This window comes from Bacillus sp. jun7 (assembly GCF_051034795.1).
Classification (GTDB): Bacteria; Bacillota; Bacilli; order Bacillales; family Bacillaceae; genus Bacillus; species Bacillus velezensis.
The window spans coordinates 855,681-971,023 of sequence record NZ_CP093219.1 but is presented as its reverse complement, the minus strand read 5'-3'; the positions used below and the strand labels follow the sequence as shown (position 1 = coordinate 971,023).

The window sequence follows — 115,343 nt, the reverse complement described above, 5'->3', positions numbered from 1 at the left end:
CTTCCGCAAGCGGAGCTTTATTAAATCATGCAAAGGAACGTGCTTGTTCGTTTGGTTGTAGACTCTGGAAAGAGGAGTGTCCGTACATGGCTGATTCTTTTCTGTTTTATAATCTTTCTGAGGCACAGATGACCTTTCAAGACGTGACGGAGCGGCTGAAACGCTTTGTCAATAAAGACCCCCGTTCAGCATACGTGCTGTCTGTAGGGACGGATTCACAAGTTTACCGCGACTTCACAAAGTTTATTACGGCTATACACTTGCACCGTACAGGCAAGGGAGCTTGGGGCTGTTTGAAAAATCACGATCTTGCAAGACCGATACATAGCCTTCGCGAAAAAATTTCGCTGGAAACCGCGTTCAGCCAGGAGATGGCTGCACATATCCTCGACGGCCGTCTTATGGAACTGACAGATTTGCTCTTGCCTTTTGCGGATGAAGGGGCGGATCTTTCATTTGAAGTGCATCTGGATATCGGTCAAAAAGGGCTGACAAAAGAATTGATACAAGAAATGACCGGCCGCATTACCTCGATGGGCATTGAAGCGAAAATCAAGCCCGATTCCTGCACAGCATTCAGTTATGCCAATCGTTACACAAAATAATATTTCATACAGAATCCGCAAAATGTCGAATTATGCGGTTGACGATTTTTTTCTGTTTACTTATTCTAGCGGTAGAGCTGAAAGCAAATTTCACCTTGCTTTCGGAGGTATTCAGTTAAAAATAGGGGGCCTGATTACGTATGAGTCTTATCGGTGAACGATTTACGGAAGAAGAACAGAAACTTCTGCTGAATATCCTGATCAATCAAGAATATGCCATTGAGCTTTTGACCAGCGAAATCAACGATATAGAAGCAGGGTCAAAAAGCGTTGATGGAACCACTTATAAAAAACTCGTAACGCTCTATGACCGTTTTCGGAACGAAAATTAATCAGCGGCCTATAAATTGATACTCGATTGCAAAGAGTATCTTTTTTATTGACGGAAACTTTTCGACAAAAAATGATAATGTTTATATTATTGCAATATAGGGAATACATGCTTTGATGAAAAATGTAAAGGGGTCGAAGTGACATGATTAGCTTACAATCAGATCAGCTTCTTGATGCAACAGTCGGACAATTTATGATCGAGGCGGATAAAGTGGCGCACGTTCAAGTCGGAAACAACCTTGAGCATGCTCTATTAGTGCTGACGAAAACCGGCTATACCGCCATTCCCGTCCTTGACGCTTCGTACCGTCTGCACGGTTTGATCGGGACAAATATGATTATGAACAGCATTTTCGGACTTGAACGGATCGAGTTTGAGAAGCTGGATCAAATTACGGTTGAGGAAGTCATGCTGAAAGACATTCCCCGTCTCCACATCAATGATCCGATTATCAAAGGGTTCAGCATGGTCATTAACAACGGCTTTGTCTGCGTTGAAAATGATGAAGGCGTCTTTGAAGGCATTTTCACGAGAAGAGTCGTATTAAAGCAGTTGAGCAGTCATATCAGATCATTGAATAAGTAGGCTCGCACGATCAGCCTATTTGTTCTTTCGCATGCCAGAAAAAGAAAACGCATACATATGAGTGGCGCTTGCCTCGGCAGCCTTTATTTGATTAGAATGGTAGATAAGAAATATGAAAAGGCATTGAAAAGGAGGACGACATGCAGCTTCAAGAGCTTCATATGCTCGTAGTTTTAGCTGAGGAATTAAACATGAGGAAGGCTGCCGAACGGTTATTCGTGTCACAGCCGGCTCTGTCCCAGCGATTGCAGACCATTGAAAAAGCCTGGGGAACAAAGATCTTTCTTAGGTCTCAAAAAGGACTTACGGTAACGCCGGCAGGAGAAAAAATCATACAATTTGCAAATGACGTCACGGATCGGCAAGAAAGAATCAGAGAAAACATTGATGAACTTGAGGGTGAGATTCACGGCACATTAAAGCTTGCCGTCGCCTCGATTATCGGGCAGCACTGGCTTCCGAAAGTGTTAAAAACATATGTGGAACGATATCCGAATGCAAAGGTCTCTCTCATTACAGGGTGGAGCAGCGAAATGCTGAAAAGTCTGTATGAAGATCAGGTACATATCGGCATTATCCGGGGAAATCCGGAATGGAAAGGCCGGAAAGATTATTTAATGACCGATCATTTATATTTGGTCGATACGGAAATTTCCTGTATTGATGATATTGCCCATACCGATCGGCCGTTTATTCAATTCAAAAGTGACAGTACATATTTTCAGGAAATTCAGCATTGGTGGCATCAAAAATTCAAAACTTCGCCGAAACAGACCATCCTTGTCGATCAGATTGAAACGTGCAAGCAGATGGCGCTGCACGGGATCGGTTATGCCATTCTGCCGTCAGTCACCTTAGAAGAGGAAGACAAAGTAAATAAAATGCCCCTGCTTGATACAAAGGATCATCCCATCGGCCGTGACACATGGCTGCTCGGTTATGAGCCGGCATTTGAATTAAAACAGGTGCAGGCTTTTGTTTCTGTCATTAAAGATATGCTGAAACAGGAACGCCCATTTTAGAAAGACAGCAATCATGCTGTCTTTTTTTTATTTTTTATTGACAATGAAAATCATTATCATTTAAAGTGTTATATATGTTAATGAAAATCATTATCAATTACGAGGTGATCATATGCAGAAAGCATTAATGATATACGCAAGCATGTCGGGGAATACAGAGGATATTGCCGGCATTATAAAAGAAACACTGAGCGGGCATCAGATAGCGGTTGACTGTCTTGATATGGACGAAGCAGATGCGGATTCTCTCAAAGCATATGATTATGTTTTTGTCGGCACATACACATGGGGGGATGGTGATCTTCCTTACGAAGGGGAAGATTTTTACGAAGATATTCTGCACAGCCAGCTCAACGGACTGAAAACGGCCTGTTTCGGTTCAGGCGATCACGCCTACCCGAAGTTTTGTGAAGCGGTCACGCTGTTTTGCGATGCGTTTGAACAGGCCGGAGCCAATTTATACCCGGAAACGCTGAAAATTGAGCTGGCGCCCGAGACGGCTGAAGATCAAGAATGCTGCAAAGAATTTGTCCGCGGTTTTCTTGCATGGGCCGCTCACCACGGAGACCGGTGCCATGTTTCATAAAGGCGCGACGGCTGTCATGGCATCAGTATCTTCGGGATTTTTTGTCGCTGTGAAAGACGAAGGTATTTTTCATTTTTCGGCGGAAGAAGGCTGGAAAAGACTATTCCGAGTGAAAAGCAGGATTCATGTGCTGACTTATATAGGGCCCTACATATTCGCAGCTGGAGAAAAAGGCGCCGTCCTCAGATCGGCCGATCAAGGAAAGACTTGGACGGCCTCCCGATTTCCGACCGGCGCCTCCGTATGGGCCGTTGCCGGACGGAATGACGGATTTGTCTGTGCGCACGGCACATACTGCCTCTACTTATCTGATGATTTCGGCGTCACTTGGCATGTGGCTAAGCCCTTTTCACAATTAAAGGAGCCGCCTGTCATCCGTTCGCTTTGTTTACACGGTCAGACGATTTATATCGGCACCCGGATTCATATGAATCATGGCGGCATTTGGGCGTATGATCTGACGGAAGGCCGCGTCCGGCGTATAAGCCGCGAAAGGCAGCGCATGACGGCTTCAATGATGATGTATCAGAATGACTGGCTCATTGCAGCAAAGGGCGCGGCAAAGGGAGAACGGGGGGAGCTTGCCGTCCGAAACGTGCGGACGCAAGAGGAGTTTCCCCTTACAGCCGGGGACGCTGTAAGGGAAAAGTCATTTCTCGACGTTTCTGAGGATAACGGGACTATTTATGTCACATCGTCACAGGGCGAAAGCGGATTTTCGCGTATTTATCAAGCTGATCTTGCTGCCGGTGAATTAAAGTGGTTTGATACGATCCGCGGTCACGGATGGCGGGTGGCCAACCGGGAAGAAAACTTTTTTTGCGCGGGCCTTTACGAAAGTAAGTTTGTCAGACCGTATGAGGCGGTTCGGCTCGCACATTAGTTTTTATGCATAAAGGAGAGACGAAGATGGGGAATGTATTGCTTGTTTACGCTACAATGTCAGGAAACACCGAGGCGATGGCGGATTTAATTGAAAAAGGGCTGATCGAAGCACAAGCATCCGTAGACAGATATGAAGCGATGGATATTCATGCCGAACTTTTTAATGATTACGAGTATATTTTATTAGGCACATATACGTGGGGAGACGGGGATCTTCCTGATGAAATGCTCGATATTGCTGAAGATATGGAAAACCTGGAGCTTACGGGAAAAACATTTGCTTTGTTCGGTTCCGGAGATACGTCCTATGAGTTTTTTTGCGGAGCGGTTGACGAATTGGAAAAAGTAATCACGGCCCGCGGCGGGCGGGTGGTGCTGCCGTCGGTCAAAATTGAAAACAATCCTGAGGGCAGTGAGGAAGAAGAGCTCCGGGAATTCGGAAGACAGTTTGCTGCGCTGTGCAGCCAGCCGGCAGAATAAAGGCTTGTTCCTTTTTTTCTTGTCTTTGTATCCTTCCTTTGTTACAGTAATGAGGTAGAAAATCAGAGGAGGACAATACATATGAAAATGATGGATGCAAATGAAATTATTTCATTTATTCAAAATAGTACAAAATCAACGCCTGTAAAAGTGTATGTAAAAGGCGATCTCGAAGGAATCAGCTTTGGCGATTCCGCTAAAACATTCCTGAACGGCCAATCCGGCGTCGTTTTTGGCGAGTGGGCTGAAATTAAAAGTGCAATCGAAGAAAACAAAGACAAAATTGAGGATTACGTCATTGAGAATGACCGCCGCAACTCTGCGATCCCGATGCTTGATTTAAAAGATGTTAAAGCGAGAATCGAGCCCGGCGCTATTATCCGCGACCAAGTCGAAATCGGCGACAATGCCGTTATCATGATGGGTGCATCTATTAATATCGGTTCAGTCATCGGCGAAGGTACGATGATTGATATGAACGTTGTTCTCGGAGGACGCGCGACTGTCGGAAAAAACTGCCACATCGGAGCGGGTTCTGTATTAGCGGGCGTTATTGAGCCGCCTAGCGCTAAGCCTGTTGTCGTAGAAGACGACGTTGTGATCGGCGCAAATGCGGTTGTGCTTGAAGGCGTAACAATCGGTAAAGGCGCGGTTGTCGCCGCCGGAGCCATCGTTGTAAATGACGTCGAGCCGTATACCGTTGTAGCGGGAACACCAGCGAAAAAAATCAAAGATATCGATGAAAAAACAAAAGGAAAAACAGAAATCAAACAGGAATTACGCCAGCTGTAAGGAATGGTTTGATAGAATGGGCGTGGATGATAAAATCCACGCCTTATTCTTATCTCAAGGAGGAATACATATGGAAAAAGAGCGGCTCATTGCCATCCGAAGAGATCTGCACCGCATTCCGGAGATCGGCTTTCAGGAATATAAAACCCAGCAGTACCTGCTGAATCTATTAAACCAATATCCGGAAGAAAGAATTGAAATCGAAACTTGGAGAACCGGCATCTTTGTCAAAGTCAACGGCACGGCTCCGGAAAAAATGCTCGCCTACAGAGCGGATATAGACGCTCTGTCGATTGAAGAGCAGACGGGGCTTCCGTTTGCATCTGAGCACCCCGGTTTTATGCACGCATGCGGCCACGATATGCACATGACCATCGCGCTCGGCATTATTGATCATTTTGTTCATCATCCCGTCAAACAGGATCTGCTCTTTTTATTCCAGCCGGCTGAAGAAGGACCGGGCGGGGCGGCACCGATGCTTGAAAGCGATGTGCTGAAAAAATGGACGCCGGATTTGATCACCGCCCTACATATAGCACCAGAGCTGCCGGTCGGCACCATTTCCACCAAAAGCGGATTGCTGTTTGCCAATACGAGCGAGCTCGTCATCGATCTTGAGGGGAAAGGCGGACATGCGGCATATCCGCATACAGCAGATGACATGGTCGTTGCCGCGAGCACGCTTGTCACGCAGCTGCAAACCGTCATATCCAGAAATACGGATCCGCTTGACAGCGCTGTGATAACTGTCGGAACGATTACCGGGGGCACGGCGCAAAATATCATCGCAGAGCATGCTCATCTGGAGGGAACCATCCGGACGCTTTCCGAGGAATCAATGCGTATGGTGAAAAAGCGGATTGAAGAGCTTGTCAAAGGAATTGAAATCGGCTTCCGATGCAAAGGAAAAGTCACGTATCCGTCCGTTTATCATCAAGTTTATAATACAAGCGGCCTGACCGAAGAATTTATGCAATTTGTCAGCGATCATCAGCTTGCTGACGTGAAAACGGCGAAAGAAGCGATGACCGGAGAAGATTTCGGATATATGCTGAAAAAATATCCCGGCTTTATGTTCTGGCTGGGGGCCGATTCATCCCACGGGCTTCATCACGCAAAGCTGAACCCGGATGAAGATGCGATGGAAACCGCGGTAAATGTCATGGTCGGATATTTTTCGAAGTATGCCAATTAAATCCGAAAAGAAGAATAATCTAACAAAAATTGAGCATTCTACATAACGGAGGTGTTCAATATGACGAAAAAAATTGGAATTGAACAATCTTTATCGGATGTAGAACAGGCGTTAAAACAAAAAGGATATGACGTAGTGATGATGAAGACTCCTGAGGATGCGAAGAATTGTGACTGCTGTGTCGTAACCGGACTTGACAGCAATGTTCAAGGAATTGCTGATACGTCAACTCAGGCTCCCGTCATTACGGCTTCCGGAATGACCGCCGACGAAATCTGCAGCGAAGTGGAAAAAAAATTTCATTAAAAAGAAAAAACCGAAGCTTACGCTTCGGTTTTTCTATTCGGCGGAAGCGGCGTTTTTAAAACGGTCGAGCGCGATTTTTATTTCTCTCCGCAGTACGCGTTCAACCCGCCATTGCTCCATATTTTCTGTTTTGGCAATGATTCTGATCACCATTTCTGACGTGCTTAAATCTTGAACTCCGATGACGTCCGGCCCTTCCTTAATCTGCGGGAGCTCAGCGGCTGCTTTGTCACACGCGGTTTGCAGGATTTGAATGGTTTCATCAAGATTTTTTTCAAGCGGCACTTTAATATCGACAAGCGCCTGCATCGTTCCGCGGGAATGGTTGCTCACATTCGTGATGCCCCGGTTGGGAAGATAGTGAAGCGTGCCGTCAAAGCTCCGGATTTGCGTCGTACGGAGACCGACCTGCTCGACAATGCCGCTGTAGCCGGCAACCGTAATATAATCACCGACGTCAATCTGTTTTTCCAAAAGGATAAAAAATCCGGTGACGATGTCACTGACAAGCCCCTGAGCCCCGAAGCCGACTGCGAGACCGACCACGCCGGCGCCGGCAATGAGAGCGCTCGGATTGTAGTGAAATAAATCCAAAATCATCACAATAAAAACGAATATCAGGATGTATCCATACACATTGAGCGCGAGGCTTCGCAAAGTATAAGCGCGGCCCGTGGAGAGGTTGTTTTGTTGCTCGAATTTCTGAAACAGATGCTTGATCAGCTTTTTTCCTGCCGTCCGGAAAATAAAGTACGCTAAAATAATGAGAGCCAGCTTTATGATGAAAATCCCGGCAGATGTGAGAAGCCCGGCCCAATCAAAGTGTTTTAAATCAATCATAGTGATGTCTTCCTTTCAAGTCTATTGCAGAAAAAGCTAAAAGTGATATACCCGTTTTTTAAATAAGATAAACCTTTTCATAGAAACCAGTTATTACATTTATGATTTGTTCATATTGCCCGGTTTCAATATCTTCATTTTTGTGAAGATATGTACTAAAGAATCTCCACACTCATTTTAACATGGTGATTCAGCCAAATCATATCCTTTGGAGAGAAAACAGGAGGACGTTGCCCGGCGGACTGAAAGCCCCGGCAAAAAACTTTTTCATAAGGAGGGAAATGAGATGAAATTACATCAGCAAATGCCTGAATTGCCCGGCGCTAAAGCATGGATTAACAGAGAAGTCACGAAGGAACAGCTGGTCGGCGGAAAGCCGGCACTGATTCACTTCTGGTCCGCCAGCTGCCGCATGTGTAAAGAAGCGATGCCTGAGGTGAACGGGTTTCGTGATAAATATAAAGATCAGCTGAATGTGGTGGCCGTTCACATGCCCCGTTCCGAAGACGATCTTGATCTTGAGAAAATCAAGAAAACAGCGGCTGAACACGATATCTCTCAGCCGATTTGCGTCGACAGCGATCATACGCTGACTGACGTATTTGAAAATGAATATGTGCCGGCTTATTACGTTTTTGATAAAAACGGACAGCTCCGCCATTTTCAAGCGGGAGAGAGCGGGATGAAAATGCTTGAAAAACGCATCAGCCGGGTACTTTCAGAAACGGAGCAGGCTTCTGAGTAATCGGGACAATCTCCGTCGGACTATTGTCTCGGTTCTGCAAACCCTTTGCCGTTAGGTAACAGGGTTTTTTTGTGTCTATTGGATAAAAAATTCCAATATGGCATGTTTGGCTTAAAAATAAGAGAAACAGCCGTAAACACGCTGTACCGCTTGTTTTATCCATATCATTATCTTTTACATATTATAGTCGAAAATTGTAGATATCACGCTAATTTTCATTAAACAAGTAATTTCAAGTTATATTTTGAAATGGTTGAATAAATTGGAACTTTGTCCAGAATCCCCTATATGATAAGGGATTTTTGTATATAAAGTACCATTTTCAGAAAATAAGCAATTTTTCATAGAGTAAATAAAATAGTAAAATGATAAAATAATAGTTGATAAAATTACTTTTGTAATCTAATATCTTAATAAAAGCGTTTAAATTTTTGACAGGGGGTTTTACACATGTTTAATGAAAGAGAAGCGCTGCGCTTACGTTTAGAACAATTGAACGAAGCAGAGGTAAAAGTCATTCGTGAATATCAAATAGAACGTGATAAAATATATGCAAAACTGAGAGAATTAGACAATACGGGCAGCCTGTCCGATACAAAAAAAGAGTTTCGTCCGGAGAAAAAAAGTGACTCTCTCCCGGTGCTTGCAGAGCTTGCAGCACAGGAAATGAGAAGCTATCAAAAGCCGCAGACACAGCCGCAATCCTCCCAGCCGCAGATGCAGTCTATTACGTCTCTTCCCGCCGGCATTCCAGACGGTTCTACAAGAAGAAGAAGAGGGACGGCGAGACCGGGATCAAAAGCGGCAAAACTGCGCGAAGCAGCGATTAAAACATTGAAACGCCACAATGCAGCGATCAAAAGTTCCGAACTGCAAAAGGAAATTGAAAAGGAAAGCGGCCTTGAAATTCCTAATATGACAACATTTATGCAAAGCTTAATTAAAATGTATCCGGAAGTGAAAAAACCATACCGCGGCCAATATATTCTTGAGGGAGAAATTTCTCAGGAAACAGCAGAAACGGCAAATGATACGGCTGCTGAATAAAACAGTAAAAACTGCTTGCGTTACTCAAGCAGTTTTTTTGCGTTTTCCCGTTTATTCTGCGGAAGTGACGCATCTTTTCCAGGCTTTTTTTCAAGCTTGACAACATATTTTTGGAAAGGCTTTTCGCCGTCAGCTCGTTCTTTCAACGCATCCAGTTTTTCATCAAACGACTGATCGCGGGACTCTGATTCTACAAATTGTTTTTGAAGGGAGATGACTTGTTCGGTAACGGCTGTAAGCAAGTCTTCTGCCTGAACAGTCTCTTTGGAAACGGAAGGGATTTCCAGAGTTTGTTCCGCCGGTTCCGCCGTGCGGCTGTCAATATCAGCAAAATGGCCGGCAATCCAAGCATCACTTTCGTCAAGCTGCCGTTTATATGAAAGAATGGTTTCTTGAAATAACTTTTCTTTCGTTTTTTCTATTTCTACAAGCCGTTCTTTTGTTTCTAGTATTCGATCTCTCATATGATTAATTTCTATTTTAATATGTTTGAGCTGGTATTCTTTTTCTATCATTTGTGTTTGGAGCCGGGTATTTTCGTCTGCAGCGGCATGATAACGCTGTTTCATATCTTCGTGAGAAGTCCGTTCGGTTTGAATGGCGGTCTCAAGTGAGCGGATGCGGGTATGTAAGTTTTTATTTTCTTCTTCAAATTTTACATTTGTAAGATGCAGACGATGTTTTTCTTCCATCTCATTTTTCCGCCGAAACGTTTCCTGCTGAAGCAGTTCTTGCAGAATGACGATTTTATCGAGCAGCCCGGCCCTGATTTCATGCAAAGAACGTTCCGTGTCACTTGTCTGTTTGTGTTTTTGAGCCATGGCTTCCAATTCGTCAGAAAGCTTGTGAAGCCGCTCTTTAATATTGGCGTTTTCCTCCTGAAGCTTATTGTTTTTTTGATGGAAGTAGCTTGCTTCAAATTCCGAAATTATTTTTCTGCATCTGGAAAGTTCGGATTTCAAGTAAAGGTTCTCTTGAGAAGTGTCGTGGAAAAACGGACCTGATATTTTCATAAGAACCATCTCCCTCTTGATGTTAACACTACAATATGGGAAAGGAACAACGGCTATTCCTCTTAATTAAACAGACAAGCACCGTAATATTGTATTTCGGCTGAGGCGTTTGCTATGCTTTTATATAGAATGGGAGAGCGATGACATGAAACGGGTGAATGTAATATTAGCGGGGGGAGCTTCCCGAAGATTCGGAGAACCGAAAGCTTTTGCAAAGTGGAAGGGCGGCATGTTTTATGAACAGGCGAAAAAAGCCTTCGGCGGCGGAGAAACGGTAATTATCAGCCGCCCTGAGCATATAAAAAAGTTCTTATCAAACAGGGAGCGGCATGTTTTTGCCGATGAGCCGCGGTTTCGGGGAATGGGCCCGCTTGCCGGCATATATACGGCAATGAAACAAACGGAAGGCGAAACATATACGGTCATATCCTGTGACACGCCGCTCGTGACAAGAAAAACGATGGCTGCGCTTGAAATGAAGCTGACGGGAAATCTGGACGCTGTCATACCGGTTTGTGAAAACAGAGAGCAGCCCCTCTTGGCGGTTTACCATAAACGGGTGCAGGATGTGCTTTTTGATCAGCTGACACAAAACAAACTGAAAATGACAGACACGCTGAAACGGCTGTCTGTCTGTTATGTGCAGGCTGAAGACATCGGCGCCGGGCCGGAGGAGTTCGCTAATATCAACACACGGGACGATTACACCAGACTTTTGGCGCATGTCGAGTCTTCAAATCAGGACTGATCGGTAAGAAACATGGTATGATGGAAATAAAAATGCAAGGGGACAACACAGATGGAAGAGCGCTATTCACGGCAGACAAGATTTAAGCCGATAGGGGAAAAAGGGCAGCAGGCGCTGGCTGACAGCAGTGTCCTGATTGTCGGAGCCGGAGCCCTCGGAACAGCCGCGGCAGAGGGCCTTGCAAGAGCCGGAGCGGGCCGTATGGCGATTATTGACCGGGATTATGTGGAATGGAGCAATTTACAAAGACAGCAGCTGTATACAGAAGAAGACGCGAGACAGCGCCTGCCGAAAGCAATGGCGGCCAAGGCGCGTCTTTTAGCGGTAAACAGTAATATACATATCGATGCTTACGCGGCGGAAGGTACGGCGGAAACGCTCGAACCGCTGATCGAACAAGCGGATTGCATTGTGGATGCGACAGATAATTTTGAAACGAGAATGGTCATCAATGATCTGGCGCTGAAAACGAAAACACCTTGGATTTACGGTGCCTGTGTCAGCAGTCAGGGAATGTGCATGACGATTATTCCGGGGGTTACGCCGTGTTTATCCTGCCTGTTTGAGCAAATGCCCGTGGGCGGAGCGACATGTGATACAGCAGGCATCATACCTCCGGCGGTTCATATCGTCTCCGCCTATCAGCAGGCTGAGGCGCTGAAATTGCTGACAGGAAATCATGCGGCGGTAAATCGGCGCTTTTTCACGTTTGACGTGTGGAATAACACCAATATGAGCATAAATGTGGATCAGATCAAACGGGATCATTGCCCTTCCTGCGGCGCGGAGCCCGTATATCCGTATCTGCAGCCTGAAAACAGGCCGAAAGCAAGCGTGCTGTGCGGAAGAGACACCGTTCAAATCAGATCGGAAGCCTTAAAGAGGCTGGATAAAGAAGAGCTTGTCAAACGTCTGAAGCAGATCGGTAAAGTGGAAGCAAATGAATTTTTGCTGCACATGGCGTACGAGCGCTTCAGAATCGTTATTTTTCAGGACGGACGGGCTCTGATTCACGGTACAAACGATATAAAAGAAGCGAATTCAGTTCTGGCCAGAGTGATCGGACTGTAGGAAGGGGATGTATTGCTATGCTTGAAAAAAGAACGCCGATTCAGGTGGACGAAGCAGTCCGCCGGGTGAACCGGTATAAAAAAAAGGGGGATACCGAATGGGTGGCGCTTGAGGACAGTCTCCACCGCTATTTGGCGGAGGATGTTAAGGCGGATCATGATGTGCCGGCTTTTAACCGTTCTCCGTATGACGGGTTTGCCATCAGGGCGAGCGATTCAAAAACGGCTTCCCGTGACAATGCCGTCACCTTTGAAGTCATTGACCATATCGGAGCCGGCGCCGTGTCAGAAAAAGAACTCGGGCCTTATGAAGCGGTCCGCATTATGACGGGGGCGCAGATTCCCAAAGGCGCGGATGCTGTAGTGATGCTTGAGCTGACAAAAACGTTTTCTGAAAACGGCACGGATTACATGTCAGTGAAACGCCCTTTTCATGCGGGGGATAATATTTCATATCAAGGAGAAGATGCGAAAAAAGGCAGCTCGCTATTAAAAAAAGGGACGAAAATCACGCCGGGCGTAACCGCTCTTTTAGCAACCTTCGGCTATGCTTCCGTTCCCGTGGTCAGAAAGCCGGTTGTCGGCATTATCGCAACGGGAACCGAGCTTCTTCATGTCAGCGATCCGCTTGAGCCGGGGAAAATCCGCAACAGCAACGCTGCCATGGTGTATGCCCAGGTCATTGAAGCGGGTGCGGTACCGCTGAACTTAGGGAAAATTTCCGATGATTTTGATGACAGCTATGCTGCGGTGAAGGAAGCTATGAAAAAAGTTGATTTTCTGATCACGACCGGCGGCGTGTCAGTCGGCGATTTTGATTTTCTTCCGGACATTTATAATAAGCTCGGAGCGGAAGTTCTTTTTAACAAAGTGGCAATGCGCCCGGGGAGCGTGACAACTGTCGCCCGGGCCGATGACATGCTGCTGTTCGGCCTTTCAGGCAATCCGTCCGCATGTTATGTCGGATTCACCCTGTTTGTCAAACCGATGATTCAGACGTGGCTTCTGAATGAAAAACCTCATTCAGGATGGGCGGAAGCCGTGTTAACAAACGACTTTCCGAAGCCGAATCCATTTACGAGATTTGTGAGGGCGTTTGTTTATCATAAGGACGGAAAAATGATGGCGTCACCGGTCGGTCTCGACAAATCAAGCTCAGTCACATCTCTTGCCGAAGCAAACGCGTTTATCCTTCTGCCGGGAGGAACGAGGGGATATGAAGCGGGCCGGACGGTTCACGCGCTCCTCATCCGTGATGAGAATGGAAGTGAATGGCCGTGGTCAATTCTTTCCCGATCGTCCAGATCGTAGGTTTTCAAAACAGCGGTAAAACAACGTTTATTGAACGTGTGCTGAAAGCTGCGCCGAAAGAGTGCGATATTGGATGTTTAAAACATCACGGACATGGCGGAGAACCGGAACCTTTTTCTGACGGAAAAGACTCGGAGCGTTTTTCAAAAGCCGGAGCGGCGGTTACGGCAGTAGAAGGGGACGGCGTCCTGCAGCTTACGGCGCGAAAAAAATGGGATCTGGCGGGTTTGATCAGTCTGTATGAATGTCTGGGAATTGACGGTCTTCTCATAGAGGGATTTAAACATGCGCCGCATCCGAAAATCATTATGATCAAAAACAGCGAAGATTGGCAAAAGCTGAAGCATTTGGAGCGCGTGATCGCGGTTGTCAGCAGAAATACGGAGCATATGCCGGCAGATGCGGGCAAGCCCGTATTCCATGCGGACGATCCGGCTGCCATTATGTTTGTGCTTTCGCAGCTGAAAGGGGAAACTGCTTAAATGGAACGTTTTCAAATTACAAGGGAACCTATCATTGCGGAAAATATCGTAAAAAAAGTTGAAAAGCGTGAAGCCGGCGCCATCACAACGTTTATCGGCACGGTCAGAGAGTGGACTGCAGGACGGCGGACGGTGCGTCTCGAATATGAAGCGTATGAACCGATGGCTGTTCAAATGCTTTCTCAAATCGGCAGTGAAATCAGCGCGAAATGGGAAGGAGCCGAAGCTGCAATCACTCACCGTGTCGGCGTCCTTGATATCGGTGAAGCAGCGGTCGTAATCGCCGTGTCTTCTCCGCACAGAAAGGCGGCATATGAGGCGAATGAATATGCAATTGAACGGATAAAACAGATTGTGCCGATATGGAAAAAAGAAATCTGGGAAGACGGGGAAGAATGGATAGGCGATCAGCTGGAAACGACGCCCTATCCGAACGGAAAACCGGATTTGGATAAAGGGGAATCGCGATGATTAAAGTATTATTATTTGCCGGGCTTGCGGAGCAGGCGGGAACACCGGTCATTGAACTTGACGAAAAAGAGACGGCGGCGTCTGCTGTAAAAACGCTGTTAAAGGAACGGTACGGCCTTCAGACGATTGACAATGCCATGATCGCAATCAATGAAACATATGTAAAAGACAACAGCACCGTAACAGAAGGTGATACCATTGCCTTTATCCCTCCTGTAAGCGGAGGGTGAAAAAAGAGCCGGGTGTGCATCATTGCCATCCGGCTCTTTTTGTATATAGGCGCTGAATTTCAGAGAATATTTAAATGGGATTTAAAGGGTTTTGCAATTGAGGCGGTTTTCACTGCATGAATAGGCTGATAACAGTGCCTTTACGAGGTTTTGAGCCACCCGTCATACCGATCTGACGATGCTTTTTTTTACATAATTATGGAACGTAAAGCTGAGAATTTGTGTTACAATTTAGCATAAATACGCAAACGGCAAAAAAATTGAAACTTCTCTCAGCCTAAAGCGTACGTATAAACAGAATAATACATAGGAGGCATCAGCAATATGGAACCAAACCTGGAAAAAAGCAATGCGGCAGTAACGGAAAAGCCGTCAATTTTCGGCGTCATTACAAGTCCTGTTGTGCAGTTTAAAAGATTAAAAGAAAAGCCGGTCATCGGCATTCCTCTCCTGATTGTCATCATTCTCATCGCGGCCGGCAGTATTTTGCGCGGACTGGGGATGAATTATGAAGAAGTGCTGAACAGCTCATCTCTTGACGGTTTGACGGATGATCAGATTGAAATGACCAAAACCTTCGCTAAATTCGGTACGATGTTCGGAGGAATCTTCGGGGGCATTATCGCTCTGTTTATCGTTCCGCTCATTTACTGGCTGTGCGTCAAAATTTCAGGCGGCGTGACAACTTACAAAAAAATGCTCTCACTCAGCCTGTTTACGGCATTCATTACCAATATCGGCTTAGTTATTAACGGTCTTGTCACTTATTTTACCGGTGCGGGCTCATTGTACGCCGTTACATCTTTGGCGAGTGTCATACCGGCCGGAGACGGCGTCGCGGTCTTTTTAAGCGCGTTCGACATTTTCAGCATCTGGAGCTATATTCTGCTCGCTTTGGGACTTCGCTATACAGGCGGTATTTCGAAGAAAGCGGCCTGGACTTCCGCGATTGTCCTGTTTGTTATTATGCTTTTGGTTTCGGCAGTCGGAGGACTGTTAAGTTCAGTGACAGCAGGTGTATAACATGAAAAAAATTTGGATCGGAATCGGCATCGCCGTAATTGTTGCAGTATTCATCGGTATCAATATTTATAAGTCTGCCGCTCCCGCGGGCGGCAGCGCCGGAAAAAAAATCGAAACCGGAACCATGGAAAACAGAGAAATCTCATCTACGGTTATGGTTCCGGGAACACTTAAATTCTCTAAAGAACAGTATGTTTTTTATGAAGCAGATAAAGGAACTCTTGATAAAGTGAAAGTAAAAGAAGGCGACAAAGTAAAAAAAGGGTCGTCGTTAGTCACTTATACAAATGAGCAGCTCAACCTTGATAAAGAACAAAATGAGTTGACAGAACAATCAAAACGGATGCAAATCGAACAAGTTGAAAAAAAACTCAGAGCATTAAACAGCAAGGAACAAGATCTGGCAAAACAAGTGGGAGAAGCGGAAGCCAAAAAACAAATTGAATCCGAACGGACTGATCTGCAGCTTCAGCAAAAAACGGCGGAAATCGAATTAAAGCAATCTGATTTGCAAAAGCAGTCTCTTGAAAATCAAGTGTCGAATCTCAATGTTAAGAGTGAGATGGACGGGACGGTTATCTCGGTAAATCAAGAAGCGGCTTCTAAAAAATCGGATATTCAAGAACCGGTTATACATATAGGAGACCCGGAACACCTGGTCGTTGCCGGCAATTTGTCCGAATACGACACGCTGAAAGTGAAAAAGGGCCAAAGCGTTACAATCACCTCAGACGCCATCCCCGGCAAAACGTGGAAAGGGAGAGTGGCGGCTGTCGGCCTCGTTCCGGATCAAAAGTCAAGCGCTGCTTCGGGGGAAAGCACGGAACAAGCCGTCCAGTATCCGTTTCAGGTTAAGCTGATCGGAAACCTTCCGGAAGGCAAGCCGGGATTTAAATTAATTATGAACATTGAAACCGACAAACGGAAAGCCGATACGCTGCCGTCCTCCGCAGTCAAAAAAGACGGAGATGAGCACTGGGTCTTTACGGTAAAAGACGGGAAGGCCAAACGCGTGAAAGTTAAAGTCGGCGATACCGCAAATCAGCTTACGGAGATAAAAGAGGGGCTTTCAAAGGATGATAAAGTCATTCTGAATCCGGCTGACGGTTTGACTGACGGAACGGATGTGAAAGCATAGATGATTCAGCTTTCAAAGGTGAAAAAAAGCTATCAGATCGGCAAGGAGACGTTTGATGTTCTCCGTTCAATCGACCTGACGATTGAAGAAGGAGAATATGTGTCAATTATGGGACCGTCGGGATCGGGAAAATCTACGATTATGAATATCATCGGCTGTCTGGACAGACCGACGTCCGGCAGTTACAGGCTTGCGGGCGAAGATGTTTCTTCATGCACCGAAAAAGAGCTTGCGGCGGTCCGGAACAAATCAATCGGATTTGTCTTTCAGCAGTTTCAGCTGCTGCCGCGATTGAATGCAAGAAAAAATGTCGAACTCCCCATGATCTATGCCGGTATCGGCAAAAAAGAGCGTGAGGAACGGGCTGAGCACGCGCTGGAAAAAGTCGGTTTGGCGGATCGGATGCGTCACATGCCGAATGAGCTGTCCGGCGGCCAGAAGCAGCGTGTCGCGATTGCAAGAGCCATCGTGAACGAACCGAAGCTCATTTTAGCTGATGAACCGACCGGCGCGCTGGATACGAAAACAAGCATTTCCATTATGGAGCAGTTCACAGAGCTTAATGCAGAGGGCGTGACCGTAGTGCTTGTCACTCATGAGCCTGAAGTGGCGGACTGTACAAACAGAGTGATTTTCGTCCGTGACGGCATGATCGTTTCCCGCGATTCTGAGCAGAGGAGAGTGGGGGAATGAGCCTGTCAGAAAATCTCCGGATGGCCCTCAGTTCCGTAAGAGCTCACAAGCTGAGATCGATTCTGACAATGCTCGGAATCATTATCGGCGTCGGTTCAGTAATCGTTGTTGTGGCTGTCGGCCAGGGCGGAGAGCAAATGCTGAAGCAATCCATCAGCGGGCCGGGCAATACGATTGAATTGTTTTACCTGCCGAGTGATGAAGAATTAACAGCCAATCCGAACGCCTTACAGCAAGCGAGTTTTACAGAAGAAGATATTAATGGATTAAAAGGAGTGGACGGCGTAAAGCAGGTTGTCGCTTCCGCGGTAAAATCCATGACGGCCCGTTACCATGAAGAAGACACGGATATTACGCTGAACGGCATTAACAGCGGCTACTTGGACGTAAAAAAGCTGGACGTTCAAGATGGACGGACATTTACGGACAATGATTTTCTTTCCGGGAAAAGAGCGGGAATCATCTCGAAAAAAATGGCTGAAAAGCTGTTCGGGAAAACGTCTCCGCTCGGAAAAATCGTCTGGGCCGGCGGACAGCCCGTAGAAGTAATCGGCGTACTGAAAGAAGAGAGCGGCTTTTTATCGTTAGGACTCAGTGAAATGTATGTGCCGTTCAACATGCTGAAAACGTCTTTCGGTACTAACGACTACAGCAACGTTTCCGTTCAGACGGAGTCCGCTGATCAAATCAAAACAACAGGAAAAGAAGCGGCCCGTCTCTTAAATGACAATCACGGTACAAAAGAGGCCTATCAAGTCATGAATATGGAAGAAATCGCGGCGGGAATCGGTCAGGTCACGACCGTTATGACGACGATCATCGGTTCGATCGCCGGTATTTCTCTCGTTGTCGGCGGGATCGGGGTCATGAATATTATGCTCGTATCAGTGACGGAACGGACAAGAGAAATCGGCATCCGCAAATCGCTCGGTGCCACGAGAGGACAGATTCTGACACAATTCTTAATTGAATCTGTTGTGCTTACATTAATCGGCGGCTTAATCGGAATCGGTCTCGGCTACGGGGGAGCAACACTCGTTTCCCTTATCGCAGGCTGGCCGTCGCTCGTTTCCTGGCAGGTGGTTTGTATCGGCGTGCTGTTCAGTATGCTGATCGGTGTCATTTTCGGCATGCTGCCCGCCAACAAAGCATCACGCTTAGATCCGATTGAAGCGTTACGGTATGAATAACCGGCGCCCCATGCAGTCTGCATGGGGTTTTTTGTGTTTTAATGATTGAATGAATATAATAGACTTTTTTCATTTATGATAAAAAGAAAATGTCATACAATTGTCCCCCTTTTTGTCGAATTTACAGTTTACAAACCCTATGTACATACGTTAATATGAACAAATGTGAAAGATTTTGATAGTTATTGAATGAATTTGAGTGATTTTAGTTGCTTGAAGTAAAAAAAGCGTTTACAATTATCTTGCAGCCGAAATGAATACGTTTTCAAAGGAGGCGGAATATGCTCACTCCTGAAAGGTATCAGCTGATTATGGATCAGATTGAAAAGCGAGATGTGGTGAAGATTCAAGAGCTGATAAGCATGACAAACGCTTCTGAATCAACGATCAGAAGAGATTTATCAACACTTGAAGAGCGCGGGTTTTTAAAGCGCGTTCACGGCGGGGCGTCTAAACTTTCCAACAGCAGGCAAGAACCCGATATGCTTGAAAAATCCTCCAAAAACCTTCAGGATAAACTGAAGATCGCTGAAGAAGCGGCATCTTTATTAGAAGAAGGTGACTGTATTTACCTTGATGCGGGAACAACTACATTGCACATGATTGATTTTATAGATCATACAAAGGACATTGTGGTTGTCACAAACGGGGTTATGCATATCGACGCTTTAATAAGGAAGGGGATTCCTTTTTATCTTCTCGGAGGATATGTGAAGCATAGAACAGGTGCGATGATCGGCGGCGCCTCATTAACGGCGGTCAGCCAGTACCGTTTTGACAAAAGCTTTCTCGGGGTGAACGGCGTGCACATTGAAGCCGGCTTTACAACACCCGATCCGGATGAGGCTCTTCTGAAGACAAAGGCTGTGAGACAGGCGAAAAATGCGTATGTTTTAGCCGATCCTTCTAAATTCGGCGAGATTTCTTTCGCAGCGTTCGCCGCCTTGGGCGATGCAGCTATCATTACCACTGAAGCTGAAGAACTTGCATTCGATGATTACCAAGAAAAAACTGTCGTAAAGGTAGTGAAACCATGATTTACACTGTAACTCTCAATCCGTCTGTTGACTATATCGTTCACGTTGAAGATTTTGCCGTAGGCGGTTTAAACCGTTCCAGCTATGACACGAAGTATCCCGGCGGAAAAGGCATCAACGTTTCGAGATTACTGAAAAGACACCATGTGCCGTCAAAAGCATTGGGGTTTGTCGGCGGATTTACCGGAAATTATATCACGTCATTTTTGCAGCAGGAAGGTCTGGAAACGGCTTTTTCTGAGGTGGATGAAGACACGCGTATAAATGTAAAACTGAAAACGGGCGATGAAACGGAAATTAACGGACAGGGCCCGACGATTTCAGACGAAGTGTTCAATGCCTTTTTAGAACAGTTCTCCGCTCTGGAAGAGGGAGACATCGTCGTTTTAGCGGGAAGCATCCCTTCTTCCCTGCCGCATAACACGTATGAAAAAATTGCTGAGGCATGCAGAAAGCAGAATGCCCGGGTAGTGGTGGACATCTCCGGTGAAGCGCTGATGAAAGCGACAGAAATGAAACCGTTTTTGATGAAGCCGAATCATCATGAGCTTGGGGAAATGTTCAATACGGTCATTGATTCAGCCGAAGCTGCCGTTCCTTACGGTAAAAAATTAATTGAACAAGGCGCCGAACACGCGATTGTTTCGATGGCTGGCGACGGTGCGCTTTTATTTACGAAAGAGGCGGTTTTCCTCGCCAATGTTCCTAAAGGAAAGCTTGTCAATTCGGTAGGCGCGGGTGATTCCGTCGTCGCGGGATTCCTTGCGGGAATTTCAAAACAGCTGCCTTTGGAAGATGCGTTCCGTTTAGGAGTTGCTTCCGGAAGCGCGACGGCATTTTCTGAAGAACTCGGAACTGAAGAGTTTGTACAGCAGCTTCTTCCTGAAGTTAAAGTCACACGTCTATAGAGGAGGAAAGAAAAGTGAAGATAACTGAGCTGTTAACAAGAGATACAATTCATCTCAATATAGAAAGCAAAGAGAAAGAAAACGTTATCGATGAAATGGTGACAGTGCTTGACAAAGCCGGCAGATTAAATGACAGAGAGGCTTACAAAGCAGCCATTTTAAATCGTGAAAGCCAAAGCTCGACGGGAATCGGCGAAGGCATTGCCATTCCTCACGCGAAGACGGCGAGCGTCATTAACCCGGCCATCGCATTCGGCCGTTCAAAAGAAGGTGTGGATTATGAATCATTAGACGGTCAGCCGGCACACCTGGTCTTTATGATTGCGGCAACCGAAGGAGCAAATAATACGCATCTTGAAGCATTATCAAGACTTTCAACGCTTCTTATGCGTGAGGAAATCCGCAAACAGCTTCTTGAAGCTGAATCAGAAGATGCGATCATTGACATCATCAATCAGCATGACAAAGATGACGATGAGGAAGAAGAAGAGCAGGAAGAACAGGCAGTGCCGTCAGGAAAAGGGAAAATCCTTGCGGTTACGGCATGCCCGACAGGTATCGCTCATACGTTCATGGCAGCTGACGCACTGAAAGAAAAAGCGAAAGAGCTCGGCGTTGACATTAAAGTCGAGACAAACGGCTCAAGCGGTATTAAACATAAGCTGACGGCTCAAGAAATTGAAGACGCGCCTGCGATTATCGTGGCGGCTGATAAACAGGTTGAAATGGAGCGCTTTAAAGGCAAACATGTTCTTCAAGTGCCTGTGACGGCCGGTATCAGACGTCCACAGGAACTGATTGAAAAAGCCGTTAACCAAGATGCGCCGATTTACGAGGGCAGCGGCGGAGGATCTTCCGCTTCAAATGAAGACGGCCCGAAACAGAAATCAGGCACAAGCATCGGAAGTACTTTCTATAAACACTTAATGAGCGGTGTCAGCAACATGCTGCCATTTGTCGTCGGCGGCGGAATTCTCGTTGCGATTTCATTCTTCTGGGGAATTCATTCAGCTGATCCGAAAGACCCGACATACAACACGTTTGCTGCAGCGCTGAACTTTATCGGCGGCGATAATGCGTTAAAGCTGATTGTTGCAGTACTTGCCGGATTCATCGCAATGAGTATTGCGGACCGTCCGGGATTTGCGCCGGGTATGGTCGGCGGATTTATGGCTACGCAGGCGAATGCCGGATTCTTGGGCGGACTGATTGCCGGATTTTTAGCCGGTTATGTCGTAGTCCTTTTGAAAAAGCTGTTTGTCTTTATTCCTCAGACCCTTGACGGATTAAAACCTGTATTGATTTATCCGCTGCTCGGTATTTTTATCACCGGTGTCCTGATGCAGTTTGTCATTAATACACCTGTAGCAGCGTTTATGAATTTCTTAACAAATTGGCTTGAAAGCCTTGGAACTGGAAACCTTGTCTTAATGGGTATTATTTTAGGCGGTATGATGGCTATCGACATGGGCGGCCCGCTCAATAAAGCGGCGTTCACTTTCGGTATCGCGATGATCGATGCCGGAAACTATGCGCCGCATGCGGCCATCATGGCGGGCGGAATGGCTCCGCCGCTTGGAATCGCACTGGCGACAACATTCTTTAAACACAAATTCTCTAAACGTGACCGTGAAGCCGGTATTACGTGCTACTTCATGGGAGCAGCTTTCGTTACAGAAGGCGCCATCCCGTTTGCAGCGGCTGATCCGCTTCGCGTCATCCCTGCAGCCGTTGTCGGTTCTGCGGTAGCGGGCGGACTGACAGAGTTTTTCAGGGTAACGCTTCCTGCACCGCACGGAGGAATATTCGTTGCATTCATTACGAACCATCCGCTGCTTTACTTAATGAGCATCGTGATCGGAGCGATTGTAACGGCGGTTATCTTGGGAATCATCAAAAAACCGGTAGTAGAGAAATAAGCGAAAAGCGTCCTTTACGGGCGCTTTTTTCAATCATATGCGCATAGAAGCGTTATGTATTTTGTGATGAGTTGTGATAAAGTAAAGATGGTACATGAACCGAAACAGTGATCGTCTAGGAGGAACCACGTTGACTGAAGAACAAAAACCTACTTCTGAAAAATCGGTAAAAAGAAAATCCAACACGTATTGGGAATGGGGAAAGGCCATCATTATAGCGGTTGCACTTGCGCTGTTAATCCGCCATTTCCTGTTTGAACCGTACTTAGTGGAAGGATCATCAATGTACCCGACATTACATGACGGTGAAAGACTGTTTGTCAACAAAAGCGTCAATTATATCGGAGAAATCGAGCGGGGGGACATCGTCATTATTAACGGCGATACGTCGAAAGTCCATTATGTAAAGCGGCTCATCGGAAAACCTGGAGAAACGGTGGAAATGAAAAATGACACGCTTTATATAAACGGCAAAAAAATCGCAGAACCGTACCTCGCGAGCAATAAAAAAGAAGCGAAAAAACTGGGAGTCAACCTGACGGGAGATTTCGGCCCCGTAAAGGTTCCGAAAGGCAAATACTTCGTCATGGGCGACAATCGGCTGAATTCAATGGACAGCCGGAATGGCCTCGGCTTAATAGCCGAAAACCGGATCGTCGGCACCTCGAAGTTTGTGTTCTTCCCGTTTCATGATATGCGTCAGACAAAATAAAAACGCCGCGCTGCCCGATTCGGACAGCAGGCGTTTTTTATTTGGCAAACGAGGCCGCGACGGCGATGAACAATACCGTGGCCAGCACTGATCCGACAATGGCCAGAACGCTGAAAAAAAGATTCACCTGCTTCTTCTCTTTGCCGCGTTTTTCAAGCATCCGTTTTGAAAAGAGATGCGAAAACGTATAAATGAGGGCGATTCCGACGTACAAGCCGATGTCACGTGCCGTAAAGCCTGTGACGGCCAGAAAAACCCCGGTGAAGAAAATCATAAGACAGTATTCTGTGAGTGTTAAAAGCTTCAACTTGTTCCTCCGTGATGAATATGTATATATATCTATTGTATCACAGCGCTCCGGGTTTGACGCCTGCATCTTTTCAAACCCGTATATTCGCAGGGAAACATTTCTCTTCCCCTTTATTCATGGTATACTTTTAATGATGATAGACACGATGGAGGATTCTAAATGATTGCTGTAAATAATGTGAGCTTGCGTTTTGCGGATCGCAAGTTATTTGAAGATGTCAATATTAAATTTACGCCGGGCAACTGCTACGGATTAATAGGCGCAAACGGTGCCGGAAAATCAACATTTTTGAAAATTTTATCCGGTGAGCTGGAGCCGCAGACCGGCGATGTCCATATGAGCCCGGGCGAACGTCTTGCCATTCTGAAGCAGAACCACTTTGAATATGAAGACTGTGAAGTGCTGAAAGTCGTCATCATGGGGCATAAACGTTTATACGAAGTCATGCAGGAAAAAGACGCGATTTATATGAAGCCTGATTTTTCAGATGAAGACGGCATCCGCGCCGCTGAACTTGAAGGAGAGTTTGCGGAATTAAACGGATGGGAAGCTGAAAGTGAAGCCGCTATTTTGTTAAAGGGGCTGGGCATCTCTGAAGACCTGCATACGAAGAAAATGGCCGACTTAGGCGGTTCAGAAAAGGTGAAAGTGCTTTTGGCACAGGCGCTGTTCGGCAAGCCGGACGTTCTGCTGCTTGATGAACCGACCAACCACTTGGATCTGAAAGCGATTCAGTGGCTGGAAGAGTTTTTAATCAACTTTGAGAACACAGTCATCGTCGTATCCCATGACCGTCACTTTTTAAATAAAGTGTGCACGCACATCGCCGATCTTGATTTTAATAAAATTCAAGTGTACGTCGGCAACTATGATTTCTGGTATGAATCAAGCCAGCTTGCTTTAAAGCTTTCTCAGGAAGCCAACAAGAAAAAAGAAGAGCAGATTAAACAGCTTCAGGAGTTCGTGGCCAGATTCAGCGCCAACGCCTCTAAATCAAAGCAGGCGACATCAAGAAAGAAACTCCTTGATAAAATCACGCTTGATGATATTAAACCGTCATCACGCCGTTATCCTTATGTCAATTTCACGCCGGAACGCGAGATCGGAAATGACGTGCTGCGGGTTGAAGGCTTAACAAAAACGATTGACGGGGTTAAGGTGCTTGATAACGTCAGCTTTATTATGAATAGAGAAGACAAAATCGCATTTACGGGCCGCAACGAACTTGCCGTTACGACATTGTTTAAAATCATTTCCGGGGAAATGGAAGCAGACAGCGGCACATTTAAATGGGGCGTGACCACTTCTCAGGCGTACTTCCCTAAAGACAACAGCGAATATTTTGACGGCAGCGATGCGAACCTTGTCGACTGGCTCCGCCAATACTCGCCGCATGACCAAAGCGAAAGCTTTCTGCGCGGTTTCTTAGGACGCATGCTGTTCTCAGGAGAAGAAGTCAACAAAAAATCAAACGTCCTTTCCGGAGGAGAAAAAGTACGCTGCATGCTTTCAAAAGCGATGCTTTCCGGCGCGAATATCTTAATTCTGGATGAACCGACAAACCACTTAGATTTGGAATCCATTACGGCGCTTAACAACGGCTTAATCAGCTTTAAAGGCGCTATGCTGTTTTCATCTCATGACCATCAGTTTGTACAGACAATTGCCAACCGTATCATTGAATTAACGCCTAAAGGCATTGTTGACAAACAAATGTCTTATGACGAATTTCTTGAAAACGCGGATGTGCAGAAAAAGCTTGAAGAGCTATACGCGTAATAAAGAAGCAGGGGAGACTCTGCTTTTTTATTTATGAAAAAAGTTTTCAATCTTCTGACTTCCCGTTACAATAAAGGAATACATAAATTGAAAAGAGACGGAGGAATGCATCATGAAGTTTTTAGTTGTCGGAGCTGGGGGAGTGGGCGGATATATTGGCGCGCGTCTTGCAGAAAAGGGAAATGACGTTACGTTTCTCGTCCGTCAGAAGCGGGCGGAACAATTAAAAGAGATGGGATTGACCGTCAAAAGTGCAAATGGTGATGTTTCAATCAAGCCGAAATTAATGATGGCGGGCGAAGAAGGAGCATTTGACGCCGTTATCATCGCTTCAAAAGCGTATTCTTTGGAGGACGTCATTCGGGATGTCAAACCGTTTGTCAAACCTTCGTCGGTCATTCTTCCTTTTTTAAACGGATACAGGCACTATAACCAGCTGTTTGAAGCTTTTTCAAAACGGCAGGTGCTGGGCGGCCTCTGCTTTATTGAGAGCGCCCTTAACGACAAAGGGGAAATTCTTCATACGAGCGCTGCCCACCGCTTTGTTTTCGGTGAATGGAACGGGGAGCGCACAGAACGTATGAACGAGCTGGAAAACGCATTTGCAGGCGTGAAAGCGGATGTCATCATCAGCGGGGATATTGAAAAGGACATTTGGAAAAAATATATGTTTATTGCCGCGCAGGCGGGAGTGACCACTCTGTTTCAACAGCCGGTCGGACCGATTTTAGAAACAGAAGGCGGCCGCAGCACGGCAAAGCGCCTCTTTGCCGAAATCGGAGCCATTTTCAAGGCTGCCGGCATCCCGAAAGATCCTGGTCTGGAAGAAGAGAGTTATCGCACATTGACAAGCATGTCTTACCATATGAAATCGTCGATGCTGAGAGATATGGAAAAGGGCAGGGTGACGGAAGGTGATCATTTACACGGCTTTTTGCTTGAGAAAGCGAAAGGCTTGTCAATTGATACACCTGTTTTGGAAACCGTCTGCGCCAACTTGCAAATGTATGAAGCGAAATAAAAAAGGAGGCCTGATCGCCTCCTTTTTTTATTAAAATGCCCAGTTTCCGTTTCTGAAGATCGGTTCTCTTTTCCCGTCCGCGGTAATACCGTCGATATTCATGTCTTTGGAACCGACCATAAAATCTACGTGTGTAATGCTTTCATTTAAGCCCTCTTTAACAAGCTCTTCCCGTGTCATTTGTTTGCCGCCCTCAATATTAAAGGCATACGCACTGCCGATCGCCAAGTGGTTAGAGGCGTTTTCATCGTACAGTGTGTTGTAAAATAAAATATTTGATTGTGAAATCGGTGAATCGTACGGCACTAAGGCCACTTCACCGAGATAGTGTGAGCCTTCATCGGTTTCGACGATGCCTTTTAAAATCTCCTCGCCTTTTTCAGCTTTCACATCGACAATGCGGCCGTTTTCAAAGGTAAGAGTGAAGTTATCAATAATGTTGCCGCCGTAGCTCAGCGGTTTCGTGCTGGAAACCGTGCCGTTCACCCCGTCACGCTGCGGAAGGGTGAAAACCTCTTCTGTCGGCATGTTGGCCATGAATTCGTGACCGCTTTCATTCACGCTTCCCGCGCCTGCCCATACATGTTTTTTCGGCAGTTCAATGGTTAAGTCTGTTCCTTCAGCCTGATAATGCAGGGCGCTGTAATGTTTTTTGTTCAGGTGTTCCACTTTTTCATGAAGATTTTGATCATGTTTTTTCCATGCTTCCACAGGGTTTTCTTCATTTACGCGGGTCGTTTTGAAAATTTCTTCCCATAAAAGCTGAACGGCTGTTTCTTCCGGCTGATCCGGGAACACTTTTTTCGCCCAGCCTGTTGAAGCAGCTCCGATCACCGTCCAGCTGACCTTATCTGATTGAATATATTGTCTGTATGTATGCAATGCTTTTCCGGCGGCTTTTTGGAACGCTGCAATCCGTTTGCCGTCAGTGCCTTTTAACAGGTCGGGGTCGGATGAGACGACAGAAATAAACGCAGCCCCTTTTTTCGCGAGCTCTTCTTTTCCTTTTGCTTCCCATTCAGGATACTCTTCAAACGCTTCAAAAGGTGCCATCTCGTATTTTAATCTGGACAGTTCATCGTCCTGCCAATTTACGGTGACGTTTTTTGCGCCTTTTTCATAAGAATGTTTGGCAAGCAGTCTGACAAGTTCCCGGACATCAGTTGAGGCATTGATTACGACATGCTGTCCTCTTTGGACATTGACGCCGACTTCTACCGCCAGCTGAGCATATGTATTTAACTTTTCAGTAAACGAACTCATCGTTCATTCCTCCTCATCGGTTTTTCTCATCATATCAAATAACGCCTCATAAAGGAAAGAAAGGAGCACAAACGAAAAAGACACAGCTTTTGCTGCGTCTTTACGGGTGATTCAGTTTTACGGCGCCGCCGGCCGGAGAATGGGGCATATTGGCCAGTGAAATGCTCATACCCCCCAAAATAATTCCGCTTAAAATGACGGCTACTGCTACGCGTCTTCCCACATCTCTAAGCATATGCTTCCTCCTTAATGTTTCTCCAGTTCTCACAATATGAGCCGGCCGGAGAAAAAAGAAGCACAATCTTATTATTTAATCGCTTTTTGCAGCTTGTCGATGACGTCTAATGAACGCCCAGTGCCGATAGCCACTGATTCAAGCGGATTTGCCGCCAAATGAACGGGAACGACGATTTCATCTGTCAGCCATTCTTTCATCCCGTTTAAAAGGGAGCCTCCGCCGGTTAACACGACGCCGCGGTCAACGATATCACCGCTGAGCTCCGGCGGACAATCTTCAAGCGTCGCTCTGATCGCTTCAAGAATATGCAGGAGCGACTCACGCATCGCGTGCTGAATTTCATTAGACTGCAGTCTGATTGTCTTCGGCAGACCGGTTACAAGGTCACGCCCGCGGATTTCCATCGTTTCCGGCACATGTTCGATCAATGCAAATCCGATTTCCATTTTCACTTGTTCTGCCGTGCGTTCCCCGATCAGCAGGTTGTATTTTTTTCTGACGAACGAGGCGATATCTTCATCAAGCTGGTCGCCGCCGATTCTGATCGAATGGCAGGATACGACTCCACCGAATGAGATGATGGCGACTTCAGTCGTACCGCCGCCGATATCTACGACGACGTTTGCGACCGGCTCGTCAACAGGGAGGTCGGCCCCGATTGCAGCGGCTACAGGTTCTTCAATCAAGTGAACGTTTTTCGCTCCGCAGTTTTTGACAGCGTCACTGATGGCGCGGCGTTCAACGGCTGTTGAGCCTGAAGGCGTGCAGACGACGACATTCGGTTTGCGGAAGGTCATTCCGATTTTTTTTCCGGCTTTTTTCATAATGTGTTTTAATAAGTCAGTTGTCATATCATAATCAGCAATGACACCGTCTTTCATCGGCCGTACGGCGACGATTTTCCCCGGCGTCTTTCCGATCATGCTTTTGGCATCCGTTCCGATGGCAAGCACCGCTTTCGTTGTTGTATCTACAGCGACAACGGAAGGCTCGTTTAAAATAATACCTTTATTTTTACTGTAAACAAGTATATTAGCGGTTCCTAAGTCGATTCCGATCTCAGTTGATTGAAACATGTTTTCACCCAATCCCTATCCTGATTTAATTGATTCTACATTTAAAGTTTCTGAGAAAAACCACGATTTTTGGGGGTTTCCGCCGGGAATGAAATGTTTTTGTAAAAAAGGAGGGAAAGTCTGTATCCCGTATTTCAAAAGGCTTTTTTTCTGTAAAAAACATTCATTTCCGGATGCTGAGAAACTTTTGCTCCGTTCCTTTCGTCTACGTTTATGAAGGATTTTCCTTGGACATAAAGAAGAGACATTAAAGGAAGTAGGGGATTTCTATGAAATCAATTGGTGTAGTAAGAAAAGTAGACGAACTCGGGCGTATTGTCATGCCGATTGAATTGAGAAGAGCATTGGATATCGCTATTAAAGATAGTATTGAATTTTTCGTTGACGGAGACAAAATTGTCTTAAAAAAATACAAGCCGCACGGCATTTGCTTAATGACCGGGGAAATTACCTCCGAAAATCAGGAGTACGGCAACGGCAAAATTATTTTAAGTCCTGAAGGAGCGAAAATGCTGCTTGAGGAAATCGAGGAAGCGTTAAAAGATAGATCATAATCAGCAAAAAGGGCGGGGCATTATTCCGTCCTTTTATTATGAACTTGTGCAAAAACTCACGGGAAAAGTAAGCGAACCTGCTCAATTAATTGGGAATAGTTATCATTTTTTAGTCAATAATGCAGTCAACAATGTTACAATATATGTAGAAATGCTAGCGGCAGGTGGGACTATGGGAAAATATCAAGCGCGTATCATTTCCTTAATCTTGGCAATGATTTTTATTATGTTTTGGGATTATTTATTTTATATGATTGAACGGAATCCGATTAACTGGCCCGTTGACATCACCTTTACCGCCGTCACATTAATCAGCGTCTGGCTGCTGGCTTATTATGTGGACAATAAAAAGCAGCTGCTGGCGGAGCTGAAGGACAGCGAGCAGAAAGCAAAGGCGCTTTCAGATGAGAAAAACCGGATCATGGACAATTTGCAGGAAATCGTTTTTCAGACGGATTCACAAGGGAATATTACATATTTGAATCAGGCCTGGACGACGATTACGGGCCACTCCATCAGCGAATGTATGGGCACGATGTATAATGATTATTTTATAAAAGAAAAACATATCATTGATTATATTATCTCCCAAATCAAGCAGCAGTCCCCGTCAGGAATGTTTACGGCCAAATATATTAAAAGAGACGGCACGATTTTTTGGGGGGAAGTCCATTATAAGCTGTATTATGACCGCAGACAGAAATTTGTCGGGAGCCTGGGGACGATGTCTGATATCAGTGAACGGAAAAAAGCGGTCGACGAGCTTCTGGAAACGAACGAACGCCTTGCCATGCAATCTCAAAAGCTGGCCATTGCCGGAGAGCTTGCGGCAGGAATCGCCCATGAAGTAAGAAATCCTTTAACGTCAGTCAGCGGCTTTCTCCAGCTGATGAAAGCCCAGTATCCGGAAAGAACGGATTATTTCGATATTATTTTTTCGGAGATTAAAAGGATTGATCTCGTGCTGGGGGAGCTGCTTCTGCTCGCCAAGCCGCAGACCGTGACGTTTACCGCTCATCATCTCAACCATATTTTAAGGCAGGTGGCGACGCTTCTTGACACGAACGCGGTGCTGTCAAACACTGTGATTGAGAAGGATTTCAGGCAGACTGAGTCCTGTATGGTCAACGGTGACGAAAACCAGCTGAAACAGGTATTTATCAATATTATTAAAAATGCGATTGAAGCGATGCCTGACGGCGGGAATATTCATATTTATACAGAACGGGATGAAGAATACGCGGTGATCAGCATACAGGATGAAGGAAACGGCATGTCGAAAGAAAAGCTTGAAAACATCGGCAAACCGTTTTTCTCAACAAAAGATCAGGGAACGGGTCTCGGGCTTCCGATTTGTTTACGAATTCTGAAGGAGCATAATGGTAAACTTAACATTAAGAGCAAAAATGGAGAAGGCAGTACGTTTCAGGTGATTCTGCCGTTAGAAGCGGCTGCTGTCCAAAAGGAGGAAAAATAACTTGCTTCTTTTTGTATACGGTTTGTTACGGAAGCGTGAAGAAAACCATGAACTGCTGAAAGGCGCTCCGTGTGTGTGCGAGCAGGCCGCGATAAACGGTGTGCTGTACGAAACGGATAAAGGTCAGCCTGCGGCGTCTTTAGCAGAAACAGCTTTTGTGTACGGGGAATTGTATGAAACAGATCATCAGATGATCCGTAAGCTGGATATGTATTATGCTGATTTTGACCGGAAAGAGGTTGCCGTGACGACGGATGCCGGGAATAAAACCGCCTTCGCATATGTCGTAAAGCCCGACCAGTGTGCCTCATTCAGCCGTATCAAAAGCGGAGACTGGAAAGAATACCGTTTTATGAAACGGGAGGATGACAGTCCGGTTTATTATTTTGCTTACGGCTCCTGTATGGACAATGCCCGGTTTAAACAGGCGGGAGTCGACCACTTTTTTGCCGAGCCGGTCGGAGGGGCGGTTGTTGAAGGATATTCGACGAGATTCACGTTAAGGCGTCCTGACGGTTCCAGAGCCGATCTTGTTGAAGACGGGGGACGAACTGAAGGCGTGCTGTACAAGCTCCCGTTTGAAGCGGCAACCTATCTGTACAAAAGAGAAGGTGTTGATAACCACACATACCGTCCCGCGTTCATAGAAGTGTGTGCCGGCGGCCGTGTATACAGAGGCGTCCTGACGTTTCTGGTTCTTGATAAAGCTGAGGAAATTGCGCCTCCGGGTCACTATCAGGAAGAAATCGAACGCGGAGCGGACCTGTATTTATCACCCGCCTTTTCAGAAAAGCTTAAACGCTATATGAACTCATTGCCGAAAATGTGATACTATTCCTATTAGAGATATTGTTTAAAGGAGTACTGTTATGAGAAAAGAGTTTGCCGTTATCGGTCTCGGACGCTTCGGCGGAAGTATTTGCAAAGCATTAAGTGAAGAAGGCCTTGAGGTCATGGCGATGGATATTGATGAAGATAAAGTAAATGAATACGCCAAAATCGCATCACACGCGGTCATCGGCGATTCAACCGATGAATCGGTGCTGAAAAACTTAGGGCTGCGCAACTTTGATCACGTCATTGTGGCAATCGGCGAAAATATACAGGCGAGCATTTTAACGACGCTGATCTTAAAGGAACTCGGCGTGAACACGATCACGGTTAAAGCGCAGAACGATTATCATGAGAAAGTGCTTGCGAAAATCGGGGCCGATCACATCGTCCACCCTGAACGTGACATGGCAAAACGCATCGCCCACAACATCGTATCAAATAATGTGCTTGATTATTTGGAGCTGTCCGACGAACACAGCATTGTGGAGATCGTGGCCAACAGCAGGCTTGCGGGCAACACACTGCTTGATCTGGACATCCGGGCGAAGTACGGCATTAATATCGTGGCGATCAAGAGAGAAAAAGAAGTGATCGTATCTCCGCTGGCGACTGAAATGATTCAAAAAGAAGATATTCTCATCGTTATCGGCTCTCTTACGGACATTTCCCGATTTGAAAAAAGAGTGCTTCATACAAAGTGAAAAGCCGTCCGTAAAAGGACGGTCTTTTATTATGTCAGAATAGAAAGACATTTATCATGTAAGCGGTATATTCTGCAATTTTTATTGACTATGATCAGGCGATCCGATAGCATATTGTACCATATAAAGAAAAAGAGGAGGCCTCATTTTGAACAAAGAAACACTGGCTGAACGGCTGAATGCATCAGCCGGCAGACAAAAAGCCGATACCGTCATTAAAAACGGAAAAATCATGGATGTATTTAACCAGGAATGGATCTCTGCAGATATCGCCATTACGGACGGAGTGATCGTCGGGCTGGGCGAATATGAAGGGGAAGAAGTCATTGATGCAGAAGGCCAAATGATCGTTCCGGGCTTTATTGACGGACATGTTCATATCGAGTCCTCTATGGTTACTCCGATTGAATTTGCTAAAGCCGTCCTCCCTCACGGAGTGACTACTGTCATTACTGATCCTCACGAAATTGCGAATGTTTCCGGAGCAAAAGGCATTTCATTTATGATAGAGCAGGCGAAAAAGGCGCCGCTGAACATCCGTTTCATGCTTCCTTCCTGTGTTCCCGCCGCTAGCTTTGAACGCTCAGGAGCTGTATTAAAAGCCGAGGATTTAAAGCCTTTTTATCAGGAGAAAGAGGTGCTCGGGCTTGCGGAAGTAATGGATTATGTGTCTGTTGCGGAAGGTGAAGAGGATATGCTTCAGAAACTGCTTGATGCCAAGCGTCACGGAAAACGGATCGACGGGCATTTAGCCGGACTGTCTTCAGATATCATCAATATATACAGAACCGCAATGGTGTCAAATGATCATGAAGTGACGACAAAAGAAGAAGCGCTGGACAGAATCAGACGGGGAATGTACGTCATGCTGCGCGAAGGATCGGTGGCAAAAAATACGCTCAATGTGCTGCCGGCGGTGAATGAAAAAAACGCGCGCCGCTTTTTCTTTTGTACGGATGATAAGCATGTAGATGATCTGCTTTCAGAAGGAAGTGTGAACCACCAAGTCAAAATGGCGATAAAGGCCGGACTTGATCCATTCCTTGCGTATCAGCTCGCCAGCTTAAATGCGGCTGAGTGCTACGGCCTTGAAACAAAAGGGGCGGTAGCGCCGGGTTTTGACGCAGATCTGCTGTTTATTTCAGATGTACGGGAGGCTGCCGTCACGAAAACCATGGTCGCCGGCCGGACCGTTGCCGAGAACGGGCGCACGGTTTATGAACAGTCTGCCGGTTCCTATTCGCCGGACCAGGCACTGTTGGATACAGTGCGGCTGAAAGCGCCGCTGACTGAATCCGATTTTCATATACCGATTCAAGAGGGCAGGAAAATGAAAGTAATCGAAATGATACCGAATCATTTGGAGACGAGAAAGAAAGAAGTGCCTGCACCGTCTGCTGACGCGTTTCGTTCTGATACAGATAATGATTTATTAAAAATCGCCGTCGCAGAGCGGCACAGCGGCGAAAAAATGATAGGACTCGGGATTGTACAAGGGTTCGGGTTAAAAGAAGGCGCCATCGCCACAACCATTTCTCACGATTCCCATAATATCATCGCCGTCGGTACAAACGATGCCGATTTGGCAAAAGCAATCAACAGGCTCCGTGACACCGGGGGCGGATTAACAGCCGTGAAAAACGGAGAATTGCTTCACTCCGTTCCGCTTCCGATCGCCGGGCTTTTGTCTGATAAGTCGGCGGAATGGGTTAATGACAGCTTGGGCGTGCTTCATGAAAAGCTTCCTTTGCTCGGATTCACCGGTGATTTCAATCCGTTTCTCACCTTATCGTTTTTAGCCCTTCCGGTGATTCCGGATATTAAAATGACGGCGGCCGGTCTGTTTGATGTCAAAGCCTTTCAGCATATTCCGCTGCAATAAAAAAACTGCACTCGTAATGAGTGCAGTTTTTTTAGACCTCCATAATGATCGGAAGGATCATCGGGCGGCGTTTTGTTTTTTCGTATAGGAACGGAGCAAGCGTATCGGTAATTTCGTTTTTAATTTCGGACCACTGCGTTGTTTTCCGATCCATTACTTTCTCCAGATGGTTCGAAATGAGCTGCTGCGCGTCATTGATCAAATCACCGGATTCTCTCATGTATACAAAACCTCTTGAGATTAAATCAGGTCCCGCCGAAACCTTAAAGTCGTCCATATTGATGCTGACAACAACGATAACAAGGCCTTCTTCTGAAAGAATGCGGCGGTCGCGGAGCACGATATTGCCGATATCACCGATTCCGCTTCCGTCAATGTAAACGGAGCCGGACGGAATTTTGCCTGCCACAGCGGCTTCTTCGCCTTTGAGGGCCAGCACTTCGCCATTATCCATGATAAAGCAGTTTTCTTCAGGTATGCCGCAATCAGTCGCGAGTTTGACGTGCATTTTCTGCATTCTGTACTCACCGTGAATCGGCATAAAGAACTTCGGTTTGATCAGGCGGAGCATTAATTTCTGCTCTTCCTGTCCGCCGTGTCCGGATGTATGAATGTCATTCAATGAACCGTGAATGACTTCTGCGCCCGCACGGTACAGCTGGTTGATGGTGCGGCTTACGCTGATTGTGTTTCCGGGTATCGGAGAGGAAGAAAAGACGACTGTATCTCCGGGATTAATGGAAATCTGCCGGTGCGTCCCGTTAGCGATGCGTGATAACGCCGCCATCGGTTCACCTTGGCTCCCCGTACATAAAATCGTTACCTTATTGGCAGGCAAACGATTGATTTCGTTATGCTCAATAAACGTATTTTTAGGACAGGTAATGTAACCGAGATTTTGTCCGATTTCAATAGCCGATTCCATACTGCGTCCGAATACGGCAACTTTTCTGCCGTTTAAAACGGCTGCTTCAATCACCTGCTGAAGACGGTGTATATTCGAAGCGAATGTCGCAAATATAATTCTGCCGTCCACTTTTCGGAAAATATCGTGAATGCTTTCGCCTACGCGGCGTTCTGACATGGTGAAATCAGGCACCTCACTGTTTGTACTGTCAGAAAGCAGGCACAAAACGCCTTCTTTCCCGATTTCAGCCATCTTTGTCAAGTTGGCCGGTTCGCCTACCGGTGTGAAATCGAACTTAAAGTCCCCGGTATGTACGATATTGCCCGGCGGTGTTTTGACGACGATTCCGTATGAATCCGGAATGCTGTGTGTCGTTCTGAAGAAGGATACAGACGTCTTGCGGAACTTCACGATGTCGTCTTCACCGATGATGTTTAATTTGGTCTGTCTTAACAGCCCGTGCTCTTCAAGTTTATTCCGAAGTAAGCCGATCGCGAGTTTACCGCCGTAAACGGGAATATTTACTTGTCTGAGCAGGTACGGAATACCGCCGATATGGTCTTCATGACCGTGGGTGATAAACAGACCTTTAATTTTATCTTCATTTTTTACTAAATACGTGTAATCGGGGATTACGTAATCAATGCCGAGAAGTTCATCCTCCGGGAACTTGATTCCCGCATCAATCAGTACAATTTCATCCTGAAACTGCACCCCGTACGTATTTTTCCCGATCTCGCCCAATCCGCCGAGGGCGAAAACGGCAGTCTGGTCATTTTTTACAAATTTCATTCCGCTCATAACTCCAATACTTTAAAATTTTCGCTCTGCTTCTCATATTCTAAAAAAGCACCGTCCACAGGCTGAACAAATTCAATGTTGTATTTCTGATCTTTCAGTTTCGTTCTGACGTCCCGTTCTGAAACGCCCTCAATGTAAAGTGAATCTGTTTTTTCCCGAACAGGTACTTCGTCAGCCTTCTCTTGATAAAATACCTTATAAATCATCCAAATCTCTCCTTAAATGCCGTATGTTAGACTCGCTTATTCTATTATATTCGAAAACGGATTATAAGGAAAGTCTCGAGCAAAAAAGGGACTTTCAAAAACCGAAAGATCCCTTCTACGCGATGACTTTTTTCCGGAGCATTCCGCCCCACTGTCTTCTGAGTTTCTTCCGTAATCGGCGCAGCATCGTATACCTCCTTTAAAGCCCTTTATAGCAGTAGTATGCGGAAAAAATGAATTTGTTTTCGTGGGTAAAACTGGAATTTGATCAAGGCGGTTTTCCGGAAGAAAAACTTTCTGTATGATGATATTGAAAAAGACACGACTGATAAACGGGAAAAAGGAGAAATTGACATGAAACCAAAACTGATCTTTTTTGATATTGACGGCACGATCTATGACCATGATAAACATATTCCCGATAGCGCAAGAAACGCCGTGACGGCGCTTAAAGAGGCTGGCCATCACGTTTTTATCGCCAGCGGAAGGTCCCCGTTTATGGTAAAACCGATTCTGGAAGAGCTTGAGATTGAATCATTTATTTCATACAACGGCCAGTATGTCGTATTTGAAGGTGAGGTCATTTATAAAAATCCTCTTCCTGAAGATGCGGTTGCGCGTTTATTAAAGCAGGCGGCAGAAGGGGAGCACCCCGTCGTATTTATGGCGGAAGACACGATGAAAACGACCGTCCCCGGACATCCGCACGTCTCGGAAGGAATCGGCAGTCTGAAAGCGCCTTATCCCGAAGTTGATGAAACATTTTATAAAGGAAAAGAAATTTATCAGCTGCTTTTATTCTGCCGCGGACATGAAGAAAAAGCATATGCCGCTTTTCCGGAGTTTGATTACGTCCGCTGGCATGAATTGTCCACGGATGTGCTTCCGAAAGGCGGTTCAAAAGCGGAAGGCATTAAAAGAGTGCTTGAGCGGCTTCCGTACGGCGTAAGTGACACTTATGCATTCGGCGACGGACTAAATGACCTTGAGATGATCCGTTTTGCCGGCACCGGGGTGGCGATGGGAAATGCGGTTCCGGAATTAAAAGCTGCCGCCGATTTCGTCACAAAGCCGGTGGATGAAGAGGGAATCAGCTGGGCCGTCAAAGAACTGGGCCTTTTGAAATAAAGAAAACCGGCACTTTGGGAAGTGCCGGTTTTTTTTAACGGTCAATGGCAATGGCGTTTTCAGGTTCTTTGAACGGATCTTCTTTATCGATATGGTCGTAAAACATCACGCCGTTCAGATGATCGATTTCGTGCTGAAACACGATGGCCGGAAAACCTTTGAGGCGGATGTCAATCTGTTCTCCTTCAAGCGTCACCGCCTTCACGCGGATGCGGGCGTAGCGCGGCACATAGCCGGGAATGGGTTCGTCTACCGACAGGCAGCCTTCTCCGCTCGTCAAGTAGCTTTTTTCCACTGAGTGGCTGACGATTTTAGGGTTAAAAAGAGCATAGCTGTATAAAGTGCCTTTCGCATCTTCTGCATGGACGGCGATCATCCGTTTTTTTACGTCTGTTTGCGGAGCGGCAAGACCGACGCCCGGACGAAGGTTGTATTTCTCGGCTAATTCAGGATTTTGGCTGTTTTTCACAAACTCAATCATATCAGCAAGATGCTGTTTTTCTTCGTCAGAAGCGGGAAGCTGAACCTCTTCAGCGATCTCTCTGAGCGCGGGATGTCCGTCGCGTACAATATTTTCCATAGTAATCAAGAAACTTCACTCCTAAAGCTTAATATGTAAATTATAGCGAATTTCTTTATCGCGGCGCAACGAAACAATTGGCCGGCCATAGCAGGCCGGCCGATTTTCATGGTGTATAAGGTCAGCAGCCGCAGCCTAAATAAGCGGCACCGACGATGATTAATAAGATAAACAATACGACGATTAATGCGAATGTGCGGCCATATCCGCCGCCGCAGCCATAACCGTAACCGCCATAACCGTATCCGCCGCCGCAGCAACCGCCGCCAAATCCGCCGCCAAATCCATATCCGTACATAAAAAAACCTCCTCTTTTAATTACGCTGACCCTTTGTCAGCAGGGCCGGCGTCTACTATAAACTATGTAAAAGCCAAAAAGATGTATGGTCATCCGCCCTGTTTTCTCAATTTTTTACGCCAGTATTCTTTGACAGCACCGTAAGCGTCTTTTTACCCGGTCATGCCAATTACAGCTCAGCTATTGTCAAAAAGCGTTCGGGCTTCTATAGTGGAAATTGTCAAGATTGGGGGATTTTAAGTGAATATGATTCAAAAAAAGGTATTAGCAGGAATCGGAGCGCTCGGCGCCGCAAGTATGCTGCTTGCGGGCTGCGGGGGAAAAGATCCGGTTGAATCGCTTCATGACTCGATGGAAAAAGCCGTTCAAGCGGAAAAACCGTTTCAAAAAGAGCAGAAAACATTGGAAAAATTGGAGAAAAAAGAGCACAAGCTTTACGACAGCGCGGTTAAACTGAATATGGATGATTATCAGAAAATCGTCACACTGTCTGATCAGGCTCTGAGCAATGCAAATCAGCGAAAAAAACATCTGAAAGCAGAAAAAGACAGTATTGATGATTCAAAAAAAGCATTTGAATCCGCAAAAAAAACTTCTCAAGAAATAAAAGATAAGAAAGTAAAAGAAAAAGCCGGGCATGCTGTCGCTTTAATGGAGAAAAGATATGCATCTTATGATCTTTTGTACAAAAAGTACGAAAAAGCCATTTCACTTGATAAGGACCTTTATAAACTGATTAAAGATAAAAAGCTCACATTAGCGCAGCTGGAAGAGCAGATCAGCAAAGTAAACTCAGTTTACGAAAAGGTGCATAAACAAGCAGATGAGTTCAATCAATTTACTAAAGACTACAACAAAGAGAAAGAACTATTATTCCGCGAATAGTATAGTGAAGGCATATCGGCATGGGCTGATGAACTGATAACAACCGAGTTCAGCCGCCTGTAAAATGGCGGCTGAAGAATTGGTATATACGTGTGTTTCCCATTGACAACATGTAAATCATGGTATAGTATTTATTTAGGGAAATATTCACATAAAACCAATCGTTGTTTCGGCACGTTGGAATGTTTTTATTATATTGATATATAAAAAACGGAATGAAAATGCGGTTTTAATTATCAGAAAATTCTTTCTATTTAGATTTGAGCAATATGATCTTTGCACATGCTTTTTGCTTTTAAACCTTTATCCGGCATAAAGGTTTTTTTAATTTGCTTCGTATTGCTTATTAAGTAAATGACAATTTTAAAATTGAAGTGAAAAATGTTAATCAAATAACAATCGGAACGAAAAGAAACGGCAGAAATACGGAACAAGGAGGAAAACAAATGCTTGCTTACGTCTTTCCCGGACAGGGAGCGCAGTTTAAAGGAATGGGCAGAGACTTATTCGATGAATTCAGTGAGCTCATTAAAAAGGCAGATCATATTTTAGGATACTCCATAAAGGATTTATGCCTTACAGATGAAAAAGAGAGGCTCACTGATACGAAGTATACACAACCTGCAATTTATACAGTGAGCGCACTGCAATATTTAAAGGGTTTAAAAGAAGGTCATACACGCCCTGATGCTGTTGCAGGACATAGTCTGGGTGAATATACTGCGCTTTTTGCGGCCGGCGTTTTTAATTTTGAAACAGGTCTCCGGCTGGTTGCTAAAAGAGGCGAGTTAATGAGTGAGGCTTCCGAGGGCGGAATGGCTGCCGTGATCGGACTGGATGAGCATCACATAAAAAAAATACTTCAAAAGTATGAATTCGGCCAAATAGATATCGCCAATTACAATACATCTTCACAAATTGTGATAGCAGGGGCTGCAGAAGAGATAAAGCGGGCAGCCTCTTTTTTTGAAAAAGAAGGGGCGAAAGCTTATATCGTATTGCAAGTCGGCGGAGCTTTTCATTCTCGTTTCATGGAAAGTGCACAGCGTGAATTTGCGGAATTTATCGAGGAGTTTCATTTTTCTGAATTTAATTTCCCGGTCATCTCTAACTATACGGCAAGACCTTATAAACAAGAAGATATCAAACGGAATTTAATTGAACAAATAACAAACTCGGTCAAATGGACTGAAAGCATCAGGTACTTAATGGGACAAGGCGTCACTGTGTTTGAAGAGATCGGTCCCGGAAACATTCTGACTAAATTAATTCAAACCATACAAAGAGATGAGGAACCGCTTAATATTAGTGCGCCGGAAGACAGTCTCTTGTTTTCTGAAGGGAACAAGGACAATTCGGAAAGCGGGAAAGAGAAGGGCCTCTTGGCCGAAAATATAGAAAGCAGTGCGGCTTCACCGGTGTCCCGATTGGGTGATCAATCTTTCAAAGAAGATTACGGTTTGACATACGCGTATTTGGCAGGTGCGATGCATAGAGGGATCTCTTCCGCTGAAATGCTGATCCGCCTCGGGAAGAAAGGAATGCTGGGGTTCTTTGGCACAGCGGGTTTAACTATAAGGGAAATTGAACAGGCTCTTATTACTATTAAGAAGACACTCAAAAGTGGCCAGCCCTACGGAATGAATCTGCGATTTGAGCCGGATCATCAAGATAGAGAAAAGGAATTGATAGATTTATATATCAAGCATGACGTACGGGTAATAGAAGCGTCTTCGTATCTTTCCGTCAGCGCGCCATTAATTTATTACAAAGCGCATCAGTTGAAGATGGACAAAAGCGGCAGGGTCATACCTCATAATCGGATCATTGCCAAAGTTTCACGGCCGGAAGTTGCGGCCGCATTTCTGAGTCCGCCTCCTCAAAGTATCGTAAAGAGAATGTGTCAGCAGGGTATGCTGACGGAAGAGCAGGCGGAGTGGCTCAGCCGTGTTCCGGCAGCAGACGATATCATTATTGAAGCAGATTGCGGCAGTAATACCGAACAGGGCTCATTGACGGCGATGCTGCCGTTTTTTGTTAACCTGCGGGATGAAATGATGGAAACACACAAATACGCAAGGAAGATCAGAGTCGGGGCCGCGGGAGGAATCGGGACTCCCGAGTCTGCGGCGTCTGCTTTTTTAATGGGCGCTGATTTTATTATGACGGGATCCATTAATCAATGTACAGTTGAAGCAGAAACAAGCGGTTTTGTTAAAGAAATGCTGAGTGAGACAGGAATATGCGATACTGCTTATGCGCCTTCGGAGACTCTGTTTGAGTTCGGAACAAAGGTGCAGGTGCTGAAAAAGGGCACGCTGTTTCCGGTCAGGGCAAATAAATTATTTCAAATCTACCAACAATATGAGTCTTTGAGTGAGATAGATGAAAAGACAAAGATTCAGCTCGAAAATGACTATTTTAACAAGACTTTTGATGAAATCTACGAAAGCATAATAGATAAACAGCCGAACCTGGCCCAAAAAGCTGAGCGCAATCAAAAATATAAGATGCTGTTACTATTTAAGTGGTATTTGCAGAGAGGATGTCTGCTTGCTTTGGAAGGGCAGGAAGAACAAAAGGTGAATTTCCAAGTTCATTGCGGCCCGTCTTTAGGCGCTTTTAATCATTGGGTAAAGGGCACGGATTTGGAATCATGGAGAAACAGACATGTTGATGACATTGGTGAAAAAATGATGAATGAGACCGAAAGTCTGCTAAGGCGCAGATTGGATACGTTATTTCTACACTAAAGAAGGGGCGGGTGGAGGCCAATGGTTCATTTGAATAAACAGAGTGCGGATATCGCGATAATCGGGGTTGCTTGCAGATTCCCCGATGCAGATCATTATCATGAATTCTGGGAAAACATAAATAGCGGCAAAGATTCCATCCGGGAAGTGCCGATTGAACGGTGGGATCCCGATCTTTATTATTCAGCTGATATCAGTATACCGAACAAAACAATCAGCAAGTGGGGAGGTTTTATTCATAAAGCTGACCATTTCGACCATAAGTTTTTTAATATCTCTCCCCGGGAAGCGAAAAACATGGATCCTGAGCAAAGAATCCTTTTAGAAGAAACTTGGCGGTGCATCGAAGATTCCGGGGTCTCTTTGCGGGATCTCCAGCGTAAAACCACTTCTGTTTTTGCGGGTATTATGAATTCTGACTACCGGCAGACAGGTCATGCTGAATCGGAAATCGACAGTTACGCCTGTTTAGGAAGTTTCGAAGCTATGATCTCCAACCGGCTTTCATACACATTCGGTTTGACCGGAAAAAGCATGTCTGTAAATGCCGCTTGTGCATCGTCGCTTGTTGCTTTACATGAAGCGGTTAAGTCATTGCGGACAAAAGAAAGCGATTATGCAATCGCATCGGGAGTAAACTTGAATTTCCAACCCGGAAAATATATTTCTTTTTCTAAAGCCAGAATGCTGAGTCCTGACGGCAAATGTAAAACCTTTGACGCAGCGGCGAACGGGTATGTTCCCGGAGAAGGGGCAGGCGTTGTATTGCTGCAGCGCCTTGGTGATGCAGTAAAAGCCGGTCACCATATATACGGGGTCATAAAAGGGACAGCTGTTAATCATGGCGGTAAATCCCGTTCCATAACCGCTCCCAGAGCAGAAGCGCAGTGCCGGGTCATCTCAGAAGCTTTACACAACGCTGCTGTTGATGCTGCGACGGTTTCTTATGTAGAAGCACATGGCACAGGTACATCTCTGGGCGATCCGATAGAAATAGAAGCATTGACAAAAGCGTATCGGCAATATACTGAGGATACTCAATATTGCAGGATCGGAAGTGTGAAAACAAATATCGGTCATACAGAAGCAGCGGCGGGAATGGCCGGATTGATAAAAGTTCTGATGATGATGAAACATCGGAGGGTGCCGAAAAGCCTGAATGTACATACGGTAAATCCAATTATACAGTTTGAAAAAACACCGTTTAGGCCGGCGCTTGATTCAAGTGATTGGAAGGCGGCAGACGGGGCTCCGCTCAGGGCGGGAATCAGCTCCTTCGGTTTTGGAGGTGTTAACTCTCACGTCATCATCGAAGAATTTATACATACAAAAGACGAATCTGACAGAAAGGGAAGGGTTCCCTTCCTTTTTTCCGCTAAAAGTGAAGAAAGCATGAAACAAATGATACATCATTGGAGAACCTTTTCTGACGATTCTGAGGAATTTTGCAAAATATCAAATGAAGTGATCAGCAGCACCCTTTTAACAAGGGCATCGTTTGATTACAGGGCTGGTTTATTGGCAGGCAGCAAGGAGGAATTTAAAAATCAGCTTAAAGAGGGATTAAGTTTTCGGAGGAAACAAGATTCTGAATGGGCGCTTGCCATCGGTGACTTCAAATGGGAAAGTTATAAACAATTTGCCGTTTTGAAACGCGTGTTCCCTGATTTAGAAAAGAACGTAAGGTCGGTGCTGAAGGGTATACCAACATTGCACAGTTCATTTAAAAGAAAATGGACGCCTGAGAAAATCCGCTTGTATTCTTTAGTTATCAATACGGAAATCATAAAAAGTATCCTGGCATCCGGTTTTAAGCCAAGCCTCATTACAGGCGCCGGAGACGGATATTACGTCGCTCTTGCAGCAGCGGATATCATCAAAATTGAAAAGGCCATTTCTGTCATCACAGGCGCTGAAAAACCTTCGCACTTATCCTGTGAGCCGCCGACCATTCCATTTGTCAATCCGTACACTGCAAAAACGTACCCGCCGGTTCGATTAAATGAAGAATATGTAAGGATGCTGCTGAACGGTCTGAGCTTCCCGGCTGATTTTACAGACCGCCTGTACGGGAAAACACGGCTGCTTCTTGAGCACCAATATACGTTTAAAGGGTTTTTAGAAGAGTGGGATAAAGCGGGAAAGACTCAGGAAATCGAGATTTTATCTTATATTGTGAATCGCACGGCGGATAAAAGAAACGCATTGCCGGCTGATGAGGAAGCGGCGATCATGGCTATCCTTGCCTCTATGAGAAGACTGTATAAGAGATGGGATTTAACAGATTATGATGGATTTTTTGATAATGATTATGTTCTGGAAATATTAAATTTACTGGATGAGGGAATCTTGTCTAAAGAACTTTTTCTGAGCATGTTATTGAAAAAGCAAGACGGAATTAAACAGGCTGTTGCTTGTATGAATGAGCAGCCGGCAGGTTTTTATGATAAGGCCCGTTTTCCGCTGATGACAGAATACAATCAAATGGATGCCGTGTCTCAGGAGATAGCTGACCATATGCCGCTTCGCACGGAAGAAAAGGGAACGGAGCCGGATGTGAATATCTCTGATTTTTCAGTTTTTCAATTCGGATCGCTCCCTCCATCAGCAAAACTAAACAAAGCGGCTGCTTTTGAAGCGGACAAACCAGCCGATGAGGCTCTTTATCATTCATTTATGCAAATGTGGCTTTCAGGAGAAGAGATTGAATGGGCGAAACTAGGTGATTATCATAAAAGAAAAGCCCCGCTTCCGCCTTATCCGTTTGAGCGCTCTCAATTTTCTTTAAACCCTCAGCCGGTAAAATCAGACGCGGCTTTTTCAGAAAAGAAGAATCAGGCACTTTATACGCCGGTATGGAAAGAAACCGCACTTGAGAATGAAGCGGGCAGCGGACAAGCCTGTACTATTTTGTTGTTCTCCGGGAATAAAGACTATTTTGAAGAGCTGAAAAAAAGAGAGAATACGTCCGCATATCTTATTATGCCCGGTGACCGTTTAGAGCAGATAAGCGACAGTGTTTTCACCATCAACAGGCAGTGTCCCGAAGATTATCAAGGTGTCATTCGTCTGTTAAAGGAAAAAGGCGCAGCGCCCGATGCAATTTTGCATACTTGGTCTGAAAAACAGCCTGAACTGGAAGAAACACTCGCATCAGGAATTTATTCTGTGTTTTATCTGACTAAGGCTTTAATCAGCGAGAACCTTATAAACAAAGTAACGTTCATTTATACATTCAGCGCAGATCAAAAAGAAAAATTGCCGTATTTTGAAGGTGTGAACGGTTTTTTAAAATCGGTAAAACAAGAGTACCCGCAGCTGCATTGTAAGACGGTTTGCTTTGAACATGATTCTGCATCCGTTTCATGTTCAGAGAAGGCTGACATTCTTTATAAAGAAATAAACACAGCGCCTGATCGGCATATTCATATCACTTACAGAGGCTGCGTAAGATATGCACGGATGTTAGAGAAGCAGAGAGAAACAAACAGAAAGACCATTCAATACCCTGAAAAAGATAAAGTATATTTAATTACAGGGGGATTCGGGGGGATTGGCAGTAAAATCGCTGAATATTGCGCGAAAACTGAAAGATCCACTATTATCCTATCGGGGCGATCTGTTTTAAACGGAGATAAGCAGAAACATTTAGAATACCTGAACAGCTTTAAAGCAAAGGTTTATTATATACAGGTGAATATATCCGATAAAGAAGCGGTAAAAAAAATGATTGACGATATTACCGATCAGCATGCAGGTCTTCATGGCGTCATTCATTGTGCAGGAGTTATCAGAGACTCGCTGCTTTTTCGAAAAACAAAGCAGGAACTTTCAGAGGTGATTGCTCCGAAAGTTCATGGCGCATTGAATCTTGATCATGCAACGAAGTCGCTCGAATTGGATTTTTTCGCCGTTTTTTCTTCAGTCGTCTCTATTGCAGGGAACGAAGGACAGTGTGATTATGCATATGCAAACGGCTTTTTAGATCATTTCGCCGAATATCGGGAACAGAAACGGCAAAAGTTTCTGCGCAGCGGCCGCACCCTGACAATCAATTGGCCTTTATGGCAAGACATCGGAATGGGGGCGAACCTGTCAGGTCAAGGGCGGACGTCTCTTTTTCATGGTTCCGGGCTCGAAGAACTTCCTGCTGAAGACGGAACGCAATGGTTTTCGCGGATTGTAACTTCGAGTCAGCTGCATAATATTGCAGTCTGCGGTGATCACGAACGCTTTGAACAATTTATGCAGCAGAGATTTTTGACGGACGAAACAGAGACAGGCAGTGCCGTTCCTTTGGCTCAAGGCGATATTTTGGATCAGACAGTTTTGTTTTTAACCAATATCATCTCCTCTGAGGTCGGTGCAGAACGGGAAGAGATCGATCAAGATGTGCATCTGGCTGAATATGGAATGGATTCGGTTATGATTCATCAATGCAACACAAAGCTGGAGCAGTCACTGGGAGCAATTTCGAAAACGCTTTTATTTGAATTTCATACAATCAGAGATTTAGCAGATCATCTTGTAAAGGAATACCCGGATCGGCTGGGACGTTTATTTTCACGGGAGGAAAAAGGAAAACAGATTCAGAGCATTACCCCCGCCAGGCCGGAACAAAACATCACTGCACCTGCGGCGGAGGAAAAAGAACATCTTGACGGGATAGCGGTAATCGGTATCAGCGGCCGTTATCCCGGGGCTGAAAATATCGAAGAATTGTGGGATCTTCTATCAAAAGAGAGAACCGCAATCACAGAAATTCCGAAAGAACGATGGAATTATGAGACCTACTATGATCCAGACCCCGCTAAAGCGCATGAGGGGAAAATTTATTGCAAATGGGGCGGATTTTTAAAGAATGCTGAATCATTTGATTCTTTGTTTTTCCAAATATCGCCGAGAGAAGCAGAAGCGATGGATCCTCAGGAACGAATATTTCTCGAAACCGTATGGAAAGCATTTGAAGATTCGGGATATACCATTGACGGGTTGAGAAAGCAGACCGAAAAACATGTCGGTGTATTTGCGGGAGTTACAACCAATTCTTACAAGCTGCTCGGCGAAAGAATACCGACGGACAAAAACGATGTACTTCCAAATTCGTTCCCATGGTCTCTCGCGAACAGAGTGTCTTACACATTTGATTTTACGGGTCCCAGTATCCCTGTAGATACGGCTTGCTCTTCATCCTTAACGGCAATTCACATGGCTTGCCAAAGTTTAAAAAAAGGTGAGTGCTCTGTTGCGGTTGCGGGAGGAGTAAATTTGTATCTTCATCCTTCTGACTATTTATACCGGTGTCAGATGGGAATGCTTTCAAAATCGGGAAAATGCAGAAGTTTTGGAGAAGGCGGCGACGGTTTCGTGCCCGGGGAAGGTGTCGGGGCCGTTATTCTTAAACCGCTTAAAGATGCCATACGTGATAATGATACTGTGTACGCCGTCATAAAAGGAACGGCAATTAATCATGGCGGAAAGACGAATGGCTATACGGTGCCTAATCCTGCCGCACAGGCGGATTTAATCCAAGGAGCTCTTAAAGCGGCCGGTTGGAGCGCCAGAAGTGTCAGCTTTATTGAAGCCCACGGCACGGGAACGCCGCTGGGTGACCCGATTGAAGTCCGAGGCCTGACCAAGGCGTTCAGAGCTTATACCGAAGATGTTTCATATTGCTCTCTCGGATCGATTAAATCTAACATCGGTCATCTCGAAGCGGCCGCGGGTATTGCCGGCCTGACAAAGATTATTTTACAAATGAAGTATAAAAAAATAGCCGCAACACTGCATGCTGAACGGGTGCATCCGGATCTTTATCTGGAAGAGACACCTTTTTGTCTCCAGCAGGAAACCGCCGACTGGATAAAACCCGTGAATGAAAAACATTCTGACAGCAAATATCCGCGGCGTGCGGGATTAAGTTCTTTCGGAGCGGGCGGGGCAAATGCACACATCCTTGTGGAAGAGTATGAGTCTGCTGCTGACTGTCAAACGGATTGTGAGGAAAGTGAGGAACTTATCGTACTCTCAGCCAAGCATTCACTGAGTTTACGGGAATCAGCAAAACAGCTGGAGGAATATCTGCAAAAGGCTCGTCATAAGCAGGGCGAGTGTTTACAGCCGGCGGGAACAAATAAGCCGCTTCACCTTTCTGATATTGCGTATACCCTTCTTGAAGGGCGTGAAGCCATGCCGGAAAGGCTTGCTGTCATTTCAAATAATATCGATGATCTGATGTTGAAATTAAATCACTTTTATAATGGAATTGACGATCACGAAATATTCAGAGGGAAAAAACCGAATCATAAACGCGGACAGCGGCAATCAGATCTTCCGCTCAAATCCGGCAGAACCACATTAGCCGAAATGGCTGAATTCTGGGTATCGGGAGGGAATTTAAGCTGGGAAGATTTCCGCACCGGCAGAAAACCGGCAAAAATTGCGTTGCCGACTTACCCTTTCTTAAAAAACAGACTGTGGGTGTCAAATAAGGCGCAAACAACATCAGCAGCCGGTACAGCTCCTTTATTTGATTTTTCTGCAGGTGAGTGCCGATTTTATAAAACGCTTTCAGATTCTGAATATTATTTAAAAGACCATGTTGTGCATGGGAAAACGGTTCTGCCCGGAGCGGCAATCATCGAAGCGGCCAGAGAAGCGGGAGAGAGGCTGTACGGAAAATCAGTCATAAAACTGAGTCAGGTTGTATGGGCGGTTCCGATAACCGTTGAAAAAGAAAAGACGATAATGATAGATCTGCTGCCGAATCAAAAAGACGGCAGATTTGTGGTGAAAACCGATATGCAGCCTGAAGCGGCAGTTCATTGCCAAGGAAACATTATCACATGCGGAGATAAAGACGCCTCTCATACAGAGCATTTTAAATTGGACAGCTGGTTAACCGGACAGAAAAGATTAATCAGCGGCGCTGAGTGTTATAGGAACTTCCGGCAGAGCGGTTTGGACTATGGAGCCGGCTTTCAGGTAATAAAACAGCTGTTTATCCATGAAAAAGCTGTTCTTGCACGAATATCACTTCCTGAGAGCATTCATAAAAAATCCGGCGCGCTGCTGGAACCGTGTTTATTGGATGGCATTTTTCAATCCACAATCGGGTTTACGTCCACTCAGGAAGACGATCACACCGCATATTTGCCTTTTGAATTAGGTGAGCTGGAAATTCTTCAACCACCTTCGGCAAGCGGCTATGCTTACATTACTGCTGCAGATGAAAGACAACATGATGATGTCAAAAGGTTCCATATACTATTTATGGATGAAAACGGATCTGTAAGTCTTAAAATAAAAAACTTAGCGTTGAAGGCATTAAGGGTTACACCGCAGACTCAAAATGAGCGGCATTCAGCTAAGTATTACACTGATATGTGGAAGCGGGCCCCTATGCTTCATCAGCCTGAAGCCAGCGGTTTAAACAGCTGCCTTGTGATTTCACTCCGTCGGGATGTATCAGAACCGCTGATCCGCAAGGCATATAAAGATATCGGCCTGAACATGATCTTTGTCCGCCATGGCGGCAGTTTTCAAGAAAAAGAAGCTGATTCCTTTGAATTGAACAGCGTCAAACTTGAAGGCTATAAGAAATTGCTGGCGATTCTTAAAGAAAGACAAGTGACAATTGACCGCGTCATTTTAATCGGGATGAGCCCTGAAACGGGAATTGAGCATAACATTCATGAAAAGCTGGAAAAGGCTGTTTTGCCGGTTTTCAATGTAACGAAAGCTCTGTTAGCAACAATCCCAAGACATAAAATCCTGATATCACATGTATTTTTCACAAGGAACAATCAAATCTTACCTTATCAAATGGCAATCAGCGGCTTTTTTAGGTCGCTTCATATAGAACATCCTATGTTGTCCGGTAAAAATATTGAAATACACAGCGACGATATTCAGTTACAGCTGAACACCGGTCTGCCTGAATTAAAAAAACTTGTGAAAGAAACAGTCATCAGCGATGATACTTCTTCAGAAATCAGATATAGAGATGGAATCAGGCAGGTGAAACACTCTGCAGAAATTGAAAGTGCAGAGCCCCTCAAAAAGATGGAAGTAAAAGAAGGGGGAGTTTACCTCATTACAGGAGGAACAGGCGGTCTGGGACTGATTTTCGCCAGACATCTTGTGCGAAAAGGGAGAATAAAACTTGTGCTTATCGGCAGGTCAGAGCTTTCTGAGGAAGCCGTAAGCAATGTAAAAGAGCTCGAAAAAAACGGATCAGAGGTTTTTTATGTAAGAACCGATATTTCTGATAAGGAAAATGTCAACAACCTGATAAAACTCGTCAAAAACAAATTAGGTCCTGTTAAAGGAATTATTCACAGCGCCGGTGTGATAAAAGATTCATTACTCATCAATAAGCGTGAAGAGGATCTCGATTCAGTCTTGGCCAGCAAGGTTTACGGAACGATATGGCTTGACCGGTATACAGACAGAGAACCTCTGGACTTTTTTGTTATGTTTTCATCTATCAGCGCAATAATCGGGAATGCCGGACAAACTGATTATGCTTATGCAAACCGGTTTATGGATTATTTTGCGGAAATGAGAGCGGCGGAAAATAAACCTGGAAAAACAGTCTCGATTAATTGGCCTTTATGGAAAGAAGGCGGTATGCAAATTGACATTCATTCAGAGAAGTTCCTTTATGACCGTTTCGGAATGCTGCCTCTGGAAAAACGGGAAGGCCTTGCAGCATTTGATCAAGCAATGACAGGGTGTGAACATCAAATAATGGTATTTAGCGGTAATGAATTAAAGCTGGAACGAATGATAACGATTGACAGCGGAAAAAGTGACCCGGCAATCGCCGACGAAAATCACGAACCGAAAGAGCTGTCAATAACTGAATCTTTAAAAAGCACTTTGACGCGCATCATCACCGGCGTATTAAAAATTGAAGAACGGGAATTTGATTTTGAACTGCCGATAAGTGAATACGGATTTGATTCAATTATGTTTACAATGCTGGGCAACGAATTAAACGAAACATTAGGAATGTCAATGATGCCGTCAGATTTTTTCGGTCTTACTGATTTTAATGAACTTCTTGAGTTTTTAAAGAGTGAGTATTCCGAAGAGCTTCATCTCTGCGGATCTTTTTCTTCAGATGAATCTGCGGCGAAAGACAGAAGAGAAAATCTGATTGAGGGCATCGCAAAGATGATGTCAAGTATTTTAAAGATTGACAGAAAGGAAATAGAAGAAGAGACTTCATTCGGCGAGTACGGATTTGATTCTATTACGTTTACCAGACTCGGAAATGAAATCAATCAACAATATGGTACGGAATTATTGCCGTCCATTTTCTTTGAATGTAATTCACTGGCTGAACTGACTGATTATGTAATCGAGCAATACGGAGAAATCCTTTTTGCTGAGACAGAACCTTTTTCTGCAGCAGACGAAAAAACATTGTACAGCACGCCTCCGCCCGAATCCTATGAACATTCCCCTGAGCCTGAAAACAAAACCAGGCAAGAGGAAAGACATATGAATGAGCCGGTTGCAATAGTGGGAATAAGCGGCCGTTTCCCCCAAACAGATACGCTGGAAGACTTTTGGGAAGGAATTGAAAAAGGGCGGGATATGATTACAGACATTCCTGAAGACCGTTGGGACTGGAAAGAGTTTGACGGCGATCCGATCAGGGACGTCAATAGAACAAAAATAAAAAAAGGCGGGTTTATCAAAGGCGCGGACAGTTTTGATCCGTTGTTTTTCGGGATTTCTCCCGCCGAAGCAGAATTAATGGATCCCCAGCAAAGAATTTTTATGGAGACTGTATGGAAAACAATAGAAGATGCGGGCTATAAGCCGTCTGATTTGGCAGGGACGAAAACCGCGGTGTTTGCAGGGGTCGCCACAACGGACTATGCGGAACGTCTCAATGAAAATGGCGTCTCTGTTCAGGCGCAGACCGCAACCGGTTTAAATCATTGTATATTGGCTAATCGTATTTCTTACCAGCTGAACCTGACGGGTCCGAGTGAACCGATTGATACTGCCTGTTCAAGTTCGTTAGTTGCACTCCATCGTGCGGCTGAGGGGATTCAAAGAGGCGATTTTGAAATGGCGATTGCAGGCGGAGTGCATATTATGACAAGCCCTACTCTGTTTATAGCTTTTGATAAAGCAGGTATGCTTTCCAAAGACGGAAAGTGCAAAACGTTTGATAAAAGCGCTGACGGCTATGTAAGGAGTGAAGGGGCTGCTGCAGTATTGCTTAAGCCGCTCAGCAAAGCACAGGCAGACGGTGATCATATTTATGGTTTGATTAAAGGGTCAGCTGTAAATCACGGCGGCCGCGCCAATTCTTTGACAGCTCCGAATCCGAACGCACAGGCGGACTTATTAACCGAAGCTTGGCGGAAGGCGGGGGTCAGTCCCGCCACTGCGGGATATATAGAAGCGCATGGCACAGGGACAAGTCTTGGCGATCCGATTGAAGTAAACAGCATCATAAAGGCATTTAAAACGTTATATCAAGAATGGGACATTCCTTTTGAGAAACAGAAAAGCTGCGGAATCGGGTCTGTGAAAACAAACATCGGCCATCTCGAAACCGCTGCCGGAATAGCCGGAGTGCTGAAAGTGTTACTGGCTTTTAAATATCGCAAACTTCCGGGACTCGCCCATTTTTCAGAACTCAATCCATACATTAAACTGGAAAATACGCCATTTTATATCACAGAAACCACTCAAAAGTGGAAACCGATAAAAGATGAAGAGAACAACGATCTGCCGAGGAGAGCAGGTGTCAGCTCATTCGGATTCGGCGGTGTGAACGCGCATATTGTTTTAGAGGAATATAGGAAACCTCACAAAGAAGTGCCGGAAAACAACGGTAAAACACACATTTTTGTTTTATCTGCGAAAACCAAAGATCAATTACTTGAGTATATCCGGCTTATGGTTCAGTACTTGGATCGCGTGATTGCCGGTGACATGACCGTTAATGCCAGTGACATGGAATTTACATTGCAAAACGGCCGGGAAGCAATGAACGAGAGAATTGCCGTATGTGCAGTGAGTCTGACTGAGCTGAGAGATAAATACGTCAGCTTTCTTGATAAAAGCAAGGTGCAAAATGGCGTATTTATAAGCGAAAACACTGTAGAGCGCGCAGCTGTCTCTGAATATATGATTCAGGAGGCTCTTCAAAGCGGAAAAGAGGAGCTTCTCGCGCAATGGTGGGCCAATGGAGCCGAGTTTGAATGGAAGACAATCGGCAATAAGAAATTGAATAGAGTGCCGCTGCCGTCTTATCCGTTTGCAAAAGAGAGTTATTGGTTTACTCCGAAAAAGAACAAAAGCGAGGTTAATAGCAAAAGTCTTCACCCATTAATCAGCGAGAATGTCTCAACATTAAAGAAACAAGCATTTAAAACTGTTATTTCCGGAACTGAATTTTTCGTCACTGATCACCTTGTTTCAGGAGACTGTGTGTTGCCGGGAGCCGCTTCGCTTGAAATGGCTCTTGTTTGTGCGGAAATAAGCGGAGAAAGTAAAGTATATAAAATAAAAGACGTGATGTGGAACAGACCTATATTATATAAAGGAAAAACGCTGCACATTTATACCGGCTTGGAAATGAAACAAGATAAGTTGAACGTAACGATATGTAAAGAGGGCCCGGATGGCGTGCAGCAAATCTGCACACAATGTGAAACAGTATTCGGAGACATAAACAGCAATCCTGAGTATGTCGATATTGATAAGTTCATACGCCGCAGTAAAACGGTCATAAGCCGGAAAGAGTGTTATCACCGCTTCAGTCGTATGGGCCTGACATATCAGAGCGGTTTTCAAACGTTGAAAGCCGTATATCGCGGTGATGTGGAGTTAATGGCAGAATTGGAGCTTCCGGATCATTTAGCGAACGGGTTTTCACATTTTACACTCCATCCTTCATTAATTGACGGCGGTTTTCAAGCGGCGGCATTTTTGTTAAGAGAAAATGAGAAAGACGGATTATTTGTTCCTTATTCACTTAGAGAGCTTCACATTAAGAGGGCGCTTACTGCCCGATGCCATGTTTCGGTGAGAGAAACCGGTTTTTATACGTATAACATTGATTTTATTAACGAGAGCGGCGAAATAGCCGTGAGCATGAAAGACTTCTCTGTCAGAAAAGTGACCGGGGGAGAATTAACCGCAGGTCATAAAAATGAAGATCAGGAAATTCTCTTCTTATTGGAACAATTGAAAAACGGTGAACTTTCTGCTGACCAAGTTTATCAGCTGCTGGAGGGAAAATAGTGCAGATCAAACAAATACTTTCCTTAATTGAAGAACAGCAAATGTCTCCTGATGCAGGACTGGAGCTAATTCGTACTTACAGAAAACAACAAATGAAAAAAAAGGCGGAGCCGGGATCACAAGCTCCGTCCCCAACCATTTTTTTTAAGACCGATTGGGTCAGGACAAATCACATTGATATGCCGAATCAGCAGGCACCGGGGAATATGCTGATTTTTGATCAGGATAACCGTCTCTTTCAGCATGCCGAGATGATGAATGGAGAACATAACCGTGTCATTCTCGTAACGCCCGATTCTGATTACAGAATTGAACGGAATAGATGCACAATCAATCCTTCTGATGAAAATCATGTCGAAATGCTGCTGTCTGATTTGGCTGAAAACGGATTTACACCTGATGTCGTGCTTTATTTATGGAACGGAGAAATCAGAGAAATCACTGAAGAATCCGTTAATGAAACTCTTCGCAGAGGGATAAACTCGCTCTTTTTATTATCAAAAGCTTTAATGCGAAGAAACGAACCTGTTACGTTATTGCATATTTATTGGACAAGGGGTCTGAATCAGCCGTTTCATGAAGCTGTCGGAGGTTTCATGAAAACGGTAAACATGGAAAGCTCCAAGCTTAAAGCGAAAACCATACAGATTCGCCATGAGCATTCTGACATAAATCCTCCGGTTTCCGAGATGTGGGATGCTGCAATCAGTGAAATGCAGCGCTTTCAAACGGATGAATGTGAGGTTTTAATAGACTCATATACCCGTTATGTGAAAGGGCTGCAGCCTATTGATATTCCGGAACACGATCACGGATCTGTAACGTATCAAAAAGGCGGCATATATATCATTACCGGAGGAGCCGGAAAACTCGGGCTGCTGTTTGCGGAACACATCGCTAATGAAAACCAAGCCGTGATTATACTTACAGGCCGTTCTTTTTTAACAGCTGATCAAAAAGAACGGATCAGTAAGCTTAATGAGAGCGGCTCTATTGTTGAATATCAGCGGACGGACATAACAGATCGAACAGAGGCAGAGCAATTCATTTTCGGCGTTAAACAGCGGTACGGCAGCATAAACGGGATCATCCATGCTGCCGGCATCCTTCGTGACTCATTTCTTGTAAATAAAAGTCTCAGTGATTTTACGGACGTACTGAAACCGAAAGTTTACGGGACAATCTGGCTGGATGAGCTGACAAAAGACGAAGATCTTGATTTTTTTGTTCTCTTTTCTTCTTTTGCCGCTTACGGAAATGCCGGCCAAAGTGACTATGCCTACGCAAATCATTTTATGGACAGTTTTGCAATGCTTCGATCCCAGCTCTCCCGAAACGGAAAAACACTATCAATCAATTGGCCGTTATTGAAAGATGGCGGAATGAGTCTCGACAGCAGTGGAATCGTTCAAATAAAAGAAAAATACGGGATGACTCCGATGCGCACTTCCTCTGTTCTGAAAGCGTTTCTGAAAATGCTGGGGTCTTCATTTACCAGCTTAATGCCTGCAGAAGGAGAGCGGGATAAAATGATAAAAGCGCTTTCGATTCAAAGAAATACAGTTGCAGCAGATCAAGATACACTCACGGCGGAATACGATGAAGAAGAGGAATATGCTGCGAAAGAAAAAGTCAATGACTATTTAATCAAGATCATCAGCGGTGTCTTGAAAATCCAAGCTCATAAAATAAATGCGAAAGACTCTTTTGAGAAGTTTGGAATCAACTCACTTATGATCATGTCACTTATTTCAAAGCTTGAAGATACTTTCGGGGATCTTCCAAAAACAATCTTTTTTGAATATCAGAACATTGAAGAGCTTTCAAACTTCTTCCTAACATCTTTTAAAGAAAAAGTGCTTAAGGCCGCGGGGGCAGCTCCGGTAACAAGAGTGCAAAAGAAAAGAGAAAATCCGAGTAAAAAACAGCACCGGCAGCAGAAGGATACACCTGCACCGAGCATGGTTCAGCCGGGTGAGGATATTGCCATTATCGGTGTGAGCGGAAGATATCCGAATTCCGATACTCTTGAGGAGTTCTGGGAAAACATTGCCGGAGGGAAAAACTGTATTATTGAAATCCCCGAGGAACGTTGGGATTTCAGATCGAATTACAGTCCCGACAGAATGGAGAAGGGGAAAATCAACAGTAAGTGGGGCGGTTTTATCAGCGGTATTGATCAATTCGATCCGCTGTTTTTCCATATTTCTCATAAAGAAGCTGAGCTGATGGACCCTCAGGAGCGAATTTTTCTCGAAACCTCCTGGCATACGTTTGAAGATTCAGGATATACAAAAGAGAAGCTTAACGGTATGAAAGCCGGTGTGTTTGTCGGAGCCATGTACGGACAATATCAATTATTCGGCGCAGAAGAAACTGCGCGGGGCAATCCGATTGCGCTCAGTTCCTTCTTTTCATCTATTGCGAACAGGGTTTCATACTTTTTTAATCTCTCCGGCCCGAGCATTGCACTGGATACGATGTGTTCATCATCGCTGACGGCCATTCACTTGGCATGTGAGAGCATTAAAAGAGGGGAAAGTGAAATTGCGCTTGCGGGCGGCGTTAATGTGTCCATACACCCCAGCAAATACCTTTGGCTGAGTCAAGGTAATTTTGTTTCCACCGAAGGATTGTGCAGAAGTTTCGGAGAGGGCGGAGACGGCTATGTCCCGGGAGAAGGTTCGGGAGCCGTCCTGCTGAAACCTCTGGAAAAAGCAATGGCTGATCAGGATCATATATACGGAGTGATTAAAGGAACATCTGTAAATCATGGCGGAAAAACCAATGGGTTTACGGTTCCGAATCCGAATGCACAAGCTGAGCTGATTGCTGAAAATTTCAAGAAATCGGGCATCAGTCCGCGATCCGTCAGCTACTTGGAAGCACACGGAACGGGTACCTCGCTCGGAGATCCGATTGAGATCGCAGGATTGACAAAAGCTTTTGAGAAATTTACGGATGATAAACAATTTTGTGCCATAGGTTCAGTGAAGTCTAATATCGGACATTTGGAGTCTGCCGCAGGTATAGCAGCCCTTACAAAAGTTCTTTTACAATTTAAGCATCAGAAATTGGCGCCATCCATTCACTCGGAACAGCTGAACCAAAATATCCGATTTGAAAAGACGCCTTTTTACGTTCAGCAGAAAGAAGAAGAGTGGCGGAAAGAATCAGGCGCCTCTAACAGGAGAGCAGCAATCAGTTCGTTCGGAGCGGGAGGAGCAAATGCCCATGTCATTGTGGAGGAATATCAAAACCATGCGGACACACAAACAATAAGCGGTCCGTTTGCCGCAGTTCTCTCTGCCAAAAATGAAGACAGACTGAAAGAATACGCCCGGCGCCTTCTGCAATTCACAGAGCGGGAGACAAAGGCCTCGGCAGCTGATATCGCTTTTACATTGCAGACATGCAGGGAGCCGATGGAAGACAGACTTGCTGTTGTAGCTTCCGATTTGCCGGAACTTAAGCAGAAGCTGAGAACTTTCTGTACTGAAGGAACAATTGGAGAGGGCGTATACAAAGGCAATGTTACGAAAGATTTTGATAAAGTCTTTATCTTTCATGATCAAAAGATGAAAGATAAATTCCTCGAGGTGATGATGGAGACAAAGGACTTGAATCTTCTAGCAAAATTATGGTCTTTCGGGGCTGATATTCAATGGAGAGAGTTATATGAAGAGTATACCCCGCAAAAGGTCAAGCTTCCTTTATATCCATTTGCTGAGGAGTCTTACTGGGTGCCTCGAAATCAAAGTGCAATATTTCCGGAAATATTGCCGCGGCAGTCTTCACTGCACCCGCTTCTGGATTCGAATGAATCTACTCTGGAACAGCAGTTTTTTAAAACGACATTAAGAGAAAAAGAGATTTGGTTAAAAGACCACATCGTAAAAAACAAGAGCATTCTCCCGGCCGCTGCTTTTCTTGAAATGGCATGCGCAGCGGGAACGCGGTCATATCGAAAGAAAGAGGTCACTCGTTTAAAAAACGTGATATTTGCAAGACCGGCCATGCTTTTGCAAGAGAGCCTGACCATTTACACTCACGTTTCCGTAAAAGACGGCAAAATATTATTTAATATGTCATCTGACGAGGATGCTGCTGTAAGGACTGGATTTGTGACGGGGGAATTAGATTTTGATCATCATTACGGTGATATAGAGAATATCGACAGACAAGAGATGATAAACAGAAGTGCTTTTGTCCGTGAACAAGATGAATGTTACAAGTATTTTCAGGAAAACGGGTTCCTGTATGGGCGCGCTTTTCAGCCGATTCAACGTTTATGGGGCGGAAAAACAGAAGCGGTTGCACACTTATTGCTGCCAAAAGAAGCCGCATATGCACTTGAAAATTATACAATGCATCCGTCTTTAATTGATGGGGCTCTGCAATCTTTGTTCGGGATTACGGACGGAAGAGAAGAGGCATCTGTTTATGTTCCTTTTTCAATAGGTGAGATTACGATTCGGAAAAAAGTTTCAGCAGAATGCTGGGCTTATGCGCGTAAAACAGGCCAAAAAGGTCAATCCGAGCTTATTTACGATATTCAGCTGCTTAATGAACAAGGAGAAAGACTTGCAGGTTTGAAGGATGTAACCATTCGTAAAAAAGAAACGTTTTCCGCGGAGGCACAGACTCGTGCAACAGCGGATTCCAATGGAAAGAACGAGAGAGTAAAAGAGCTCCTCAGACAATTAAAAGCGGGCGAACTGACTGCGGAGGAAGCTGATTATGTGCTGGAGCGCATGCAGGATTAGTTTATCATTTTGCGGAAGTGCCATTTGTAAAGGGGATGAAGATTTTTATGAAAGAAGCCCGTCATATTAGAAAAAAAGTACTTTCTGACATAGAAAGCGGCAACATTTCTTTGGAAGAAGGAGTAAAGCGGATACAGCAGCTTGGTTTTCATTCCGCAGGGGTTAACGGACAGGCGATATATTATCAGACGGTCTGGCAGCGGACAGATCTCAGCATTCATGTAAAAGGCGGCCGGCGTGAGGGCAGCCTTTTATTATTTGATAAAAATGAAGATGTGAGTAAAGAACTTGCTGCATTGCATGATACAAGGGTTATTTTGGTTAAGCCGGGGAAAGAGTTTCGAAAAACCGGGGACGGTGTATTTGAAATCGACCCCCGCTCTGAAAAAGATTACATAGACCTGTTAGGATGGCTTATAGAAGAAGAAAAGTCAGATATACGGGAAGCGGTGCATTTATGGTCAGACATGCCGTTTGAAAAAACAGAGAGAGCGATTCGTGAACAATGCGACAGCGGAGTCAATTCTTTGTTTTTATTACAACAGGCGCTCTTCAAAAATAACTGCCGCAAACCGATCAAGCTGTTATATGGATATTTTTCGCATCTTTCCGGAGAACAGCCTCTTTACGCGGCGGCAAGCGGATTTTTGCGGACATTGCAGCTGGAAAATCCGTTAATCTCAGCAAAAAGCATTGAAATGGAGCAGTCAATAGCAGCCGTTCACGCAGCTGATATCATACGCAATGAGCTGAGTGATTTCCAGCCTTCAGATGTAGAGATCCGTTATAAAGACATGCAGCGTTATGTCAAACAGCTCAAAACGTATGAACCCGAAAAAAATTCCGGAAGCGGAGATGTGCCGCTGAGAGAAAATGGAGTATATATTATCGCGGGCGGCGCGGGCGGATTAGGATTTACCTTTGCAGAATATTTGGCTTTTCAAACAAAATGCTGCCTTGTTTTAACAGGAAGATCTCCGCTTTCAGACCATATAAGAAAACAGCTGAGGCGATTGGAGGATGCCGGTTCTTCAGCTGTTTATGTTCAGGCTGATATTACCAATAAGGAAGAAGCCGAATATGTAGTCAAAAAAGCCAAAACTTCTTATGGAAAAGTAAACGGGGTCATTCAGGGCGCGGGAATCATCCGGGACTCTTTCCTTCTTAACAAGTCACGAGAGGAATTCGATCAGGTAATCAGACCGAAAGTATTGGGTACGATGTGGCTGAATGATGCTGTTGAGAAAGAAAATCCTGACTTTTTCATTTGCTTCTCCTCTACTTCCGCAGTGTTGGGAAATGTCGGGCAATCTGATTACGCGTTTGGAAACAGCTATATGGATCATTTCATGAATATGCGTTCTGCCCAGCATTCTGATACGATTTCTCTCTCTCTGAACTGGCCGCTGTGGAAAGAAGTCGGCATGCAAGTGGATGAGCGCACGGTAGAGACAATGAAAAAGGCGGGTTTTTATCCTTTAGAAAAAGAAGAAGGTAAAAAAGCGTTTGCAGTCGCAATGTCCTCCGGTTTTTCGCAATTTACTGTATTTTACGGAGATGAGCAAATTGACAACCATGTTACTCAATTATATGAACGAAAAGACAGCATTCAGGCAGATGAAGGAACAGGGAGAAATATCGAATCATTTGATTCAGAGAAACTGACAGCTGAAACATCTGATTTTATCATAAAAATAATTGCTGCAGAATTCAGGATGCCTGCGGACAAAATAGATGCAGAAGAGGCATTGGAAAAATACGGACTTGATTCCGTTATGATTATCAATATGACGAATGAGCTTGAAAAACATTTCGGCGCGCTCTCAAAAACGCTGTTATTCGAATATCAGACTGCAGCAGAATTGTCACAGTATTTCGTTGAGGAGCACAGGGATACTCTTCTTCATAAACTCCGGTTAGGAGAAAACGGGAGCGGCACCCCATCTCAGAAGAAAAAAGATAATAAACAGACAGCCGATGTTAACGGGAAACAGAAAATCCAGATGAAAAAACAGGTCCAGCAGGAGAAGTATCATGACAATGATATCGCTATTATCGGTATCAGCGGACGTTACCCGATGGCAAATGATCTTGATACTCTGTGGGAAAACTTATTGAACGGTAAAGACTGTATAACTGAGATACCTGAGGATCGGTGGGATTCGGGGCTGCACTATCAGCCTGCGGCGGGCGACGAAGTAAAAAACCAAAGCAAATGGGGGGGATTTATTGACGATGTGTATCATTTTGATCCGTTGTTCTTTAATATTTCTCCTGCCGAAGCTGAATTAATTGATCCGCAGGAGAGACTGTTTTTAGAGACGGTTTGGCACACCATAGAAGATGCCGGGTACGCAAAGAAAACGCTTGAAAGAAAAAACGTCGGTGTTTTTGCAGGGGTTATGTACGGCCAATATCAGCTGTACAGCGTTGGTCACGAAGCGGCCGTTTCTTCCTCATATGCATCAATCGCAAACCGGGTATCCTACTTCTTTAATTTCAGCGGGCCAAGTATTGCTTTGGACACGATGTGTTCCTCATCATTAACGGCTGTTCATTTTGCCTGTGAAAGTTTAATCAGGAATGAATGTGAATTTGCAATTGCAGGAGGCGTCAATTTATCCATTCATCCTCATAAATATGAACTCCTGACTCAAGGTGGATTTTTATCCAGTGATGGCCGGTGCAGAAGCTTCGGTTCAGGAGGAGACGGCTATGTGCCGGGAGAAGGGACAGGTGCCGTGCTGCTGAAACCTGTAAAAAAGGCTATTGCCGACGGTGATCAGATTTATTCAGTTATTAAGGCAACAGCGATCAACCACGGTGCTAAGACGAATGGATATACTGTGCCGAATCCAAAAGCTCAAAGTGAGGTCATTACGAGAGCCTTAAAAAAAGGATGTATTGATCCAAAAAGCATCAGCTATATAGAGGCTCACGGAACAGGCACCGCGTTAGGAGATCCGATTGAAATCACCGGTCTGACCAAAGCATTTTCAGGTGCCGAACGCGATAAGAAGACATGCGCGATCGGGTCGATTAAATCAAATATCGGACATCTTGAGGCTGCTGCAGGCATAGCGGGCATTACGAAAGTTATTCTTCAAATGAAGCATAAAACGATTGTTCCGTCACTGACTCATTCTGCTGAATTGAATGAGAATATACCGTTTCAAAAAACACCTTTTTATGTACCGGACAGTGCAGAAAAATGGGAGTCATCCGTTCCCAGGCGTGCCGGAATCAGTTCTTTCGGGGCAGGAGGAGCTAATGCCCATGTTATTTTAGAAGAATTTGCGGATGAAGCTACCTCTCCTCTCGCGGCTGAAGAACCTGAACAGCTTTTATTTGTTTTTTCTGCAAAAAATGCCGAAAGGCTGGCAGAATATGCAAAACGCGCAAAAAAACATATAGCAGCCAGAGATTATCCATTAGAAACACTTAGAAATACAGCATTTACTTTACAAACCGGGAGAGAAGAAATGCCGCACAGATTGGCTGTTATCGCCTCCACAAGAGATGAATTGCTTAAAGGGCTGACAGACTATACTCTCGGAAATGCGAGGGATCATATTTTTACAAGCGGCAAAGACACAACAGAAGCTCAAAGGATGAACAAAGCTGAAATTGAAGAAGCAGCCGCAAACAGGGATCTTGTGAAGATTGCTGAATACTGGGTTGGCGGTAACGGAGTAGATTGGCCGTCACTTTATAAAGATGTCACTTTGAGACGGGTATCAGCACCGGGATATCCATTTGCCAAAGAGCTATGCAGAATAGATGCGCAAAATACGGGAAGCCGCCGGATGAACGTAAATAACGATCTGCATCCTTACATTTCATGCAATATATCTGATTTTAAAGCCCAGAAGTTTCTTATCAATGTAAGCAATACCGATTTGTATATAAAAACAAAGTATCAAGACAAGGAAATGTTTCCGTTTCTCAGCCAGATTGAAATGGCGAGAGCTGCCGGAGCGATGGCTTCAGGGAATCCGATTATTAAATTAACTGAGCTCTCCTTTAGAGAACCGATGTTACAAAGCGGAAGCAATGAGCAGATCCGGATTGTATTAACCCCGGATAATCAGGGTGCATCGTATTCTATAGAAAAACAGAGCGACTTATCCATTTATTCCTCAGGGCGGCTCGAATTAGAAGGCGGGGCGTACGAGAACGGAAATATTCATCTTGAGCCGTTCCTGTCTCAGGGCGCAGACCGTATACCGTACGAAGCGTTTTATCAGCGGCTTGCCGAATTCGGATACAGCTGCAGTGACAGTCTGAAAGCCGCAGAGCACTGCGTCAGCAGGAACGGACAGGTGCTTTTAAAGATAAAAGCAAAGGCCGGGCCGAAAGGGTGCATAATCAAACCGGAAGTGATTGAGAGCGCATATCAAGCCGTCGTATACCTTGCGGGGGAAAATGCCGGAGAGACCCCGGAAAATATTAAAGAATGTACGATTTTTGATCATGAGACTGAACCCGTTTATGTATATGCAGAACAAACTGAAGAAAGCGATTCGGCTTATGATGTGTATGTATTAGACAATGCCGGCGGGATTTTGATGGAACTGAGCGGGCTGGTTTTTGGCGAAAAGCCTAATAAAAATGTACGTTTTTATGAGCATAAGTGGGATCAAAAAAACCCTCTGATTGAAATGAAAGATAGGGAGCCAAAAACAATTCTGGTTTTTGCAAAAGATGAAGCATTGGCTGGAGCTCTGAAAAATCAATCAGACAGCCGTGTCATTCTCGTCACGCCGGATCAGCGGCAGACCGATCAAAATCTGCTGACATTCTGTATAAACCCGGAAGTGACGTCAGATTATATTCGTTTATTCGAAGAATTGGAGAAAAAAGGGTTTTCTCCTGATGTCATCTTGCACACGGGAGAAACATTTTACGCGGGTGACCGCCTTCTCAGCGGCCTGGAATCAATTTTTTATTTATTAAAAGCCCTGAGCGCCCGCAGTGACGCCTCTCTTTATCTTCATTCTCTGCTTCTTGTTCACTCTTTTAAAAAAGGCGTGAATGATCCGTATACGGGCGCTCTTGCAGGCTGTTTAAAAACGGCAAATATGTTGGTGCCATCCGCAGAGAATGTGAAGTCAATCGGTTTTTCAGAACGTATATCAATTGAAAAAATGGCTGAATTTTGTCTTAACGAAATGGTTTCAGGCGTGGAACGGCAGGCGGAAGAAGTTAAATATATAAATGACAAGAGGTATGTTAAGACATTAAAGGAGTATGTATTCAATCATACAGAGCACTCTCATCAGCTGAAACAGAAAGGGATTTACCTCATAACGGGCGGTTTGGGCGGTCTGGGCCTGATTTTCGCAAAATATTTAGCCTCTCAGTATCAAGCAAAATTGGTATTGACGGGAAGGTCACCGTTAACAGCTGATAAACGCCATAACATTGACCGGCTGCAGGCGCTTGGAGGGGATGCGGTATATTATCAAGCTGATGCCGCAGATCAAAAGACGATGGGACGGGTCATAGAAGAAACGAAACGGACTTGGGGCTCCCTTCAAGGCGTTATTCATTCAGCTGGTCATGCCGATGATCGGTTATTTACAGAGATGAATCTGACTGATTTTACGGAAGGCATGACTGCTAAAATTGAAGGAACGGTATGCTTAGATGAATTAACGAAAGATGAGCCGCTTGATTTCTTTATCGTATTTTCTTCTATTTCTTCGGTCTTCGGAGATTTTGGACAGGTTAACTATGCGTTGGGCAATTATTTTCAAGATCAATATATAAATTGGAGATCCGAACAGAGCCGCCGGCAAGAGAGACAAGGCAAGAGCATTTCGATTAACTGGCCGTTGTGGCGTAAAGGCGGAATGCATTTAAACAAAGAAGCTGAAGACGCATATCTTTCCGCATCCGGGTTTGATTATTTGGAAACGGAAGAAGGGATAGCGGCTTTTGAGACAATTTTGGCAAGTGACTGTCCGCAAATTTCGGTTGTTACCGGGGATGCGGGAACTACACCAGCAAAAAAAGAGCTGCCGCATCAAAAAGTAAATACACTTCCGGTTCGTCAAGAGGAAAGTTCTTATCCAGCACCGGATTCTGCAGACAATGTCCTTGAAGAACTGAAGCAAATGGTGTCGGAATTATTGAAAATAAACATTGAACAGCTGGATACGGCAGAGAATTTCGGCAATCTCGGCTTTGATTCTATCAGTTTGAAAACATTAGCTGTCCGACTGAATAAAAAATACAAGCTTAAGCTGACACCTGCCGTTTTCTTTACTTACAGCCATATAAAGTCTCTTTCGGAATTTCTAAACAGTGAACTGCGTACTGTTGCAAAAGGGAATACAGATGCAGAAAAAACCATTTCTGAAAAAAGGAAAGTAGTGCACGCCGGGAAAACCACCGGGAAAACAGTGAAGCCGCCGCGAAGTTTTCCGTTTGAAAAAAAGACAGCAAGACAGGCTGACCATCATCCAGAGAAGCAGCCAGTTGCCATTATCGGGATGAGTTGTGTTTTTCCGGGAGCAAAAAATGCAGATGAGTTTTGGATCAATTTAATCAATGAAAAAGATTCAATTCAGGAAATTCCCCCGGATCGCTGGGATTGGAAAAAATACGCCGAAGGCAAAGGAAGCAGCGAAGTACATTCGAAATGGGGCGGCTTTATCACAGATGCTGATAAATTTGATGAGGCGTTTTTCAATATTAATCCGCGGGAAGCAGAACTCATGGATCCTCAGCACAGAATTTATTTGCAGGAAACCTGGAAAGCGATAGAAGATGCGGGTTACAAAGCTTCAAAGCTGTCAGGCAAACATATCGGGGTGTTTACGGGCATTCAATTTAATGATTACCGCCAGCTGCTGATGAGGCATTCGGACGGGGCGCATGCGTTTGCGGGAACCGGAAACAGCCAGGCGCTCATCAGCAATCGTGTATCCCACTATTTTAATTTCAGAGGTCCGAGTGAGTCCATTGATACAGCCTGCTCAAGCAGTCTTGTAGCAATCCACAGAGCTGTGCGCTCGATTCAAAATGGTGAAAGTGAGCTGGCGGTAGCAGGCGGGGTTTCGCTGCTCTTAGATCCAGTCACTCATATGTATACCGATAAACTCGGTATTTTGTCTAGGGACGGCCGATGTAAGACGTTTGATAAACTTGCCGACGGTTATGTCCGCGGTGAAGGTGCAGCTGTTCTGTTATTGAAACCATTGCAAGCGGCAATGAATGACAGAGACAATATTTACGGAGTCCTGAGAGGAACCGGAGAAAATCACGGAGGAAGATCTGCTTCATTGACCGCTCCGAACCCGGAAGCTCAGGCTGAACTAATAACGTCTGTTTACAAAAATGCCGATATTCCTGTTGATACGATATCTTATATTGAAGCACACGGAACCGGAACAGAACTGGGAGATCCGATTGAGATTGAAGGCTTGAAAAAAGCGTTTGGATCTTTTGAGCCGCATCCAGGAAAGAATCATGTCCAATATTGCGGCATCGGTTCAGTAAAAACGAATATCGGTCATTTAGAGCCCGCCTCTGGAATGCCGGGGCTGATTAAAGTATTACTATCCATGAAGTATAAAACATTGCCTGCCACACTTCATGTCAAGGAGCTGAACCCTTACATTCAATTAAGCGGAACACCGTTTCATATTGTCAATAAAACTATGAAGTGGGCCAGATTAAAAGATCGAAAAGGAAATGAAATTCCGCGCCGTGCCGGAGTCAGTTCCTTTGGATTCGGCGGGGCAAATGCTCATGTCATCGTGGAAGAATTTGAATACGGACAAGATAAAGCAGTAACTGCCGAGCGGGATCAAATCATTGTTCTATCGGCCAAAACAAAGGAAAGGCTGATGGTTAAAGCCAAAGAGTTAACAACGTTTTTACATGAAGAACTATCAGTTCAATTCAGTCAGCAAGAGGTGCAGGAACGTGATGTGCAAGAGGCGATTCGGGAAGCGGCAGCGGGTATCCTGCGTTTAGATACCGCAAATATAGATGCAAAGACACCTCTTTCGGAATTCGGATTTGATCCGTTGGCTTATTCCGAATTAATCTCTTATATAAACCAAATGTACGGCACAGAAATATCACTAGACATATTTCAGGAATTAATGACCCTGAGCGAGCTGTGCCGCTATATCAGCAGCGTCCGGAATCGATCAGCTGATAAACCGTATAATGGCAATTTTAGAGAAAAGTCCGGAATCGGTCTTGAAGAAATAGCATATACGCTGCAAACCGGAAGGGAACCATTTGAATGCCGCCTTGCGATCACTTGCTCGAATACCGGAGATCTTCTTGAAAAATTAAACGGTTACATTCAGGGGAGCAGGCTGCAAGGTGTTTATGAAGGAAATGTAACGGATTTTGATAGTCTGTACGCTCCTTTATTCGGCGGCCCCGAAGGTCATGCATATGTTCAATCACTGATTCAGCAAAACAAGCCGGCCAAACTGGCTCAGTTGTGGACGATCGGTTGTGAAATCAGCTGGGAAGACTTGTATGAGGAGGAACTCAAACCGGTTAAACTGTCTCTTCCTCTTTATCCTTTCAGCAAGAACAGACATTGGATTCATTTAAATAAAGATGAAGCGCAGAAGGCTGAGGCTTTCTCGAACACTGAGCTTCACAATTCAAATAAAGATACAGCAGATGGAGAAATCATGTCGCTTCTTGAAAAAGCACAAACAGGTGAGATGAATACGAAAGAGACGTCAGAGCTGATAGAGGAGTTGCTTTTCCATGAATGAAAAAACGATGCAAATTGAGCAAATCGTGAAAAAGGTGAAAGAAGGCAGCCTGACGCGTGAAGAAGGGCTGGAATTAATTAAGAGCTTGGGGAAAACCCATCTATATGAAATGGTATGGGATAGACATGAATTTAAAGGCAGTGAAAAATTCCCGAATACGAAAGAGCCAATTTTATTTCTTTGCAAAGACGACAGCATGTATACCGTAATGAAGAGACAGCTTGAAGGTTATGAGGCGCCTTTCATTTACGTGACTTCCGGCGAGCGTTTCGAAGATTGCCGGAACGGTCGTTTTAAAATGAACTTTGCAAAAGATGAGGATTATGATGCGCTATGCGGGGTTCTGCGTTCTCAAAATATAAGACCCCGCCATATTATTCATTTTTTAGCTGCCGGGCTCTTCAAAAATACAGAAGATGCAATGAGAAAGCAGCTCAATAAAAGTCTGTTTTCCTTGTTTCAAATGTTTCAGGCCTTCATGGCGAACAAACTTTGTCCGAAAGCAGAAATTTTGTATCTGTATGAAAATACCGAGGGCGAGGTTCAGCCCATTTATAACGCGGTTGAAAGTTTTCTTAAGACCGTACAGGCCGAAAACCCGAATTTCACATGTAAGGCTGCAGAGCTGAAATCAATGTTTGACGAGCCGTTTACAAAGCAGCATATTGCAGATGTCATCTCTTTTGAATGGAACAATCAATGCAAGACGGACCACTTTACCTGTTATGAGCCGAGGCATTATTATAAAAGGCAGCTTAAAAGAGTAAAAAAAGAAGATGGGGAGAAACATAGTTTCAGTGTAAAAAAGAACGGTGTGTATTTAATTACGGGAGGAGCCGGCGGTCTCGGGTATCTGTTTGCGGAATATATGGCGAAACAGGCAGAAGTCAAGCTGGTATTAACCGGGCGTTCCCCGGCATCCCGTGAAACGGCGCAAAAATTGAGCGCTCTTGAAAATCTCGGCGCTGAAGCCTTATATGTCCCGGCAGATATTTCAAAGGAAAAAGAGGCGGACGCGTTAATTAAGCACATTAAGCAGACATTCGGAGAATTAAACGGAATTTTGCACAGTGCCGGACTTGTTAAGGATGCATTTATCATAAAAAAAGCGAAAGAAAGCATAGAAGAAGTTATAGCGCCTAAAGTATTCGGAACCGTTTGGCTGGATAAAGCAGCTGAAGAAGAGCCTCTTGATTTCTTCGTTATGTTTTCATCCCTTTCGGCCGTTCTGCCTAATGCGGGTCAGAGCGACTACGCCTTCGCTAACGGATGTATGGACGGATTCACCCAGTATCGAAGCACGAAGGGACGTCCCGGGAAAACACTTTCTATTAATTGGCCTTTATGGGATGCGGGGAATATGACAGTTGGTCCGGCAGAGATGCAGGCTTTAAGACACACGGGGCTGGAACTTTTATCTGCCCAAGCAGGGCTTGCCGCTTTTCAGGACAGTATGAGCCGTTCTGCTTCTCAGCTGGCTGTTATCAGCGGAGACAAAGATAGAATAAGTGAATTACTCTCAACTGACCATAAAAAGATAGAGACTGTGCCTGAAAACAATAGTCTGCCGCAATTAAATGAAAAAGATCTGAAAAAGCAAACGATACGTCTATTGACAGAGATTGTCGGTGCGGAAACGGGAAGACCGGCGGACAGCATTTTACCCGAGGATACATTTGACCGTTACGGAATTGATTCTCTAACGATTTTAGGTCTTAACTCCCGTCTGGAAAAGTATTTTGGAAGAGTGTCTAAGACTCTTTTCTTTGAATACAGCAGTGTTGAAGAGCTGTCAGAGTATTTTCTTGAACACTATCAACATGAGTTGAAGAAGGCGTTTTTACCGGCAGCCGAACAGCGAATTGATCATTCGGCGCCGGCGAAACGGGAGAAGCTTTCCGTTTCCCGCATACCATCCGCACCTTCCGAGGAAGATATTGCAATTATCGGTATAGCCGGCCGCTACCCGATGGCGAAGGATGTGGAACAGTTTTGGGAAAATATTTCTTCCGGAAAAGATTGTATAACGGAAATACCGAAAGAGCGCTGGGATTTTCGGAAATATTATCACACAGGTGACAATGCCCGTCATGACAGCAAATGGGGAGGTTTTATAAAAGACGCTGATAAATTCGATCCGCTGTTCTTCTCAATTTCGCCTCGTGATGCCGAGTTAATTGATCCTCAGGAACGGTTATTTTTAGAGACAGCATGGCACACGTTTGAAGATGCGGGTTACACAAAGAAAAAGTTGAAACGGCATAAGACAGGTGTATTTGTCGGCGTCACCTACAGCCACTATCAGTTATTTGCAGCCGGTGCTTCAGATGATGAGGGACGTCAGGCGCTCTTATCTTCTTATTCGTCTATCGCAAACCGGGTGTCATATTTCTTTGACCTGCACGGACCCAGCCTTGCAATTGATACAATGTGTTCTTCTTCACTTTCTGCTGTTCATTTTGCATGTGAAAGTATAAAAAGGGGAGAATCCACCCTCGCCATAGCCGGAGGAGTGAATTTATCCTTACACCCGGATAAATATACTTTACTTTCTCAAAATCATTTTGTTTCAAGCGATGGGCGCTGCAGAAGCTTTGGAGCGGGAGGAGACGGATATGTGCCGGGAGAAGGAGTCGGGGCCGTTCTTTTGAAATCGCTTTCTGCCGCAAAGGCTGACGGGGACAGGATTTACGGTGTGATTAAGGGAACATCTGTAAATCACGGCGGAAAAACAAACGGATACACTGTGCCAAATCCGGGCGAGCAGGCAAACGTCATCAGTGAAACTCTTGATAAGGCGGGGATTGATGCAGACAGCATAAGTTATATTGAAGCGCATGGCACCGGGACATCTTTGGGAGACCCGATTGAAATTTCAGGTTTAACCAAAGCTTTGCACAGCTCGAAAAGCGATTATCGTTGTGCAATTGGTTCGGTTAAGTCAAATATCGGACACCTAGAGGCCGCGGCGGGAATTGCTTCTATCACAAAAGTGCTGATGCAAATGAAGTATAAACAACTTGCTCCTTCTCTTCATTCCGATAACTTAAATCCTAATATTGATTTTGAGGAAACACCGTTTTACGTGCAGTCTGAACTGACTGATTGGAAGACGCCGCAAAATCAAGCCAGAAGGTCGGGCATCAGTTCGTTCGGCGCTGGAGGATCTAATGCCCACATTATCATCGAAGAGTATAAGAATGAAGAAAAGATGGAAACGGTACAGAGCAACAAGACGCAAATTATTCTGCTTTCTGCCAAAAATGAAGAACGGCTCAGACTCTTGATTGATGCATATATAAAAGAACTGGAGCCAAAAACGTCACTAGCTGATGCCGCGTACACCTCGCAGACCGGGAGAAACGCTATGGAAGAGCGGCTCGCTGTTGAGGTTAGCAGCATTGACGATCTTCGCAATAAGCTGACGACGTATTTGCGGTCAGATCATAAGTTAAACGGTTTATATAGGGGAAAGGCCCGCCGAGGCTCTGGTCAAAAGGATGCCCTGTCAGCCGCTCACTTTGAAAATGCAAGAGAAATGGCCATTCACTGGGTGAACGGAGGAGACGTTGAATGGGAAGAGATGTACACTGCGGAATTACCGAAGCTTATCTCTCTTCCTGCATATCCTTTTGAACGGAACAGATATTGGGTGCCTGCCGCAAAAGCAGCAGAGAAACAGAAAAAAACAGGTGTACCGCAGAGTCTGCCCCATGCACCGACTGACTTATCATTTGATGTATTAAAAAAATCGTGGAAAAAACAAAAGGCTGCGCCTTCCGCTTTTACGAAAGGACAGGTGATGATCCTGGCTAATAGTGAAAGTGAGCGGCTTGCATTCGAATTGTTTGATTCAGATCCTCTGATTGAATCCGCTGTCATTTGCGCAGATAACTGGGATCATTCGGATGGAGAAACCAAAAAAACGGCTCTAGCAGTCATAGAAGAAAATCCGGAAATCATCGGCATGATTGACCTGTCAGATTTGCGGAGTAATCAAAACGGGGCACGCACCGGCACAATCGGGAAGCTGACACTGCTGCAGGAAATCATAAAGACACGTAAACAGCTTTTCGTTTTACATGTGACAAGAGGGCTGCAGACATTTCTGAATGACAAGCCGTCGTTAGCCGGAGCCGAAACAGCCGGACTATATAAAATGCTGAGCGCGGAGTATCAAAAGATAAAATCAAAAACAATAGATGTAGACGGGCATGTCGGGACTGCGGCGGAACTGAGACAGGTAATCACAGATGAAGCTTGCGCTGACGGGCTGTATAGTGAAATCTGCTACCGGAACGGTGAACGTTATATTCCATACGTCGAGAAATTACATGCGGCGGAAATAAACCGGAAACTATCCGGTCTGCCGGTATGCCGTACGGATCAAACCTTGGTTATTACAGGGGGAACAAGAGGGATCGGAGCAGAACTTGCCAGACATTATGCCGGCAAGGGAGTCAAAAAACTTGTGCTGATGGGAGTAACCGACCTTCCGGAATCTGATAAAATAGCCGACATGTTAGAAGACACCGATGAAAAGTCACCTCTTTATTCGAAATTACAACTGCTGCATGAGTTGGATCAAAAGGGAGTTCAGGTGGAAGTGTATGCTGGGCCGCTCACGGAAAAAGAAAAATTACATCGCTTCTTTTCAGAGGTGCGAATGAAGTTCGGCAAAATCGGCGGGGTGATTCATTGCGCTGGTGCAGCCAATCATTCGAATCCGGCTTTTATCCATAAATCTGATAAAGAAATAAGAGAAGTATTTGAGCCAAAGGTGCAGGGGATGCAGGTACTTCATGACATTTTTATTGATGACGAACTTGATTTCTTCATTTTGTTTTCATCTGTTGCGAGCGCTTTTCCTTTATTAGGCGCCGGAACAAGTGACTATGCCGCGGCGAACGCTTTTATGGATTACTTTGTGGCGTATCAGCATGCAGCCGGCAGAACATATTATCAATCAATTAACTGGCCGAGCTGGAAGGACATTGGAATGGGCGAGGTGACAAGTCCATCATATCAGGCACTCGGTTTACTTTCACACTCAACAGAAACAGGTATTTCTATGCTGGATGAAATCATGACGATAAACGGATATCCATGCCTTATACCGGCAAAGACACATCAGGAGAAATTCAAGCTGCAGCAGCTGCTTCAGACAAGAATTCAAGCTGCTAAAAATAACCCGGATGCTGAGGAAAAAGTGATCTCTGGTCATGGAGACAATGAAGCTATGATCAGGAAGTTAATGGAGATTTTTTCCGCAGAGCTGAAAATACCTTACGGGAAATTAGATCAGGATACGTCTTTTGCGGATTACGGAGTTGATTCAATCTTACTCGTTCAGCTTGTCAAAAAAGCGGAAGATGCATTTCAAATAAAAATTGAACCTTCGGCTTTTCTGGAGTATCCGAGTTTTTCACAACTGGGCGTCTATTTAAACGAATTATTTGCAAGTGAGGGGATCAGTCCTCAAATTGATTCAGAAAACATTGAGGGTCGGAAAAAAGAGCAACATATAAATCAAAATGCTCCCGAAGTACGGGACAGCGGATCTCAAATGCAACAAACCAGTCTGAACCAAATCGCTATTATCGGAATGGGCTGTGAGTTTCCGGATGCTCCGGACACAGAAACGTTCTGGAGAAATTTGAAGAAAGGACAAAATAGTGTCCGTGAAGTCCCGGCGTCGCGATGGGATATTTCTTCATACTACTCTGACACCTATGAGAAAGGAAAAAGTATCAGTAAGTGGGGCGGATTTCTTCAAGATATTGAGTCTTTCGATCCCGCGTTTTTTAATATGAACAAAAGTGAAGCATCAGAGCTTGATCCGTTAATCAAAAAATGCCTTGAGGTCAGCGTCCAGACATTGAGAGACGGCGGCTATACAAAAGAAGAAGTATCAAACAAAGAAGTCGGCGTCTTTATCGGTTCGCGGACCGGGACGTTTATGTCCAAAATAGGTTCACCTTCAAAAAATACGATCGTAGGTATAGGACAAAATTTCATAGGCGCGCATATCTCACATTTTTTTAATCTGAAAGGACCGAATCTGGTTGTAGACACGGCATGTTCTTCCTCATTGGTCAGCGTCCATCTCGCTTGTCAAAGCCTGATGTCAAAAGAGTCAGATATGGCGATTGCGGGCGGGGTTGACATTTTGCTGGATCAAAAGCCTTACGTCATGCTGAGTGAGGCTCGGGCGCTTTCACCCGAAGGAAAATGTCATACATTTGATGAAAAGGCAGATGGATTTGTACCGGGAGAAGGATGCGGCGCAGTCCTTTTGAAAAGACTTGATGACGCCCTTGCCGAAGGTGACAGAATTTACGCGGTAATTGACTCCTCCGCGGTTAATAATGACGGACAGACAATGGGGATGACAACACCTAATCCGAAAGCGCAAAGCGCAGTGATAAAAAAAGCCCTGAAAAAAGGCGGAATTGATGCAGATACTCTCAGTTATGTCGAAACGCATGGCACCGGTACGATGATAGGAGATCCGATTGAATTAAAAGCGCTGACTGAAGTGTTCCGGGAGGTTACGGAAGAAACGCAATTTTGCGGAGTAGGCAGCGTAAAAACGAATTTCGGACATTTAATGAGCGCAGCGGGGATAGCGAGTATTATAAAGGTTGCCTTATCCATAAAAAATCAGATGCTCCCGCCGACATTACATTGTAAAACGCCAAATCCGCGTTTTAAATTTGATCAGTCGCCATTCTTTCCGAACACGTCTTTAAAAGAATGGCGTCCCAGAAAAGGGGTTTTGAGAGCCGGAATCAGTTCTTTTGGATTCGGGGGCACGAACGCACATATGATATTGAGCGACAGCCATCTCACGTTAGGATATGGAGAGACAAAAAGACACCCGCTTTCTCCGGTTATATTCAATAAGGAACAATGCTGGATCGACAATGGAGAAACTCCAGAAAAGGAAGAGTCAGAATTGCTGATTCCTTTACTTGATTTCAAAGAATTATAAAGAAAAGAAAAGGAATGAGACAGGTGGCCAGTAATCAAAACTATCAGTTCACATTAACAATTAAACATACGGACTATATTGTCAGGGATCACCGGGTGCATGGCACCCGGATTATACCCGGTGTCACATTTTTAGATATGATATACCGTATGGCGCTGAGCAAAGGTTTGCCTATTGAAGAACTCGAGTGTCAGAATATTTTGTATTTGGAACCTGTAGCAACATCGGATACCTTTGACAGAGAAATCCGCATCCGTTTTCAGGGATTGGAACAGGGATGGGAAATTCAGGCGAAGAGCAGAAAGGTAAAAGATGACCGCATTCTGGATGAAAGCTGGGATGAGAATATGAACTGCAGGCTCATGCAGAAATTCCCGGAAAACATGAGTTCAATTCATATCGATGAAATCAAACATGCCTCCGTCCGTGAAGCCGATATGGAGATATGTTATGACTATTTAAAAAAGGTTGATATAGAGCATTTTGAATTTATGAAGAGTCTGGGGAAGGTTTATGCGTCTGATCATTCTGTACTTGCAGAGTTGTCGCTCAGCCAAATTGCCAAACAATATACCGGCTATTTTCAATTGCATCCCACTTTTCTTGATGCGTCTACCATCATATCGATCCTTTATCAGGCATGTCCCGAATATTTTACACAAGGATCTCCGGCAAGCCGGATGAAAACGTATATTCCCATTCATATTGAATCTTTCCGTATGACGAAGCGCCTGGAAGACAGGTGTTATGTGTACATAGAGAAGCAAGACCAACATCATGATTCAGGGGATGTCATCCAAGTAAGTTACGGTTTGTACGATGCACACGGGGAGATGATCGCTTATTTTACACGGCTGTCTGTGAAACATATTCGCTCAAAAGATTTAATTGAAAATCTGAAGCAGACTCGTTTAGAAACTGAAGCGGCTTCTCAGCCAAAAGACGGCCTGATCAGAAAAGATTCAATCATAGATCGAAGCGAAAGCATTGAGACACACCTTAAAGAATTAATATCCGGGGTTTCAAATATAGACCTGCGTGACATAAGGACAGACATTGGTTTTTATGAACAAGGCCTGGATTCCGCTTCTTTGCTTGCCATTGTCAAAGAACTTGAAAACAAAACAGGGGAACAGCTGTATCCTACACTCCTGTTTGAGCAGAAAACGATCCGGGAACTCGCCGCGTATATTAAAGAAAATCAAAAAATGTCCAGTTATTTCTTAACGCAAAATCAATCGGCTGAAAAGCCTGACATGAAAGAAAGTAAGAACGAAAATCTTTCCGCTCTTATAACAGAAGGAGACATTCAGCAGCTGATCGCAGATATCAAAGGGACTGCCCCTGAAACACTCTCTGTGGTAAAAGGTTTTTATGAACAAGGCCTGGATTCCGTCACACTAATGCAAGCCGTAAAAGCATTGGAGGAGAAAACAGGCAGGGAACTGTATCCTACTTTATTGTTTGAGTATCCGACGATTCAAAAACTTGCAAATTATTTTGCGGAGAGCGGCGAAAAGACTTCCGTTGAAAAAGACCTCCCTCTTCATCATGGAGAGAATCATACGGCTCTGACCTATTTAACGCCGTATTGGAGACAAAAGGCTGCCGCTTGGGACCCGCATTGCGGAAATAAAAAGAAAAGAACATGTCTGCTGTTTCAATATGACAGAGAGCTTTTTCACTTTATGCGGGAAAATGCTGAAAATGGATTCGAAAATACACAGATCATTCTCGTTTTATCAGGGAATCGTTTCTCCTATCATAGAGACGGTGTTTATGAGATAGACCACAGGGAGGAAGCTCACTTTGACAGGCTTGCAGCTGATCTGAAAAAAAGGGGGCAAATGCCCGACACCGTGGTTTACGGGTGGCCGGAAGGATCATTTGCCGGCCCGGAAAAAATAAGTGAACAGCTTTCTAAAGGGGCTTACCCGCTATTCTTTTTCAGCCGGGCATTGATGCGCAGCAAGGCGGAAAAAAAGGTTGTATCGCTTTTCCTTTATCCGGCGGATCATAAAAATGATCAGCCGCTTTACGCTTCAGTCCATGGCGCAGGGCAGTCTATTTTGCTTGAGAACCCGAAACTGGCCCTTAAGACAATCGGGATATCAGTTTCAGACATGTCATCGTTGCCGGCTCTTACAGCTGAAATCATCAGATGCGAATCAACTGAAGCGCATCCGGGAGAAACCGATCTTTATTATGAAGGAAATGTGCGCTGGGTCCGTGCCTTACGGGAAGCAGAACCGGCTCAAAACTCAAGTTTCTCCTTTAAAGAAAACGGAGTATACATGATTACAGGAGGGGCCGGCGGCTTAGGCCTTATATTTGCAGAACATATCGCAGCGCAAACGAAAGCCAATATTATTTTAGCGGGCCGTTCTGAACTGACGGAAGACAAAAAGAACAAAATCAGCCGAATGAAAGCAGGCGGTTCTTCGGTTCAATATATAAGAGGAGATTTTTCAGATAGCCGCGATGCAGAGCAAATCATAAAAGCCATTAAAAGGCAATTCGGAGAAATCAACGGTGTGATACACAGTGCCGGTGTGACGCACGACGCTTTATTGATTCAAAAATCAAAAGATGAAATTCAGGAAGTGATCGCTCCGAAAATAAATGGGACGGTCTTATTGGACAGCTTGCTGCAAACCGAACCTTTGGACTTCTTTGTGATGTTTTCATCAAGCAGCTCGATGTACGGGAATATCGGACAGACGGATTACGCATTGGCCAACCGGTTCATTGATCTTTTCGCTGAGTGGCGTGAAGGAATGAGGCGGAAAAAAGAACGCTCTGGCGTCTCAGTAGCCATCGGCTGGCCCCTATGGGAAGACGGCGGCATGAAAGTGGATAAACAAACTGAAAAATGGATGAAACAAAAAATCGGTATGGTTCCCCTTAGTAAAACCAATGGGATCAAAGCTTTTCAAGATTCACTCTCTCTGAACGCATCACAGCTGATCGTGTTTGAAGGTGACAAAGAAAAATTGGAATCTGCACTTCAAGATACCTTAATGGAGGATGAAAGCCGTGAGATCCAAATAAATGAAACGGCTGATATAAGGCATCAAGACATTGCCATTATCGGATTAAGCGGAAAGTATCCGATGGCTGAAGACTTACCTGAATTTTGGGATAATTTAAAGATCGGAAAAGATTGTATTACAGAAATCCCGCCTGACCGCTGGAATATGGTTGATTTCTTCAGCGAAGACAGAGATATGAAAGGGAAGTCTTACAGCAAGTGGGGAGGTTTTATCAGCGGTGCCGATCAATTTGATCCGCTTTTCTTTCATATTTCCCCACGGGAAGCAGAACTTATGGATCCCCAGGAAAGGCTCTTTTTAGAAACGGCCAAAAATTGTTTTGAAGACTCAGGGTACCCGAGAAACATGCTGGAAAAGATGAAAGTCGGTGTATTTGTCGGTGCCATGTGGGGCCAATATCAACTATTTGAAGGAGAAGAAAATGGAGTGGCTTTCTCGCCGGCTTCCGTCTATTCTTCAATTGCCAATCGGGTGTCTTATTACTTTCATTTAAAAGGTCCGAGTTTGGCTCTGGATACAATGTGCTCTTCATCACTGACCTCTATTCATTACGCATGCCAAAGCATACATTGCGGAGAGAGCGATATGGCATTAGCCGGCGGAGTGAATTTGTCAATACATCCGAATAAATATAAGTTCCTCAGCATGGGACAGTTTCTATCAAGTGACGGCAGATGCCGGAGTTTTGGAAAAGACGGAAGCGGTTATGTTCCCGGTGAGGGAGTCGGAGCTGTATTGTTAAAACCATTGAAAAACGCAATAGAAGATCAAGATCAAATATACGGTGTGATTAAGGGAAGCGCCGTTAACCACGGAGGAAAGACGAGCGGGTATTCCATACCGAATCCGGATGCACAGGCGGAGGTCATTTCAGAAGCGCTTCGTAAAGCTGACATTGATCCGAACACCGTCAATTATATTGAAGCGCATGGAACAGGGACGTCATTAGGCGATCCGATTGAAATTCAAGGACTGAAAGATTCCTATCAATTGAACCATCCTTGCGCCATCGGTTCGGTGAAATCAAATATCGGACATTTAGAATCTGCGGCAGGAATCGCTGCGGTAACGAAAGTGCTTCTCCAAATGAAGAATAAGCAGCTTGTTCCCTCTCTGCATTCCGATATTGTTAATCCGTTTATAGATTTTGATCAGGTTCCTTTTCAAGTGCAGCGGAAAGCGGCTGAATGGAATATTCCGCAAAACAGCCATGCTGTTCATCCTTTAAGAGCCGGGGTAAGCGCTTTTGGGGCAGGAGGGACAAACGCGCATCTTATATTGGAAGCGTATGAGCCGCCAAAAGCTTTTGATCATCAAAGCGGCCGAGTGATCTTTGTTTTATCGGCTCAAGACAAACAACGGCTGATAAAATATGCGAAGGTTATGGCTGATTTTCTATCAGAAAATGAATCGAAGGATAACAATCATAAACTGCGTCTTCAGGATATTGCTTATACACTTCAGACGGGGCGCGATCATATGGAAGAACGGCTGGCGATAGTGGCAGATTCCGGGCAGGTCATTGCTGAAGAGCTTTCAGCTTATACCAGGGGTGAAAAAAGCAGCTTAAGTTATACCGGTAATACATTCGAATCAGAAGTTCACAATGAAATGCCTCACGTTTGTTCAGATTACGCCGAAGCAGCATCCAAATGGGTAAACGGAAGAAAGATAGATTGGGAGACTTTTGAGGTGAATCGGAATGCCCGCAGGATTTCTATTCCGGGACAACCGCTGATCAAACAGCGGTATTGGATAGCGGAAAAAGGGGAAGCACTTGTTTCAGCGGATGTGAGTAAGACGGGTCACCCTTTCTTGGGGAGTAACACGTCCGATTTTAATCAGTTCAGTTTCACGAAAAAAAATCAGCCGTAATCATCCGTTCGCACTAAGTCTGTCTGAAGGAAACGTGTCCTTTTTCCCTTACGCATCCTTGGCTGAAATGGCTATCGTCAATGCAGCGGCGGCATTTGGACAACCAGTTCAAACATTGACCGATTTATTGTGGACCGAAAGCATGAACGGGATGACTGATATACGGGAACTGATGATTACGCTGACGCCTGAGCGTGACTTTGCGCGGTTTGACATATATGCAAACACAAAAAATGAGAATAAAGTACGTCTTGCCAGGGGAAATGCGCATATGGTTAAGCCTGAAAGCGGTATGCTTCCTGAAGCGCTAGATATTGCTGAAGTCAAATCAGAAATGACTGAACATCCGGCTGAAGCGCCTTTTGTCATAGAATCAGTGAAAAACAGTTACGGAATGCTGTCGCTTCATTCAATGCCGGATGAGCTTTATGCAAAAAGAGAAAATTTTACGATTTCACCTGAAGCGCTTGAGTCCGCGATTCAAGCCAGTGCGTTTTTTGTCAGCGGAGAAACCTTCCCGGAATTGATTGGAATGGGAGCGGCGGATGTCTATCAGCCTCTCGCTCAAAATTTTTACGTCTATACTCAAAAAGAGAACCGGCAGAACAGCCGTGATGTAACGTGTCATATGACATTTACAGATGGAAACGGAAGCATTCTGGCAGAGTGCAGAGATGTGAGATTCAGATATGGTCATGAAAAAGACACTGTTCAGACGGACGATGAACTCATTCGTCTCCTGCGTCAATTAGAAACCAATGATATTGATCAGAAGGCTGTATTGAAACAATTAATGGGGGAAGAATGATGAACGGAAAACGTGAACAAATCAGCGATATTCTTGATCTGATTCAAACAGGACAAATGTCGGCTGACGAAGGCTATGCCCGTGTGACATCCATTCAGAATCAAAAATCACGGGCATCGAACCATCCGCTTTTATATTACAAGCCGGAATGGACTGAATCGTTCATTCCGAGTAAGAAGAGCGTGTCCTTGACGGGATTGCTCCTGATTTTTGCAGAAAATGAACGGCAAATACAAGAATTGAGCGGTTTGTTTAAGGACTGCACTCTCTTGTTTGTCATCCGCGGAAAAGAATTTGCTGTTTTACATGATGATACGATTTGTATGAACCACGTGAAAAAAGACGATTATCTAAAGCTGTTCCGATACATTCATGATCATTATCAGCCGCCCGAAAAGATTCTTCACTTGTGGTCTGATTCTCAGGCTGACATGAGTAAGGGAGGTATACAGAAACAATTGGAAAACGGATTGTTTTCTCTTCTGTATATTACACAGGCGCTGATTGAACTAAAATGGAAAAAGATAATAAAACTGACGCATATTTTTCAAACAGAGAATAAAGAACAACTGCCGCTGCATTATGCTCTCGGCGGATTGGTGAAAACCGTTCACCAGGAACACCCCAATTTTCACTACCAGATTATCAATATCACTCAATCAGAGGGTACGGGAGCCGCTCTTCCAGCAATAGCTGATATATATCAGAGAGAGTGTGACGAAAAACGGGATATCCATTTTGAAGTGCGCTATGAAAACGGCAGACGTTTTACGAAAAACTATAATAAAGCCGGCTCATTCGATTTAACCCAGCCGCTGAAACATCATGGGAATTATCTGATTACAGGAGGCCTGGGCGGTCTCGGTTATATACTGGCAAAACATCTGTCGGAAAAATGGAAAGCGAATCTCATATTGACAGGGCGCTCTGGTTTAACTGAAGAGCAGAAAAAAAAGATCGAATATTTAAGAAGTTCAGGTTCAACAGTTGAATATATCCGATCTGATGTTTCAAAACAAAGTGATGCTGAACGGATGTTTGCTTTTGCAAAAGAGCAGTTCGGCATCTTACATGGAGTATTTCACAGTGCCGGCGTACTCCGTGACTCTTTTATCTTAAGAAAGACAAAAGAAGAAATGGACCAAGTCACAGGTTCGAAAGTTTATGGCACGCTCTGGCTGGCGGAAGAAATCAAAAAAATGAAAGTTGAATTACTTGTCTTGTTTTCATCCACATCGGCAGTCTTCGGCTCAGCCGGCCAATGTGACTATGCTTTCGCCAATGCCTTTTTGGATCAGTATGCAGCAGTTATGACCGCAAAAGAGTCTGCCGAAAGGGTGGTGTCAGTCAATTGGCCGCTATGGACTTCCGGCGGGATGAATATTGACGATGAAGGAATATCCTACATGAAACAGGAACTCGGCCTTGACCCGCTAGATGACGGTGACGGAATACAGGCTCTGGAGAACAGCTTGTGTCAATCATCTGAACAGCTGATTGCCCTGAAAGGCCGAAAAGAAAAGATTGAGGATGTGCTGAAGCGTGCCGGCACAATCAGCTTACATTCAGACCAGCAGGAAGATGCCGATTTGCAAAGCGATGAATTAAGACAAAATATCATCAGTTATCTAAAAAATATAATGTCAGAGGAATTGAAATTACCGGCCTCACTCATAGATGAAAAACAATACCTGGAGAAATACGGCATTGATTCAGTGATGATCATGCGTCTGACCAAAAAGCTGGAGCAAAGTATCGGCAGATTGTCGAAAACATTATTTTTTGAATATCATTCAATATCGCAGTTAGCCGAATATTTTCTGAGTCATCACAGCGAACGAATGATGAAACTGCTGAACCCGGCCGGCAGATCTGAACTTGTTTCATATCAAAAAAAGCAAAAAAGAAAACCAGTGGAAACAAAAGCGCCGGCACGCTCTGAAGGAGAAGATTCAAAAGAGCACATTGCGGCCGATCCCCTTTCTGCTGATATAGCCATTATCGGTGTCAGCGGCAGATACCCGGGTGCGGAAAACATCAGGGAGTTCCAGAATGTGCTGATGAATGGACGGGATTGCGTAAGCGAAATTCCTGATGACCGGAAGGAAATGCTCGAGGGAAGCTGCTATAAGTGGGGAGGTTTTCTGAAAAATCCAGACCGGTTTGATCCTTTATTTTTCCGGATATCACCGAAAGAAGCGGCTTTTCTTGATCCTCAGGAACGTCTCTTTTTAGAGACAGTGTACAATACCATAGAGGATGCGGGTTATAAACCTTCAGATCTGACCCGCAAAAAGGTCGGAGTATTTGCAGGCGTCACATATGGAAGCTATCAATTTTTCGGCGTTGAAGAATCACTTAAAGGAAATGAACTGGCCGTCGGGTCTCCATTTTCTGCAATAGCAAACAGAATATCGTATTTCTTTAATTTTAAGGGGCCGAGTATGGCGGTGGATACAATGTGTTCATCCTCTCTTAACGCCATTCACTTAGCCTGTGAAAGTATACGGAGAGGGGAAAGCACACTTGCTGTTGCGGGCGGGGTCAATCTTACACTTCATCCGAATAAATATACATTATTAAATCAAAGCCGCTTCTTTGCAAGTGATGGCCGATGCCGTACATTCGGCGAGGGCGGTGACGGTTATGTACCGGGAGAAGGAGTGGGCTCCGTACTTTTAAAGCCGGCGGCGGAAGCGGTAAGGGACGGAGATCATATTTATGCGCTGATTAAAGCGACAGCGGTCAATCACGGAGGGAGAACAAACGGTTTTACGGTTCCTAATCCAAATGGTCAGTCTGAACTGATACAGGACGCGCTTCAGAAAGCTTGTATTGACCCTCGTACAATTAGTTATATTGAAGCTCACGGAACGGGAACCGCACTGGGAGACCCGATTGAGATCACCGGATTAACAAAAGCGTTTCGGGAATTTACGGAGCACACTCAATATTGTTCAATCGGTTCTGTCAAATCAAATATCGGCCATCTTGAGGCCGCAGCGGGAATTGCCGGTTTGACAAAGGTTCTTTTGCAAATGAAATTGAAAAAACTGTTTCCTTCCATACATGCGGAGACGTTGAATCCAAATATTGATTTTAAAGCATCTCCCTTTTATGTACAGCGGTCATTGCAAGACTGGAAGAAACCGAAACTGCAGGAAAACGGAAAAACAGTAACTGTTCCGAGAAGAGCGGGAATCAGCTCATTCGGAGCAGGAGGAACGAATGTTCATATCATTATAGAAGAATATGAAGAAACAAACGTCTCAACAGAACATGTTGAGAACGAACCGCATATTGTCCTGTTATCTGCTAAAGACAATGAACGTCTTCTTGAGTATGCCGAAAACATGAAAGATTTTATTCAGCGTTCACTAAGTCCTGAAGTAAAGGATAAACAGACTGATATGAAAGAAAAGGTGAATGAAGTACTCAAACCGTTTGTTTCGGAATTGCTTCATATCCATCCGGAAGAAATTAATATTTCTGATCACCTGAGTGAATTTGGCGTAGGGCCTTTGGAATTAAGCCGGATGGCGGATTTTATTAACGAAATGTTTCATATTGAACTCACGATGTATGAATTAACGGATTGCCCCTCTATTCAAGCGGTTACTGAATACTTACTGAAGGAATATGCCGGAGCGATAAGAAACATGTTCCCGAATGAAGTGATGGAAGGCGGCCAATCGGAAAGCGTCGTTTTACGGGATCTGGCATACACTACACAATCGGGCAGAGAAGCGATGGAGGCCAGAGCGGCGATTACCGGTACCTCTCTTAAAGAAATGAAAGATAAATTATCTGAGTTTTGCCGCGGTGACAAGCAAGTTCCAGGCGTATATGTTAATCAGCAATCAGATGCATTTGCTGAAAAAATGAAGGCGTTAACGGAAGGCAGAGCAGGTGAATTGTTTGTAAAAACCATTATTGAGAACGGTGAAGCGGAAAAGCTGGCTCAATTATGGGTTTGGGGGGCGGATATCGACTGGAAATCCGTTCATCAACATTTACAGCAGCCGGGTAAACGGATCTCAATTCCGACTTATCCGTTTGCAAAAGAACGTTATTGGGTTCCGTTCAGGACTGAGAGGGCAGAGATCCCTCAGCATTCTTTTCAACATCACTTGCAAAAAAAATGGAGGGAGAATCCGTTTGTAAATCCTTCCGAAACAAAAGAGTACGGACTGACAGTTGTATTTGTGAATCAAGACACAGAATCAATTGCCCGCACCATTTGTTCGGATATAGATCAGGAGAATCTGATTGTCATAAAACATCACTCTTCATTTATAAAACACTCTGATCAAATGTTTGAGTGTTCTTTATTAGATGAAAACCACGCATACGACGTTATCCGTGAGATCTTCTCGGGCGGTGAGCGGCAGGTCGAAAATATATTTGATTTCTCAGATATCGGAAACCAGAGTGACAATCAGAACGGCATCCCATATGGTAAATTCTTATTTATACAAGAAATAATTAAGCGGAGTAAAAAGGAAACACCATTATCCATTTTACAAATCACCAATGGCTTGCAGGTATTTAAAGCGGAAAAACCAAAGCTGACGGGTGCAGAATCAGCGGCTTTTCTGAAAGCCCTTTCTGCGGAATACGGCTTTGTTCATGTGAAAACAATAGATATAGACAGCATGAAAGAAACGCATGAGCTGAAACAAATCTTTGAGATTGAAAGGGCGCAATGTACAGGAGAGAATGAAGTATGCTACCGCAGCGGCGTCAGATATGTTCCGTATTTTGAAGAAGAAAGAATCCATACCGGCGGCGGGCCTGTTTCATTTCCTGCGGATAAAGCCATCGTCATTACCGGCGGGACAGGGGGCATTGGCAGAGCAATAGCTGAAGATTTGGTGAAACGGGGAGTGAAAAAACTCGTGCTGACGGGTACGCGTCCATTACCTTTGCGAAGTGAATGGGATCATTTGCTGAAAGAGGGCAGACAGGACGAAAAGACAGTCAGCAATATAAAACTGTTTCAAAGTTTTGAAGAGAAAGGTGTCGACTATCTGTATTACAGCGGTTCTCTCACAAATGAAGAGAAGCTTCGTTCATTCTTTCACCAAGTAAGTCTTGAATTTAAAGATATTAGCGGTGTCATACACTGTGCAGGACTGCACAGCGGCGGAAATCCGGCCTTTATTCATAAAAGAATGAGTGAATTTAAGACGGTGTACGGGCCGAAAGTCACTGGACTTCAGAACTTAGAGCGGATTTTTAATAATAGGCCGCTGGATTTCTTTATTCTGTTTTCATCAATTGCAGCACAGTCACCCAAACTGTCGAAAGGAATGACTGATTACGCGTCTGCAAATGCATATATGGACTATTTCGCGGCTTATCATTTTCAAAAGGGGAGAACGTATTTTACGTCCATCAATTGGCCGAGCTGGAAAGAAGTCGGAATGGGTACTGTGACGAGTCCTTTATATGATGAATTGGGATTGGACTCTCTATCCACGCGGGAAGGACTGGCGATTTTGTATCATGCACTGGAGAAAAAATCGGCCAATATCATTCCTATCGTGAAAAAAGGAACAGTGTTTCATGCAGACAGTCTCCTGAACATCAATAAAACCGGCAAGACTTCATTTCCAGCCCGAAGACAGGAGACTCCCGGCACTTTTGATCGTTCAGAAGGGCTTGTCAGTGAACTTTCTGCCGTATTTGCCGAGGAATTGAGCATACCCCTTGAAAAGCTTAACCCAAATACGGATTTTCAGGAATACGGTGTGGATTCTATACTTCTTGTCAGCATTATACATCGTATAGAAGCAATGATTCAGAAAAAAAATCGACCCTACTGTGCTTCTTGAACACAACACGATTCATGGTCTTGCGGAATATATCGGTAAGACGGCGCCGCCGTTGAAAAAACAAATCGAACAGACTGATTCTCAAAGCGCAATCAGCATGATATACAGTCTGTGACGAGCCGAAATACAAAACCGCAGACGGCTTCCTCTGCAAAGATAGCTGTTATCGGAATCGGATGTAAGTTTCCGGGCGCGGCTGATAAAGAGGAATTTTGGGACAATCTGAGAAAAGGGAAGAACCATATTAAAGAAGTACCTGATTCCCGGTGGAATATAGAAGAAAATTACTCTCCGGTGCAGCAAAAGGGAAAAAGCATCAGCAAATGGGGAGGATTTATCAATGGAATCGGCAGCTTCGATCCGGAGTATTTCCGTATGGAAGAGGAGAAAGCCATCCAAACGGATCCGCTGATAAGACATTTCTTAGAAACGAGTGTACAGACTGTACGGGATGCCGGTTATGAAGAAACAGAATTATCGGGAAAAAAAGTCGGCGTATTTGTCGGTTCCAGAATGGCCGGCTACGGTCACAAACTGCCGAAAGAAAGCAGCAGCCACATCGTCGGGCTTAGTCAAAACTTTATTGCTTCACATGTGTCGCATTTCTTTAATTTTCACGGTCCAAGCATGGTTTCTGATACCGCTTGTTCTTCTTCATTAGTCAGCATTCATTTAGCCTGCCAAAGCATAAAAAACGGTGATTCAGAAATGGCGCTGGCAGGAGGGGCGGATCTGCTTTTGGATGAAATTCCTTACCTGATGTTAACAGAAGGAGGAGCTCTTTCGCCGGACGGTCAGTGTTTTACTTTTGATGAAAGGGCAAACGGCTTTGTACCCGGAGAGGGTTTTGGCGCTGTTCTGTTAAAACCGCTGGAGAAAGCAAAAGCTGACGGAGATCGGATATACGGTATCATTGAAGCATCAGCTATTAATAACGACGGTGCGACAATGGGAATTACGACTCCGAATCCTAAGCTTCAAGAGCAGGTTATTCAAGATGCATTTGAAAAAGCCGATATCACTCCCGGATCAGTCAGCTACGTCGAAACTCACGGCACAGGCACGATGATTGGAGATCCGATTGAGCTTCAGGCTCTGACAAAAGTATTCCGAAGAGACACAAACAAAACGCAATTTTGCGGAGTAGGAAGTGTAAAAACCAATATCGGACACTTATTAAGCGCTGCCGGAGCGGCAAGTTTCATTAAAGTGATTTTATCAATATGGCATAAGGAAATTCCGCCTACATTGAATTGTGAAACGCCAAATCCCCGCTTTGAATTTGAAAAGTCGCCTTTTTATCCGAATACAGAACTGAGAAGCTGGAAGGATGGAAAACGGAGGGCGGGCATCAGCGCTTTCGGTTTTGGCGGAACAAACGCCCACCTTTTGGTAAGCGGCCTGGATGATTCATATCATTCCGTCAGAACTCCGCTGCCGCCTGCCGAGTTTGTCAGAAAAGAGTACTGGCCGGATTCAAATCGGAAAAAACAAATCAAACAGAATAAAAAACGGCTTCTTGAAATTATTGATGAAACAGAGTAGCACCTGCTCTGTTTCTTTACTTTGTAAAAGAAGAAAGGTTGTCGAGTTGCATGAGGTTCAGCGTATTAGTCAAACATGACGATTATATTGTTTCAGACCATGTCCTTCATCAAGTGCGTACGATACCCGGCGTAACGTATCTGGATTTAATAACACGATTTTTAGCTGAGAAAGGGATATCACCCCGAAGTTTTGAAATCAAACATGTTTTATTCCGTGAACCTGTTGCGACGTCAGTCCATTTTGATAAAAAAGTCACCTTCCAGTTTACGGAACAAGAAAACGGCTGGCTTGTTGAAACAACAAGCAGGAAATGGGTCGCTGAAAAGGCGGAAGGTGAAGCGTCAGTCAACTTGCAGGCGGAAATCATAAGAAAAAATGCGATAAACGAAAAGACAATTTCAATCGAAGCATTAAAGAAAGGGGCCGTCCGGACTTCGGATGCTGAAGCCGCCTATCGTAATTTGCGCAGGGGCGGCCTGATTCATAAAGATTTTATGAAATTGGAAGGTACGGTATATGAAGGTGAAAATTATATTCTGGGAGAGGTCAGTTTAAGCGGACTTTCAAAAGAATATACAGATGACTTTTACATGCATCCCGCATTTTTGGATGGATCTCTCAGCCTGTTGGGAATCCTTACATCAGACTTGCCGGATGAAGGAACAAATGCGTTTATCCCTATATATATTGAGACATTCCGGGCACTGCATAAAACAACCGGATCTTGTTTTGTGTATATTGATAAAAACAGTATAACGCAGCCGCCTTCTAAAGACATTTTATATGCGGACATAGAAGTATACAGGCCTGATGGAGAGCTTGCTTTTTATTATGAGCGATTCGGTGTGAAAAGAGTCAGAAATGAAAAATCAATACAAAGGCTGGAGCATTCCCATAAAGCTAAAGAGGTCGGCAGCGTAACGAACAATAAAGAAATGATCAGAAATAATTTGATCCAAGAGATAGCCGGCATGATTGAAAAACCTGCTGAAACAGTGAAGAATGATATTTCCTTTTACGAGATGGGCTTGGATTCTAAACAATTATTAGACTTATCCAAAAAATTAGAACTGATGTTAGATACAAAGCTGTACCCGACTTTATTATTTGATTACTCCACAATCGGTGAATTGACGGAATATCTGCAGGAGAAATACGGAGCTCGCGTTACAGACTCTATCTCTGATACAGTTCAGCACCAAGACAGTCATAAAACATTGACAGATGAGCTGTCATCCATTATTGGAGATGTTACAAACACACCGCCAAATAACGCGGACAAACACCAATCTTTTTACGAACTGGGTCTTGACTCAAAACAGCTGCTGCATATATCGAAAATGCTCGAGGAAAGATTGGATACACAATTGTATCCGACATTGCTTTTTGATTATAACAATATTCATGATTTAGCAGCTTATTTAGAAGAAAAATATGATGTGCGTAATACGCCGGCCGCAGCTGTTAAAGAAAAAACGCAAACGAAAGAGCCGTCTGAAAAGCCGGAGCTTGATTCCTTGTATTTACAAAAAGAATGGATTGAATCGCCATTAAAATCCGGAGAAGTGCCTAAGGAAAATACATTGATTTTCGATTTCGACAGTTCATTGAGTGATGAAATCCGAAAGTACATCGGCAGTGAAAATGTTATTTATGCGGAAGCCGCCGCTGAATATGAAATGGTAAATGAAAAGCATTATAAATTTAATCCGGAGCAGTCTGCTCATTACACCAGACTGTTAGATGATATGAAAAAGTCCGGAGCGTTTCCGGTGTCAATCATTCATTACCTGTCAAAAAAAGCTTATACTGAGGCAGCGTTAGATTTGACTCACAGTTTTTATTCAATCCTTTATTTAAGCAAAGCGTTGATCCGTCAAAAAATAAAAGATAACATCAACATTTTGTACGTACATGACAAGGATCAATATACAAATCCGGTTTACGCCGCGATTGGAGGCTTTTTTAAAACGCTGAATGCGGAGCAGCCGAATATAAAGTGTAAAACGGTTGAGATTTCTTCAAGACAAACCATTGAAAAAGCACCTTTGCTTCTCAATGAATTAAGTGCCGGACATCATGAGACTGTGAAATATGACGGCGATCAAAAAAGGCGGGTGACAGCATACAAAGATGCTTCGCTGCAACCAGGGCAAAAGGCCGCAAAGTTTGTAAAAAACGGAGTGTATCTCATCATCGGAGGGTTAAGCGGCATCGGCTGGATTATTTCAGCGTTTATTTATGCAAATCACGGAGCCAGCGTTATCATTGCCGGACGATCGAAAATGACAGCAGAAATGGAAGAAAAATTAGACAGCATCCGATATGACGGGGCAAGCATTTCTTACATCCAGGCTGACATGTCAGATAAACAGCAGGTCATCAAGTTAGCGGAAAAAATTCATGCTGATTATTCCGAAATCAACGGGGTCATTTACAGTGCAGGCGTGTTGAAAGACTCTTTCATTATGAATAAAACAGACGCAGAAGCTCAGGCGGTGCTGCAATCAAAGGTCAATGGTGTGATTCATTTGGATGAAGCGCTCAGAAATATGCCTTTGGACTTTTTTGTTTTGTTTTCTTCCATCTCATCAGAAATCGGAAGTCTGGGTCAAGCCGATTACGCCTACGCCAATCGTTTTCTGGAGCATTTTGCCGAGTGGAGGGAATGTATGAGAAAGGAGGGGGGGAGATCAGGAAAAACCATCGCTGTAAATTGGCCTTTCTGGAAGGACGGAGGCATGTCAGTTGATCCCGGCATTCAAGACATTATGAAAACCGAGTACGGACTTCACCCATTAGAAAATACTGCCGGAATCAAAGCTTTTGAACACTCGCTTCTCGGCCAAGGCCACCAGCTGATCGTGTTATACGGAGAAAAAGAAAAAATACAAAATGATTTCAATCCGTTATCCGCCCGTTCAGCACCGCCTCTAGTAAGAGATTCAGCGATTGCAGCCGATTTTGATGCTTCGTCAATCGTTACGGAAGAAGAAGCTGAAAGTCCATTCCGAATACTCGGCACAGCTTCCAATCGTCATCTCGACGATTATTTGCATTATTGGAGCAGACTGAAGAAAGGAGCCCTTCAGCACGATCAAAGCGATGCCGCAAAAAAACTCATCGCTTTTTACCAGACAGAAGAAACGGAAACCGTTCATTTTCTGGCAAACACAGAAAATGCCCGGCATATGGAAATATTGATGAGCGGTAAGGGTGAAACAATTTTACTGATTTGCGGTTTTGCTACCACTGCTTACATGTGGAAAGAACAAATGAAGGAGTGGGCAGACCAATTTAATGTAATTGTCATCCACACACCGGGTTACGGGCTGAGTGAGGGGAGCGCCGATTTTACATTGAGCGGGCTGGCTCAGACTTTTATCGAAGTGCTGAACGAGATAGGGGTTGCTTGGCCGATCCACATTGCGGCAGCTTCTTGGGGAGGCATGATAGGGCAGAGGATAGCCTATGAATACCCTGAAAAAGTAAAAACACTCATTCTTTCCGGAAGTTACACCGAATACGAAGAAGACCCTGAAAGCAGTGTCGAGGAAAAACTGAAAAATGATTTTATAGCTATAGGAAAATCGCATGAATATGAAAGTTTATACAGTAATCAATTCTTAAATGCTTCTATTGAACGTTTTATGAAGATACATCAACAAGAAGGCTATTCTACGATCGGCTTTTTAAAAGACATTCATACAAGAACGCTTATCCTTACGGGTGAGAAGGAAAGCGTAGTTGATCAGAAAGAAACAAAAAGGCTGCAAAAACTGCTGAGCAATGCAGAATTAAAGAAAATTAAGGGAGCGGGGCATCTTCCGAACATCACACATCCGGAAGAATTTAATAAAGCGGTGTCAGAATTCATCAAGAAATCAGTAAGTAAGGGATGAAAACGATACATACAGTACAGGGGGAGAAAACAATGAAACAAACAATAAGCAATCCGGCATTTGATATGAAACAAATTAACGCTCTTAACAGCCATTATCAGACGATGATAGACAATGGAGATCTGCAATGTGCGAGTTATATGATGTCAAGAGGAGGCGAGGTTTTTGCAGCTGAGTCGTTAGGGGAATTTACCGGCGGACAAAAAGAAAAGCAAACATTTCAGCTTGATACAATCAGAGAAATCGGTTCTTTGACAAAAGTGTTTACCGCTGTAGCCGTCATGCAGCTCGTCGAAAAAGGTCTGCTCGATTTGAAAATGCCGGTCAAGCTCATTTTGCCTGCGTTTGATAAACCGGGTTTCGGAGACATTAAAATTTTACACCTTTTGACTCATACGGCGGGATTAAGTTTTGAGCTGGATATTCAAAAGGCTGAAGGCATTGACTTAACGAATGAGGAAGAATGGATAAACTATCTGATCAGTACGCCTTTAGAGTACGGAGTGGATGAAGCATGGAACTATTCCAGAACCGGCTTTGTTATACTTGGCATCATTATTTCAAAAGTAACAGGCGTGTCCTACGAACAGTATGTAACAAAGCATATTATTGAAGCGCTCGGATTAGAAAGAACGTTTTTTTATGTGCCTGATGCGTTAAAAGAAGAAGTTTGTGTGATCAATGAACACGAGTGCGTACAGCTGGAAAAAAGTCATCACCCGTATTTTCCGAATAAAGCGACAAGCGGTCTGTACTCTTCGTTGGAAGATATTTGGAAGTTAGCTGAAATGTTTAGAAATAAAGGCAGATTGAAAGATAAGAAGCTGCTTGGAAGAAAAACAGTCGAGGCCATGCTGAGAAATCAAATAAAGCCCGGTCTTCCATTTTACTTCTTCGGAGCGCCCAGAGAGGAGGGCGGCTTTGGTTTAGGCATTAATTTGTGGCCGGCCGGTGACCATTATTTCATGACAGAAGGCACCTTCTCACATCTTGGAATGGGTTGGTGCGGCATGTTTTCTGATCCAGCCGAAGATTTTACGTATGTATTTTTCACTCCGATTTCCGAGTTTCATCCTCATGCCGTGCTGACGCCGCTGAATATCGTGTGGGCGGGTATTGAATAATTAGACAAAAGCATCGTCCCGCCTGTCCGGCAGGCGGAACGATTGCTAACTGCCCGTTTTTATCCCGCGGCATCTTCTCAAAGCCCGCCCTCGAAGTTAAATAACTTAATTTACTCTTTGTAATTTTTTTTAATTATAGTACAGTAGAGCCTTTTTATAATACAGTTTAAAGTCTTTTATAGTACAGTTTGGCGCAGTATGATCTTAAGTTTTATAAGCGGTTTCAAAATAAGGTTATAAATAATTGACGGCTTTGTTTAATTACTGTAAACTATGGTTGTTGATCATATTGTACTAATAAAAAATCTTTTTTTATTAGTACAGTTTAAACGTCATTATCTTTGCTTAAGCGCTATGTGAATTTCTGAATGATTAATTTTAGAATTGCAGAGCATGATAAGACTGTTTTTAATACGGATGGCTAAACGGTATCCTAACCCTGTTAAATCAAAAGAAGAGGTGGTTTAAAAAATGGCTGCAAAGACAAAAACTTCAATTGTTGATAGCAAAAAACAATTTGATGCTATTAATAAGCAGTTTGAAACGTTCCAAATTTTAAATGCTGAAGGAGAAGTCGTAAATAAAGACGCAATGCCTGATCTTTCAGATGATCAGTTAAAAGAATTAATGAGAAGAATGGTGTATATCCGCATTTTAGACCAGCGTTCAATTTCTCTTTCCCGTCAAGGACGTTTAGGTTTCTATGCACCGACAGCGGGCCAGGAAGCTTCTCAAATTGCATCACACTTCGCGCTTGAACAGGACGACTTTATCCTTCCGGGTTATCGTGACGTTCCTCAGCTGATTTGGCACGGGCTTCCTTTACATCAGGCATTCCTTTTCTCAAGAGGCCATTTTAAAGGTAATCAGATGCCTGAGGGAGTAAATGCTTTATCACCTCAAATTATTATCGGTGCTCAAATTATTCAAACCGCAGGTGTAGCTTTAGGTCTTAAAAAGCGCGGTAAAAAAGCGGTTGCTATTACTTACACTGGTGACGGCGGAGCTTCTCAAGGTGACTTCTATGAAGGAATGAACTTTGCCGGAGCATTTAAAGCGCCAGCGATCTTCGTTGTTCAGAATAACCGCTATGCGATTTCAACTCCTGTAGAAAAGCAATCATCCGCGCAGACAATTGCCCAAAAAGCAGTTGCCGTCGGTATTACAGGTGTTCAAGTAGACGGAATGGACGCACTAGCCGTTTACGCTGCAACTGCAGAAGCACGCCAGCGCGCAATTAACGGTGAAGGTCCGACTCTGATTGAAACTCTTACATTCCGTTACGGACCTCATACTATGTCCGGTGACGATCCGACTAAATACCGTACGAAAGAAATAGAAAATGAATGGGAGCAAAAAGACCCGCTCGTACGTTTCCGCAAGTTCTTGGAAAACAAAGGACTATGGTCTGAAGAAGAAGAGAACAAAGTGATTGAACAGGCCAAAGAAGAAATCAAACAAGCTATCAAAAAGGCTGACGGCGAATCAAAACCGAAAGTAACAGAGCTGATTGAGAATATGTTTGAAGAGCCGACGTTCAACTTGAAAGAACAACTTGAAATTTACAAAGCGAAGGAGTCGAAGTAAGCCATGGCGCAAATGACAATGATTCAAGCGATCACTGATGCGTTACGCACAGAACTGAAAAACAATGAAAACGTTCTGCTTTTCGGGGAAGATGTAGGCGTTGCCGGAGGCGTATTCCGTGCAACTGAAGGCCTTCAAAAAGAATTCGGTGAGGACCGCGTATTTGACACGCCGCTTGCTGAATCCGGTATCGGCGGTCTCGCTCTCGGTTTAGGCCTGCAAGATTACCGTCCTGTTATGGAAATCCAATTCTTCGGATTCGTATATGAAGTAATGGATTCAATCTCAGGACAAATGGCTCGTCTCCGCTACCGTTCCGGCGGACGCTGGACTTCTCCGGTGACAATCCGTTCTCCATTCGGCGGAGGGGTTCATACACCTGAACTTCACGCTGACAGTTTGGAAGGCCTTATCGCTCAGCAGCCGGGTATTAAAGTTGTTATCCCTTCCACTCCTTACGATGCAAAAGGACTGCTGATTGCCTCTATCAGAGACAATGATCCGGTTGTTTTCTTAGAGCATATGAAACTTTACCGTTCTTTCCGTCAGGAAGTTCCTGAGGAGGAATACACAATCGAGCTTGGCAAAGCTGATGTGAAACGCGAAGGTACTGACCTTTCTATCATCACATACGGCGCGATGGTTCATGAGTCGCTTAAGGCTGCTGAAGAGCTTGAAAAAGAAGGCGTTTCTGCTGAAGTTATCGACCTTCGTACTGTAAGCCCGCTTGATATTGATACGATTATTGCTTCTGTTGAAAAAACAGGCCGCGCAATTGTCGTGCAGGAAGCTCAAAAACAAGCCGGCATCGCTGCCAACGTTGTAGCTGAAATCAATGACCGCGCGATTCTGAGCCTGGAAGCTCCGGTTCTGCGTGTTGCGGCGCCTGATACAGTATTTCCTTTCTCGCTTGCTGAGAGCGTATGGCTTCCAAACCATAAAGACGTTCTTGAAACTGCGAAAAAAGTTCTTGAATTTTAATCAGGCATCATAAAAGACGGTAAAGAGAGTCCTTTTCTCTTATGATGAAGGAGTCTATTTACTAGGTTCAATGCTTGCGTATGCATAACTAAAATTTGCTTAATCAACTAGGAGGTCGAAAACTGTGGCATTTGAATTTAAACTTCCGGATATCGGGGAAGGTATCCACGAAGGCGAAATCGTAAAATGGTTTGTTAAGCCGAACGACGAGGTAGAAGAAGACGATGTTCTGGCTGAAGTGCAAAATGATAAAGCAGTGGTAGAAATTCCTTCACCTGTTAAAGGAAAAGTATTAGAATTAAAAGTTGAAGAGGGAACAGTTGCAACTGTTGGACAAACGATTATTACGTTTGACGCACCTGGTTACGAAGATCTTCAATTTAAAGGAAGCCATGATTCAGGAGAGGCGAAAACTGAGGCTCAAGTTCAGTCGTCTGCTGAAGCAGGGCAGGATATCTCTAAAGAAGAGACTCCTAAAGAGCCTGCAAAAGAAACCGGCGCTGGACAGCAGGACCAAGCGGAAGCTGATCCGAACAAACGCGTGATCGCGATGCCTTCCGTACGCAAATATGCCCGTGAAAAAGGCGTGGATATCCGTAAAGTAACAGGTTCAGGCAATAACGGACGTGTTGTAAAAGAAGATATCGACAGCTTTGCAAATGGAGGAGCGGCTCAAGAAGCGGCACCGCAAGAAACAGCTGCACCTCAGGAAACAGCTAAACCTGCAGCGGCTCAGGCTCCTGAAGGCGAATTCCCTGAAACACGCGAAAAAATGAGCGGTATCCGTAAAGCGATCGCGAAAGCAATGGTGAACTCTAAGCATACTGCACCGCACGTAACTCTTATGGATGAAGTTGACGTAACAAATCTTGTTGCTCACCGCAAACAGTTCAAACAAGTTGCTGCTGATCAAGGCATCAAGCTGACTTATCTGCCTTACGTCGTCAAAGCATTAACATCCGCTTTGAAAAAATTCCCTGTTTTAAACACATCGATTGATGATAAAACAGATGAAGTGATCCAAAAACATTACTTCAACATCGGAATTGCAGCGGATACCGAAAAAGGCCTGCTTGTGCCGGTAGTGAAAAATGCCGACCGTAAAGCCGTTTTCGAAATCTCTGATGAAATCAACAGCCTTGCTACAAAAGCGCGTGAAGGCAAGCTTGCACCTGCGGAAATGAAAGGCGCTTCTTGCACGATCACAAATATCGGTTCTGCCGGAGGCCAATGGTTCACACCGGTTATCAACCACCCAGAGGTTGCGATTCTCGGTATCGGCCGTATTGCTGAAAAAGCGATCGTCCGTGACGGTGAAATTGTAGCTGCTCCTGTCTTAGCTCTTTCTCTCAGCTTTGACCACCGTATGATTGACGGAGCAACTGCACAAAATGCGTTAAACCACATCAAGCGTTTACTGAACGATCCACAACTTATTTTAATGGAGGCGTAATGTTATGGTAGTAGGAGATTTCCCTATTGAAACAGATACTCTTGTGATTGGTGCGGGACCCGGCGGCTATGTAGCTGCCATCCGCGCTGCTCAGCTTGGACAAAAAGTAACAGTCGTTGAAAAAGCAACGCTTGGAGGCGTTTGTCTGAACGTCGGCTGTATTCCTTCAAAAGCGCTCATCAATGCAGGCCATCGTTACGAGAATGCAAAACATTCAGATGACATGGGAATCACTGCTGAGAACGTAACGGTTGACTTTACAAAAGTCCAAGAATGGAAAGCTTCTGTTGTAAATAAGCTTACCGGCGGTGTTGCAGGTCTTTTAAAAGGAAATAAAGTGGACGTTGTAAAAGGGGAAGCTTATTTCGTAGACAGCAACTCTGTCCGCGTAATGGATGAGAACTCTGCGCAAACATACACATTTAAAAACGCAATCATTGCTACTGGTTCTCGCCCTATCGAATTGCCAAACTTCAAATATAGCGAACGCGTTCTGAACTCTACAGGCGCACTTGCGCTTAAAGAAATTCCGAAAAAGCTCGTTGTTATCGGCGGCGGTTATATCGGTACTGAGCTTGGAACAGCGTATGCGAACTTCGGAACTGAATTGGTTATTTTAGAAGGCGGAGATGAAATTCTTCCTGGCTTCGAAAAACAAATGAGTTCCCTTGTTACCCGCAGACTGAAGAAAAAAGGCAACGTTGAAATCCATACAAGCGCCATGGCTAAAGGCGTTGAGGAAAGACCTGACGGCGTAACAGTTACATTCGAAGTAAAAGGCGAAGAAAAAACGGTTGATGCTGATTACGTATTAATCACTGTCGGACGCCGTCCGAACACTGATGAGCTCGGCCTTGAGCAAGTCGGTATCGAAATGACTGACCGCGGTGTCATTAAAACAGACAAGCAGTGCCGCACAAACGTACCGAACATTTACGCAATCGGTGACATCATTGACGGACCTCCATTGGCTCACAAAGCGTCTTACGAAGGTAAAATCGCTGCGGAAGCTATTTCAGGAGAGCCGGCTGAAATCGATTACCTCGGTATTCCGGCGGTTGTATTCTCTGAGCCTGAACTGGCTTCTGTCGGTTACACTGAAGCACAGGCGAAAGAAGAAGGCATTGAAGTCGTTGCAGCTAAGTTCCCGTTTGCAGCAAACGGACGTGCGCTGTCTCTTAACGAAACTGACGGCTTCATGAAGCTGATCACCCGTAAAGAAGACGGTCTTGTAATCGGTGCGCAAATTGCCGGCGCAAGCGCTTCTGACATGATTTCTGAATTGAGCCTGGCGATCGAAGGCGGAATGACTGCTGAAGATATCGCAATGACAATTCACGCTCACCCGACATTGGGCGAAATCACTATGGAAGCTGCCGAAGTAGCAATCGGAAGCCCGATCCACATCGTAAAATAATGATGTAACAAAGAAACAGCCCCCGTTTGTAAAAGCGGGGGCTGTTTTTATTGTGCAAGCACATGCTGCATAGGTTTGATGATATCCTCTTTTTTCTTTACGGATCCCTCAATCTTCATGACCACATGCCGATGATTGATCACCATCAGCGCAGGGAACGTATTGATTTCCTCTTCCCATCCCTTTCTGTTGTCATAAACCTTCATTTGATCGACATGATGGGGATATTTCTTTTCTAAATCAAGAATCGCATCGTAATAAGGAACTTCTTTATCTATATGATTTTCATCGGAAAAAAACAAGATTTGAGTGTGATGAATGCTGTCGATCCGGTTATTTTTGAATGGAATGACAGTAGAAACCGAACAGCTTGACAGAACGAACAGCATCAAAAAAAAGGGAATCACCGTACGGTAGCGCATCTATCTTACTCCTCTGTTTTATATAATATATTGGTTCATCCATTTATAAGGACCATATTAAGTGTATCACGAGAGGTGAAAAACCTAAGGCTTGTTACTGAATTGTTATATAATTGAAACCGTTTTTAATGAAGAAATAATACGTGTGACAACTTGTACAGCCGATGTGTAAAAAAGGCACATTGTTTTTCGTGAGAGCGCTGTTTTTTCGTTATACTGGGGGCAAAACCATATCAGGAGGGATTGTCATGTATAAAGCCGCTGCAGCCGTCATATGTATGTGCTTACTCGCCGGCTGCCAATCAAATGAAAAGATGCAAACAAACAAACCCCATTCTCAAGCCGCGGCCAATCATGCCAAACGGGAAAACCATCATACAAAAGAGAAAAAACAGAAGGCGGAGCCCCGTTACTATATCAACCCGAAAACCTTTTCTGTGGAAAAAATGGATGAACAGAAAGAAAAAAAACCGATCGCATTGGTAACGATCGATGACGCGCCTGATCAGCATGCCGCTGAGATTGCGGACAAACTGCATGATCTCAATGCGTCAGCGATCTTTTTTGTAAACGGACATTTTTTGAAAAAAGATGAAAATAAGAAAGCGCTTAAGCATATTCATGAGTTAGGCTTTATGATCGGAAATCATACAATGACTCATCAAAACTTAAAAGATCTTTCCGAACAAAAACAACGGGAAGAAATCATTGGCGTCAATAAAGCGGTTGAAAAGGTAATAGGAGAGAAACCCGCATTTTTCAGGGCGCCTTTCGGAAGCAATACGGACTACAGTGACAGACTTATAAAAAAAGAAGGTATGGTGAAAATGAACTGGACCTTCGGGTATGATTGGGATCAGAAATATCAATCCAAAAAAGCGCTTACCGATATCACCCTGAGCAGTCCTTACCTGCGGGACGGCGCCAACATATTGATGCATGACCGGAAATGGACGGCTGAAGCCATGCCGGACATTGTAAAAGGATTGCGTCATAAAGGTTATACCGTGATTGACCCTAGAGCTATAAAAAGACCGTAAAAAATAAATGTGTTATACAATTTATCAGTTGACATATTAAATGTGACATAATAATATAATAACAACAAGTGAAAATTAAGCGTTTTCAAATTCTGAGAAATGGGGAATGACAGATGGGTACAATTGTTTGCCAAGACTGTAACGAAGCGATTCATTACTTTGAGGATGAGAAGGTCACGACGTTATACGGAACATGCTGCGGACAATGCCAGTGTCATCTTGAAGAAGAGTAAAAAGCGTAAAAAAAGGCCCGAAACGATTTCGTTTCGGGCTTCTTTATGTTTATTGGATGGCTTTTTGCTCTTTGATGACTCTGATCATTTCAAGCGTGGCATCTTCGGGACCCTGCACAGGAAGGCCGGCGTCCAAGTTTTTAAAAATGTAGCTGATATTTTCTTCAGTAATGATCTCACCCGGAATAAAGATCGGAATTCCCGGCGGGTACACCATGACAAACTCTGCAATGATCCGTCCCGCGGATTCTGTTAACGGAATGACTTCCGTATTTGCGTAAAAAGCGTCTCTTGGCGTCATCGCTAACAGAGGAATCTCAGGAAGCAGAACTTCCGCTTGCTGATGAGCATAGTCATTTGCAGAAGCCTGCTTTGAAATGTCTGTAAGCGCGCTTACAAGACGGTCGGCATCTCCTGCTCTGTCTCCGGGGGTGAAAATACATAAAATATTATACAAATCGGACAGCTCGACTTCGATATTAAATGATTCGCGGAGCCATTTTTCAACGTCATGACCCGTCAGGCCGAGGTTTTTGACCGAAATGATTAATTTAGTCGGATCATAACTGAAGGCAGCTTTTGACCCAGTGATTTCTTCGCCGACACAGCGGATGCCTTCAATTTGATTGAGGCGTTCCCGTGTCTGATCCGCCAGCAGAATCGTTTCTTCAAGAAGATCGCGGCCTTCTGTAGCGAGGCGTTTTCTTGCGACATCCAGTGAAGCGAGAAGCAGATAGGATGTTGACGTTGTCGTCAGCATGCTTAAAATCGACTGTACTCTTTCTTTGGAAACAAGGCCTTCTCTCACATTTAAAATGGAGCTCTGCGTCAGGGAGCCTCCCAATTTGTGCACGCTTGTGGCTGCCATATCAGCGCCCGCCTGCATGGCGGACAGAGGAAGCTTATCATGAAAATGAATATGCACGCCGTGCGCTTCATCGACAAGAACAGGCACATCGAAAGAATGCGCGAGCTTTACAATGCTGCTCAAGTCAGCTGCCACACCGAAGTATGTCGGATTGATGACAAGCAGGCCTTTTGCGTCAGGGTGTTCCGTCAAAGCCCGCTCGGCGGACTCAAGCGTAATGCCGTGAGAAATTCCGAGCTCATCGTCAATTTCCGGGTGAATAAAAATCGGCACCGCTCCGGAAAATACAATGGCCGACATAATGGATTTATGAACGTTTCTCGGGATGATGATTTTATCTCCGGGTCCGCATACGGCCATGACCATCGTCATAATGGCGCCGCTCGTCCCTTGTACGGAAAAGAAGGTGTGGTCTGCGCCGAATGCTTCCGCGGCCAGATCCTGGGCTTCTTTAATGATGCCCTTTGGCGCATGTAAATCATCCAGAGGTTCGATATTAATTAAATCTATGCTTAACGCGTTTTCTCCGATAAATTGTCTGAATTCCGGGTCCATTCCCGCGCCTTTTTTATGGCCCGGAATGTGGAATTGGACAGGCTGTCTGTCCGCGTGCTTTTTCAGTCCGCTGTACAGGGGTGTTTCATGTTGCGGCAATTGTTTTCCCACCTTTATCATAATACCTACGGATTAGTTTGTATTACATTCAGTTTTATTACCCGTTTTTTAAACGTAAAACAAATGAATTATATTATGAACTTGAAAGAAAGTAAAGAACAATTTATGATCTATGGAAGATGCTTATTTTGAGCATGATGATAAAGGAGTGAAGACATTTGGAATATCAATATCCGATGAATGAGGACTGGACGACAGAGGAGGCCGTGGACGTCATTGCTTTTTTTCAGCAGGTGGAAAACGCCTATGAAAAAGGAGCTGACCGAGACAGACTTCTGAATGCGTACCGCCGCTTTAAAGAAATCGTTCCCGGGAAAGCGGAAGAAAAGAAAATCTGCAGCCAATTTGAAGCTGACAGCACCTATTCCCCGTATCGGACTGTGAAACAGGCGAAACAATCAGATCAAGCGATTATCAAAATGTAGACAAAAGCGAGCCGGCAATCGGCCCGCTTTTTATGTTATGAGACTTTCTGAGTCAGTGTGTATAAAAAGGAAAGCTTCCTAAAAGCATCTTCAATGGTTTGCAGGAATTCATTGTTGTTCATGTTGATCACGTCTTCTTTTTGCAGCTGAATGCCGCATAAAAGCTCTGCTTTTTTCACTGTCTGCAGGCGTTCAAATAATGTTTTCAGCTGCTCCTGATCCATGTCGGACTGCTTGTACGCACCTGGCTTCGTATGATCCGGCGACCATACAAAATGACCGGGAATCTGTTTTGTGATTTCCTCCTGCTTCGCTTCCAGCAATCTGCCGTATTCCTCTTTTATCGGAGATTCATAAATGATGGCAAACCATACAAACATATGGGTGTCCCATAAACCGATCTGAAAGTGAGGGAGTTTCTTATAGCCGCGTTTGCTGTTGGCAAAGGCAACCCAGCTGTCAGCCGGCGGGTTGACAGATCTTCTCGCGTGCTTGGCGACATGCGGGAACATTTCATCTCCTGTCAATGCTGACAATGTCGGTGCGAAATGCTCTCCTAACAAGGTCAGCTTCGGACGGACTTGTTCTTTTAACACCTCCATGCGCGGATCTAAACCTTCTATTGTAAATGTATCGAAGTCTTCTTTTGTAAAACGCATCTGAGTCATCTTTTTCCTCCTTAACGTAAGTATTCATATTTTACCACAGCCGCCGCCGGCCGCAAAAACATTGAGAACGTTTGAGCCGAGAGGAATGGTGGTAAAAAACGAATAGGTAAACACACAATTTTAAGAATGTTGTTACAGCCGAATATAAGTTTCCATACGATATAAGAAGTATCATTAATGAATTGGAAAAATGGGATGCTTTTTTAACAAATGATCTCTGGAAGGGGCGAAAGACAATGAGGCAAGTGGTGAAGGAAGGATTCAGGGAGGAAAAAAATAACCGTGTAGCTGTCTGGAGACTAGAGGTTGATTATGAATTGGCAACCCTGTATGAGGCCATGCAAAAAGAGAATGAAGATCAAATCGATCTCAGCAAAAGAAAACTGGAACGTCTCAGAAAAGAATGGATTCGGCTTAACGGATAAAGAATAGTAAAAACGAACCGCAGGAAATGGTTCGTTTTTACGTGAGAAGGCATTTTTTTCATTTTCCTTGCTTTTTCATCGCCTTTATCAGTATGCTATAGAATAAGCTATACATAGAAAAGAGGTACACGGTATGACAAATTGGACGGAAATTGATGATATCGCAAAACAATGGGTAAAAGAAGCCGGAACGAGAATCAGACAATCCATGCAGGAAAGCTTGACGATTGAAACAAAATCAAATCCGAATGATTTAGTCACAAATATTGATAAAGAGACGGAGCGCTTTTTCATTGACCGTATACAAGGAACTTTTCCCGGACACCGGATTCTCGGAGAAGAAGGGCAGGGGGATAAACTCCGCTCCCTTGACGGAATCGTCTGGATCATTGATCCGATTGACGGGACGATGAATTTTGTCCATCAAAAGCGGCATTTCGCGATCTCCATCGGCATCTTTGAAGACGGAAAAGGCAAAATCGGCTTAATTTATGATGTGATGCAGGACGAACTGTATCACGCATTCAGCGGAAAAGGGGCTTATCTGAACGATGCGCCGCTTGCTCCTTTAAAAGAAGCTTCCATTGAAGAAGCCATTATTGCAATCAATGCCACATGGGTGACGGAAAACAGAAGGATTGACCCGAGTATTTTGGCGCCGCTCGTAAAACGGGTCAGAGGAACGCGTTCCTACGGTTCGGCGGCACTTGAGCTGGCCAGTGTTGCGGCCGGCCGCATTGACGCATATATTACGATGAGGCTCGCGCCGTGGGATTACGCTGCCGGCTGCGTGCTGCTGAACGAAGTCGGGGGCATTTACACGACCACAGACGGCGAGCCGTTCACGTTTTTAGACAACCACAGCGTGCTTGCGGGGAATCCGGCTATACATAAAATTATCTTTGACGACTATTTACATGCTGACAGGTAGAGATTTTGAAGAAGAAGATCTCGGGTTTCTGGAGCAGCTGGCGGCATCCCACCCGGTGTGGAAAAACGAAGAGTTCGGAACAAAAAATGCGGCGGAGTTTATGCTTGCATACTCCATGTACAATGGAACGTGGCTCGTATGGGAGATTGACGGCGCTCCTGCCGCCGTCAGTTTTCATTTGGAATGGGCCCCTTCAAACGGAAAACCGTGGCTCGGAACCGTGGCCGTCGCTCCGGAGGCAAAAGAGAAAGGAATCGGACGCGCGGTCATTGAAGAGATTGCGGGCCGGCTGAGAGGAGAGCATAAAGCGATGTTTTCAGCCGTTCCCCTGGACAGGCAGGAATGGGTTTTGTTTTTAAGTCAATGCGGCTTTGAACAGCTTAAGCTTGAAAAAGACGATCGGGAAAAGACATATATGATCATGGTGAAGCCATTGTGAAATGTTCAGATATAAAAAAGAGACCGGATTTCTCCGGTCTCTTTTCTTGTTTACAAGCCGACCGCATTCCAGGCCGCTTCTACGCTTGCAGCGTCTTGAGAGCCGTAAAGGTCCCGCGCTGATTGAATCAAAGCTGCTTTTGCATCTTTAAAGCTTGATGACGGAGTGAGATATACCGTCAGTGCGCGATAGTAAATCTGCTCCGCTTTTTTCACGCCGATTTTTGTAATCGTGTTGTAAGCGGCTTTGTTCGGAATTCCGCTGTTTGTATGCACGCCGCCGTAGTCGCCGGCATCAGTGTTCGGAAGGTTTTGATAATTTTTGTAATGGTCTGGCTGTCCGTATTTTGTCGGATTGGATAAGCTGCGGAGAGCCGGCTGGCTGACCGTAATATCCTCACCGATATCCCAGTCCTCAGTATCGGTGAAGTACCCGAATACATCAGAGAAGGATTCGTTTAAAGCGCCCGGCTGATTTTCATAGTTCAGGTTGGCTGTTTCCTGTGTAACGCCGTGTGTCATTTCATGGGCCGTGACGTCCATTGAACCGGAAAGAGGCGAGAAGAATGAGCCGTCACCGTCACCGTAAATCATTTGGTCGCCGATCCAGGCCGCGTTATTGTATTTGCTGCCGTAATGAACGGAAGATACGATTTTGCCGCCTCTATTGTCGTAGCTGTTGCGTTTAAACGTCTGATAGAAATAATCATACACTTTGCCGAGATTGTAATGCGCATCAACCGCAGCGCGCTGAGAAGAAGTTGTGAACTGGTTTGTAGTGCTAGATACGAGCGTGCCCGGCAGGTTATATTGTCGGTTTTGCAGATCGTACGTAATAATTTGTGTTCCGGTAGGCTTCGAAAGATCGCGCATTACATATTTGCCGTTTTCAGAAGAAATATTTAATGAGACCGTTTTTCCTTTAAGAGTCGTACCTGTTCCGGTTGCAGCGGCATGCTCCACTTTGTTTTGCTTTTTCAGGATTTTCCCTGTTTCCGCATCAACGGTTACTTCCCAGTTAGCTGGTTCCGGTTCGATGTAGCGGATGGTTACATCATAGGCGAGGCGGTATTTACCGTCTTTTGTGGCCGCTGCTTTCAGCTCGGCTTTGTTTTTGTTTGCAACGTTGCCGTTAGAGACGGCTTCAGGTGATTTGCCGATTGCTTTAAAAGCATGATCCAGCGCCTGATTTGCAGATAATTTTTTGCTGTTTGCCGTTTTGGCAGAAGCATCGTTGTTTAATTCGCCGTTAATCGCATAGACATTGTTGGATTTATCGACGTGAATAATGACTTGCGAGTCCTTCACAGGCACACCGTTAACGACAGGCACATAACGGAAGTGCTTGTAGCCGAGATCATCGGTCGTGTGGTCAATCAGCTTCAGTCTCTCAGAAGGGTTGCCTTTGAAGACTTTGCCGTTTTGTTTCAAGTATTGCTTGATTGCTTTGTCACTGACTGAAGGCAATTCAGATTGCACCAAAGAATGCTTCGGCACAAAGTTCGTCAGGTTTTCTTTAAGCTGAGGATTCTCAGCGGCCTGAACACCCGGAAGACTGATGGTTAAACTCATAAAGGAAGCGGCGACAGCAACAGACAATTTCTTACCTAAACCCACAATAAATCCCCCTTTTTGAAAATAATGAAAACTTATATTGTTATAATAAACCAGCATTCTCTCATTCTGCAATATAAAACTAGACTCCGCTGATGAATTGATAGAATCGTCCCGTAAAGGCTTCCGGCGGGCAGCGTCAGGGGATAAGCCGAGAGGCACGTGTTGAATCAGACATGAGTCGAATGATGCGATTTATTCTGAAAAAAATGACAAATGAAGTCGGGAAAAATGATAGAGGAAAAATGTTCCGATCTGTAAAACTTTTTTTATAGCCGTTTGTCTAAACAGGTGAGGCCTTAATAAACGAAAAGGATTGTTTCAGATGTCAGAGATTTTCAGTCATTTTATTCAGCATTTCGACAGATATTTCATTTTAAGCAGACAAAGCGTGTTGATCATTCAGTGGTCAGCCGTCTGCCTTGCTGTTTTATACGCGCTGACTTTTCATCCGAAAATCAGCCGTGAGAGAGTTTGGTTTTATTCAGGAATTCTGCTCAGGGCCGTATTATTGGCGGGCATAACAGTTGAATTGGTTCATCAGGTGCAGAGTACTCGCTTTAGCGCGAACTATTTGATATCGGAAGAAAGAGAGCTTCTTCCGATCGTTCATCTCTTAATGTATGGGTATGTGCTGCTCACCGCGTTTCACTATATGCTCATGCCGCAGAAGCAGAGGGGAAAGGGCATATTTTATACCTTTGATCTCACTGTGGTGACACTGCCCGTCATTCAGCTGATCTTCAGTTTTTTCACTTTCTGGAATAACAGTCCCGATGCGATGGCGGGGGAGGATATAGTTTCGATGCTATGTTTTATTACGGTTGTTTTACTACTTCTGATTTCTATGAATGTTTTATTCTTTAAAATGTATTGGAAACCGAGACCCGTTTTTATCGGCGTGTTTTATGCCGGGGTCATCGGGCTGTTGGTGTGGGTGCTCGCTGCGCCCTCGGCAGGTGTAACAAAAGATTACGGCAGACTTCTCCCATTTACGGTGTATTTAACGATGGTCGGTTTTCTGATGACCCATCATTTATTTCATCGGTCAGACAGGATCAGACAGCGGACGAAAAGCTTTCTTGCGGCGGCAACGGCCGCTGGTTTTATTGTCTTTTTGAACCCGGTATACAATGCGGGCGATGCAGCTTTTGCGGTTTCAAAGCCGATAGCTGAAGATTCTGTTGATAATGTGGGTGAACATATCACTTCAGACCAAGCGGAACGGATCCTTACGTCATTTTTTCCGGCTGAGAATCCGATTTATTTAACAGAGACCAATCAGGACCTCCATTACTTTTACCGTTTTAAAACGGAAGATTATGAAGCGGAAGTGGACGAGGTTTCCCGATTGATTACAAATTATCAATATCTTAAAAAACCGGAAGGCCGCACTTTTACAGAAGAGGAATACCGGAAAAAGTCGCTGGATTTCTTGTCGGCGCACGGCCGAAAAATAAAAACACAAGGCATTCAGACAACAGTGAAAAAAGAAGACGGACAGTTTATCGTGGAGATTGCGCCGAAAAGACAAGGGACGAAACACGAAGATTCAGGCACAGTATTTTACTGGGAAAAAGACACCATTATGGGTTTTTCAGAAGATCCGTCTATTTATCAGCTTGAGTCCCTGCCGCAGGTGCATATGAAGGAAAAAGACATAGTGAAAGCAACAAAAGCCGCCTCTCGTACGCTGCAAATGCCTGATCAGACATTTGAAATTACAAATACAGCTATAAACAGCCTGATCGGCAGCAGTTTGACCGTAACTGCGACTAACGGAACGGAGCTGATATTTGATGCAGCATCCGGACGTCTTATGAAAATCAGAGTCTCACCTGACAGCACCGTTTTAACAAAAACAGAACTTCAGAAGAAGCTCTTTTCATTGCTGCTGGGCGCGGATACTTCAAAACTTAGACAAATTGACAAATCGGAAGGCACTCTCGTTTTTGAAAACTCTGAAGGCACATTCGTTACGCTCCGGAATGAAGAAGGCATGAAAGAGGTCTCATTCTACGGACAGGTAAGCGCCAAAACATTCCCGCATACATACAGAGACGGGGAAACAGCCTTCAAAAGAGTGGCGGGGGCATATAACGGCATCATTTACAAAAAGCGGGTGAAGCCTGTCATAGCGGTGAAAGCCGGCGTAACATATAACGCATGGCTCGTCATTATTCAGCCGTTCGGTTCAAACCGTCATGACGTATATGTAGTGAACGCGGATACTTACGAGGCGGTGAACCTTTATGAACAATAAAGAAAAAAAGGCTGTCTTCTTCGATTTATACGACCTTTATAAAGAAGGAGAACTTGAAGGCGGCACGCTCCAGTGGATGAAAGAACATGAGCATTTATTCGGAGCAGAGGCGGAAAACAGAAAACGGCAGAATGAACATGGCTTGAGTGCGCCGTCCGGCGATATCCGCCAGATTAAATACATGAAATGCCTGACGTATGGATTGTACGGATTCTTCATTGTGCTCTCAATCTGGATGACAGTGTGGTTTTACTTTTAAATGAAAAACAAGATGTCAATTGAACAGCTGTATCGTGAACATTATCAAGATATTATGTATTACCTTTACAGACGCACACAACATGCTGAAACCGCTAAAGACCTCGCTCAGGATACATTTATGAAAGCATTTAACGGGCTTGATTCATTTAAGGGCCACTCGTCTATCAGAACGTGGCTCTATGCAATTGCCCATCATACCTTCATCAATTGGTACAGACGTGATAGAAAATATCAATTTTCAGATATCACTCTGAATGAAGGGCTTCAGCAAACAACATATGAACTGCCGGAGAATTACGTCGCCCGGACAGACACTCAGAATGCGCTGACCGGGCAGATTCAGCGTCTGAAAAGCGATCAGCAGACCGTTTTAATTTTGAGGGAATTTCAAGAGCTGTCTTACGAAGAGATTGCTGATGTTTTGGACTGGAGTCTTTCGAAGGTGAAGAGCACCCTGTACAGGGCGAGAATGCAGCTGAAACAGCACTTGGCGGAAAAAAGGAAGGACGGACAGATATGATTTGCTGTTTAGTGAGAGATTTACTCCCTTTATATATTGAAGGCGATTGTGAAACAGAAACGGAGCGGTTTATTTCCCGCCACCTTGAATCATGCGGTAAGTGCGAAAGTTTATATCATATGATGAAGGAGCCGCTTGACCTCGGCAGCCCTGAGATGAAGGCGCCAGCCTGTTATGCAGAAGAAGAAAGGCGGTTTAAGGAACGTTATTACGGGAAGCTGCTGATAAAAGCAGCCGGTTTGTTCGGCGCTGTTTTCTTTATCATGCTGATCCTTAAAATGCTGATTTAAAAAAACGCCCGGCTGAATGACCGGGCGTTTTATCCGTTTACTCAGCCGGATGAATGGCTGTATAAATGCCTTCAAGCAAGTCCTGAGGCAGTGAATTAAAGAATCCGGCACACAGCTTTGCTTCTTTTTTTCCTGCTCCTGCTTCTTCAGCGAGGTCCTGATCAAACGTATACACACCGTCTTCTTCAATCAGCGCAGATTGAAGGATATGAAGACTTTGGGAAAAAGCGGTGAACAGCTGATCAACGATAAGAGCTTCTTTTTCCGTAAAGCCGAGCTCCACCGCTTTTTCTTTATTAAATGTATATTCGCCGTCCGTTTTCTCAATACATTGAGAAAGAACGGTTAAAAATTCGGTTGAACTGTCCCACAGCTTTTGAATGGTCTGTGCGGCTTCTTTATCTAATCCCAATTCAACCGCTTTTTCACCGTCAAAATAATAGACACCGTCTTTTTCGTAAATGGATTGGCTGATGATGTCAATGAGTTTTGCCGCGTCTTCCGGTGTTTTCTCTCCGGAAGCCTGCAGGGCATGCGGTTCATTTGCCTGAATCGTTTTTGCGCCGGCAGAATCAAGCGGACTGAATGCAAGCAAGGCGGCTGAGGCGGTTGCGGCGGCAGTTACAGCGGTTTTCTTCAAAAAAGATGTTTTCATTTCATTCTCTCCTTGTCATGTGTATTTGCTTACAGTCACAAGTATAAAAAGACAATGATGGAATTGATATAGGAGGTATGGTATTTTCTGCATAACGATGCCGGACTATTTCAGACTGTATATTCTGAGGGAATCTGCTGATGTAACTAGAATGGGGGCCGTCATTTCCGGCTTCCTGACTAGGCGGCGGGGGAGATAAGCCTTACATCTGGAGCCTGTTTTTGAGGATGTAAAAAAGCCTGAATCTTTGATTCAGGCTTCATAAGATTGTCTTTCCATGTTTACGGAATTTTGCAAAGGGTCATGCTTTTAATCAAGCAGTCCCTGTTCGCGCATTTTTTTCTTTACGGTGAAACCGCTTCCCATCATGGCGATAACGAGAACAATGCTTCCGATGATGCCCCATGCGCTTTTCTCAGCGATTGATACGCCGATCAGCATCATGCTGAAGACTGCTGCGAATGCAAATAATAATAAGAGCCAATTCAATTTTTTCATATTTCCATCCCCTTTAACGTCATACTTTCAGTTTACAGAAAAACGTAACGCTTTTAAAGAGGATGTGTGGTATAATATGAAAGTTATCTAATTTTTTTAGGAGATGAAAATGTGAAACTTCGAAACGATCTTCGCAACATCGCGATTATTGCCCACGTTGACCATGGGAAAACGACTTTGGTAGACCAATTGCTTCACCAAGCCGGAACATTCCGTGCCAACGAAAATATTGCCGAACGCGCAATGGATTCAAACGATCTTGAACGTGAACGCGGTATTACAATTCTTGCGAAAAATACTGCGATTAACTATAAAGATACACGCATTAATATTTTGGATACTCCGGGACACGCCGACTTCGGCGGAGAGGTAGAACGGATTATGAAAATGGTTGACGGCGTTCTGTTAGTCGTTGACGCATATGAAGGCTGCATGCCGCAAACCCGTTTCGTACTGAAAAAAGCCCTTGAGCAGAACTTAAACCCGGTTGTCGTCGTAAACAAAATCGACCGTGATTTCGCCCGCCCGGAAGAAGTCATTGATGAAGTGCTTGATTTGTTCATCGAGCTTGACGCAAACGAAGAACAGCTTGAGTTCCCTGTCGTCTACGCTTCTGCGATTAACGGAACGGCAAGTCTGGATCCGAAAAAGCAGGACGAAAATATGGAATCACTGTATGAAACGATTCTTGAACATGTCCCTGCCCCGGTAGATAACGCCGAAGAGCCTCTTCAATTCCAAGTGGCGCTGCTTGATTACAATGATTATGTCGGCCGTATCGGTATCGGACGCGTTTTCCGCGGCACGATGAAAGTGGGTCAGCAGGTTTCATTGATGAAACTTGACGGAACGGTTAAATCATTCCGCGTAACGAAAATCTTCGGTTTCCAAGGATTGAAACGCGTGGAAATTGAAGAAGCGAGAGCGGGAGACCTTGTTGCCGTTTCGGGCATGGAAGACATCAACGTCGGTGAAACGGTTTGTCCGGCTGACCACCATGAGCCGCTGCCGGTTCTGCGCATTGATGAGCCTACGCTTCAAATGACATTTGTCGTAAACAACAGCCCGTTTGCAGGCCGTGAAGGCAAATATGTCACAGCCCGCAAAATTGAAGAGCGTCTGAACGCGCAGCTTCAAACAGACGTCAGTCTTCGTGTCGAACCGACTGCATCACCAGACGCATGGGTTGTTTCAGGACGCGGTGAGCTTCACCTGTCCATTTTAATTGAAAACATGCGCCGTGAAGGCTATGAGCTTCAAGTGTCTAAACCTGAAGTTATCATTAAGGAAATCGACGGCGTCAGCTGCGAGCCTGTTGAGCGCGTGCAGATTGACGTGCCTGAAGAGCATACCGGTTCTGTTATGGAATCAATGGGTGCGAGAAAAGGCGAAATGCTTGATATGATTAATAACGGAAACGGCCAGGTCCGCCTGATCTTTACCGTACCTTCACGCGGACTCATCGGCTATTCTACTGAGTTTCTGTCACTGACACGCGGTTTCGGTATCCTGAACCACACGTTTGACAGCTATCAGCCGATGCAAAAAGGCCAAGTCGGAGGCCGACGTCAAGGTGTGCTCGTTTCCATGGAAAACGGAAAAGCGACATCTTACGGAATTCAAGGTATTGAAGACCGCGGCGTCATCTTCGTTGAGCCCGGAACAGAAGTATATGAAGGCATGATTGTCGGCGAACATAACCGTGACAATGACCTTGTCGTCAATGTCAGCAAAATGAAACAGCAGACAAACGTCCGTTCCGCTACGAAGGATCAAACGACTACGATTAAGAAAGCGCGCATTATGTCGCTTGAAGAATCACTCGAGTACTTAAACGAGGATGAATACTGCGAAGTAACGCCGGAATCCATCCGTTTAAGAAAGAAAATCCTGAATAAAAACGAACGTGAAAAAGCGGCGAAAAAGAAAAAAACAGCAGGAATGTCTTAATCACTTGCAGAATTTGAAAAGGTAGAACCCGAACGGAAAAGGGGAGGGGGATCTTTTTGAATGAAGTAAGTGAACGGCTGTCGTTCTTTGCGGCTCTTTACCAAGTGGATGAGCATCCGCTGGCGGGAATGTGGCTGTTATACGGAACGATCGTCGTGCTTTCGGTGATTGTATTTAAACTCGGCTTTGCCAAACGGCTGCCGGTGTTGAAGGCTGCGGCAGTTTATCTCTTTCTAGTGCTCGGCTGCACCGTGCTGACTTTTTTCGGTGTGTTTCTGCCGGTCGGAGAAGGGCTTGTTGTCGCCGCCTTGATTTTGATCATTTACAAAATCCGTCTGCACCAGTCCAAAAAAAGCCAGTCAGCTAAACCGCAATAAAAAAATGACCTTGCCTTCCGGCGGGTCATTTTTTATTCGGTTTATTTTTTCAGTTTATCTTTTTTCGCTTTTTGTCCGGGATGAAAGGAAAAGTGTCCGGTATTCAGCCGCGCCTCCGTTTTGATTTTGATTCGGTCATGGCATTCCCGGCACATATATGTATGAATCGGACGATTGCGGAGGCGTTTGGCTGTCAGTGTTTCATCATCAATTTGTTCGATTTTGTCGCAAATGGAACATTTTACTCTCATTGATTTTCACCTCTTTCACTATGACAAGCATTATATCATGGATGCCCCTCCTGCCAAAGGGAAAGAAAGCAGCGCCCTTCCTTTGGAGCGGGCGCTGCTTTTTACTGGCGGTTTTTCATATGATGATCCGATTGATCGTTCTGTTCGTTCTGCAGCTTGTTCTGGTCTCTTTGGTTCAGCTGATCATCATTCGATTGAGTCGGTGATTCTTTTTCATTGTCGGTCACATCATTCGGGACTTCCGGCATGACACGACCGACGATGGCGGCAAGTTCGTCCAAAATGCCTGAAACGGGGCGGCCGGCTTTAATGTCGCTGCCCATGCCTCTCAGACGGGAAACCGTATCAGGATCAGCCACGACAACGGCATTGGCGCCGTAAGGATCGTTTTTTAACGCCTGGGCAACGGTGTATTTAATGCTCTCCACTTTGCTTCTTTCTAAATTGTCATCCACATCGATTCCGACAACGGAGTATCTTCCGAGTACAACCGCGGTGGCATCTGAAATGCCGGGGATTTTTTCGGTTACTTCGACGAGATGCTTAGCGATGTCTGTCCGGCCGGGATTTTCAGCTGTCTCAGGAGCCGTATTTTTCACATGAATCGGTTTTGCATCACGCTGATCGGTTGATTCGTTCTGGATATTGCGGCCGCGGCCGTCCTGGACAGCAGTGCAGCCGGTCAGGATAAACAAGGCTTGTATGATAATGAAAAGAATTCGCACGTCAGATTCCCTCCTTGAATGCTTTCATTTATTTTATTGTTGAATTAACCTTCTATCTTTATTCACCAAATCATATATTTTAGCAGGCATCCCCGTTTTTCGCGGAAAGAGAAGCACACGATGGGCTTTGATCCTTATTTCAGGAGGCTGAGACTTGAGTAAAATTTATGTGTTAGATACGAATGTACTTTTGCAGGATCCTAACGCCATTTTTTCCTTTGAAGAAAACGAAGTTGTCATCCCCGCCGTCGTGCTGGAAGAGGTCGATTCAAAAAAGCGGTATATGGACGAGGTCGGGAGAAATGCGAGGCACGTATCTAAGCTGATAGACGGGCTCAGGGAGAAAGGTAGGCTGCATGAGAAAGTTCCGCTTGAAAGCGGAGGAACGCTCAGAATTGAACTGAACCACCGGTCATTTCATCAGCTCCAAGAAATTTTTATCGAAAAAACGAATGATAACCGCATTTTGGCGGTGGCAAAAAATTTAAGCCTTGAGGAGGAAACGAAAGAAAACGGCCGCCTCGTCATCCTGGTCAGCAAAGATGTGCTTGTCAGGGTAAAGGCGGATGCCATCGGGCTTTTGGCGGAGGATTTTTTAAACGACAGAGTCGTTGACCATGATGAAATATATAGCGGGTACAAAGATATATTTATGAATAAAGAGCGGTTTGCCTCGTTTTATAAAAACAAACAAATTCCAGTCAAGGAGCTTCAGCAGCATCAGGTTTATCCGAATCAATTTGTGCTGATGAAAGATGAATTAGGAGGATCTTCGTCTGCGGTCGGCATGGCGGATAAGAAAGGAGAGACCGTAAAAAGACTTGTTTTCGATGATGAGCACGTATGGGGTATCAGGCCGAAGAACGTCCAGCAGACAATGGCGCTTGAACTCCTGCTGAGGGAAGATATCCCGCTTGTCACCCTGATCGGAAAAGCGGGAACGGGAAAAACCTTGCTTGCTCTCGCGGCAGGGCTTCTGCAGACTGAGGATCTCGGTATTTATAAAAAGCTGATCGTCGCGCGTCCCATCGTCCCGGTGGGAAAGGATATCGGATATTTGCCGGGCGAAAAAGAGGAAAAGCTCAAGCCGTGGATGCAGCCGATCTTTGATAATCTTGAATTTTTATTCAATGCGAAAAAGCCGGGTGAACTTGAAGCGATTTTGGCAGGAATCGGATCGATTCAGGTGGAGGCGCTGACATACATTCGGGGAAGAAGCATTCCGGATCAGTTTATTATTATTGATGAGGCTCAGAATCTGACGAGGCACGAGGTCAAAACGCTTTTGACAAGGGTGGGAGAGGGAAGCAAAATTGTCCTGATGGGCGATCCGGAGCAAATAGATCACCCATACTTAGACAGTTTAAACAACGG

The 115,343-nt window shown here is 44.7% G+C and carries 81 protein-coding genes (1 of these 81 only partly in view); 63 read left to right on the top strand and 18 right to left on the bottom strand.

The window, feature by feature from the left end; all coding sequences use genetic code 11:
- The first annotated feature begins 86 nt into the window (after nt 1-86).
- From MJQ52_RS04065 to MJQ52_RS04020, 10 genes are all read left to right on the top strand, one after another.
- Nucleotides 87-605: a ribonuclease H-like YkuK family protein gene (locus MJQ52_RS04065; RefSeq protein WP_020955744.1), complete on the top strand. Its 519-nt coding sequence runs from the start codon at nt 87-89 to the stop codon at nt 603-605.
- A gap of 140 nt (nt 606-745) precedes the next feature.
- Nucleotides 746-937 carry an antirepressor AbbA gene (gene abbA / locus MJQ52_RS04060; RefSeq protein WP_007409618.1) on the top strand — a complete coding sequence of 64 codons (192 nt, stop codon included), beginning with the start codon at nt 746-748 and terminating at the stop codon, nt 935-937.
- Nucleotides 938-1,080: 143 nt separating this feature from the next.
- On the top strand, nt 1,081-1,524 hold the full coding sequence (cbpB, locus tag MJQ52_RS04055) for a cyclic-di-AMP-binding protein CbpB (protein ID WP_003154608.1): 444 nt from the start codon (nt 1,081-1,083) through the stop codon (nt 1,522-1,524).
- Between the two features lie 140 nt (nt 1,525-1,664).
- Nucleotides 1,665-2,546: a transcriptional regulator CcpC gene (gene ccpC / locus MJQ52_RS04050; RefSeq protein ID WP_007611101.1), complete on the top strand. Its 882-nt coding sequence runs from the start codon at nt 1,665-1,667 to the stop codon at nt 2,544-2,546.
- A 112-nt stretch (nt 2,547-2,658) separates the two neighbouring features.
- A complete protein-coding gene (locus MJQ52_RS04045) occupies nt 2,659-3,132 on the top strand; it encodes a flavodoxin (protein ID WP_070081741.1) in 474 nt (157 codons plus the stop codon).
- Nucleotides 3,122-4,015 carry a WD40/YVTN/BNR-like repeat-containing protein gene (locus MJQ52_RS04040; RefSeq protein ID WP_094246984.1) on the top strand — a complete coding sequence of 298 codons (894 nt, stop codon included), beginning with the start codon at nt 3,122-3,124 and terminating at the stop codon, nt 4,013-4,015. Before MJQ52_RS04045 ends, MJQ52_RS04040 begins: the two co-directional genes overlap by 11 nt.
- 26 nt (nt 4,016-4,041) lie before the next feature.
- The gene (locus tag MJQ52_RS04035; protein WP_094246983.1) at nt 4,042-4,497 is read left to right on the top strand and encodes a flavodoxin; all 456 of its coding nucleotides are present in this window, start codon (nt 4,042-4,044) and stop codon (nt 4,495-4,497) included.
- An 81-nt stretch (nt 4,498-4,578) separates the two neighbouring features.
- A complete protein-coding gene (dapD, locus tag MJQ52_RS04030; protein ID WP_007409623.1) occupies nt 4,579-5,289 on the top strand; it encodes a 2,3,4,5-tetrahydropyridine-2,6-dicarboxylate N-acetyltransferase in 711 nt (236 codons plus the stop codon).
- A gap of 70 nt (nt 5,290-5,359) precedes the next feature.
- Entirely contained in the window at nt 5,360-6,484 is a 1,125-nt protein-coding gene (locus MJQ52_RS04025) for an N-acetyldiaminopimelate deacetylase (RefSeq protein ID WP_094246982.1), read from the top strand.
- A gap of 60 nt (nt 6,485-6,544) precedes the next feature.
- Nucleotides 6,545-6,790, top strand: coding sequence for a YkuS family protein (locus MJQ52_RS04020; protein ID WP_003154596.1), 246 nt, complete (start codon nt 6,545-6,547; stop codon nt 6,788-6,790).
- A gap of 33 nt (nt 6,791-6,823) precedes the next feature.
- Here MJQ52_RS04020 and MJQ52_RS04015 read toward each other — a convergent pair whose 3' ends face one another.
- The gene (locus tag MJQ52_RS04015) at nt 6,824-7,630 is read right to left on the bottom strand and encodes a mechanosensitive ion channel family protein (protein ID WP_060386912.1); all 807 of its coding nucleotides are present in this window, start codon (nt 7,628-7,630) and stop codon (nt 6,824-6,826) included.
- 286 nt (nt 7,631-7,916) lie between these two features.
- Here MJQ52_RS04015 and MJQ52_RS04010 point away from each other — a divergent pair, with 286 nt between their 5' ends.
- Together MJQ52_RS04010 and rok are read left to right on the top strand one after the other, a co-directional pair.
- Nucleotides 7,917-8,375 (top strand): redoxin domain-containing protein, encoded by a 459-nt coding sequence (locus tag MJQ52_RS04010; protein ID WP_094246981.1) that lies wholly within the window; start codon nt 7,917-7,919, stop codon nt 8,373-8,375.
- Nucleotides 8,376-8,825: 450 nt separating this feature from the next.
- Nucleotides 8,826-9,422, top strand: a complete 597-nt coding sequence (rok, locus tag MJQ52_RS04005; RefSeq protein WP_003154591.1) for a transcriptional regulator Rok — start codon at nt 8,826-8,828, stop codon at nt 9,420-9,422.
- A gap of 20 nt (nt 9,423-9,442) precedes the next feature.
- On the opposite strand, the gene MJQ52_RS04000 is transcribed toward rok, so the two are convergent.
- Entirely contained in the window at nt 9,443-10,435 is a 993-nt protein-coding gene (locus MJQ52_RS04000; RefSeq protein ID WP_014304925.1) for a hypothetical protein, read from the bottom strand.
- Between the two features lie 145 nt (nt 10,436-10,580).
- Between MJQ52_RS04000 and MJQ52_RS03995 the strand changes: the two genes are divergently transcribed.
- The 14 genes from MJQ52_RS03995 to sipT all read left to right on the top strand — a co-directional run bounded on the left by MJQ52_RS03995 (nt 10,581) and on the right by sipT (nt 23,367).
- Nucleotides 10,581-11,183, top strand: a complete 603-nt coding sequence (locus MJQ52_RS03995; protein ID WP_003154587.1) for a molybdenum cofactor guanylyltransferase — start codon at nt 10,581-10,583, stop codon at nt 11,181-11,183.
- Nucleotides 11,184-11,234: 51 nt separating this feature from the next.
- Nucleotides 11,235-12,254, top strand: coding sequence for a molybdopterin-synthase adenylyltransferase MoeB (locus MJQ52_RS03990; RefSeq protein ID WP_003154586.1), 1,020 nt, complete (start codon nt 11,235-11,237; stop codon nt 12,252-12,254).
- A gap of 17 nt (nt 12,255-12,271) precedes the next feature.
- Nucleotides 12,272-13,564: a molybdopterin molybdotransferase MoeA gene (locus tag MJQ52_RS03985; protein ID WP_094246980.1), complete on the top strand. Its 1,293-nt coding sequence runs from the start codon at nt 12,272-12,274 to the stop codon at nt 13,562-13,564.
- Complete coding sequence (mobB, locus tag MJQ52_RS03980; protein WP_063174790.1) at nt 13,525-14,046, top strand: molybdopterin-guanine dinucleotide biosynthesis protein B; 522 nt, start codon at nt 13,525-13,527, stop codon at nt 14,044-14,046. The genes MJQ52_RS03985 and mobB overlap by 40 nt, the downstream gene beginning before the upstream one ends.
- Nucleotides 14,047-14,517 (top strand): molybdenum cofactor biosynthesis protein MoaE, encoded by a 471-nt coding sequence (locus tag MJQ52_RS03975; protein ID WP_003154579.1) that lies wholly within the window; start codon nt 14,047-14,049, stop codon nt 14,515-14,517.
- Nucleotides 14,514-14,747 carry a molybdopterin converting factor subunit 1 gene (moaD, locus tag MJQ52_RS03970; RefSeq protein WP_007611118.1) on the top strand — a complete coding sequence of 78 codons (234 nt, stop codon included), beginning with the start codon at nt 14,514-14,516 and terminating at the stop codon, nt 14,745-14,747. The genes MJQ52_RS03975 and moaD overlap by 4 nt, the downstream gene beginning before the upstream one ends.
- A gap of 324 nt (nt 14,748-15,071) precedes the next feature.
- Nucleotides 15,072-15,770, top strand: coding sequence for a Yip1 family protein (locus MJQ52_RS03965; protein WP_015388300.1), 699 nt, complete (start codon nt 15,072-15,074; stop codon nt 15,768-15,770).
- 1 nt (nt 15,771) lies between these two features.
- Nucleotides 15,772-16,908, top strand: coding sequence for an efflux RND transporter periplasmic adaptor subunit (locus MJQ52_RS03960; protein WP_094246979.1), 1,137 nt, complete (start codon nt 15,772-15,774; stop codon nt 16,906-16,908).
- The gene (locus MJQ52_RS03955; protein ID WP_070081750.1) at nt 16,909-17,601 is read left to right on the top strand and encodes an ABC transporter ATP-binding protein; all 693 of its coding nucleotides are present in this window, start codon (nt 16,909-16,911) and stop codon (nt 17,599-17,601) included.
- Nucleotides 17,598-18,791, top strand: a complete 1,194-nt coding sequence (locus tag MJQ52_RS03950) for an ABC transporter permease (RefSeq protein ID WP_071391893.1) — start codon at nt 17,598-17,600, stop codon at nt 18,789-18,791. Before MJQ52_RS03955 ends, MJQ52_RS03950 begins: the two co-directional genes overlap by 4 nt.
- A gap of 281 nt (nt 18,792-19,072) precedes the next feature.
- The gene (locus MJQ52_RS03945) at nt 19,073-19,828 is read left to right on the top strand and encodes a DeoR/GlpR family DNA-binding transcription regulator (protein WP_003154573.1); all 756 of its coding nucleotides are present in this window, start codon (nt 19,073-19,075) and stop codon (nt 19,826-19,828) included.
- The gene (pfkB, locus tag MJQ52_RS03940) at nt 19,825-20,736 is read left to right on the top strand and encodes a 1-phosphofructokinase (RefSeq protein WP_003154572.1); all 912 of its coding nucleotides are present in this window, start codon (nt 19,825-19,827) and stop codon (nt 20,734-20,736) included. The genes MJQ52_RS03945 and pfkB overlap by 4 nt, the downstream gene beginning before the upstream one ends.
- A gap of 14 nt (nt 20,737-20,750) precedes the next feature.
- On the top strand, nt 20,751-22,655 hold the full coding sequence (locus MJQ52_RS03935; RefSeq protein ID WP_094246978.1) for a PTS fructose transporter subunit IIABC: 1,905 nt from the start codon (nt 20,751-20,753) through the stop codon (nt 22,653-22,655).
- A 130-nt stretch (nt 22,656-22,785) separates the two neighbouring features.
- Nucleotides 22,786-23,367, top strand: coding sequence for a signal peptidase I sipT (gene sipT / locus MJQ52_RS03930; protein WP_003154568.1), 582 nt, complete (start codon nt 22,786-22,788; stop codon nt 23,365-23,367).
- A gap of 37 nt (nt 23,368-23,404) precedes the next feature.
- On the opposite strand, the gene MJQ52_RS03925 is transcribed toward sipT, so the two are convergent.
- Nucleotides 23,405-23,674: a hypothetical protein gene (locus MJQ52_RS03925; protein WP_021493749.1), complete on the bottom strand. Its 270-nt coding sequence runs from the start codon at nt 23,672-23,674 to the stop codon at nt 23,405-23,407.
- Between the two features lie 162 nt (nt 23,675-23,836).
- Here MJQ52_RS03925 and MJQ52_RS03920 point away from each other — a divergent pair, with 162 nt between their 5' ends.
- Both MJQ52_RS03920 and MJQ52_RS03915 read left to right on the top strand, forming a co-directional pair.
- Entirely contained in the window at nt 23,837-25,456 is a 1,620-nt protein-coding gene (locus MJQ52_RS03920) for an ABC-F family ATP-binding cassette domain-containing protein (protein WP_003154562.1), read from the top strand.
- Between the two features lie 112 nt (nt 25,457-25,568).
- Nucleotides 25,569-26,477 carry a ketopantoate reductase family protein gene (locus MJQ52_RS03915; protein WP_094246977.1) on the top strand — a complete coding sequence of 303 codons (909 nt, stop codon included), beginning with the start codon at nt 25,569-25,571 and terminating at the stop codon, nt 26,475-26,477.
- A 30-nt stretch (nt 26,478-26,507) separates the two neighbouring features.
- On the opposite strand, the gene MJQ52_RS03910 is transcribed toward MJQ52_RS03915, so the two are convergent.
- The 3 genes from MJQ52_RS03910 to mreBH all read right to left on the bottom strand — a co-directional run bounded on the left by MJQ52_RS03910 (nt 26,508) and on the right by mreBH (nt 29,054).
- Nucleotides 26,508-27,740 (bottom strand): aminopeptidase, encoded by a 1,233-nt coding sequence (locus tag MJQ52_RS03910; protein WP_070081754.1) that lies wholly within the window; start codon nt 27,738-27,740, stop codon nt 26,508-26,510.
- A gap of 100 nt (nt 27,741-27,840) precedes the next feature.
- Nucleotides 27,841-27,975 (bottom strand): protein YkpC, encoded by a 135-nt coding sequence (locus MJQ52_RS03905; protein ID WP_003154559.1) that lies wholly within the window; start codon nt 27,973-27,975, stop codon nt 27,841-27,843.
- Between the two features lie 71 nt (nt 27,976-28,046).
- Nucleotides 28,047-29,054 (bottom strand): cell shape-determining protein MreBH, encoded by a 1,008-nt coding sequence (gene mreBH / locus MJQ52_RS03900; RefSeq protein ID WP_003154558.1) that lies wholly within the window; start codon nt 29,052-29,054, stop codon nt 28,047-28,049.
- Nucleotides 29,055-29,323: 269 nt separating this feature from the next.
- Between mreBH and MJQ52_RS03895 the strand changes: the two genes are divergently transcribed.
- From MJQ52_RS03895 to ade, 5 genes are all read left to right on the top strand, one after another.
- Complete coding sequence (locus MJQ52_RS03895; protein WP_024085249.1) at nt 29,324-29,608, top strand: AbrB/MazE/SpoVT family DNA-binding domain-containing protein; 285 nt, start codon at nt 29,324-29,326, stop codon at nt 29,606-29,608.
- A 172-nt stretch (nt 29,609-29,780) separates the two neighbouring features.
- Nucleotides 29,781-31,085 (top strand): ATP-binding protein, encoded by a 1,305-nt coding sequence (locus MJQ52_RS03890; RefSeq protein WP_014304932.1) that lies wholly within the window; start codon nt 29,781-29,783, stop codon nt 31,083-31,085.
- Between the two features lies 1 nt (nt 31,086).
- On the top strand, nt 31,087-31,914 hold the full coding sequence (locus tag MJQ52_RS03885; RefSeq protein WP_077722153.1) for a gamma-glutamylcyclotransferase: 828 nt from the start codon (nt 31,087-31,089) through the stop codon (nt 31,912-31,914).
- Between the two features lie 40 nt (nt 31,915-31,954).
- The gene (ktrC, locus tag MJQ52_RS03880; protein WP_003154554.1) at nt 31,955-32,620 is read left to right on the top strand and encodes a Ktr system potassium transporter KtrC; all 666 of its coding nucleotides are present in this window, start codon (nt 31,955-31,957) and stop codon (nt 32,618-32,620) included.
- 148 nt (nt 32,621-32,768) lie between these two features.
- Nucleotides 32,769-34,502, top strand: coding sequence for an adenine deaminase (gene ade / locus MJQ52_RS03875; RefSeq protein ID WP_265210133.1), 1,734 nt, complete (start codon nt 32,769-32,771; stop codon nt 34,500-34,502).
- A 31-nt stretch (nt 34,503-34,533) separates the two neighbouring features.
- On the opposite strand, the gene rnjA is transcribed toward ade, so the two are convergent.
- Entirely contained in the window at nt 34,534-36,201 is a 1,668-nt protein-coding gene (rnjA, locus tag MJQ52_RS03870) for a ribonuclease J1 (RefSeq protein WP_007409649.1), read from the bottom strand.
- Nucleotides 36,202-36,206: 5 nt separating this feature from the next.
- Nucleotides 36,207-36,416 carry a DNA-dependent RNA polymerase subunit epsilon gene (locus tag MJQ52_RS03865; protein WP_003154548.1) on the bottom strand — a complete coding sequence of 70 codons (210 nt, stop codon included), beginning with the start codon at nt 36,414-36,416 and terminating at the stop codon, nt 36,207-36,209.
- A 354-nt stretch (nt 36,417-36,770) separates the two neighbouring features.
- On the opposite strand from MJQ52_RS03865, the gene MJQ52_RS03860 reads away from it, so the two are divergent.
- The gene (locus MJQ52_RS03860) at nt 36,771-37,544 is read left to right on the top strand and encodes a Cof-type HAD-IIB family hydrolase (RefSeq protein ID WP_003154546.1); all 774 of its coding nucleotides are present in this window, start codon (nt 36,771-36,773) and stop codon (nt 37,542-37,544) included.
- A gap of 34 nt (nt 37,545-37,578) precedes the next feature.
- Here the strand turns inward: MJQ52_RS03860 and def are convergent, their stop codons facing one another.
- A complete protein-coding gene (gene def, locus MJQ52_RS03855) occupies nt 37,579-38,133 on the bottom strand; it encodes a peptide deformylase (RefSeq protein WP_071391889.1) in 555 nt (184 codons plus the stop codon).
- A gap of 112 nt (nt 38,134-38,245) precedes the next feature.
- Nucleotides 38,246-38,422, bottom strand: coding sequence for a YjcZ family sporulation protein (locus tag MJQ52_RS03850; protein ID WP_032862645.1), 177 nt, complete (start codon nt 38,420-38,422; stop codon nt 38,246-38,248).
- Between the two features lie 246 nt (nt 38,423-38,668).
- Here MJQ52_RS03850 and MJQ52_RS03845 point away from each other — a divergent pair, with 246 nt between their 5' ends.
- From MJQ52_RS03845 to lpdA, 16 genes are all read left to right on the top strand, one after another.
- Entirely contained in the window at nt 38,669-39,307 is a 639-nt protein-coding gene (locus MJQ52_RS03845) for a YkyA family protein (protein WP_094247887.1), read from the top strand.
- A gap of 446 nt (nt 39,308-39,753) precedes the next feature.
- The gene (gene fabD, locus MJQ52_RS03840) at nt 39,754-42,060 is read left to right on the top strand and encodes an ACP S-malonyltransferase (RefSeq protein ID WP_094247886.1); all 2,307 of its coding nucleotides are present in this window, start codon (nt 39,754-39,756) and stop codon (nt 42,058-42,060) included.
- 21 nt (nt 42,061-42,081) lie between these two features.
- Nucleotides 42,082-54,339: an SDR family NAD(P)-dependent oxidoreductase gene (locus MJQ52_RS03835; protein WP_094246975.1), complete on the top strand. Its 12,258-nt coding sequence runs from the start codon at nt 42,082-42,084 to the stop codon at nt 54,337-54,339.
- Nucleotides 54,339-59,105 (top strand): type I polyketide synthase, encoded by a 4,767-nt coding sequence (locus MJQ52_RS03830; RefSeq protein WP_094246974.1) that lies wholly within the window; start codon nt 54,339-54,341, stop codon nt 59,103-59,105. Before MJQ52_RS03835 ends, MJQ52_RS03830 begins: the two co-directional genes overlap by 1 nt.
- Before the next feature lie 47 nt (nt 59,106-59,152).
- Entirely contained in the window at nt 59,153-67,861 is an 8,709-nt protein-coding gene (locus MJQ52_RS03825) for a type I polyketide synthase (protein WP_094246973.1), read from the top strand.
- Nucleotides 67,854-74,855: an SDR family NAD(P)-dependent oxidoreductase gene (locus tag MJQ52_RS03820; protein ID WP_094246972.1), complete on the top strand. Its 7,002-nt coding sequence runs from the start codon at nt 67,854-67,856 to the stop codon at nt 74,853-74,855. Before MJQ52_RS03825 ends, MJQ52_RS03820 begins: the two co-directional genes overlap by 8 nt.
- Nucleotides 74,856-74,878: 23 nt before the next feature.
- On the top strand, nt 74,879-79,783 hold the full coding sequence (locus MJQ52_RS03815) for an SDR family NAD(P)-dependent oxidoreductase (protein ID WP_434181860.1): 4,905 nt from the start codon (nt 74,879-74,881) through the stop codon (nt 79,781-79,783).
- A 151-nt stretch (nt 79,784-79,934) separates the two neighbouring features.
- Nucleotides 79,935-80,591: a hypothetical protein gene (locus MJQ52_RS03810; protein WP_434181859.1), complete on the top strand. Its 657-nt coding sequence runs from the start codon at nt 79,935-79,937 to the stop codon at nt 80,589-80,591.
- On the top strand, nt 80,591-86,428 hold the full coding sequence (locus tag MJQ52_RS03805; protein WP_434181858.1) for an SDR family NAD(P)-dependent oxidoreductase: 5,838 nt from the start codon (nt 80,591-80,593) through the stop codon (nt 86,426-86,428). Before MJQ52_RS03810 ends, MJQ52_RS03805 begins: the two co-directional genes overlap by 1 nt.
- A gap of 111 nt (nt 86,429-86,539) precedes the next feature.
- Nucleotides 86,540-87,973: a type I polyketide synthase gene (locus MJQ52_RS03800; RefSeq protein WP_434181857.1), complete on the top strand. Its 1,434-nt coding sequence runs from the start codon at nt 86,540-86,542 to the stop codon at nt 87,971-87,973.
- A 50-nt stretch (nt 87,974-88,023) separates the two neighbouring features.
- Nucleotides 88,024-91,878 (top strand): alpha/beta fold hydrolase, encoded by a 3,855-nt coding sequence (locus tag MJQ52_RS03795; protein WP_434181856.1) that lies wholly within the window; start codon nt 88,024-88,026, stop codon nt 91,876-91,878.
- A 32-nt stretch (nt 91,879-91,910) separates the two neighbouring features.
- Nucleotides 91,911-93,002, top strand: a complete 1,092-nt coding sequence (locus tag MJQ52_RS03790; protein WP_071391882.1) for a serine hydrolase domain-containing protein — start codon at nt 91,911-91,913, stop codon at nt 93,000-93,002.
- Nucleotides 93,003-93,473: 471 nt separating this feature from the next.
- Complete coding sequence (gene pdhA, locus MJQ52_RS03785) at nt 93,474-94,589, top strand: pyruvate dehydrogenase (acetyl-transferring) E1 component subunit alpha (RefSeq protein ID WP_003154530.1); 1,116 nt, start codon at nt 93,474-93,476, stop codon at nt 94,587-94,589.
- Nucleotides 94,590-94,592: 3 nt separating this feature from the next.
- On the top strand, nt 94,593-95,570 hold the full coding sequence (gene pdhB, locus MJQ52_RS03780) for a pyruvate dehydrogenase complex E1 component subunit beta (RefSeq protein ID WP_003154528.1): 978 nt from the start codon (nt 94,593-94,595) through the stop codon (nt 95,568-95,570).
- A gap of 124 nt (nt 95,571-95,694) precedes the next feature.
- The gene (gene pdhC, locus MJQ52_RS03775; RefSeq protein WP_003154526.1) at nt 95,695-97,023 is read left to right on the top strand and encodes a pyruvate dehydrogenase complex dihydrolipoyllysine-residue acetyltransferase; all 1,329 of its coding nucleotides are present in this window, start codon (nt 95,695-95,697) and stop codon (nt 97,021-97,023) included.
- Nucleotides 97,024-97,027: 4 nt separating this feature from the next.
- On the top strand, nt 97,028-98,440 hold the full coding sequence (gene lpdA, locus MJQ52_RS03770; RefSeq protein WP_033574600.1) for a dihydrolipoyl dehydrogenase: 1,413 nt from the start codon (nt 97,028-97,030) through the stop codon (nt 98,438-98,440).
- A gap of 47 nt (nt 98,441-98,487) precedes the next feature.
- On the opposite strand, the gene MJQ52_RS03765 is transcribed toward lpdA, so the two are convergent.
- On the bottom strand, nt 98,488-98,862 hold the full coding sequence (locus MJQ52_RS03765) for a hypothetical protein (RefSeq protein WP_014304946.1): 375 nt from the start codon (nt 98,860-98,862) through the stop codon (nt 98,488-98,490).
- 248 nt (nt 98,863-99,110) lie between these two features.
- Between MJQ52_RS03765 and MJQ52_RS03760 the strand changes: the two genes are divergently transcribed.
- Together MJQ52_RS03760 and MJQ52_RS03755 are read left to right on the top strand one after the other, a co-directional pair.
- Nucleotides 99,111-99,902 carry a polysaccharide deacetylase family protein gene (locus tag MJQ52_RS03760; protein WP_025851434.1) on the top strand — a complete coding sequence of 264 codons (792 nt, stop codon included), beginning with the start codon at nt 99,111-99,113 and terminating at the stop codon, nt 99,900-99,902.
- A gap of 113 nt (nt 99,903-100,015) precedes the next feature.
- Nucleotides 100,016-100,135, top strand: coding sequence for a GapA-binding peptide SR1P (locus tag MJQ52_RS03755; RefSeq protein WP_003154518.1), 120 nt, complete (start codon nt 100,016-100,018; stop codon nt 100,133-100,135).
- Between the two features lie 49 nt (nt 100,136-100,184).
- On the opposite strand, the gene MJQ52_RS03750 is transcribed toward MJQ52_RS03755, so the two are convergent.
- Nucleotides 100,185-101,657: an aminotransferase class I/II-fold pyridoxal phosphate-dependent enzyme gene (locus MJQ52_RS03750; protein ID WP_077722165.1), complete on the bottom strand. Its 1,473-nt coding sequence runs from the start codon at nt 101,655-101,657 to the stop codon at nt 100,185-100,187.
- A 179-nt stretch (nt 101,658-101,836) separates the two neighbouring features.
- Between MJQ52_RS03750 and MJQ52_RS03745 the strand changes: the two genes are divergently transcribed.
- A complete protein-coding gene (locus tag MJQ52_RS03745; protein WP_007409667.1) occupies nt 101,837-102,103 on the top strand; it encodes a UPF0223 family protein in 267 nt (88 codons plus the stop codon).
- Nucleotides 102,104-102,138: 35 nt separating this feature from the next.
- On the opposite strand, the gene MJQ52_RS03740 is transcribed toward MJQ52_RS03745, so the two are convergent.
- Nucleotides 102,139-102,771 (bottom strand): DUF1054 domain-containing protein, encoded by a 633-nt coding sequence (locus MJQ52_RS03740; RefSeq protein WP_014470447.1) that lies wholly within the window; start codon nt 102,769-102,771, stop codon nt 102,139-102,141.
- Nucleotides 102,772-103,007: 236 nt separating this feature from the next.
- On the opposite strand from MJQ52_RS03740, the gene MJQ52_RS03735 reads away from it, so the two are divergent.
- The 3 genes from MJQ52_RS03735 to MJQ52_RS03725 all read left to right on the top strand — a co-directional run bounded on the left by MJQ52_RS03735 (nt 103,008) and on the right by MJQ52_RS03725 (nt 104,566).
- Nucleotides 103,008-103,196: a hypothetical protein gene (locus MJQ52_RS03735; protein ID WP_003154513.1), complete on the top strand. Its 189-nt coding sequence runs from the start codon at nt 103,008-103,010 to the stop codon at nt 103,194-103,196.
- A gap of 133 nt (nt 103,197-103,329) precedes the next feature.
- Complete coding sequence (suhB, locus tag MJQ52_RS03730; RefSeq protein WP_070081769.1) at nt 103,330-104,127, top strand: inositol-1-monophosphatase; 798 nt, start codon at nt 103,330-103,332, stop codon at nt 104,125-104,127.
- Nucleotides 104,114-104,566, top strand: a complete 453-nt coding sequence (locus MJQ52_RS03725; protein ID WP_003154511.1) for a GNAT family N-acetyltransferase — start codon at nt 104,114-104,116, stop codon at nt 104,564-104,566. The genes suhB and MJQ52_RS03725 overlap by 14 nt, the downstream gene beginning before the upstream one ends.
- A gap of 50 nt (nt 104,567-104,616) precedes the next feature.
- Here MJQ52_RS03725 and MJQ52_RS03720 read toward each other — a convergent pair whose 3' ends face one another.
- On the bottom strand, nt 104,617-106,182 hold the full coding sequence (locus tag MJQ52_RS03720; protein WP_077722166.1) for a M4 family metallopeptidase: 1,566 nt from the start codon (nt 106,180-106,182) through the stop codon (nt 104,617-104,619).
- 322 nt (nt 106,183-106,504) lie between these two features.
- Between MJQ52_RS03720 and MJQ52_RS03715 the strand changes: the two genes are divergently transcribed.
- Genes MJQ52_RS03715 through MJQ52_RS03700 form a run of 4 tightly spaced genes read left to right on the top strand, consistent with a single transcriptional unit; the run spans nt 106,505 to nt 109,513 of the window.
- Nucleotides 106,505-108,442 (top strand): hypothetical protein, encoded by a 1,938-nt coding sequence (locus MJQ52_RS03715; RefSeq protein ID WP_094246967.1) that lies wholly within the window; start codon nt 106,505-106,507, stop codon nt 108,440-108,442.
- The gene (locus MJQ52_RS03710; protein WP_070081772.1) at nt 108,432-108,701 is read left to right on the top strand and encodes a hypothetical protein; all 270 of its coding nucleotides are present in this window, start codon (nt 108,432-108,434) and stop codon (nt 108,699-108,701) included. The genes MJQ52_RS03715 and MJQ52_RS03710 overlap by 11 nt, the downstream gene beginning before the upstream one ends.
- Entirely contained in the window at nt 108,702-109,223 is a 522-nt protein-coding gene (locus MJQ52_RS03705; protein ID WP_024085267.1) for a sigma-70 family RNA polymerase sigma factor, read from the top strand.
- Nucleotides 109,220-109,513 (top strand): zf-HC2 domain-containing protein, encoded by a 294-nt coding sequence (locus tag MJQ52_RS03700; RefSeq protein WP_094246966.1) that lies wholly within the window; start codon nt 109,220-109,222, stop codon nt 109,511-109,513. Before MJQ52_RS03705 ends, MJQ52_RS03700 begins: the two co-directional genes overlap by 4 nt.
- Nucleotides 109,514-109,550: 37 nt before the next feature.
- Here the strand turns inward: MJQ52_RS03700 and MJQ52_RS03695 are convergent, their stop codons facing one another.
- Together MJQ52_RS03695 and MJQ52_RS03690 are read right to left on the bottom strand one after the other, a co-directional pair.
- The gene (locus MJQ52_RS03695) at nt 109,551-110,168 is read right to left on the bottom strand and encodes a hypothetical protein (protein ID WP_094246965.1); all 618 of its coding nucleotides are present in this window, start codon (nt 110,166-110,168) and stop codon (nt 109,551-109,553) included.
- Between the two features lie 309 nt (nt 110,169-110,477).
- Nucleotides 110,478-110,666, bottom strand: coding sequence for a YlaF family protein (locus MJQ52_RS03690; protein WP_003154504.1), 189 nt, complete (start codon nt 110,664-110,666; stop codon nt 110,478-110,480).
- Nucleotides 110,667-110,777: 111 nt separating this feature from the next.
- On the opposite strand from MJQ52_RS03690, the gene typA reads away from it, so the two are divergent.
- Together typA and MJQ52_RS03680 are read left to right on the top strand one after the other, a co-directional pair.
- A complete protein-coding gene (gene typA / locus MJQ52_RS03685; protein ID WP_003154502.1) occupies nt 110,778-112,616 on the top strand; it encodes a translational GTPase TypA in 1,839 nt (612 codons plus the stop codon).
- A 56-nt stretch (nt 112,617-112,672) separates the two neighbouring features.
- Nucleotides 112,673-112,993, top strand: coding sequence for a YlaH-like family protein (locus MJQ52_RS03680; RefSeq protein WP_014304952.1), 321 nt, complete (start codon nt 112,673-112,675; stop codon nt 112,991-112,993).
- 41 nt (nt 112,994-113,034) lie between these two features.
- Here MJQ52_RS03680 and MJQ52_RS03675 read toward each other — a convergent pair whose 3' ends face one another.
- Together MJQ52_RS03675 and MJQ52_RS03670 are read right to left on the bottom strand one after the other, a co-directional pair.
- Nucleotides 113,035-113,244, bottom strand: coding sequence for a YlaI family protein (locus MJQ52_RS03675; RefSeq protein WP_003154499.1), 210 nt, complete (start codon nt 113,242-113,244; stop codon nt 113,035-113,037).
- Between the two features lie 101 nt (nt 113,245-113,345).
- Complete coding sequence (locus MJQ52_RS03670) at nt 113,346-113,969, bottom strand: YhcN/YlaJ family sporulation lipoprotein (protein WP_003154498.1); 624 nt, start codon at nt 113,967-113,969, stop codon at nt 113,346-113,348.
- Nucleotides 113,970-114,123: 154 nt separating this feature from the next.
- Here MJQ52_RS03670 and MJQ52_RS03665 point away from each other — a divergent pair, with 154 nt between their 5' ends.
- On the top strand, nt 114,124-115,343 hold the 5' portion of the coding sequence (locus tag MJQ52_RS03665) for a PhoH family protein (RefSeq protein WP_003154497.1). Its footprint extends 109 nt past the window's final position; 1,220 of the gene's 1,329 nt are visible here — the first part of the coding sequence; the start codon lies at nt 114,124-114,126; its stop codon lies beyond the right edge, outside the window.

Excerpts from the sequence above, each read along its gene's own strand:
- MJQ52_RS03715 (WP_094246967.1), top strand. The coding sequence starts at position 106,505 with ATGTCAGAGATTTTCAGTCATTTTATTCAGCATTTCGACAGATATTTC.
- MJQ52_RS04000 (WP_014304925.1), bottom strand. The coding sequence starts at position 10,435 with ATGAAAATATCAGGTCCGTTTTTCCACGACACTTCTCAAGAGAACCTT.
- MJQ52_RS03700 (WP_094246966.1), top strand. The coding sequence starts at position 109,220 with ATGATTTGCTGTTTAGTGAGAGATTTACTCCCTTTATATATTGAAGGC.
- moaD (WP_007611118.1), top strand. The coding sequence starts at position 14,514 with ATGATTAAAGTATTATTATTTGCCGGGCTTGCGGAGCAGGCGGGAACA.
- mobB (WP_063174790.1), top strand. The coding sequence starts at position 13,525 with ATGGCCGTGGTCAATTCTTTCCCGATCGTCCAGATCGTAGGTTTTCAA.
- MJQ52_RS03765 (WP_014304946.1), bottom strand. The coding sequence starts at position 98,862 with ATGCGCTACCGTACGGTGATTCCCTTTTTTTTGATGCTGTTCGTTCTG.
- MJQ52_RS04010 (WP_094246981.1), top strand. The coding sequence starts at position 7,917 with ATGAAATTACATCAGCAAATGCCTGAATTGCCCGGCGCTAAAGCATGG.
- mreBH (WP_003154558.1), bottom strand. The coding sequence starts at position 29,054 with ATGTTTCAATCAACTGAGATCGGAATCGACTTAGGAACCGCTAATATA.
- MJQ52_RS03790 (WP_071391882.1), top strand. The coding sequence starts at position 91,911 with ATGAAACAAACAATAAGCAATCCGGCATTTGATATGAAACAAATTAAC.
- MJQ52_RS03705 (WP_024085267.1), top strand. The coding sequence starts at position 108,702 with ATGAAAAACAAGATGTCAATTGAACAGCTGTATCGTGAACATTATCAA.
- MJQ52_RS03690 (WP_003154504.1), bottom strand. The coding sequence starts at position 110,666 with ATGAAAAAATTGAATTGGCTCTTATTATTATTTGCATTCGCAGCAGTC.
- ktrC (WP_003154554.1), top strand. The coding sequence starts at position 31,955 with ATGAGAAAAGAGTTTGCCGTTATCGGTCTCGGACGCTTCGGCGGAAGT.
- MJQ52_RS03735 (WP_003154513.1), top strand. The coding sequence starts at position 103,008 with ATGAGGCAAGTGGTGAAGGAAGGATTCAGGGAGGAAAAAAATAACCGT.
- MJQ52_RS03905 (WP_003154559.1), bottom strand. The coding sequence starts at position 27,975 with ATGCTTAGAGATGTGGGAAGACGCGTAGCAGTAGCCGTCATTTTAAGC.
- MJQ52_RS03825 (WP_094246973.1), top strand. The coding sequence starts at position 59,153 with ATGAAAGAAGCCCGTCATATTAGAAAAAAAGTACTTTCTGACATAGAA.
- MJQ52_RS04045 (WP_070081741.1), top strand. The coding sequence starts at position 2,659 with ATGCAGAAAGCATTAATGATATACGCAAGCATGTCGGGGAATACAGAG.
- MJQ52_RS03725 (WP_003154511.1), top strand. The coding sequence starts at position 104,114 with ATGCTGACAGGTAGAGATTTTGAAGAAGAAGATCTCGGGTTTCTGGAG.
- MJQ52_RS03805 (WP_434181858.1), top strand. The coding sequence starts at position 80,591 with ATGAACGGAAAACGTGAACAAATCAGCGATATTCTTGATCTGATTCAA.
- MJQ52_RS03810 (WP_434181859.1), top strand. The coding sequence starts at position 79,935 with ATGACTGATATACGGGAACTGATGATTACGCTGACGCCTGAGCGTGAC.
- MJQ52_RS03950 (WP_071391893.1), top strand. The coding sequence starts at position 17,598 with ATGAGCCTGTCAGAAAATCTCCGGATGGCCCTCAGTTCCGTAAGAGCT.
- MJQ52_RS03755 (WP_003154518.1), top strand. The coding sequence starts at position 100,016 with ATGGGTACAATTGTTTGCCAAGACTGTAACGAAGCGATTCATTACTTT.
- lpdA (WP_033574600.1), top strand. The coding sequence starts at position 97,028 with ATGGTAGTAGGAGATTTCCCTATTGAAACAGATACTCTTGTGATTGGT.
- rok (WP_003154591.1), top strand. The coding sequence starts at position 8,826 with ATGTTTAATGAAAGAGAAGCGCTGCGCTTACGTTTAGAACAATTGAAC.
- MJQ52_RS03760 (WP_025851434.1), top strand. The coding sequence starts at position 99,111 with ATGTATAAAGCCGCTGCAGCCGTCATATGTATGTGCTTACTCGCCGGC.
- MJQ52_RS04065 (WP_020955744.1), top strand. The coding sequence starts at position 87 with ATGGCTGATTCTTTTCTGTTTTATAATCTTTCTGAGGCACAGATGACC.
- MJQ52_RS04035 (WP_094246983.1), top strand. The coding sequence starts at position 4,042 with ATGGGGAATGTATTGCTTGTTTACGCTACAATGTCAGGAAACACCGAG.
- MJQ52_RS03835 (WP_094246975.1), top strand. The coding sequence starts at position 42,082 with ATGGTTCATTTGAATAAACAGAGTGCGGATATCGCGATAATCGGGGTT.
- MJQ52_RS03915 (WP_094246977.1), top strand. The coding sequence starts at position 25,569 with ATGAAGTTTTTAGTTGTCGGAGCTGGGGGAGTGGGCGGATATATTGGC.
- MJQ52_RS03820 (WP_094246972.1), top strand. The coding sequence starts at position 67,854 with ATGAATGAAAAAACGATGCAAATTGAGCAAATCGTGAAAAAGGTGAAA.
- suhB (WP_070081769.1), top strand. The coding sequence starts at position 103,330 with ATGACAAATTGGACGGAAATTGATGATATCGCAAAACAATGGGTAAAA.
- MJQ52_RS03865 (WP_003154548.1), bottom strand. The coding sequence starts at position 36,416 with ATGATTTATAAGGTATTTTATCAAGAGAAGGCTGACGAAGTACCTGTT.
- MJQ52_RS03945 (WP_003154573.1), top strand. The coding sequence starts at position 19,073 with ATGCTCACTCCTGAAAGGTATCAGCTGATTATGGATCAGATTGAAAAG.
- MJQ52_RS03710 (WP_070081772.1), top strand. The coding sequence starts at position 108,432 with ATGAACAATAAAGAAAAAAAGGCTGTCTTCTTCGATTTATACGACCTT.
- MJQ52_RS04040 (WP_094246984.1), top strand. The coding sequence starts at position 3,122 with ATGTTTCATAAAGGCGCGACGGCTGTCATGGCATCAGTATCTTCGGGA.
- MJQ52_RS03995 (WP_003154587.1), top strand. The coding sequence starts at position 10,581 with ATGAAACGGGTGAATGTAATATTAGCGGGGGGAGCTTCCCGAAGATTC.
- MJQ52_RS03920 (WP_003154562.1), top strand. The coding sequence starts at position 23,837 with ATGATTGCTGTAAATAATGTGAGCTTGCGTTTTGCGGATCGCAAGTTA.
- MJQ52_RS03910 (WP_070081754.1), bottom strand. The coding sequence starts at position 27,740 with ATGAGTTCGTTTACTGAAAAGTTAAATACATATGCTCAGCTGGCGGTA.
- MJQ52_RS03795 (WP_434181856.1), top strand. The coding sequence starts at position 88,024 with ATGAGGTTCAGCGTATTAGTCAAACATGACGATTATATTGTTTCAGAC.
- pdhB (WP_003154528.1), top strand. The coding sequence starts at position 94,593 with ATGGCGCAAATGACAATGATTCAAGCGATCACTGATGCGTTACGCACA.
- MJQ52_RS03960 (WP_094246979.1), top strand. The coding sequence starts at position 15,772 with ATGAAAAAAATTTGGATCGGAATCGGCATCGCCGTAATTGTTGCAGTA.
- MJQ52_RS03695 (WP_094246965.1), bottom strand. The coding sequence starts at position 110,168 with ATGAAAACATCTTTTTTGAAGAAAACCGCTGTAACTGCCGCCGCAACC.
- MJQ52_RS03675 (WP_003154499.1), bottom strand. The coding sequence starts at position 113,244 with ATGAGAGTAAAATGTTCCATTTGCGACAAAATCGAACAAATTGATGAT.
- MJQ52_RS03990 (WP_003154586.1), top strand. The coding sequence starts at position 11,235 with ATGGAAGAGCGCTATTCACGGCAGACAAGATTTAAGCCGATAGGGGAA.
- fabD (WP_094247886.1), top strand. The coding sequence starts at position 39,754 with ATGCTTGCTTACGTCTTTCCCGGACAGGGAGCGCAGTTTAAAGGAATG.
- MJQ52_RS03860 (WP_003154546.1), top strand. The coding sequence starts at position 36,771 with ATGAAACCAAAACTGATCTTTTTTGATATTGACGGCACGATCTATGAC.
- ccpC (WP_007611101.1), top strand. The coding sequence starts at position 1,665 with ATGCAGCTTCAAGAGCTTCATATGCTCGTAGTTTTAGCTGAGGAATTA.
- MJQ52_RS04015 (WP_060386912.1), bottom strand. The coding sequence starts at position 7,630 with ATGATTGATTTAAAACACTTTGATTGGGCCGGGCTTCTCACATCTGCC.
- MJQ52_RS03975 (WP_003154579.1), top strand. The coding sequence starts at position 14,047 with ATGGAACGTTTTCAAATTACAAGGGAACCTATCATTGCGGAAAATATC.
- MJQ52_RS03890 (WP_014304932.1), top strand. The coding sequence starts at position 29,781 with ATGGGAAAATATCAAGCGCGTATCATTTCCTTAATCTTGGCAATGATT.
- pfkB (WP_003154572.1), top strand. The coding sequence starts at position 19,825 with ATGATTTACACTGTAACTCTCAATCCGTCTGTTGACTATATCGTTCAC.
- MJQ52_RS03955 (WP_070081750.1), top strand. The coding sequence starts at position 16,909 with ATGATTCAGCTTTCAAAGGTGAAAAAAAGCTATCAGATCGGCAAGGAG.
- MJQ52_RS04020 (WP_003154596.1), top strand. The coding sequence starts at position 6,545 with ATGACGAAAAAAATTGGAATTGAACAATCTTTATCGGATGTAGAACAG.
- MJQ52_RS03850 (WP_032862645.1), bottom strand. The coding sequence starts at position 38,422 with ATGTACGGATATGGATTTGGCGGCGGATTTGGCGGCGGTTGCTGCGGC.
- MJQ52_RS03965 (WP_015388300.1), top strand. The coding sequence starts at position 15,072 with ATGGAACCAAACCTGGAAAAAAGCAATGCGGCAGTAACGGAAAAGCCG.
- MJQ52_RS03895 (WP_024085249.1), top strand. The coding sequence starts at position 29,324 with ATGAAATCAATTGGTGTAGTAAGAAAAGTAGACGAACTCGGGCGTATT.
- MJQ52_RS04025 (WP_094246982.1), top strand. The coding sequence starts at position 5,360 with ATGGAAAAAGAGCGGCTCATTGCCATCCGAAGAGATCTGCACCGCATT.
- rnjA (WP_007409649.1), bottom strand. The coding sequence starts at position 36,201 with ATGAAATTTGTAAAAAATGACCAGACTGCCGTTTTCGCCCTCGGCGGA.
- MJQ52_RS03985 (WP_094246980.1), top strand. The coding sequence starts at position 12,272 with ATGCTTGAAAAAAGAACGCCGATTCAGGTGGACGAAGCAGTCCGCCGG.
- pdhA (WP_003154530.1), top strand. The coding sequence starts at position 93,474 with ATGGCTGCAAAGACAAAAACTTCAATTGTTGATAGCAAAAAACAATTT.
- cbpB (WP_003154608.1), top strand. The coding sequence starts at position 1,081 with ATGATTAGCTTACAATCAGATCAGCTTCTTGATGCAACAGTCGGACAA.
- MJQ52_RS03845 (WP_094247887.1), top strand. The coding sequence starts at position 38,669 with ATGATTCAAAAAAAGGTATTAGCAGGAATCGGAGCGCTCGGCGCCGCA.
- MJQ52_RS03740 (WP_014470447.1), bottom strand. The coding sequence starts at position 102,771 with ATGACTCAGATGCGTTTTACAAAAGAAGACTTCGATACATTTACAATA.
- abbA (WP_007409618.1), top strand. The coding sequence starts at position 746 with ATGAGTCTTATCGGTGAACGATTTACGGAAGAAGAACAGAAACTTCTG.
- dapD (WP_007409623.1), top strand. The coding sequence starts at position 4,579 with ATGAAAATGATGGATGCAAATGAAATTATTTCATTTATTCAAAATAGT.